Origin of the sequence: Bdellovibrio sp. (genome assembly GCF_047637665.1) — a bacterium.
Taxonomy (GTDB): Bacteria; Bdellovibrionota; Bdellovibrionia; order Bdellovibrionales; family Bdellovibrionaceae; genus Bdellovibrio.
The window spans coordinates 1-114,368 of sequence record NZ_JBLJBT010000044.1 but is presented as its reverse complement, the minus strand read 5'-3'; the positions used below and the strand labels follow the sequence as shown (position 1 = coordinate 114,368).

The window sequence follows — 114,368 nt, the reverse complement described above, 5'->3', positions numbered from 1 at the left end:
TCAAATCGGTATTCGCGGACCGTTAGCAGGCGGCGAAGATTTGGATTTCGTCAAAAGAAATGGCATTCGTGTCATCACGGTCGATGAGATCCGCAATCAATCCTTGAGCGAGTTTTTAAAGACATTGCCCACCTTTGATGAAACTCCGACCTATATCAGCTATGACATCGACAATCTGGATCCAAGTTGCGCTCCTGGAACGGGAACCCCTGTTCCTGGGGGACTGACGACTTATGAAGTGCAACGCATTTTCCGGGCTTTGAAAATTCCCAATCTTGTCGGTGGTGATGTCGTCGAGATATCCCCTCCTTTTGATCATGCAGACATCACCGCTTTGGCGGGGATGGATGCTCTTTTTGAAATGCTTCATTTGTTTTCAAAAAAATAAAAAGCTCATCTAAATTCCTGTTTAAAAACAAAGGGGAGGGTGTCAACGGGCATGCCTCCCCTGGTATTTTGTGGGCAGGTCTACCCAGTTTTTTTCATAGAGAGTTATCATTTGAATTGGACGAAACCTTTGGAGGAATCTATGAAAAATCAACTCGCTTTACTTCTTGCGATCGCGTTCCTGGGTGTTGCTGTGAATGCTCAAGAGGGTGCCTATGGGCGACGAGGATCGCAAAGACCCACAATGATGAATTACTCTGACTCTGACTTGGCCTCGATGGCTCGACGAAGTTTGGAACGCGATACCACCCTTTCTCATGAGGCTCGAAATGTGAATATCAAAATTCGCGACGGTCGCGCTGTTTTGCAGGGAGCTATTTCTTCTCCGGAAGAGGGAGACATCTTGAAGAAAAAGGTCATGGCTGTTGAGGGAGTTCGTGACGTGCAAAATAATATTTCTATTCAGGAATAAAAAAAGCCCGCTGTTTCGGCGGGCTTCTTTTTTTTAGCTGGGAACGATTTCATTGGGTGGGGTCAGACCTTTTTTCTTAATCTTCTCTACCAATGTGGTGCGATTCAATCTTAACAAGGTGGCGGCTTGATTGCGGTTCCATCCTGTTTTCTCAAGGGCCTTTAAGATCAGGGCATTTTCGTAGGCATCTACTGCCGAGTTAAAGTCCATGCCGTTATCTGGAATATCCAAACCGCCAATTTCTGAAGAGGAGGTTTTTCCGGATTTGTATTTGATCGGTAAATCCGAGATATCGACATGACCTTGTCCTTTAAGGATCGTCATCCGTTCGACAAGATTTTCTAACTCACGGATGTTTCCAGGCCAAGCGTAGTTCACCAAACACTCTAAAGCATCGGGGGTGATTCCCGAAAGACCGCGACCTTTGGTTTTATTAAAGACATCCATAAAATGAGTCAGCAACAAAGGAATATCGGTTTTGCGTTCACGCAAAGCGGGGACAGTAATAGGAATGACGTTCAGGCGATAGAAAAGATCCTCGCGGAAATTTCCATTTTCAACGGCTTCTTCCAAATTCAAATTGGTAGCCGCGATCACACGAACATTGACAGTCACGGTTTTGGTGGAGCCGACTGGTTCAAAACTGCGCTCTTGCAAGGCACGCAAAAGTTTCACTTGTAAGGAGGGCTCAAGATCGCCAATTTCATCCAGGAAGATGGTTCCCCCGTCCGCCATTTCAAAGCGACCGACACGGTTGGCGATAGCTCCGGTGAAAGCTCCTTTCACGTGACCAAAAAGTTCACTTTCTAGAAGCTCAGAGGGGATGGCGCCACAATTAATAGGAATAAAAGGACCCGTTGCACGAGGAGAGTTATAGTGAATGGCGCGAGCGATAAGTTCTTTTCCCGTTCCGGATTCGCCTGTGACCAAAACGGTAGAGTCTGAATCCGCCACGCGCTCAATCAAACGCAAGACACCTTGAATTTGCTCGCTGGTTCCGATGATTTGATCAAACTTGTATTTCTTATTAAGTTCCGAGCGCAGTTGTTGGTTTTCCTGCTGCAACTTCTTATGAGTCAGAGCTTTTTCGATCAAGCTCATCAGCTCTTCCAAATTAAAAGGTTTGGTGACGAAGTGGAAAGCTCCTTTTTGTGTCGCGCGAATTGCCGACTCAATGGTGGCATGACCGGTCAGGATAATCACTTCCGTGGCGGGGCTCATGGCCTTTAAGTGCGCCATAAACTCGATGCCGTCTCCGTCGGGAAGATTCAAATCAACAATAGCTAAGTCAATGTGAGTATCGCCTTGGCACAAGACTTTGGCTTCTTCAATCTTGTTGGCGGTGATGACATTCAGTCCTTTTCGGTCAAGCACTCGAAACAGAGCGGTGCGGAGTGAGGACTCATCATCTAATATAAGAACTCTTTGGCTTCGCATGAACCTTCCTTCCATGGTGGGTTCGAATCACTAAAATTAGGATAGTGTGATTTTGACGGGACTGTCAAAAAATCCGCGCCAGATAAGGCTTTCAGGACCATAAAACTGGACGGGGCATGGAAAAATTTGCCACTTTTTCTGCCGTAAAACAGGTAATCAACAGGGCTGCCTTAAGGCCCGGAAATAGCTAAGCCCACAAGAAGACTTGGATTTATTTAGACCTGAACCAGGGGTTGATGATTTCTTAAGCAGGGTCTAGTCGGGCGTTTGAAAATTCTCGAGAAAATCTCGAAAACCTTGCCCAGAGCCCGCTCTAGCTGTGGACATTTCCGCAATCTGCCAATAAAAGTTTGAGAATGTCATCGATCAACCCTCATTACACGTTCCATTATTCACAGCCTGAAGAGTATCGCTTTTCTCATGACTCTGTGATGCTTGCGCGCAAGGTGTTTGAACGAGTCTCTGCCAGCGCGATGGAAAATTGGCGGGGTCTTGATTTGTGTTCGGGTTGTGGGATCGTGGGATTGGATTTTCTATTTCACGCTCGAAAAGAAAAAGGCATGACCCCCGCCTTTTTTGATTTTGTTGAAGTGCAAGGAATCTATCAACCGCACTTCGAAGAAAATCTCAAACGACTGGGGTCAGTTCCGTCAGCGACTCGATTTCTGAATATCAACTACAGTCAGCTTCTTCAGGATCCGTCTTTTTTTAACTCCTATGATCTTATTGTGAGCAATCCCCCGTATTTTCGACTCGGTCAGGGCAAACTTTCGCCCTCTGATTTTAAGAATCGCTGTCGATTTTTTATGGATTCTGATTTTGCGACTCTTCTTCAAGCCCTTAAAAAGGCGCTGAGCCCTCAAGGCCAGGCCTATATTTTACTGCGAGATTTAGACGATCATGGTTGGGATGCTTTTTCCGAATCACAGAGTTTGCTGGCTCCCACCTTTAAGATTGAAAAGGTCGACGATATTCGCGGGACTGCTCTGGTCTGTATTTCGGCTATTTAGTTTCGCGGGGACGATGAAACAAAATTTTGGCTTTGTTTTCTTGAAGGGGGCCGACGGAAAGCTCCAAGGTCGCCTCATGGTCTCGCAAAATTTGTGAAGCGACGGAAAGGCCCAAGCCGATCGGCAGATGGGGATTTTTTTCTGGCGTTCCATTGTCGGTGATCAGAATTGTGGTCTCTGAAGAGGTGCCGGTGATCTCAATATCCAAAGTTCCCCGGAATCCTTTTTCGTGCCGAGCGCGATCGGTCACATGGTCAATGGCATTTTGTAGAATATTTTTAAGGCCTTGAGCTAAAAGATTTAAATGCCCCAAGGTTGTGACTTCATCGCCGGGGAAATGCAAACGCACATCAATGCCTTGGGACTTTGTCTGCAGCTCAACAATTTTAAGAGCCCGCAAACAAGCTTCCTTAAGATGGACTTCCCCCACTTGATCCGCATTGGGGTTGCGGGTGAAGCCCAAAAGATTCTGCACAATCTCTTTACATCTTTGCACGCCCGCCTCCATCTCAACAATGTCGGGATAAAGCGGGTTCTCTGGGTTCATGTCCATTTTGATAAGTTGAGTGAAGGACAAGATGCCGCCCAAAGGGTTGTTCAATTCGTGGGCGATACTAGAGCCGATAGTTCCGAGCTCTGCCATTTTTGCGGACTCAAGAATCTGTCGCTCCATTTTGAGTTGCTGAGTGATGTCGTGATAGAGGTTCACGAAAACAGCAGGTTTGTCCGAATCCAAAATCAAACTTTGACTGTACACTTCAAAACTGCGCGGGGACGCGCCGGGGGACTGCACACGGAAGTTGCTTCCACGCTGACAGCCGGGGCAGGGTTCCTCGCGATTGAAGAGCACTTTGTAACATTTGCGGGAGGTCTGTTCTTTTTCTTGCTCACGCAGGCGTTCATCCAAAGCTTTATTGGATTGAATGATGTCGTAGTTCGTATCGATCAAAACCACGGGGTCTGACATAGAGTTGAAGGTGGCTTCCCACTGTTCCTTGAGGGCTTCGGATTCTTTAAGCTTTTGAATTCGATCCAACGCTAAGGCCACGGCCTCTGCCACACGGGTCAGGAAATCACTTTCCTCGCGATTAAAGGGGTGATCGGGTGCGCGCAAAAAGAAGATGGATCCGACTTTTTCGTGATGTCTAAAAAGAGGAACCTGAAGTTGGGTGAAGTTTAGTTGATTTTGCACCTGACGAGCAAAGAGCTCATCTTGAGGATGAAAGAAAAGGCGAATCCAGGAAGTTTGAACTGTGGAAGCCATGGAATCACTTAGAAGTTGTTCGATCTCTGCCACGGAGCTTGCCTGGTGCACGGCCATCAAGGCCCGTTTAAAGCCTTCGATGCGCGAGTTTGTTAAAAACAGTTTGCGTCTTGCTTCGGTGAGGAATTTGGTTCTTCTTTGGACACGCTCTTCCAGTTCAATTTGCAGGCGTTTTAATTGTGCTGTTTGATCGCGAATCAGTAACGCCAAGTTTTCATCTTGTTTCCGCTGATTGGCTTCTTCCAAGGCGGAAAAGAGATGGCTTTCAAGATCCGCATCTTGAAAGCTGCTCATCACTCGGGAAAAGGCGAATTCTTCATGAAGGTAAGCCATCTGATGCGCAGAAAAATCTTCGGGCACGACGGCGATAAACTGGGTTGCGGGGGACGAGCGTTTGATTTCTTCATAGAACTCGGGAAAGCGTTTTCCCAAAACCAACGTCACGGACAAGGCGACGACATCATAGGTGGAGTCTTGAATCCAATGCCAGGCTTGTTGAAGATCGGTGGCGACATGCGCCCCCAGCTCTTGCAGCCGAGGCTCCCAGGGTCCTATCAAAAGGAAGCTGGCTTTTAAAGTCCGCATGTCGGGATCAGATCCTTGTGATTTGTAATGGTGTAGTCAGGATGATCTTCCGGGTACTGTGGTATTTCGCCGATGTGTTCACCATAAGCGAAGTAGCAAGTGTCGGCCCCCACGCGTTTTCCATCACGAATTTCGCTGGAAAGGCGATTCCCCACACTGAGAAGTTCGTGGGGACGATGTCCTTCAGATCTTAAGATGTCGCGAAAAGCAGAATCTTTTTTCTCTCCAATAAAGCCATTCAAAATATAGATCTTTTTGAAGTGATGTTCGATTTTAAGAGATTTGATTTTTTTGACCTGAGATTCATAGGAACCCATCGTCACTAGAAATAAGTTATAGGACTCTTTGAGCTTCTCAATATTCTCTAAAGAACCAGGAAGTAAAGGAAGGGATTCGGGAACTTGAGGATTGTAAAATTCCTCCAAGGCATCGTGGATGGCTTTCCCTTGTTGATTTGTTCCATAACGATTGACGATCTGTGTGAAGATTTCCGTATGGGAATAGCGAGAGGCAAGCTCTTGTCGCATGTTCAAACAGTCTTGGAGATCACAGCGAAGACCGGCGGCCAACATCGCTTCGCAGGCTCGCTGCGCGGCCATGGGAACAAGCAGGCCCGAGGTGTCCAAAAGAGTGTCGTCCAAATCAAAAGAGATTGATTTATATTTCGCCATTCAACGTGTTCTTCCTGTGAGCAACATCTCTAAACCTGTTTTAAAGTGAGGCCAGACCAGGTTCAGGTCGATGTGCTCTTGCTCTTCAATGCACACAACAGGGATTTGATGTTCAATCCATCCATATTGTCCCAGACTGCCTGGGGTCGGGTATCCAATGTCTTCGCGGGCTTCGTATCCGGTGCCAGTGGCTAGAACTTCTGCCGCCTGTTTGCCGGGAAGACCCGTGTAGACAACGCAAGGCTCCCACGAATGAAAGTGTACTATGAGCTGTGGCTTTTCGTCCTCAATGAGTTTTACCAAGGCCTGAACTTCCTTTTCGCTCCCGGGCGAAAGGCCAGGATAATATCGAGGTGCTTTGGCTTCAGGGCTCCAGTCGCGACAGGGAAAGTTTCGATTCAGGTCGACGCCGTGAGCATTGGTGCGCTGATTTTGAGAGTATCCATCAGGATTGATGCAGGGAATGAGAATCCAAGGACGAATTTTCTCACTTCTCAGGGCTTCTTCCTCTTGCAGCCAGCGCAGCAGCTCTTCGGCCAAGCGCACGCCTTCGGGCTCATCACCGTGGACGCCACCAACAAAAAGCAGAGGGCGCTCGGAAAAGCCACTGAGAGTGTGTGATTTTTTATACAACTCAATGGGTGTGCCCCGTACGGTCGAAGCCCAAGAAGTTTGATGAAAAATTTTTCCTTGCATGAGACAATTAAGCCTGTTTTTTTCAGAGAAGAAAAGCTTTTAAAAGGAAGATCATAAATGTCTGCAAATGCATCTGAGAAATTGACGGTGATCGCTCTTGCCGCAGGGAAGGGGACGCGCATGAAGTCGCCTCTTCCTAAAGTTTTACATCCCGTGGCGGGTCGCCCCATGATTGAAAAAGTGATTCAAGCTTCAAAACAGGCCGGTGCCTCGGAAGTGCGTGTGATTGTCGGCCATGGTCAAAATCTGGTTCGACAAGTGGTCGAACCCATGGGTGTGGCTTGTTACGTTCAAGACGAACAGTTGGGAACGGCTCACGCGGTTCGTTGTGCCAAACCTGAAACGATTGAAGGGGATGTCGTGATCATGAATGGCGATCATCCGTTGATCGAAGCTTCAGATATCAAAGACTTCCTGCGCATTTTCCGCGATGAAAAGTGCGATCTTGCCGTGGTCACGGCTGTCGTAAAAAACCCGGGGGAGTTTGGCCGTATTGTGCGCCACAAAGGCGATCTGATGGCGATTGTAGAAGCCAAGGATGCTTCCGCCGAAGCTTTGAAGATCAACGAGATCAATACGGGCATCTATGTCGTTAAAGCGTCCATCTTATCTGAGTATCTTCCTAAGATTCAAAATAACAACGCCAAGAAAGAGTTTTACATCACGGACTTGATTTCTTTATGCATTCAAGACAAGTGCCGTGTGCAGGCAATCAAGTCCACTCCGAAAGTGGCTGTGGGTGTTAATAACCAAGTGGAATTGGCGAAGGCCACGCGCTTGCTCTTCAAACGCAAAGCCTTGCGCTTGATGGAAGAGGGCGTTTTGATGATCGATCCTCGCACAGTCTATGTGGAAGAAGGTGTGGAGATCGGCGCGGGGACTGTGATCTATCCGAATGTCTTCATTCGTGGGCGCTCTAAAATTGGCTCTTTCACCGTGATTGAATCCAACAGCTTCATTTCGGATTCTGAGATTGGTGACAGTGTTCAGGTGCGCGGCGGAAGTTATCTAGAGTCCTCCAAACTTCACAATAAAGTTTCCGTGGGTCCTTATGCTCGTCTGCGCCCTGAAACCGAGATCTTTGAAGAAGCTCATGTCGGCAACTTCGTTGAGATGAAAAAAGTGAAATTCGGAAAGAAGTCCAAAGCTGGTCATTTGACATATCTTGGGGACGCCGAGATTGGCGAGGAAGTGAACGTAGGTTGCGGAACTATAACTTGCAACTATGCTGCGGACAGAAAGAAATATAAGACCAAAATCGGCAACCGTGTTTTCGTCGGAAGTGACACTCAGTTTGTGGCTCCCATCGAAGTCGGTGATGATGCCATCATTGGCTCCGGCTCGACGATTACGAAGAATGTGCCAGCCAAAGCTTTGGCAGTGGCGAGGGGAAAGCAGTTTATTAAAGAAAATTATGCTCCCAAGGCCAATGAACCAGAGACTAAAGAGTAGGTGAGTTATGTGCGGAATTGTTGGATATTTAGGCCCACAGAATCCTAAAGATATTATCGTGAACGGTCTTAAGAAATTGGAATATCGCGGGTATGATAGCGCGGGTGTTGCCATCTTGGATCAAGGAAAAACCAAGCGCGTTCGTGCTCAAGGCAAGTTAAAGGCTCTTGAAGATAAGCTCGTGAATGAAAAATTCGATGGCCACATCGGAATTGGTCATACTCGTTGGGCGACTCACGGGAAGCCTTCTGAAAAGAATGCCCATCCTCATCAGGTGCGCGGTATTAATCTGGTTCACAACGGAATTATTGAAAATTATTTGGATATTCGCGAAGAACTTCTTGCTCAAGGAGCGGAGATCACCTCCGACACGGACTCTGAATTGGTGGCGCATTTGATCGCCAATGAAGTCGAAGTGACTCAAGATTTATTTAAAGCGGTGGAAAGCGTTTTGGATAAGATTCGCGGGGCCTTTTCCATTCTTGTGATGTGGGAACAAGAGCCGGATCGATTGGTGGCTTTCAAAGACGGTCCTCCTTTGGTTGTGGGCTTGGGCGAAAAAGAGGTTTTTGTTGCCAGCGATGTTCAAGCGTTGATTCAGTACACAAAAAAATTCGTGTACTTGGAGGATCGCGAAGTGGCCTCCATCAAAGGAGTGGATGTTCATTTTTTCTCGGCCAACGGTTTCCCGATTCAAAAGAAGGTGGTGGAACTGAATTGGAATCCTGAGATGGTGGAAAAACAAGGATACGCGCACTACATGCTCAAAGAAATTTACGAGCAACCGCGCGCGGTGGCGGCAGCCATTGAGCCGCATGTGAATCCTGAAAGCTTCTCTGTCGCTTTAAAAAATGTTGGCCTTGGCGGTCAACCCGTACAAAGACTGGAAGAGTTGGACCCGAAAGCGGACTGGGCGAAAACTCAGGAAGTTTTTAAAGGAATTGAGCGCGTATTTATCATTGCTTGCGGTACTAGTAACTATGCGGGCATGGTGGGAAAATATTTGATCGAACAGTTGGCGAAAGTCCCTGTGGAAGTGGATATTGCCAGTGAGTTCCGTTATCGCAATCCCGTGATTCCGGCGAAGTCCTTGGTGATCACGATTTCTCAAAGTGGAGAAACGGCGGACACCTTGGCGGCGATTCGCATGGCCAAGGAATTGGGCGCCACGACCTTGAGTATCTGCAATGTGCGCAGCTCGACGATCGATCGCGAGGCTCATGGTCATCTTTATATGAACTCAGGTCCTGAGATCGGCGTGGCTTCCACGAAAGCCTTCACGAGCACGATGGCTGTTCTGAACTGTTTTGCTATTGCTTTGGCGCGCACTCGCGGTGCGATGAATGAAGCGATGGAAAAAGAATTGGTTAAGTCTTTGCTGGCAGTTCCTAGTCAAATGGAAGGTGTTCTGGCCTACGATAAATATTTTGAAGAGGCGGCCTCAAAGCTGAAACTCTTCCGAGGTTTCTTATACATGGGCCGGGGGACCAGCTTTCCTATCGCCATGGAAGGAGCTTTGAAGCTCAAGGAATTGGCTTACATGCATGCCGAAGGTTATGCCGCAGGTGAAATGAAGCATGGTCCTTTGGCGTTGATTGATGAGCGTATGGCGATCGTGATGGTGGCTCCGACGGATCATCTTTATGAAAAAACGATCAGCAATTTGGAAGAGGCGCGAGCTCGGGGTGGAAAGGTGATTTCCATCGGGACAGGTGAAAACGAAAAACTTCGTGAGATCAGTGAGTACTACTTGTCGATTCCGAAGGCGCATTGGACGACGAATTCGATTCTGACCGTGATTCCCTTGCAACTGATGTCTTATCATCTTGCATGTAATTTGGGCTACGACGTGGATCAGCCGCGAAATCTAGCCAAATCAGTGACCGTGGAATAATAGAAAAAAGCAGAACTCTTATTCTAAGCAGGGGATAAGGGTTTTGTTTTTTGTTGATGATGAGCCAGGATCAATAAAACAAACGCCGTCAGGCTCAAAGCCAGATGGTAGCTCATAATAGATGCCCATTCTTCTCGCAGTGTGAACCATTGAGGTGGCAGATCGTGTGTCTTCTTCCACGACGTCATGATAATATTTAAGGGCATACTTGCCTGATACGTGACGTAGAGCTGATCTACAAAACAGAGAAGGGCAAAACTCAAGTGAATGAATTCGGCACTTTTCCAGTTTTTATAGATAGCCGCCATCCAGGTCACTAAACTGACAAAGACGACAAGAAACAAAAGAGGGACACTTTTTTCGAAGAGAGGTTCGGCGATGGTGTTCACTTCGACAAAGGCTTTCGCGGATAGTCCCATCATTCCCGGAGCAATAAAGAAATACATTGCCACGGAATGACCAGCCAAAAGCCCCATAGAGAGCAAACTGAGAAAGCTCGCAATTCTTTTTATTCTCATCCCGCAGAATTCATCAGGTTGTAGAAGGATTTGACTCGTTCTACGAAGTCGACGGTTTCATAACCTCGCGCAGGACCGTATTCCAGTTCTGCGGCATAATCCGGATTGGCCAACAGAGGCAGAACTTCACGAAGGTGTCTCCAGGAGTGAGGATTGCGTCCCATGCGCTCGGCCAACTTCTGAGCATCACGCAGATGAGCATAGCCGATATTATAGGCCGCTAAAGCCAAAGCCAGACGGTCCTTGGGATTGAGATGAGTCGGCGTTTTGTCTAAGAGATAACGGAGATACTTGGAACCACCCCAAATACTTTGTAACGGATCCGTACGGTCTTCGATGCCCACGTGATCTGCAGTGTCCGTGGTCAGCTGCATGAGGCCACGAACTCCCGTGAAACTACGGGCGTCAGGGTTCCAGTGAGACTCTTGATAGGCAACTGAGGCGACCAACTGCCAAGGAAGACCATGTTCTTCTGCGGCCTCTTTGAAGGCCTGTTTGTAGGTCGGTAAAGTCGTGCGGATTTTTTTAAAGAATCTGGAGATATCTCGCTTATCTAACTGAGCTAAGTAAGTTTTATAACGATCCAACGCGCGCATGATTTCGTCTTGGCGAGACGCTTGTTGATACCAAGACTGCATTAGCAGCAAAAGATCCTGACTGTCGGGATTCAGAAGCCAGCTTAAAGAGTAGGGCTCGGTGAGAGTCGTCACCTTTTCTATTTGAGTATGATAGCGGCTGTAGAAATCGCCACTGAAATTTTCGGCAATGACACAGTCATTTTTTTTCTGGGCAACGGAGGCGATCAAGTCTTGAGTTTTGGTGTTTTCCAGAATCTCAACTTGAATTTGTGGTGAAAGTTGGTTGAGGCGTTGAGAAAGACCGAGATAGTTGTCTTTATTAAGAAGAGAAATCTTTTTGCCGTTGAGGTCTTTGATGTTTTGAACTTGGGCCTTTTTATCGCAGTAAAGGCTGAGGTACGTTTCTTCATAGGCCGGGCTGATTAAAAAGCCCGTGTTTTTGCGAGGAGTTCTCAGGCGGGCGGCCGCCACATCTCCGTCCCCGTTTGACAGCGCTCTTAAAACGGAGTCTTCATCGGGAAGGACGACGTACCTTATCTTGAGGTGATAGTGAGCCGAGAAGCTTTGCAAGAGATCATGGTCGATTCCAAACGCCTCACCTTTTTTGGGCTGACTATATATAAGAGGGCTTTGGGTCGTTAGGACGACGATTTCGCCTTTGGATTGAACTTTAGCGAGGCTCGCTTGTTCATCCCAATAAATTGAATCACAGCCATTCATGGCGATGGTTGTGATCCCCAAAGTCCCTACCAGGAAGGCTTTGGCTAATTTCTGTCGAAATCTTAAAATCTTACCCATAACGTTCGGCCTAGGTATCTGATGGCACGGCGCCAGGGCAAGCAATAACCGCCCTCCAAGGTCTTAAAAATGTGAAATTTGGGCGGTTCATGCAGAAAATCGTCCCTAATTTAGAAAAAAGTTCAGCATCGCAGTGGGGTTACAGGTTGGCGTCAGGAACCTGGGGAAGGGTTCATAATTCTGACGCAGCCCTTAAGGAATTGCAGAGATCGGAACTTCCCGGGTCCTTGGTTGACACTTTTTAGCGATTCCCTGATCGTGGGCTTGTCTAATGCAGTCACTGGAGGGGTTTAGTGTCTGAGTTCTCTTATGTTCATAGCCGTGGTTGGATCGAAGTCGTTGTGGGTTCGATGTTTAGTGGAAAGACTGAGGAGTTGATCCGTCGACTTCGCCGTGCCGAATTTGCTCGCCTGCAGATCCAGGTTTTTAAACCGATTATTGATAAACGCTATAACGAGATGGCTGTGACCTCTCACGATTTGACGACCATCAGTTCTTTGCCCATTAACGATGCTGAAGAAATTTGGGCGCATCTTAAACCGGGGACGAAGGTCGTCGGTATCGATGAAGGACAATTTTTTGAGCAAAACTTAGTGAAGGTCGTTCAGGATCTGGCGGATCGTGGTTTGCGCGTGATCATTGCGGGCCTGGATACGGATTGGCAGGGGAAACCTTTTGAACCAATGCCGACGCTGATGGCGATTGCCGAAAGCGTGACCAAACAACATGCTGTCTGTGTGGTCTGCGGATCTCCCGCCAGTCGAACCCAAAGAACCGCCGGAGGAGACGGGCAGGTCCTTGTGGGAACTCACGATGCCTATGAAGCTCGCTGCCGTCAGCACTTCAAGCCCGAGGTGGATCAACCTACTTTGGACTGGAAACTGAAGCGGGAAGAGACTTTTACAACTTAAAAATAGAATTCTATTTAGCTCGATGCCAAAATAAGAAGAAAACTCAGAAGGGAATTTTATGAAGTTTTCTGGAATGTTCTTGGGTCTTCTTCTTGTCCTTGGTCTGGTCTCATGTGCTCACACGGAAAAGAAAATTAGCGAACCTCGTCTTCCTGCAAGCACAAGTCACGACAGTGCTCAAGCGGCGCAGGATTTCTTATGTATGGATGCGCCGACAGTTCCTCCGCGAAAAGAAAATCTGGTTATCACAGTTCATTTAGAAACACCCGTGGAACATGCGGCTGACGTGAAGTTTGCTGGGGAACTTCAGGTCCCTGGTGTGGTGCAGGTTCATATTCAGCAGCAAGATGGATCTCATGTCCTTTTTTCTGAAACGAAGACAACATTCAGTAAAGAGCCTGTGGCGTATGCCGGTGAAATGAGAGCCAGTTTACCGACTCCAGGAAAAGAACGAGGATGGATTTCCTTGGTGCCTAAACTCAAAAAGAGCTTTGGAAAGTTGAAGTATGAGGGCGGATATACTGGAGGCATCTATATTTCTAACTATGGATTGGGTTATCAGACTCAAAGCCTGACCTGCCGAGCAAAATAGGCAATTTCTAGAGAGATATATCAATTGCAAAAAGCCAACTCCGTCGGAGTTGGCTTTTTTTGTTTTAAAGATGCTCGGTGACTAGGGCTGCCACTCTTCAATGGCAGCTTTCGCCAAAGCAATTTGTTTTTGTTTGCGCACTTCCTTGTCGCGTTCTTTTTCGGGCAAGGGAGGCAATAAGCCGAAATTGATATTGGTCGGCTGAAAATGCTCTGCCCGAGTGGGATCTGTGATCGCTTCCAGTAAAGAACCCAAGGCGCTCACGCGCGGAGGAGGGCTGAAGGGTCGGTCCTGCAGTTTCTGGTGCAGAAAGCGAGAAACTAGAAGACCTGTGCAGGTCGATTCAAAATAGCCTTCCACCCCGGTGATCTGTCCCGCAAAGAAGAGCCAAGGATCGTTCTTACTGGAAAGATCCTGATTCAGTCTTTTAGGAGAGTTAATAAAAAGATTCCGATGAATGCTGCCGAGCTTGAGAAACTCGGCATTTTCTAGGCCCGGGATCATACGGAAAACGCGCATCTGTTCGCCATAGGCCATGCGAGTTTGAAAGCCCACCATGTTGTAAGCGGTGCCTTCTTTGTTGTCTTGTCGAAGTTGAACCACGGCATAGGGGTAGCGCCCAGTTTTGGGATTGTCCAAACCAATGGGCTTCATCGGACCAAAACGCAAAGTCTGAGGACCTCTTTCGACCATCACTTCAATCGGCATACAGCCCTCGAAGAAATCTGTGGTCTCAAAATGTTTGGGTTCAATTTTTCGGGCGTTTTGAACCTCTTCGATAAAACGATTGTATTCTTCTTTGTTCAGAGGGCAGTTGTAATAGTCGCCCGTGCCTTTGTCATAGCGATCCGCCTTCCACGCAACTTCTGTATTAATGGAGTCCGCGTCGATGATTGGGGCGATGGCGTCGAAGAAATAGAGAAACTCATCGCCGAAATGCTTTCGCATGTCCTCGGCTAAAGCTTCGTGAGTCAGGGGGCCTGTGGCAATGACGGCAGGACGAGGCAGCTCACTTAATGAGGTGACGACGTCGTTGCGGACTTCGATGCGAGGATGGTTTTTAATTTTCTCTGTAATCAAAGCAGAGAAGACTTCACGGTCCATTCCCAAGGCTTGCCCGGCGGGGACTTGTGCCTGAAAAGCGACTTCAAGAATATGAGATCCAAGTTTCTTTGCTTCCCACTTCAATTGACCGGGGGCTGAATGTTCCCCCAGGCTGCCAAAAGAGTTGGAACAGACCAATTCGCCAAATTTATTGGTTTTATGGGCCGGCGTCATGGTTTTATCGCGCATTTCGTAAAGAACCACCTGATAGCCAAGATCCGCAAGCTGGAGAGCGCACTCAGAGCCTGCGAGCCCCGCGCCAACCACTGTAATTTTTTGATTTTGAGTGAAATTTGTCATCTTTGTGGTAGACCTTTTCTTACATGGATTCCAACAAGAAACCCAAAGGTAAATTATCTGTCGGCTCGGAAGTACTACAGAGTCTTTTCGAAAATGGCAAGTCGCCATTATCCGAGCAATTTATGCGTTGGAAGCTGTGGGCGAAATGGGAAGAGGTTGTAGGGTCGACGATCGCTAAAAATGCGGAGCCTGTAGGGTTTCAACGGGGTGTGCTGTACGTGTGGGTGCGCAACTCCACCTGGATGCAGCAGATGATCTTTATGAAGGATCATATTCGCGATACCATCAATCAGAAATTTGAAAAGAACTTTGTAAAATATATCAAATTCACTTTGGATCGTCGCGAGGTCCCCAATTCCGATCAAGAGGGATTTCGGGAGATGATTCAAAAGATAGCTCCCGAAGGCGACGACGATTAATTCGTAGAGGGTGCAGCGATGATAATTTCCTCCCAAATAGTTGAACAGGTTTGGCAAGGCACTTCGCAAATTGAAGATGCCCAAGAAGCTCAAGCGCTTTCTCAAAAATTTATAAATGATCAGCCCGTTCTTGCGGGTTTTGTCTTGAACTATCTGAAGACCAATGCGAACGAGGACGTTGCCAACGTCGGGTTTTATATTGCCATGGTTGTGTGGAAGATCTTCGAGAGTTCTTCCCGGGGCCGCCTGGAAAGTCTGAGTGAGACTGCCATCAAAGATGTTTTTGAAAAGAACGAAAGTGTCTTTCATGAATTGGCCCGCGCTAATGAATTGACCATCGAAAATTTCCTTGCACGCCAAAGCGTGTACTCGCAACCCCATGTTTTGAAGTACATTGTGGAAGCGATCTACGCGGAAGAGGACGAACATCAAATCAGCCTTGAGCAGCAGAGCTTTCTGTTTCGCTGTCTCAAGGTCGTAGTGGATTCTTTCAGCCAGTCTTTTTACCTTCAAGAAATAGCCAAGTAGATAAGATCTAGTTTGTCAGACATCCAGAAATGAGATGAGTGGAAGGATTTCTTGCAATCTCGTCATTTTGGAGTTCACTGTTTTCTCTTGCGGTGAACTGTGCAAACGCAGACAATAAGCTATGTCAAAGAAGCGTCAAATCTCAAGAAGAGATTTCTTGAAAGGCTCCCTGGGTGTATCGGCATGGCCTTTGGCGACGACGGTTTTTGGTTTCGGCGGACAGGCCCAAGCGATCTACAATATGGGAGCATTTTGGAGAGGTAGTTCTGTCGGTGCCACCGCCGCTGGGGCAAGCCTTCGCCTTCGTTCTTCAGGTCCAACTTATTTAAGCCGAACTTTTTCTGCCCCCACAAATAACAAGATTATGACTCTCTCTGTGTGGGTCAAAAAAACAGGAATACTGAGCACGCTCTTTGATATGTCCCTTCTTTCAGTCGGGGATGCCGGATCTGTTGGAATTTCAGGAGCGGGTGCTTTTGGTGCGACCTATGACAATCGAATGTTTGTGCGGAATGGAACGACTAATAAAGATTATTGGTTCATTCAGTTTCGAGATCCTTCGGCATGGTTTCATGTGGTGGTAACGATTGATACGACTCAGGCCACGCAAAGCGACCGGGCGCGAATGTATGTGAATGGAGTCGAGCAGGCCAAGGGGGCTTCTTCGCTAGGGTTGAATGAAGCTATCGGTGTGAACACGGCTACCACCCACTACATCGGCGGATATGCCGCTGGTTATTATGCCAACGGGTATATCAGTGATTATTGTTTTGTGGATGGTCAGGCTCTGTCTCCGACGGTTTTCGGCAAGATAGATACAGTTACAGGAGCTTGGGTTCCACAGACCGCAACACAAATTCGTTCCAACGTGATCGCGGCGGGAGGTTGGGGAGCAAACGGATTCTATCTTCCATTTGCCAATAATACGTCTCAGGCGACGTTGGGATATGATTATCAGACCTCTTCTCGTTCGGGGACTAAAAATGATTGGACCTTGAGTTGGAATCCATTGATTGCAGGATTAAGTTACGATGCGATGATTGATTCTCCTGCGAAGAACTTCGCCTGCTTGTCCCAGTTGACGGGATTAGGAACTTCATATCTTTCGTTAAACAGTGGGAATCTGCAGGGTGTGGGGCTCAGTGGAAACTACAGCCATGCTTGCGCCACTCAGGGAATGACGACGGGGAAGTGGTATTGTGAAGTTCCTATTGTTTCGAGTGACCAAGGGGCGGGGTTAACAGATGGACGCCAGCTTCCCTATGACTATCTGGGAGGAACAGCAAAAAGTTACGGCTATCATCCTCCGGGTTATGTCATGAATAATGCCGCCAGCTACCTGACGGGCTTAGCCTCGTTCACGGTTGGCGATGTTGTGCAGATGGCTTACGATGCGGATACGCGAAAATTCTGGTTTGGTAAAAACGGGGCTTGGCATAATTCCGGCAATCCCGCGCTGGGTACAAATCCAACTTTCACAGCGGCGGCCTCGGATATCTACTTTTTTGCCGTGGGAGACATGCAGGGTCTTGGAGAAATTCCTTTTGCCATTAGCTTTGGTCAAGCGCCGCTGATTGCGTCTTCAAATTACGATAGCTCCTTTGGTGGATACGCCCGTTATCCAGTGCCTTCGGGATTTAAGGCTCTGTGTGCCGCCAATCTTCCGGACCCGGTTATCAAAAAGCCATCTCAGCATTTTGATGTGCTGGCATATACAGGCAATGGGCAGATTAAAGCTGTTAGACAAATGGGTGCGACTTCGTCGGTGGGAATTCCCGCGGCGTCTTTCCCTTATGCGATTAATAACTCACTTCGCTTTAGAGCGAGTGCGAGCCCCTATTTATCCCGAACTTTTGGGGCGGGTGGAAACACTCGCAAAATGACGTTTTCATATTGGTTTAAGCGAGGTTCAGTGACCAATGTGGAGGGGCACTTTACCGTTGGAACCAATGGACAGAACTATTTCACGATTGGATTTGGCTTTGCTTTGAACAATCCCACGCGATTTGAAGTCGCAATTGCGACGGGGAACGTGATGCAAGCGCAACGACTGACTGTGCGTGAGTACCGAGACCCCAGTCGCTGGTATCACGCGGTGGTTGCCTTTGACACCGATAATGCGACGGCGGCAAATCGTATCAAGATTTGGATTGATGGTGTTCAAGAAACGGATTTTTCTAACTCGGTGGATCCGGCGTTGAATTGGAACATTTATGGTTGGAATGCCTCAGGCACGACCCACTACATTTCGTCGGGATTGCCGGGATATGCCTCCCTGTATATGGACACCTATCTGGCGGAGGTGCATTTCATTGATGGACAAGCCCTGACGGCTTCTTCATTTGGACAAACGGAGGCAACGACGGGAACTTGGATTCCCAAACAGTACACCGGCACTTATGGGACGACGGGATTTTATCTTCCCTTCAGTGATACCAGTGGGCTGACTTCCGGCAGTAATGCTGGAATCGGAAAAGATTTTTCCGGCAATAGCAATTATTGGAATACAAATAATATTTCTTTAACCGCCGGGGTGACTTACGATGCCATGATTGACTCTCCGACCAACGGCGCTGGTGGCACACGGCCGGTAGGAACTTATCCTATTCTTAATCCTCTCACTCCAGCTGTTGCGGGTCTTTCGGGAGGAGGTCTCACGTCGACAAGTTCTGCTTGTCACAACTACTCGACGATTCAACTTCCTACCACGGGAAAATGGTATTTTGAGGGGACGGCGACCTCCTATTGGTACACGGGCGCTTATTATGTTTGGGGAGCTGTGGCGGTGGCCAATGCGACCGGTACTTATAGTGGTATATTGGCGACCTCGAACGGTACCAACGGAGGGGTCTGGCAAAACGGAGTCTTCAACCAGGCTTTCACGAGTTGGGCGAACGATGATGCCATCGGAATTGCTGTGGATATGGATGCGGGCACGGTCCAGGGCTATCGTAATGGTGTGGCCGTGGGAACACCCGTCGGCCTTCCTTCAGGAGATCTGTATTTTTACGTGTCCTCTTATGCTGGTGGGAATGTGATTCATGCGAACTTTGGTCAGCGACCATTTTCTTATGCACCACCAAGTGGGTTTAAAGCTCTTTGTGCTGCGAATTTCCCGGCGGCATCTGCGGATTATTGGACACCGGATTTATTGTGGGTAAAAGATCGTAAAACGGCGAACAATCATGTGATCGCAGACAGCGCGCGGGGAATCTTCCGACCCCTAACATCAAACACGACAGCCGTCGAAGTTCCCCAGAATCAAGCGATTCAACGGGTGTATCCTGGTGGCTTTATCGTGGGGAATGACACCACAGTTGGAACATTGAATGACACCTATGTCGCTTGGATGTGGAAAGCCGGTGGCTATACTGGAAGTATAAACAGCGTGGGAAGTATATCTTCAACTGCTTCCATCAATGCGACGGCGGGAATTTCACTGATAAAATATGTTGGCACTGGAGCTGCGGCAACAGTGGGGCACGGCCTTGGTGTGACTCCTTCTTTTATCCTGATAAGAAATCTGAGCTCATCCACTCCCGGATTTTGTGTTTGGCATGGTAGTTTTTCCTCGGCGAATAACTATCTACAACTTTGGACGACAAATGCAGCGGGCTCAGCCGCTATCGTTTGGAATGGAACAGCGCCAAGTAGCACAGTGATTTCGTTGGGAACAGATTTGGGAACCAACAACAGTACGCATCGGTACATCGGGTATTGTTTTGCGGAAGTTCAGGGTTTTTCTAAGATGGGCTCTTATACTGGGAATGGCAATGCCGATGGGCCTCTGGTCTGGTGTGGATTCAGGCCGAAATGGATTTTGATCAAGTCATCCAGTTATGCGGGTTCAAATTGGATCATCTACGATGCTGTGAGAAATGCATACAATTTAATCGACGCCAGTCTTTATGCAAACGGGAACAGTGAGGAGCAAATCTCATCAACAGTGGGAATTGATATTTTAGCTGGCGGCTTCAAAATTCGGACGACGGATGTCAGCAGAAATAACAATAACGACACATATCTGTTTGTGGCTTTTGCTGACTTTCCGTTTAAATACGCAACAGCGCGATAGAAGGTGGCCGCCTTTATTCCTTTGCTAGTTGGGTGGCCGTGGCGAAAATCCAATCTAAATACTTCTGCACATTCACATACTGGCCGCGGAAGTTGCAGTAGTCATGGTCTCCATCAGGAGATGGAGTATAACGAGTTTTTGAAACCACACCGACGACCACGGTTTTTCCGTTGATGTCAATCATGGCGGGGCCACCGGAGTCACCTTGGCAAATTCCCTTGCCGGCAGTTTGATCCACATGGAATGTGGCCGAGGTTTTTGAGTAGCTGACGACGTCTAACTCCACTGTTCTTAAGATGCCGAGATTGCCTGGAACAGATTTTCGCCCATCCACGCGTCCAAAGCCAGCGGCCGTGATTTTTTTAAGATCAAGATCGACGTCTCTGGGAGGAAGACTTAATGTCTCGATATTTTCAGGCAACGAAATCTCCAGAAGCATGAGGGCCAGATCAGAAACGCCGTCTTTAGCATAATCGGGGTTAGCGATGGCTTTAGCGACTTTGTAAATGGCTTTTTTTCCGTCAGCGGTGGGTAACTCAATACGGTGAACGGTCGCGGAACTGGAAACACAGTGAGCGGCGGTCAGAATAATACGCGGAGTGAGGGCGCTTGCCGTGCACTGGGAGACAGAATAGTAGGTCGTTGTCGCATCCCCTTCTTGAACAGTCTTAGGATTCGAGAGGACTCTGAGCGAAAAAGCCTTTTGATTTAAGGGGCTCTCGGGAGAAACGGTGACGCCGCCAACAATCGAATCGGCCTCTTGCAAAAGAGTATTCGACGGGTCTGAGGTGAAGGAACCTTGGCAAGCACTTAACATGAGGGCAAAAACGATCAATTTTCTCATGCGTTCCAGCCTTGCAAAAACGTAACACGCTTTAGACGTCCTATTTGCGAGTTGAACTGTCAAAAAAATAGATAGTGACTAAAATTGCGGTCGGGAGCAATGGCTCTGGCTCCCGGTGTGTTAGAGTGGGGCTGCTTAATCCTTACTTTCCTTCTCAATCGAAGTTCGCAGCAATGACTTCACATGCTCCTTGCGGGAAGAGCCTCCCAGCATGGCCTTGAGCTGGTTGTGAATCGAAGGATCGTTGATCAGAGCACCAAGAGTTCCCTCGCCTTTGTCGATCTTAGTCATGATGGAGTCCAACTTATCGATGGAGCGACCAAACTTTTCACCACCGCCGTGGGCGTTGATTTGAGTCACAAACCTTTGAGCTTCTTTACTAGCCAGGGTTAGACTGGTGCTGGCACTTTCAAGATTTCCCATCAGGCGGCCAAAACGATTGTCGGCATTCATGGTGTGGGTGATTTTGTAAAGTTCGTTGATGATATCGAAGATGCGATTTGTTTCGCTTCCCCGCTCTGAGATGATGCCCAAAAGATCCGTGGCCTTGGCAACATCTAGAATTTCACCCTCTTTAACCATCTCATTGCGAGGATCGCCGGGAATGATATAGACAAACTTATCGCCCAAAGCTCCTTGAGTGCGAATTTCCACTTGGGATCCTTGACGAAGACGACCGATATATTCAGCGTTGATCTTCATTTTTACGTCCAGCGCATTCTTCTCGGGCAAGAAGGTGATGTTTTCGACATTACCGACGGTGATCCCCGAAAGTGAAACCACGCTGCCAGAGGACAACCCTTGAACCTGTTCAAAGTGAGCATGAACACGGACATAGCTGGTAAAAAGAGCACGATCTGCTCCCAAAAAGAAGATCGAGCCTAAGATGAACACGATCCCAACGGAAAGAAAAATTCCAACTCTAATTTGAGTGCCTGTTTGAGATTCCATTATGCACTTTCTCCGTTAATAAACTGACTCATGGGTCCCTCGGGGACCTGTTTAAGTTTGTCGATGGTATATTGTTCACTGATGCGGCGGTTTTGCAGGAGGGCGACCTTATCGCAGACGGCATACACCGTTGGCATGTCATGAGTGACCAAAATAGAAGTAACACCTTTAGCTTTGAGTGATAGAATAGATTCTTGAATACGTTTGGTGTTATAGGGATCTAGTCCCGCCGTCGGCTCATCATATAAAACGACATCAGGATGCATCATCATGGCGCGAGCCAAACCCACGCGTTTTTGCATTCCCCCGGAAAGATTTCCTGGAAAAAGACTTTCAGAGCCGGGAAGTCCAAACTCCAAAAGTTGTGCGTGAATTTTCTGCGCGATTTCTTGTTCGGAATATTGAAAATGTTCGCGAAGGGGATAAGCCAAGTTTTCGTAAACGGTCATAGAGTCAAACAAAGCTCCGCCTTGAAAGGCGTAAGCCACTTTTTTGCGGATTTCTACCAACTCTTGTTCACGCATGGGGGCGATGTCGACGCCGTTAATAAGAATTTGTCCCTTATCCGGCTTTTCTAATCCCACAAGGCTACGCAAAAGAACACTCTTGCCTGTCCCAGAGCCTCCGATCAGGCCCAGACATTCTCCTTTACGAACATAGAAGCTGACACCTTCGTGGACTTTTTTTGAGCCAAACGATTTGTGAAAATCAACGACTTCAATGACACCTTGTTTTACGTCACTCATACCATCTTCTCCACGATCCAAAAAAGTTTCGACAAGAAGAAGTCACCAACGAGGATGAGAATGGAAGACACCACCACCGCCTTGGTTGTCGCAATGCCCACTTCTTTGGTGCCGTTCTGAACGGTGAGACCAAAATAGCAAGAGGGGATTGCGATAAAAAGAGCAAAGAAGAATGTTTTTCCAAATCCAGACAAGTAGTCTTTGATGGAAGAAGTGGTCAGGACTTTGAGCAAATAGAAGTTTGGATCGAGATTCAACTCTGTCGCTCCGATAATCAAGCCACCGGTGTTTCCCACGATATTGGCGATAGAAACCAGAATGGGAAGAGTGATCAAGCAAGCCATCACACGAGGAATGACGATCTTTTTAATCGGCGAAGTTCCTAGAGCGCGGATGGCATCAATTTGCTGGGTGACGACCATACTTCCGATTTCAGAGGCAATTCCAGCTCCCACGCGGGCCGCCAACATCAAACTTGTAAAAACCGGCCCCATCTCTCGCAGGATCGTGACAGCAAGTAGTTTGGGGACATAAAGCTTTCCGCCAAACTTTTCTAAGCCCAGACCAAACTGCAAGGACATCACCATTCCCGTGCTGACAGCGGTGATCACAATGAGGGGTAAAGAACGAGCCCCAATTTGGAAGATTTGTTCGACCAAAAGTTTCCAATAGAAACGGCCCTTCAGTTCCTTCAATACCTCCCGAGTCAAAAGGCCGACGCCTCCGACGAAGTGAAGGGTTTCCATTAAGAAAACTGTGAAGGGCAATCCAAGGTTATTCATCAGGGAGCCTTAAAATTTCGTTTAAAGTCTTCAAAGGTGGGTTCTTCGGAGGAAAATTGCACTTGAACACCACCATAGCTGAGGGTGTAATTGCAGCCATTCTTCTTAAATACTAAAAGAGAAATTTGCACCGGAATACCGTCGACTTTGCCCCGGGCGATCGTTTGGTGGGCGGCCCTGGAGTTATAAGTCAACTCTTCAGATTTCAAGATTTCTAAATTGCTGAGGGCGCTCAAAGATTCATTTTCAATTTGTGCAAGAGAGGGGTCGTTGCTGCTTCCGCATTCAGAGAAAAAAGAAATGGTGTTGCCCGTTTGGGAACTTAACCAGGTTTTATCGGCCTTGGAGGTGGTGATTTCCTTAAAGGGAGCAGCGGGGGCTTTGAACTCCACATCCTTTGCAGACGTAGATTTCCCGCCGGGGAATTGAACCGACACACAACTTCCAAGAAGCAGACTCATGATGCAGATAACAAAGTGGTTTCTCATAACGCCTATCTATCGGAATCTTTTGATGGAAAATTCAGTCTGACAATGTGAATTAGGACCAAAGTCTCTGTCATGAGTTTGTCAGGCCTGACAGAAATTCTATGAAACTTTTTGCCCATCTTGAACTTATTTGCCAATGGACCTTCGAAAGGGCTGGCACCGTATGTGCAACAGCACAAAGAAGGAAAAGAAGGGGTTCAAGGAGTGAACACTTTGCGATTTGTGATTATGGCAGGATGCCTGTTCTTAGGTCTAGCTTCAGCAGAGGCTAATAAGGTCAATGGCGTGATTAATTTTCAAGGGGACACCGTTCACTTGGAACTTCTCGGTCAGCAGAACTGGGACTATGACGTTAAACGCCTTGAAAAGAAAGGTCAGACCGTTGTTGAAATGACGGTGCCGGCCTTGGATGAGTCCACAATTAAGTCATTGAATTCCTTTAAAAGTGATTTTGTAACTCTGGTGTCCGTGGATCCCAAAGGACCTGATGGGAAGCATGTGGTTTCGTTTACTCTTTCAGGTGAGGATATCGACACCTTTGACTACCTGACCGACCAGCCTTCCCGTTTGATCATGGATTTTTACTTAAATCCCAACGCTAAAGCGAAGAAGGTCAGCAAGCCCGTGGTAGAAGCCAAAAAAGTTGAAACTCTTCCCACGGAGTTGCCTGCTAAGTCTTCAAAAGAAATTGCTAAAACAAAAACTGACAAGAAGAGAAAACCGGCAACGGCTGACGCCTTGGCGATTGGCAATCAAGGCGTGGCCGTCGCACAAAATGAGAACGTCGTAAAGTCAGGAATCTTTGACGGTGGCGATCCTGAGTACAGCCGTTTTTCTATTAAGGACTATGAAATCAAGGAAGAATCCTTGATCCGCGCAAAAGACAACTACTACATCCCCTTCCCGATGTTAGAGACGCCTGTGACGTATTGGGAAAAAATGAAGGTCACTCCGACGCTTTACGAGATCTCCGCCAAGTCGACAGAGGAAAATAAACAAGCGCGCTTGCTTTTGACGCTCTTTGAAAAGCAGCGATATGCGGTTTTCCTTAAGACTCAGCAGTGGTTTAAAGAAAAATATCCTGAATCAGAATATAATGAAGTCATTGATTATATGACTGCGGATGTGCATTTGGCTTTGTGGCAAAATGAGGGACGCAGCCAGAGCTATGATGAAGCTATTCAAAGATATAAAGATGCCGTCGCAAAATATCCGCGGTCCCCTTTGGCAGAAAGAACCTCACTCAAGATTGGATATCTGTCTTTTGAAAAGGGAGACTATTTAGGAGCGCTCCGTCTTTTCAACGAACATATTGAAAATAAGAACTTTGGTGACAGTGATGCTGTTTCCAAAGACTTGGCCCGTTTAGGAAGTGGTTTGGCTTTCTTGAAGTTGAGCAAGTGGGATGATGCGGTAGCTCAGTTCGACGCGGTTGAAAAGAATTCGAAGAACCGTGATTTGAAGGTGGAAGCCGCTTTCCGCCGTGGCGATGTTTGGGTTCGTGCTAAAAATTATACCAAGGCCGTTGAAGAGTACCAAAAAGCCCTGACGAAATACCCAGAGGGGCAAGGTTCGTATCCGAATGCCTATTACAATCAGGCCGAATCTTTATTTTGGATGAAGAAATACAACCAAAGTTTGGATGTCTACCGTGACTTTGTGAAGAGATTCCCAAGCAGTAATCATGCTCCCTTTGCGATGACTCGGTTGGGAGAGCTCCTCGAGATTTTTGGCGCCGACAAGTCTCGCGTGATGGGAGCCTATCTAGAAACTTATTTCCGTTATGGTGAAAATCCAAGTGCGGTGATTGCCCGTCTTCGTCTTCTGAGCGCTCGTATGAAGGGCATGAAACCCAAAGAAGTGAATAACGCCGTCAGTGAAATCATGTCTTTGGCAAAAAAAGTAGATCTTCCTAATATGGAGCAGTTTGCGACAATCATGGTGGCCGATGGTTACAGCAGCCGCAGCGAGCACCAAAAGGCGATTGATCTTTTATCAAAATATTATAAGGAGCATCCGACCTCTGTGGATGTGCCTTTGCTGACAAATAGAATCGTGGCCAATATTAATGAAAAACTTCAAACGGAAGTGGACGACGGAAATTTCATTCGTGCACTAAAAACACACAGTCAATATGCTGATACCTGGTTGAAGAATTCCAAGCGTCTGGACACGAAATATAACATCGGCCGAGCTTTTGAGATGGGTGGAGCCCCCGCTGAGGCTGAAAAATATTATAAAGATGTTTTGAATCGCACTTACGCGATTCGTGGAACTCAAGAAGCAAAAGAAATCCAAATTACCGAGCAAAGTCCGTCTGAAAGCGAATTGAATCTTCGTTTGGCTTCCGTTTTCAATCAGGAGCACAAATATAATCAGGCCTATGAGTATCTAAAAAATATCAAAACACCTGAGCAGCTCAAAGAACAAGATCAAATCGAAAGAGTGAATATTGCCGTTCGTCTTTTAGAAAAACGGGGCGATCATGAATCCGCGATTCGCTATTTGGGTGAACTTTTAAGAACCTGGAAGGGACAGCCGTCACTCGTGGCGGATCCTTATCTTAAATTAGCGGACTTGCAGATAAAACAGGGACGTTCCGCCGAAGCCCTTCAGGCGTTGGAAATGGTTGATCAGTTGTCCAAAGATTCTGGAAAAGTCGCTGCCGCAACTCATGCGAAAGCTTTGGAAATGATGGGTGATATCTATTTGGAAAAAGGCCAGGAAGAAAAAGCGACGGCCTCGTACGATCGCCTTCTTGAAAAATACGAAGACAGTCGTCCGTTGTCTTCCATTCGTTACAAGTTAGGTCAGATCTACTTCAAGCGCGGCGAAATCCAAAAAGCAGCGGAAGTATGGAATGACTTTAAAGGTGAAAAAAGCGCTTTTTGGAAGAATTTAGCCCAAGAGCAACTGAAGAATTCTGAATGGCGCGATGGTTATAAGAAATATATCAAGAGAATTCCAGCGATGTCTGAGAACGAGCAAGGCAAATAGGAGTTTTGATGTCGTACTTTGATTTTGATGCTTTACATATCGAAGATAGAAAAATGCATGAGGTAAAGCAACTCAGTATGCAATTGGCCGCGACCCAAGCAAGTCTGTTGATCGTCGGGGAGGCGGGTGTTGGTAAAACAAGTTTGGCTCGTTACGTCTACACAAAAAGCCGGTCGCCGCGCCTGTATTGTTTGGACTGCAAGAATGCCGGCGGCTTTGACTTTTCTAAAGTGGATGGCGGCACCCTTTTGATTGAAGATCTCGATTGTGCAAGTGTCACCATGCAGAATGATTTGATGAAGTTGGTGGAAAGAACGGATGGCTCGCGCCCTCGTTTCATTTCAACGTCACGTCGTGATATTCGTGCGTTGGTCAAACAAGACCAGTTTCGCCAAGATCTATTTTATAAGTTGGCGGTCGTGCATTTGGAAGTTCCTCGTCTTGAAGATCGCGCTCTGGATTTTCAGAACATCGTGAGTTTTATTCTGGAAGTGGCCCAGATCATTCATGGTAAGAGTGGACTGCGTTTAACGGCAGAAGCTTACGAGCGTCTGAATTCTTGGAACTGGCCCGGCAACATTCGAGAACTTGAAAATGTGCTGGAAAGAGCGGTGGTCCTTGCAAAATCTTCATTGATTGGACCCGAAGCCATTCAATTTGAGGCTATTGTTGAAGATATGGCCTTGGATTTTGCTCCAGGAATGTCCCTTTCCGAGGTGGAAAAGCGTCTTATTTTACAGACCTTGGAGTTGACGGCCCAGAACCGGACCCGGGCGGCACAGATGTTAGGCATTAGTATTAGAACATTGAGAAATAAACTTAATGAATACAAGGAGGAAGGGGTTTTATGAGTAGCGGACTTTTCGATAAAACAACCAGCGCTCTAGCCACGTCTCTGTCGATGAGACAGCTCCGTCATAATGTGACTTCATCAAACATCGCCAATGCGGAAACCCCCGGGTATCACGCCAAGAAGATGGATTTTGAAGGGGCCTTGCAAAGAGCCCTCGACTTGGATGGCGGTAATTCATTAAGCACCAGCAGTCCGGAACACTTCGCGGTGGGTGGAAACTCCGTCACGAAAACTCGTCCTGATATTTATGAAGACCCCGAAGGGGCCGTGAATAATGACGGTAACACCGTGGACGTGGAAAAAGAGATGTCAGCGTTGTCTGAGAACGCAATCATGTATAAAGCGGCCTTGCAGTTGATTAATAAGAAGATGGCAGCCTTGAAGTATGCTGCGACTGAAGGGCGGTAATAGATGGCTGATTTTTTGACCGGGATGAGAGTCAGCAGCAGTGGTATGGCGGCGCAAAGAATGCGCATGAATACCATTGCCAGCAATATTGCCAACATCAATACGACTCAGACTCCGGAGGGCGGCCCTTATCGCCGTAAGGACGTGGTTTTTGAGGCCATGCCAGACGCGAAGAACTTTGGGGAGATTATCACCTCCTCAGATCCCGCGGGGAACTTCCAGCGAGTCCAGGTCACAGATGTGATTTCAGACAGAAAAGCTCCTTTGTTGAAGTATGAACCGGATCATCCTGATGCGAATGCGGATGGCTATGTGGCTTATCCCAATATCAACCTCATGGAAGAGATGACCAATATGATACAGGCCTCTCGCTCCTATGAGGCCAATGTCACGGCTTTGCAGGCATCCAAGGATATGGCGCTTTCGGCTTTGGAGATAGGCAGATAGTTCCTGGACCTGGGCAATTTTTAAGGACTTTTTGAGTTTAGTTATATTACAATTTTTATAAGGAGAAGGTGAAGCCATGGAGGGTTTTACTGTATCAAATGCGAATAGGTTTCTCGACACAGGGATCACTCGTGATTCCAAGTCGTTAAGCATCGAGAGCCCTTCATCATCGAGTTCCACAGCAGGTACTGGTAAGAGCTTCGCCGACACCCTAAAAGAGGCCGTTGGGAGCGTGAATGAAATGCAGAAGGCTTCAGACAAAGCCATGCAGAATCTCGCAACCGGAAAAACGGATAATGTCGCGGATGTTATGATCGCGGCAGAAAAAGCAGACATCGCCTTGAAGGTGATGGTGCAAGTGCGCAACAAGATTATTGATGCGTACCAAGAAGTCATGAAGATGCAGGTTTAGTTTTTTAGGTCGGAGGGGTTACCTTGAACAAAATTTTCGGTGGATTGGTCATCCAATTTCGTGAGTTCTTTAAAAACTTGGGGCCAACCAAAAGACTTTCGGTCGTTGCAGTTACCGTTATCGCGGCCATCGCGATTTTGACCATGCTCTTCATGGCATCCGGGAAGGACTATGTTCCACTCTTTACGAACATTCCGACGGAACAAGTTTCGACGATGGTGGCGAAACTGAACGAAAAGAACATCCCTTTCCAGTTGCGCGATGGCGGTCAGACGATCGCAATCCCCAAAGAGTTGTTGCATTCGACGCAAATGACTTTGATGTCAGAAATCGGTTCGCCTAAGATGGGCTCCATCGGTTTGGAAATCTTTGATAAGCAAGATTTCGGAATGAACTCATACGCACAAAAAATCAACTATCAACGAGCCTTGCAAGGGGAGTTGATGAGAGCGATTAACACTTTGACGGCGGTGAAGCAGTCAAAGGTGATTTTGGCGTTGCCGAATAAGAAGACCTTCCTGGAGGAGGGCGGGCAAGCTTCGGCTTCTGTCGTTGTCGAGCTACACCAAGGAAAAGAACTAGCTCCTGAGCAGATTCGTGGTATTCGCTACCTTGTTGCCAATGCCGTTGAAGGTTTGGATGCCGACAAGGTGACAGTTCTTGATGAACGTGGAAAAGTTTTGACCCGTCAGTCCGATGGGACGACCGGTGGCTCTAATGAGCTCTTGGATCTTAAAGCAAAAATTGAAAATGATTTAAAAGATCGTATTGAAGATATCCTTGCCAAGGTCGTGGGACATGCCAAAGTGGTGGCGAAGGTGGATGCCACCTTGAATCACCGCGTGATTTCTTCTGTGGAAGAGTCTGTGGATCCTGATAAAACGGCCATTCGCTCTCAGCAATCCGAAGAGGAATCTTTGGATGGTTCACGCACCAATCCATCGGGCGTTCCGGGAAGCCGATCCAATTTACCTGGAGCAGAAGATCAAGGAACTGTGGGTTTCCGTCAGGATGTTAAAAAGGAAATTAAGACCACAAATTATGATGTTCCTAAAACAGTTCGCAACATTCGCGAAGCGGCGGGTGCTTTAGAGCGTGTCAGTGTTGCTGTGGTGGTTGATGGATTTAGCACGACCGTGACCAAAGAAGACGGTACGACGGAAACCAAATGGCAGCCGCGTTCTGCCGAAGAACTGAAAAAATACGAAGATCTGGTAAAAAATGCGATCGGCTATAATACGGCTCGAGGCGACAGTGTTCGTATTGAAAATATCCAGTTTCAGCCAGAGGACTTCTCGGAAGCTGAAAAGATCTTGACGACGTTAGAGCGTAAAAAGTTGATCCATGCCTTGTTCAAGTGGGCGCTTTTGGGTTTCAGCTTGGCCTTGTTCTTCTTTATCGTGGTTCGTCCCTTCATGCAGTGGATTACTGACAGCTTCCAAGACTCTGTTGAGGAGATGTTACCTAGAACCATTGAGGAGCTTGAAGAGCTGCAGTCTGTCGATAGCACATTGCCTGGTATGTCGACGGCTCTTCCCGTGCTGCAAGAATCTATTGATCCTGAAAAAGCCGAAAGCGAACTTCTTAAAGATCGTATTATGGCGACGATGTCTCGAGATGAAGAGAAAGCAGCCAATGCCTTTGGTATGTGGCTTGTTAGGAAGGATGGCTAATGAAACTTCATAAGGCCGAAAATATTGAGTATGAACATTTGAAAGGTTTTGATAAGGCCGCAATCCTTATCAATTATCTGGGACGAGATGCGGTGAAAGTCCTTCTTCGCCACATGGACGACGCCGACATTCGCAAGCTGATTAATCAGATGAGCAAATTACGTGTTGTTCCGGTTCATGTCACCAAACGCGTTTTAGAAGAATACTATGAAATGATCTCTGAAACAGAAGACTATATCTTCTCAGAAAGTATTTCTGCCAAAGACACGATCGTCGATGCTTTGGGAGAAGAGCGAGCGCGTGGTATCCTCGGGGGTTTGAACATCACTTCGGGGGGCTCACGCTCTTTGGAGTCTTTAGAGATGGTCGATGCGAAATCCTTGGCAACGTTCCTAGTGAACGAACATCCGCAGACCGTGGCCGTGATTTTAGCGCACTTAGAACCTGAAAAAAAGGGCGAGGTTTTGAAACGTCTTCCCGAGGCTTTGCAAGCTGAGGTGGTGCTTCGTATGGCCAACCTTGAACACGTCGACCCTGAGTTGATTGCGGAGATTGACCGCGTGATGAAAAATCAGCTCTCAAATACGGCAACGGTCGAACAAGCCGCATTGGGCGGTGTTCAGCCGGTGGCCGAGATGCTCAACGTTATGGACAAGAACACGGAAACGGCGATTATGTCTCGCTTGGAAGAGAAAGATCCTCTTTTGGCGGAAGAAATTCGCAAGTTGATGTTCGTTTTCGACGATATCGTCAAAATCGACGACCGTGGTATTCAGGCTCTTCTCAAAGAAGTTCCCAACGAAAAACTTTTGTTGGCCCTCAAAACTGCCAGCGAAGATATTCGTGGAAAAATCCTCAAGAATATTTCTCAGCGTGCGGCCGATATGCTGCGTGAAGATTTGTCGAACATGGGACCTTCTCGTTTGTCCGACGTAGAACAAGCGCAGCAAGAGATCGTCAACGTTGCGCGACGACTCGAAGCGGAAGGAAAAATCTTGATTGCAAGAGGTGGTTCAGAAGATGCCATGGTCTAATTTGAAGCCGAATACAAACCGCGTTTCAAAATCGGTCCTTCCCAAGGAGCTGGCAGAAAAAACCGTGCTGGAGTTCGTTCCGGCCCGTTTTGATCTGGGCACTCCCGAGCAGGCATTGAATTACCTGGCGGAAAAAGGTAAGGGTTCCGATTTCCGTATGAACGATGCGGTTCGGGTTCAAACGGGTATCGATCAAGTTGAAAAAGTCAGTGAAGAAGAAAAGGTTGAAGCGGCCGCCTTAGAAAAACTCAAAGAGATCCAAGAAGGCGCTTATCAAGAGGCCTATCGACTGGGACTTGAAGAGGGTCGTAAAGAGGCTTTCGAAAAGGTCTCCGCCGAGATTGCCGAGCGCATGGAATCCATGGATGCGCTTTTAAATGCTATCAAAGAGATGAAAAAAGAGATGGCTTCGTTCAATGAATCCCATCTTATTAAATTGACCTTTCAGATGGCGGCGCGTTTGGCAAAGACCGAACTGCACAACAACAATGAAGCGATGGTGCAAATCCTTCGTGATGCCGTCAGTCTTTCGCAGGACGAAGAAAATATCACCGTGCGAGTTTCTCAAGGTCAGTTTGAATTTTTGGAAGAGCTTAAGAAAGAAACGGGTCGTGAGTTTGAATTCATCAAGCGCATTCGTTTTGAACCCAGTCCCGAAGTGGCCGATGGCGGTTGTATCGTCGAAACGAACTACGGTGAAGTCGACTCTCGCTTAGAACAACGTATTGAACAGCTTTGGACAGTGCTTTCTGAAAACATGCCTAAAGTAAAAGACAGGATTGCCGGCTGATGAACGAGCTAGAGCTGAATCTGGAGAAATATTCTGAAGTGGTCAGCAGCATCCACTTGACCAAGGATAGTGGCAAGGTCACTGAGGTCAATGGTATGTTGATCAAAGGGTATTTGCCCGGAGCCAGTGTCGGAAGTATCGTGCAAATCATTCCCAGCGGAATGGATAAGTCTTTCTTAGCTGAAGTCGTTGGATTTAAAGACAAACATGTTTTGATGATGGCTCTCAATGACATGAGAGGCGTGGCTTTGGGCTCAAAGATTGTTTTGGCTCGTCAAATTGCCACGGTTCGCGCCGGCGAAGAGCTTTTAGGGCGCGTGGTGGACGGTTTGGGTCGTCCCCTGGATGATAAGGGCGAAGTCGAGAATTTCCGTGAAGTCCCACTGTACAGTGAAGTTCGAAATCCTTTAGAGCGAAGACCCATTCGCGAACCTATTGATTTAGGGATTCGCGCTATTAACGGAGCATTAACCGCAGGTCTAGGTCAGCGTGTCGCCATTATGGCGGGTTCTGGAGTTGGTAAGTCTGTTCTTTTGGGGATGATGGCTCGGAATACCAATGCCGATGTCAACGTTATTGCCATGATCGGTGAACGGGGACGTGAGGTTCGAGAATTTATCGAGCATGATTTAGGACCGGAGGGCATGGCCCGTTCGGTGGTGGTTTGTGTGACGAGTGACCAAAGTCCTCTCTTGCGTATGCGCGGAGCTTACGTGGCTACCGCTTTGGCAGAGTATTTTTGTTCCCAAGGGAAGAATGTTCTTCTGATGATGGATTCGGTGACTCGTTTTGCGATGGCCCAACGGGAAATCGGCCTCAGTACCGGGGAGCCACCGTCCCAAAAAGGTTACACCCCCAGTGTTTTTGCGACCTTGCCAAAGTTGTTAGAAAGAGCCGGCTCCTTCGAAGGGGAAGGCAGTATCACGGGATTCTATACAACGCTGGTTGAAGGGGACGATATGAATGATCCCATCGGGGATTCCGTTCGTTCTATCGTTGATGGGCACATTGTTTTAAGTCGTGCGTTGGCACAAAAAGGACATTTCCCGGCTATTGATATTATGCAAAGTGCAAGTCGAGTGATGCGCGCCGTTTCGTCACCAGAGCATGTGAAGTTAGCGCAGAAGTTAAGAGAAACCTTGGCAATTTATAAAGATGCCGAAGATCTGATCAATATCGGGGCTTATAAGCCGGGATCAAACCCCAAGATTGATAAGGCGGTGAAAGTCATCGATGGAGTGAATGACTTCCTTAAGCAAAGAGTCGAAGATCCGACGAATTTTACTCAAACGATCCGGCAAATGCAGCAGATCCTTGTCAACGCTTAAAGCGTCTGGCGCACAGTGGGTAGGGCCGGAGGCCCGGAACTGGAGTAGCTTACATGAAGTTTAAATTTCCGCTGCAAAAAGTACTTGAACATCGCAAGATCAAAGAAAACTTGGCCCAAAAAGACTTTCAAGAAGCCATGATGCTGCTGAATGAGGAAAATGCTCGCCTTGAGCAGATGTTGCAGCAGAAAACGGGGGCTCACACTCAGGCTGGGGCTTTGTCATCTCAGGGAGGGGCCCAAGGTCCAGCCCTAACCCAGATCCATGAGTTTCTCAAGGGCCAGGAAATCCTTATCCACAAGCAAAAGCAAAAAATTCAAGAAATAGAAAAATTGGTCGAGTCCAAGAGAGAGGTTTTGCGACAAGCCGCTCAGGAATATAAAATTATGGAGAAGATGCGAGAAAACAAGTTCGAAGAGTATCGACATGAAAGACTCGCTCAAGACCAAAAAGAGATGGATGAACAAAGCATCCTGCGCTTTAAAGCAGTGAAGGAATCTTAAGGATGAAAAGCGGATACGATCAATTCTTCAAAAATGCACGCAAGGTCGCAGATCAGCAAAGTGGCGTTAAGTTTCAGAAGAAACCCGCTCCTACACGCCTGCATCTGGATTTGGCATCTGAAGATGTTGAACAACAAATCCGTCGTCGCATGAAGATGGGGAGTCCAAAAAAGAAAAAGAGATCCTCTGTTCCCTGGAAAATGGTGGGCGTTTCCTTTTTTGGTTTTATGGTTGCGATCTGGGGTTTTCAGAACCACGAACAGGTGGAGAGTCTCATTAAGCGAGTGGAAATTCAGATGACGGGAGAAGCGGTGGCGCAAGGACCGGCGGCTCCGGCCCCCGTTGCTCCTGTGGCGAATGGAAAAACCGACGTCGCTGTCCCCGAGTCTGCTAGCGCATCTATGAGCACCGCTGAAATTGATCATCTGCAAAAGTTGAATGATCGAAAAAAAGAACTTGATGCGCGTGAAGAAGAACTCAATCGCATGGAAAGTGAACTTCAGGTTCAAAGAGTAGAACTTGAAAAGAGATTGAAAGAACTGGAAGAGATGCGAGGAAAGATTTCCAACATGCTGGAGGACCGAGTCAAGGCCGACGACCAGAAAGTCGATACCTTGGTACAGATGTACTCCAATATGAAGCCTCCACAAGCGGCTAAAGTCTTTGAGACAATGGACGAGGATTTGGCAGTTGAAATACTTGGACGTATGAAAAAGAAGAATGCTGCTGATATCATGAATTTATTAAAACCCGAAAAGGCTCAAATCTTATCGGAGATGTTTGCAGGTTATAAACGACGCTCTCCAGCGTCTCACTAACTGACTGCGCCAGGAAGGCGCGGATAGTTTCAAGGAGGAAGGTTTGTTACAAAATATCGCAGTCGGCCCCCCAATGGTGGGAGCGACCGATTTGAAATCCTCGCCGGACAGAGCGGCAGAGAAGGGTTTCAAAGGTTCCGACTCCGATTCTTCGTTCGGAAAGGCTCTCGAAGATAGAGTTTCGAAAAGCCCGAAAGAAATGAAAGAGTCGCTGCCGAAAGAGATGAGGGCGAAAGAAGAAAAGCCCGAAAGATCAGAGGCAAGGAAGACGGAAACAGAGGTCGTCAAACCGGAAGGGAAGATAACCAAGAAGGCGACGGTTCGACAGCAGGCAATACAGGAGTTCATGGACTCATTCGAGAGTGAATTCGAAATATCCCCCACACGACTTGTGGAGGCGATGGCCCAGCTGGATGAAAACCAACTCGCACAATCCCCCGAAGTGACAGCGGATGCTGTGATTGATCAATTGGGATTGGATGATGCAGACGCAGACAAAGCTCGTGCGATGTATGCGGCGTTGCTCATGCAACTCAATCAGATGCCTCAGCAACAACCGCAAGCCAAGCCCGTGTCAGAGATGACATTTGGTGGAGCTGGAATGTCTCAACAGAATATGCAGGCGCGAATTGCCGCGGCTCAAGGAAAACAAAATACTTTGAGTGCGTCGGTAGATCGTGTAACGCAAAAGTTCTGGATGAATCAAGAGCCCAAAGCAGTACCAACTTCGATGCCTTCTTTGCAAGATTCTTTGGCGCAAAGAATGATGATGGATGAAGGTTCATTTGCGGAGGCATTACCTCAAGAGGAAATTCCGATGGATGCTCCTGAGATGGAAATGTCTTCTGAGATGACTTCGCAGCCTCAGGCTCCAGGTGCCAAGTTGGAAGAGCTTCCGCCTCATTTAAAGGGTCAGATGGCAGAGACTATGTCTCCGGCACTCTTAGCGGCTTTGGCGGCGAAACAAGCCGCCGCTTCACGAGCTGGCCAAGAGGGCCCTCAAGAAGAGGCCCCTGCTTTGATGGAGGAATTTCAGCAAGCTATCCAGACACCGAAAATGGAAAAGCCAGTGACGGCATTGCAGGGGGCACATCCTCAAGTGCAAAGTAAAGTCACTCCCGAGGCCTTTTTCCAGAATCAATCTCAAGGGCAGTCTTTGATGCAGCAGAACTCGCAGCAGTTCATGCAAAAAGGCATGACTTCTGAAAAAGAGATTTTGGGAAAACTCACGGAAAAAGCAACGGACTTCAAGAGCAGTCTCACAGGCCTTGAAGGCGTTCATGGTGCGCCGATTAAAGGCGACGCCTTGAAGATGGATGCGGCAATGCCTCTGACGGCTTCAGCACCCACGGCGCCTGCAAATCCGGGAGAGAATGAGGCCGCTGTGAAGCAGCTCATGAATCAAGCTCAATACTTGATTAAAAAGGGTGGCGGCGAGATGAAGGTTCAAATGACCCCTGAGGGCATGGGAACTATTCACCTCAAAGTGATGCTTCAAGACGGCAAAGTGAACTTGCAGATGTCTGCGGATACTCAGGAGGCTAAAAAGACGATTGAGTCTAGTCTAGCTGAACTGAAAACCAGTCTTGCTGCTCACAAGCTCTCGATGGAAAATGTAAAGGTGGATGTTGTGAACTCAACGTCTGCGGATACGGCGACACAAAACCAGACCAATATGAACGGTCAGAACCAGAGAGACCAAGCTCGTCAATTTTGGAACCAGTTTAATGAAAACTTTGGTTCTCAAGGACGTCGAGAGTCTTTCACGGAGATGCCGAATCTCAAAGGTTATGGAAATCCTCGTCGAGACCCTTTGCAGCCCATTGAGACCGCAAGTAAAGCGGGCGCACGCAGTGTGGATGGTAAAGGCAGCGGAATAAATTTGGTAGCTTAAGGCGCAAGAAGGAGTCGATATGACAATGATGAGTACGAAATTAGGAGTCAATGCATTCGGTGCGACGCAAACGAAAGCGGAGAATGCAGGTCCATCCAATGTCAGTGCTCTGGATAAAGATAAAGTCGGCGGAGAAAACGTCGGCGAAGTTCTTAATAAAATTGTCGATGCGAACTGGACAGATCCTTCAAAAAAAGTGCGCGCTACGGGAAATCCAAATTTGGACAAAGACGCATTTTTTAAGTTGATGCTTACGCAAATGAAAAATCAAGATCCGACAAATCCCATGAAGAGTCATGAGATGGCCGCACAGCTTGCGAACTTCTCATCACTTGAGCAGATGCAGAACATGAACAGAACACTTGAAGAGTTGAAGAATGGCCAAAAGCCATCAGAGAATTTTCAAGCACTGAATCTGATCGGCAAAGCTGTGGCGGGGGATTCTTCGAAGGTGATTCGTGGCGTGAATGACAAAGATCACGACTTTAAATTCACGTTGCCGATGGCAGCAAGTGAGGTGTCAGTGAAAGTGCGTGATGCGGAAGGAAACATTGTTCGTACTTACAATCTCAAAGGTCTCAAGCAGGGTGAAAACAAGCTGACTTGGAATGGTGAAGATGAAAAGGCGATGAAAGCAGCTCCGGGAGAATATCAATTTATCGCAGAGGCAAAAGGTTCTGACGGTAAGAAGATCGGGATTAAAACAGACTTCGATGGTGTGATCACAGGAGTGAGTTATTCTGGTGAGGGACCTGTTCTGCACGTAGGAACGCAAGCGATTCGATTCTCTGACGTGAAGAAGATTACAGACCCTCGTCTTATGAGTAACGACCAGAAAGTAAATGATGTTACAAACCTAGACTTGAAAAAGGATGATGCCACAGGACAAACTGGAAAAGAGGGAAATGTAGAGTCACAAAAGACTTCACCAACTCCCGCTCCTGGAGCAAAATCTAATATCATGAACACGGTGGGATTATCCCGGGACATGATGGAAAGAATCGCTAAGGAGACGGCGAAATAATGGTGGACTTAAAGAAGATACAGACTCTAGATCAACTCGTTCCGCAGCAACCAGGGAAGGTCAAACAACCGGATCTGGGCACGGGACCCTCCTTCAAGGAGACTCTGAATAACGTCGGAGGCATGAAGCCTCAGAATGTTGGACAGATCGCTCCTCAAGGCCTTGCCAAGGCTGCGGAAGGGGTGAAGTTCTCGAATCACGCGATTGAGCGTATGAGAACTCGGGGAATAAGTTATAGCCCTGAGGACATCTCAAAACTCTCAGACGCCATTTCGAGAGCGGCGGCGAAGGGTTCGAAGGATTCATTAGTGTTAATGAATGACTCCGCACTGATCGTCAGCGTGAAGAACAACACGGTTGTGACGGTGATGGACAAGAATGCGCTTAAAGAAAACGTATTCACCAACATCGATTCGACAGTGGTTCTGTAACGCAACGGCGGCAGCCGAGGATGTGGGAGCGCCGGTGGCGCGGACACTGAACTGGCAGCGACTGGGTTAAAAAATTAATATTAGGGCTGGTCCTCGCAGAGGAGGCCCTCCAAACGGCGGATTCCGATTGAAGACGCCAACGACATGGAGGTCACATGGGTATTCTTTCATCTCTTTACACAGGTGTGTCTGGTATGACTGCTCAAGGCGAGGCTTTGGGTGTTATCGGGGACAACATCGCCAACGCGAACACCGTCGGTTTTAAAGCGAGCCGCGCGGAATTCCAAGACATCATTTCCAAAAACTTAAAAGGTATTCTTGGTGGTAACCAAATTGGTCGCGGTGTGAAGATCGGTGCCGTAAACCCCATTCTGACTCAAGGTAATATCGATGCCACAGAAAAAGTCACTGACTTGGCGATTTCTGGTGATGGTTACTTCAAAGTAAAAGGTTCTGATGGCGAGTCTTACACTCGTGATGGATCTTTCCACTTTGATCGTGAAGGTTACTTGGTAACTAACGACAATCAAAAAGTTCAAGGTTTCGCGACGGATGAAAAAGGCAATATCGTTAATAAAATGACAGATATCAAATTCCCTCGCGCCTTGATTCCTGCAAAAGCAACGAAAGAATTGAAACTTGATTTGAACTTAGACTCGCGCATGGAAGCGACTAAGAAATTTGATATCAAGGATCCATATTCCACTTCTCATTACTCTACAGGCGTTGAGATGTACGATTCTCAAGGTAATAAACACTTGGTAAGCTTCTTCTTCAATAAATCAGCAGACCGTGAGTGGGAATTCAAAGGTCTTGTTGATGGTAAAGAGATTAGTGGTGGTACAGAAGGCGGACTTTCTCAAGTTTGTGCTGGTAAGTTGAAGTTCACAGTTGATGGAAAATTGGATAGCCAAGAGACGACAGAGACCAACTTCAACTTCAAAGGTGGTGCTCTTCAAGATCAACAAGTGAAGTTGAACTTTGGTGATGCCATTAAAGACGGCGGTAAGGGACTTGACGGTACGAAGCAGTACGGTAAGAACTCAGATTTGATCTCTTGGCATCAAGACGGTGCTGCCGCGGGAACAATCACTGGATTGTCATTCAATGACGAAGGTGTGTTGACGGCAGTTTACTCTAATGGACAAGCTGCGGACCTTGCCCAGATCGCTCTGGCGAAGTTCGAAAATCCAGAAGCTCTTTTCAAGGTTGGTAACAACCGTTTGAAGGAATCTCGTGACTCAGGAACGGCTTCTTTGGGTGGACCTGGCGCTGCTGGACGCGGAAAGTTGTTCGCGAAGTCCTTGGAGAGATCTACTGTCGACTTGGCAACGGAGTTCGTAAACATGATTCAAAATCAACGTGGTTTCCAAGCCAACGCGAAGACGATCACGACGACAGATGAACTTTTGAACGAGGTTATCCAACTTAAGAGATAATTTTCGCTAAACTAGACCTATAGACCATGTCACAGGCTCCCTGACCAGGAGCCTGTTTTTTTATTTCTGGCAAGTCTGATTACTGGGGTTTTGGGTTTCATCTTTGCAATGCCTGGGGGGCAGTCGATTAAATGTCTGCAATAATGAGGGAATTCCCTATAAACATGAAAATTGCTACTTTTGTTTAGAAACAAATCTGATATATCCTAGCCTCACAAATAACACGTACGTAACAAAGGTGACTCCAAATGAGATGCTTGGTAGTTGAAGACGATAACGAAATTGCAACGATCGTTAAACAAGGGCTAGGGGAACTCGAGGGTGAGGTTGAAGTAGAATCCAATGGTCGTCGTGCCTATGAGAGGGCGTTAGCAAATCATTACGATATTATCGTTCTAGATTTGATGCTCCCAGAGATGGACGGCTATACCTTCGCTAAATCTCTGCGTGAAAAAGAGATCAATACGCCTATCTTAATTTTGAGTGCTCTGCGCGAGCTGGATGACCGTCTAAAAGGTCTTAGCATGGGCGGAGATGACTATTTGACGAAGCCGTTTGCCATGGCAGAGCTGCAGATTCGCGTAAAGAATCTGCTCAAGCGGGCACAAAAGGCCTCCGAAGTGACTCAGTTGGTGTTTCAGGATCTGAAACTCAACCGGTTGAATCGTGATGTGGTTCGGGCGGGTCGCAAGTTGGACCTTCAAGAGCGTGAGTTCGTTCTTTTGGATCTTTTCATGAGCAATCCCAACAAGATCATCGGTAAACAGACCATTCTTAAAGAGGTGTGGAATTATGATTTCGATCCTCAGACGAATGTGGTAGACGTATTAGTATGTCGTTTACGAAACAAGTTAGAAAAAGATTTCCCTACACGCCTCATTTATACGGTTAGAGGTGTAGGATATGTTCTTAAGTCGTCTTAAGCCGACGCTTTTCCGAATCAGCACCAAATTGACCCTCGCGTACTCTTTGGTGCTGATTTTTAGCTCTACGGTCATCTTCAGTTTTCTATATTTCCAAATCAGTCATGCTCTCCAAAGCCAGGAGCGGTTGGTTCTTCAGGCAAAACTGGAGGAGTACCAGAACCGCATTGAGATTCGTGGTCTTAAAGAGTTCCGCGAGTACTTTATGTATGTTCCGAACTATGATCGAGATGCCTCCCTGTTGGTGGGAGTTCTGTCTCCTCGAGGCGATCTTTTATTTCTTCACGAACCGTTTCCGGCGTTTAAGGCTGATTTTGATTCAGTGAAGGCAGAGATTCTTTCCCAACGAGCTCACAGTTTTGATTTTGTTCTTCCAGAGCTGGGCGGAGCTGATTCCGTGGTCTTCTTAGGAAGAACCTTGAAAGATGGAAATCGTCTTGTCGTAGCTAAAAGTACCGAGGGCTTGGGTCTTCAGTTGCGAAATCTGCAAAAGATTTTTTGGTGGCTGCTTTTGCCCGTGGCGCTGATTGGATTTTTAGGAGGTCTTTTTCTTTCGAATAAAACACTCAGTCCAGTTCGGGAATTGATTACTTCGATGAAGAAAATCGAAAGTGGATCTTTGTCGACCCGGGTTCCTGTGGGTAGCAACGACGATGAGTTGGAAGAGCTTAAAGTTCTCTGCAATAAAATGCTCGATAAAATCGAGGGGCTCGTCAGTGGTTTAAAAGAAGCCTTTGACCATCTGGCCCATGATATTAGAACTCCGGTGACGCGTTTGCGGGGAAGAGCAGAGTTGGCCTTGCAGAATGAGGGGGATGTGGAGACCTACCGTGAGGCGCTACAAAGTTGTTATGAAAATTCAGACAAGATTCTTAACTTTTTGCAGCTTTTGACAGACATCACGGAAGCTGAAAACCGCAGTAAAAAGTTAAAGCTTGAAAAGAAATACATCAGTGATCTCGTGCGAGAAATCATGAGCCTTTATGAAATGGCTTTCGAGGAAAAAGACATTCGCGTGATTCAGAAGCTCGACAGTCATGATTGGGCCCTGGTGGATGCGCGATTGATCAGTCGAGTGATTGCGAACCTTTTAGATAATGCTCATAAATACACTCCATCAGGTGGTGAAGTGACTATTGAGACTATCAATCAAACTGAAAATGTGATCCTAAGAGTAACCGACACGGGTCCGGGCATTTCTCCCGACGAGCAGGCGATGATCTGGCAAAAGCTATATCGAAGCGATAAGAGCCGCTCCGAGTATGGTATGGGCTTGGGGTTGACCTTCGTGAAAGCGGTTGTTGAGGCTCACGACGGCAAAGTGTCAGTGCGAAGCCCTATCAAAGAGGGCCACGGAACTGAATTCGAAGTTCTTTTACAAAAGATGTCCTAAAAAGAAAAAAGCTCCCTATCTCGAAAGATAGCGGAGCTCAAAAATTCCAATTCTGGCAGAATACGTCGAGTTTTTATGCCAGTACTGGAGGTTATTTATTATTTCGCTTTTGCTTCTTTAACTTTGTCTTTCACGCACTTTTTAATAAGTGCTTTAGAAGCTCCGGGATTTTCTTCTCGGCACATTTTATGGAATTTTTTCGCCTCTGATTTGCCACCAGCAAATGAAGCCTGTCCTGTAACCATCAATGCCACGAGTAAAACCGCTGAGAAACGCATGTAGTCTCCTTTTTTAGTTCAGTAAATCCAAACTGAGTACCCTCAAGCATACTTTCGTGTCATAAAGCAGCAACTGTCCAAGATAAAAATTCTTTTAACTTGGATTCAATCTAAAATTGAGATTTCTTTTTTGCTGAGGAGATGCCATCTTAAACTGGCATGAAGATTCTCATTGTCGAAGATGAACTAGAAATTCTGAAGAAAATTGAGATCTTGGCAGAGTCCGACGGACATACTGTCAAAACCACGACCTCCGTTGAGGGGTTACGCCAAATTCTGAAGAGCAAAGTGTTTTATCCCCATGTGATCATTTTGGATCGTATTCTTCACGGAGTGGATTCAATTGATCTTATACCGGATCTCAAAAGCACTTTTGCGGATTCACGATTGATGATTGTATCGGCGGTTGATACGGCCTCTGAAAAAGCCCGGGCGTTGGATGCCGGTGCTGACGACTATTTAGCCAAACCATTTTCAGCCGTTGAGCTTATGGCTCGCATTAACGCCTTGGTACGACGCAAGAGTCTTTATGACGAGCGATCTCACCTGCAGATCGGGAATTTGACTCTCAATAGCGAAGATCGTTCCGCCAAGGTTTTCGATGGTGGCTTTTTGCCTTTGTCACAGAAAGAGTTTCAACTTCTTTATATGTTTTGCTCTAATCCAGGGAAGATTTTTCCTAGGGATCTTCTTCTGTTGCAGATCTGGCAGTCTTCAAATGAAATTGAATCGAAGGTGGTCGAGGCGACGATAAATAATTTGCGTCGGAAGTTAGAGTCTCACTCAGCGAATGTGGCTATAAAGAATATGCGCAACGTGGGGTACTGGCTTGAGGCGTAAATTTTTCTTCATTTCTTTGCTGGTTTTGGTGACATCGACGTTGACGGTTGCAGGTATTCTTTTGACGTATTTTAGAACTGAACGTTTGTCTTTTTTAGATGATCAGATTAGGCAAACTGCAACCTCCATCATCGAATCGAAACTTTCCGAACTTAAGACTTATGATGATGAAGAAGCGGATCAAATCATTTCTGAAGAGCTGGGACCGGATCGTTTAGGCAAGTTCTTCGTGGTTCGGAATAAAGAAGGTGATATTCTTTTTGAGACCCAGAATATCTCTTTATTGGAACTGGAAATCCCTCGTGATCCCAAGTGGGTGACTCTGAGTACGGACAAACATTTTATTCGAGTCCTCAATTTGAATCTGCCGCGGTTTCCGACTCGCACTTTGCAAGTGGGTGTCATCGTGGATGCTAGTTTTATTTCCCTGACCTATGTCAATAATCGGACCCTGGCTGCGATCTCGGGAATTCTGAGTGTGATTCTTATTTTGACGTGGTTTTTGTCGGCATATCTCTTTTCTCCAATACGGATGCTGGCCCAATATCTGAACCAAGTGACCAAAGCCCTGGAGTCCAACGCGGAACTTCCGCTTGTGCCAGTGGCGCTTTCTCGGTTTGGAAAAGGAGCTTTGTCTCAACGACAGGACGAGTTCTCTCACTTAATGCGAGTACTTAACGACATGGTGGACAAGATTAATGTCAGTCGAAAATTCATGAAGTCATGGACATTTCAAATGGCACATGAGCTTAAAACGCCACTGACCATCGTCAACAGAGACTTTGAAATTATCTCTGATCATTATAAAGTGGACGAGCATTCAGTCAGAGACGTGCAAGCGAATATTGATAAAATCTCTCAAACGGTTTCTAACTTCTTGGATTGGGCGGAGCTCACTAGCCAAAGAATCCCAGGAAATCTTTACGTCGTTAATATTGAAAGTATTTTGATTCCCGTATTTAACAATCTCAAGAAGATCTATGGAGATCGTATCAAATCAGTGAAAACAAATGACTTCCAAGTTCTTTGTAATCCTCTGCATTTGGAGCAACTTTTAAACAATGTTCTTGGCAATGCCTTGAAGTATTCTCAAGGTGATGTCGAGATCTCTTGCGATAATAATAAAATAGTGATCAGAGATTTTGGAACTGGAATTCCCTCCGAAGTTTTAAATCGAATTGGTTCTCCGTTTAATAGAAGTGCAACAGCTACGTCAGCTCAAAAAGGTATTGGTTTGGGTTTGGCCTGGATCAAAACAATTTGTGATCTGTATCATTGGGACTATGAATTCGCCGTGAATCAGGGAACGACCTTCAAGGTATATTTCCCGCCGGTCGTCTCAGCATCTTAGATTCCAAGATATGACTTACGGACCTCATCATTATTTAAAAGACTTTCGGCGGAATCCTGCATGACAATGCGACCCGTCTCTAAAACATAGGCGCGATGAGAAATCTTAAGAGCCATGCGGGCATTTTGTTCCACCAGAAGAATCGTCATGCCTTCTTTGTTCAGTTTTTTAATGATTTCAAAAATCTGCGCGACGACTAACGGGGCCAAGCCCAGAGAGGGTTCGTCTAATAGTAACATCTTGGGTTTGCACATCAGGGCACGGCTGATCGCCAGCATCTGTTGCTCTCCGCCCGACAAGGTCCCTGCCATCTGAGAAAGGCGCTCTTTAAGACGAGGAAAAAGTTCAAAACACATTTCCATATCGGTTTTGATTTGGGCTTTGTCCGTACGTGAATAAGCACCCATTTCAAGATTTTCGTAAATACTCATTTGCGGAAAAACACCGCGCCCTTCCGGAGACTGGGCCAAACCCAAGCTGACGCGCTTAAATGTGGGAACCGCGTTGAGGTTCTGTCCTGCAAACGAAATCTGTCCTTTGTTGGGAACAAGGCCCGAGATGGCGCGAAGAGTAGTGGTTTTTCCTGCTCCATTGGCGCCGATCAAAGAAACGATTTCCCCTGTATTCACGGAAAAACTAATTCCTTTAAGGGCTTGGATAGAGCCATAACAGACTTCTAGATTTTCGATAGTCAAAAGAGATGAACTCACAAGCCTTCCTCCACGCCAAGATAGGCCTCAATCACCTTCTGAGAACCTTGAACCTTTTGCGGAGTGCCCTCTTCAATCTTGATTCCATGATCCAAGACGATGATGTTTTCGCAAATACCCATGACCAACTTCATGTCATGTTCGATCAGCAAAACAGTCAACTTAAACTGGTCACGAATTTTGGCAATGGTTTCCATGAGGTGATGGGTTTCAGAGTGATTCATTCCCGCGGCGGGCTCATCCAGCAAAATAATTTTTGGATCGGTGGCTAAGGCCCGCACAATCTCTAGCTTTCGTTGTTCGCCATAAGGCAAAGAGCACGAGGGCTCATGAGCTTTTGTATCGAGGTGGAAGATTTTGAGCAGCTCCATCGCCTTATCGTGCAAATCCTTTTCAGATTGAAGGAAGTGCGGAGTCTGCAAAAGTGCAGCAAAAAGTCCATAGCGCATATGTTGATGGCCAGCGATCAACACATTATCTAAAACCGTGAGTCCTTTAAAGAGGCGGATATTTTGAAATGTCCGAGTCACACCCCGATGGGAGATCTCGTAGGGTTTCAGTCCTTGAAGAGATTGGCCTTCAAGAAAAACCGCGCCGGAGGTCGGTTGATACACTCCCGTCAGCATATTAAAGACGGTGGTTTTTCCAGCCCCATTGGGGCCGATCAAACCTGCTAGTTGCCCTTGTTTAACTTGAAACGCCAAAGAGTCGACGGCCTTGAGGCCGCCAAATTGCATTGTGATGTTTTTTGCCTCAAGAAGAACGTCGGACATATTTTCTCCACATATCAGAAAGTTCCAGGTCTCCAAAGAGTCCTTGAGGGCGTAAAATCATCACTAGAATTAATGACAAAGAGTAAATCACCATGCGCAGATCGACGCCGGTGAGGTCTTGCAGGGGACGTAAGGCTTCCGGAAGAACTGTGATGAAAATCGCAGCGACAATAGAACCCGTCATCGACCCCATGCCGCCTAAGACCACCATAATCACCGCGTTCACACTTTGCAGAAACGTGAAGGACGAGGGGTTGATGAAATTTGTAAAGTGAGCAAACAAAGAGCCCGCGACACCCGCGAAGAAGCTGGATAAAACAAAGGCACGAACTTTCATGCTGGTGGTGTTGATTCCCATCGCCTCTGCGGCGATCTCATCTTCGCGCACACTGAGGAAACCACGACCGTAAGTGGAATGCATGATTCGCCAAATGGTAAAGAAGCAAATCACCAACCAAACAGAAGCGAAAATAAAAGAAAAAAGGAAGGACCCAAAACCTGGGATTCCAGAGTAGCCACGAGGCCCGCCAAGGAAATCCATATTTAACAAGGCGACGCGAATAATCTCACCAAATCCCAGCGTCACGATGGCGAGATAGTCTCCTTTAAGTCGTAAAGAGGGAAGACCGACCAACAGTCCTGCAAAAGCTGCTAACAAACCTCCACCCAAAGCATAAATGAAATATTCCACAGCCTGGACGGACTCAGGAAGTAAATCCCAGTGAGTGTTCGCATAAGCGGAAAAGTAAGCCCCCAAAGCCATAAAACCGGCGTGGCCTAGTGAAAACTGTCCAGTATAACCATTGACCAGATTCAAACTCATGGACATCAGGCAGTTGACTGCCGCGAATAAAAGAATGAGTTGGAAGTAGGCGTTCAATCCAAAATTGAAGATCAGGCCCAGTGCTGCGAGTGCAATAATAGCCAGAAGGGGGGCTTTTAAAAACTTCATCAGACCTTCTCCACCGAATATTTACCAAGAAGGCCCGCAGGTCTGAAAATTAAGATAATGATCAGGATGCCGAAGGCAAAAGCGTCACGATAGGTACTCGAAAGATAGGCCACGACCATTTCTTCTGAAAGCCCCATAATCAAGGCTCCCAAAACGGCTCCGCCGACATTGCCAATTCCGCCGAGCACGGCGGCTACGAAAGCTTTAAGTCCAATCATCATTCCCATCAGAGGATCAATCTTTGGATATTTCATTCCGACCAGGACGCTGCCAACCCCAGCTAAAGAGGAGCCGACAATAAAGGTAAAGGCGATAATACGATCAGGATTCACTCCCAAAAGACTGGCTACGGAAGCGTTGCTGCTCACCGCACGCATGGCGCGACCGATTTTTGTTTTAAAAATAAGGAATTCCAATGCGAGCATAGCAATCACGCTCACAAGAAGAACCGTGATATCAAAAGATTTAAGCTCAACATCGCCGATTTTAAAAAGGACGAAATCTTTCATCACTTCCGGGAAGACCTTGGGGTCCGCCCCGAAAACAACTTGCCCGGAATATTCAAGAAAAAGACTGACACCGATGGCGGTGATAAGAATATTCAGCTTTGGAGCTTTGCGAAGGGGGCGATAAGCCAGGCGCTCAATGGCCAGTCCCAAAAGGCTGCAGCAAACCATGGCGACCACAAGAAGAGTGATCAGAGTCGCGATGCCAGGGTTGTTTTCAATTCCTAAGAAGCGAGCGAAATAGTAGGCCGCGAAAGCTCCGACCATGTAGACATCGGAGTGGGCGAAGTTGATCATTTTCAGGATTCCATACACCATGGTGTATCCAAGGGCGATCAGTGCATAGATAGATCCAAGACTGACGCCATTGATAATATGTTGAATGAAATCCTGCATGCACCGTCCTTATGGAGTGATGGTGGAAATGAACTTACGCTTAGTTCCGTCAACTTGAATGATCACCGCACTTTTCACGGCATCACGGTTTTCATTCAAAGTGATTTTCCCAGTCACGCCGGGGAAATCTTTCGTTTTAGCCAGTTCATCACGAATCGCTTTTCCTGACAAGTCAGGAGCGCGCTCCAGAGCTGCCAGCAAGATTTTTGTGGCATCATAACCCAAGGCCGCCATTGAATCGGGAGTTTCATTGTATTTTGCTTTAAACTTCTTGATGAATTCGGTGACAGCCGGATCTGAGGATTCCGTCGTGTAGTGATTCGAGTAGTAATTTCCGTTCACAGCCTCTTTGCCGATTTCAGAAAGTTTATCGCTGTCCCATCCGTCTCCACCCATGAGAGGGACTTTGATTCCAAGTTGACGAGTTTGTTGGGCGATCAACCCAACCTCGGTGTAGTAACCCGGAATATAGATTCCGTCGGGATTTTTAGAACGAATTTGTGTCAGTTGGGCTTTGAAATCAATATCCCCAGCCTGATAGCTGAGGTCGGCAACGATTTCGCCACCACGCTTTTGAAACTCAGCTGCAAACACGTCAGCAAGGCCTACGCTATAATCATTTTTTACGTCACGCAGGATCGCTGCTTTTTTCAACTTTAGATTTTCTGTCGCGAACTTGGCCATCACCAACCCTTGGAACGGATCAATGAAGCAAACGCGGAACACGTAATCGCCAATTTTGGTAACGTCGGGATTTGTTGAAGCCGGAGACACAAAGGGAACTTTGTGAGATTGAGCGATAGGAGCTGCGGCTTTTGAGCGACCACTTGCCACTCCGCCGATGATGGCGACAACTTGGTTTTGTGTGATCAGGCGAGTGGTCGCTGCAGCGGCCTCTTCGTTTTTACCCTGATCGTCCAAAGTGATAATGCTGACCTTTTTTCCCTTGATGCCGCCCGTGGCGTTGATCTCGTCCATGGCCATGCGTACGCCCTTATTTGTACTCAACCCAAAAGTTGCATCACTGCCGGTCAAAGAATCATATTCACCAATGACGATTTCATTTTCTTTTTTGGTGCATCCTGAAAGAAGGGGAAGCACTAAGATCAGTGCCAACAATAGGCGTTTCATGGGGACCTCATTTCTGCTTTTGAACTAGGGATATTCCTTAGAATTCAAGCATACAAATCTGAGGTCAAGATAAAACGACAAAGAGTTTTTTGCGAAGCTCTATGTCGCGAGAATGCTTGCCAGAGAGAGGAGATCCAACTGGGATTTCTTTTCATTCTTCGTCACAAGATCTAGAGGAACTTGGACAAGACGCTCACCTTCAGTGCCAATCATGATATCGCAGTAGCCTTTTAAAAGAGAGTCCACGGCGGCGGCGCCCATGCGGCTGGCAAGAATGCGGTCGGCGGCAGTGGGGGAGCCTCCGCGCTGCTGATGTCCCAGAATGCAGACTTTGGCGTCCATCCCCGATTTTTTACGAATGGCATCGGCTAAGTCATAAGCTCGTCCTGGCTTTTGTCCTTCAGCGGTAACTAAGATACTGCTGGTTTTTCCTCTACCAATGGCTTCTTTGATTCGATCAACGGCTTTTTCCACAGTGGTATTGCCTTCGGGAGTAAATATTTCTTCAGCGCCTCCGGCCAGTCCAACGTGAGAGGCGATGAAACCTGAATTTCGTCCCATCACTTCAACGATAAAAAGACGATCATGCGAAGCAGCCGTATCGCGAATGCGGTCGATAGCTTCAAGAGCCGTATTCACTGCCGTATCAAAGCCAATGGTTTTGTCGCTGCCGAAGATGTCATTGTCGATTGTTCCAGGAACTCCGACGACAGGGATGTGATGTTCTTCCCAAAGAGCATGAGCTCCACGGAAAGACCCGTCTCCGCCGATACACACAAGAGCATCAATCTGAGCTGCTTTGAGATTCTGGGCCGCCTTAACGCGTCCTTCGGCTTTCATAAACTCTGCAGAGCGGCCGGTTTTAAGGATGGTGCCGCCTCGTTGAATGATGTTTGCCATGTCACGCAATTGAAGGGGATAGATCTTATTTTCCATCATGCCGACATATCCGTTTTGAATGCCGTAAACTTCAAGATTTTGCGCGATTCCGACGCGTACTACGGCGCGGATGGCGGCATTCATTCCGGGAGCATCGCCGCCACTTGTAAAAACACCGATTCTTTTAATTTTTTGAGAAAATTGAGCCATACAAAAAGGCTACTACTGGAGAACTAAAAAAGGAAGGCAAGAAGCATTCTAGAAGTAGACAAAATAAAAAAGGCGCCCATGAGGACGCCTTTTAAGGTTTGAATCGTTAAAAACGATTACTTAACCATTGATTTGAATTCTGCGCCAGCGCGGAATTTTGGAGCCCAAGCAGCTGGGATCTTGATCGCTTTACCAGTTTGTGGATTGCGACCAGTGCGAGCTTTACGCTTTGCTTTTGTGAAAGTACCGAAACCAACAAGCTTAACATCGTCACCTTTTTTAACAGCTTTTTTGATGTTTTCTACTGCGCAATCAAGGATTGCTTCAGCTTGAGCTTTAGAAACTTTTGTTTCAGTAGCGATTTTTTCGATGAGTTGTGCTTTGTTCATGTTAACTCCTCTTGTAGACACCTTTGTGTGTCCGTCGTTGTGAATAAAAATCTTGATGATAACTCTTCGTCATCCAATGACAGCCACATAAAAATGCAAAATCAGATATTCGTCAATAGCAAAATGTGAAAAGGACTCTGGGTGTGCCTTTGAAGACGACGCACTAGTGTTTGTCTTCTTGAGGATCCTCGTAGTCATCGTCTTCAGAAGTTAAAGGATCACTTGAAGAGTCACGCACGGGAATTCGATATCCTTCACTGGCCCATTCGCCAAGATCAATGAGGCGACAGCGTTCAGAGCAGAAAGGTCGAAAGGGATTTTCGGTTGAGTACAATGTCAAACGCCCGCATTGCGGGCATTTGACTTGTCGAGATTTTTCTTGAGGTTCTGTCATGCTTTTAAGTTTTGCTGAGTCTTGCCTTCAGTGCAAGACGCAGAGCTTAGTAGCGTTTAAATTTACCAGTAGCGAACTTAGTTGCTACGTTATTGTGCGGATAGTAAAGATCGTAAGTGAAGTATCCGTCATTCAAAGTTCCTTGAAGAACTTGGATTTGGATCAATCTCAAGCCACCGCCATTCCAGTAAGAACCTTGAGCGCGGATTTCGAATCCTTTGCTGTTATTGATCAAACTGAAAGTGTTGTTAGAGCTCAAAACCAGAGGATTGAAGGCCACACCGCCAGCATCAATACCGAAATTCACAAACCAGTTAAAGTAGCTGGGAGCTGGGTATGCTTCAAAACGCACGGAAGGTTTAAGGCTTGAGTTGGTACTAAAGGATACCATGAAAGAGCCTGCGGCCCACTCATCACAGCTTGCCAATCCGGCTTGAACTCCCCAGATATTTCTGTCACAGACGGCCATCGCTTCTTTAAGGAATGTCTTAAATGCGGCGGGATCGACAATTCTCATGTCGCCGTTTGCAGTCGATACGCCCCAACCATTGGATTGGAAGTAACGATTGTAGTCATAATACTGAACGTTGCCGTTCGGCACGGTGACACCAGAGCCATTTACGCAAACACTGCCGTTCCAGGCGGTGCCAGTAGGGCAAACAACGTTGGTATTGGTTGTATTGCCACCATCATTGTTCTTTCCACAACCTGTCATCAACAAGGCGGAATAAATCGCCAAAATAGATGCAATGAGCTTTTTCATAATAAACCTCTCTCTCGATAAATTTCTTCACTTCCTATGCAATTCAGGAGTCATGCCACATAAACACATTCGTGGAAGAATGATTAAACGAAACTGAGCACGGCAAAGCTGTCTAAAAAATACAAAGCGCAGCCATTTTGTGTCACCTCGGGCTGTTTCAGAGGGGAGTCTCAAAATGAGACAATTTGTGACAATGGCGTTAGAATCATTACAGTGGGTAAGCGCTCGTCGATATGGTATGTTCCCTGGCCATGGCACTGAGAAAACTTCTCCCCTTCATTATCGCAAGTCTCCTTTTAAGTCTTTTAGTTGTGATGTTTCAGTCGCCAAAGACCTTGATTCAGCGACCCGTTAATGCACAAGAGTCAGATCGGCCGGGTTACTTCTATCTTCCCGTGGGTTCCACCAATGTTTCGGCGCTGACTCGCGCGGATTACGAGCAGCTTATTGGGAAGTTTGTGTCTTTTAGTTTCAACCAAGTTTATCAAAAAGCCGAAATGCCATTGATAATTCCCCAGGAATGGGAAAGTCCCTACTTTGCAGCCTTCGCACAAAAGAAAGATCACTTTATGCAGATTTCTTTGTGGGGTGGTATGGCCCGCGCACCGGGAGTCACTAAGGCGGCCTTGGCCGCGATCCTTTGTCATGAGCTGGGACATATTTTGGGTGGAGAACCTCGCCAAACAATTCCTGGTTCTGATTGGGCTTCCATCGAAGGACAGTCCGATTTTTATTCGGCGTCGGAATGTTTGCCACGTTTTCTCAAAAAGAATCCTGAGATCGTGACAGCAGTGGATCCTCAAGTTGAAAAGTTGTGCAGGGGAAATAGTGACTGCGCAAGGACTCTGCAGGCTGGAGTCGAGATGATTCAGGTTTTGCAGAAATACTCTTACAAAGAAAATACCCCCGTGAATATCTTTACTCCCGAGCAGGCCACTTCCACTCTGGTTCGCAATACCTATCCTTCGGATCAATGCCGCATGGACAGCTACGTGCAGGGGGCTCTTTGTCAATTAGGAGAGAGTTGTCGGGCGCCGGTGTGTTGGCTTCCCGAATAGAAGATAGATCCCCAAGCCGACCAGGGCCAAGCTGATCCAGCTTGAAATGGAAAGGCCCAACGAAGGTCCTCGAAAATCATCGCGAAAAGATTCCATCAAAAATCTTCCGATGCCATGAAGAACCATCCATAGATAGAACAGACTTCCAGGACTTTGCAGGCGACGGGGCCTGCGTTCAGAGGGGGACATTTTATCGACGCCCAGAAGAATCATCAGAACTCCGAGCTCCCACAGCGAAGCGTAGATTTGAGTGGGGTGGCGTCCTTCCAAGGCCCAAGGCAACTCACAGAAGCGGCCATAACAACATCCCGCTAAAAGACAAGCAAGGCGTCCAACCGCATAAGTAAATGAGATGATCGGCGCAAACAAATCGAGATATTTTTCTAGGTCCTCGTGGTGTTTGAAATACAAAAAAGAAATGCCGAAGAGGGCTGCTAAAAGGGCTCCCCCGTAAAAGACAAACCCCCCATTCCAAAACTCGAGAATATGCCAGGGCTCCTTTTGGTAATAGTCGAAGTCTTCATAGAAAACATGGAAGAGGCGTCCTCCGATAAAACCAGTCACCATGATAATAAGACTTAAGTCGAGCGCTCGAGTGCGCGAAAGACCCATTCTCTCGGTACGACGGGTGAGCCACAACAGGGCGATACAAATTGTTACGCTTAAAACAACATAATAGGTCGGAATTCCAAAAGCTGGGGAGATTGGGATAACGGGATACAAAGCGCCTCCATAAACACCGACGATAGACTTAATTTTCTTTTATTCCCTTAAATATTCAAGACGATTCTAGTCAAGGAGTCCCAAGTGATTACATAATTAATGTCATATGAAATTGCATCCGGCTGAGATTGCTAAGGAAATTAAGTCTTTTTCGTTTTTCAGGTCCTTTAGTGAGGACTTGCTTTTGCAGGCGTCGACCATGATTCATGCGGAACCGTTCCCGTCTGGCAGTCTCATTCTTCAAGAAGGCAAAAAGAACAGCTCCTTATTTTTTCTCCGATCCGGGAAGGTGGAAGTGTCGTTGGCGGGCGAAGTCATTGCGACTTTGGAAACGGCCGGCGAAGTTTTTGGCGAGATGAGTGTCATCACATCGAACCTCACCTCAACAACCATCAAAGCCTTGAGCCCGGTAGAGTGTTTCGTTCTTCGTTCTGAAGATTTCGCGCATGTTCATCCAAAAGACAAAGATCGTTTTCAGGCGCTTCTCTTTCAAATCTACTGTTTTATTTTGACCGAACGTCTTATGAGAACGAACGAAAAGGCGCGCCTCTTTGAAATTCTCAATCGCGAGTTGCATGAGGCGCAAAGTGCCATTGAAAAAAGTGGCGGCGGAAAAGTTCTTCTGGTCGAACCCGATAAAAAGCAACAACTTCCCATCCGTATGGCTCTGGGGGGCACGGGAGTGCAGCTAGATATCGCCAATGATTCTGAAATGGGTCGCGCCTTTCTCGCGGACAATAAATATGACATTGTTCTTTGTGAAGAAGCTTGCGTTGATGTTCTTAAGGAAGTTCAGGATAAGAAGTCATCCCCCTATGCAGTTTTGCTGACCAGCCATGATGTGCAAGGGAACTTGAAGATTTTAGAAACGAATCGTTTCGTGGAGCATATTATTTCGCGAGATGCTGAAGATCGTAATGCCACGATTCGATATGTCCTGACGGCTCTTAGCAAGCTTTTGAATAATGATCTTTTTGGAATTGAAAAGTATCTGACGTGGGGAGTGGAAGTGCAAACCCGCGTGGTGACTCGCTCCAGTCAGCGTGAGGGGCTTCGTGAGGAACTTTTTAGCTACTTTAAGAAGATGGGAATTCGCAGCACTGTTTTAGATCGAGTGAACACCGTGGCCGAAGAAATGCTGATGAACGCCATTTACGACGCCCCCGTCGACTCTCAAGGGAAATCCATCTTTAATCATATCTCCCGGAAAGAAGAGATTCAGTTGGACACCCATCAGCAGTCACAGTTCCAGTATGCCAGCGACGGCGTGTTGTTGGCGGTTTCGGTGAAAGATCCATTTGGGTCTCTGACCAAAGAGATCATTGTTGATTATCTTTTAAGTTGTTATAACGGCCTAGCTGGCAGCATGAATGCCAACAAAGGTGGTGCGGGCCGAGGTCTGCATCAGATTATTGAAAATGCCGACCTGACCGTCTTCAACGTGAAAAAAGGTGTGCGCACGGAAGTGATTTGTCTGTTCAACGTGGACGGCCAAAAACGGGAAGCGCAGCCCTCGTTCCACTATTTCTTCGTGTAAGAAAGTCCACCCACGAACATTTGCCCCAAAAGAATGCAGGGAACTGTGGGTAATGTCGTGGAAATCAAAGACACTGTAAATCCCAAGAGGCTGCCCAGTAAGGCGATGGCCAACAGACGTTGGGTGTAGTTCTTTAAGTTGGCACTTCGATGTGCGGCGAAGCTTGTTCCAACAAAAAGAGAACCTATCGTGTACAGGTATCCCATATTTTGGATAGCCATCGTCGTGAGGAGTAAGGTGGCAATATCAAAGATTCGGTTTTCGATCTGTTTATGAATCCCACTGCGATTGACCAACTGAAAAGAAATCATGGAAAGGGATCGCCAGTGGAACAGAATAAATCCTCCGAAAAGAAGGCCGAGGCCCAAGCAAGCTTGGGCACCTAAGTCGCTCATGACCGCAACATCGCCAAAATAAGAAGAGGCCATGTGGGACTCCAAAGAGGGAATCAAAGAAGTCAGCAGATAGGTTAAAGAAAGAAAAAAGACGAACAGGGTCAGGTAAATGTGATTACGATCTTCGCGAATCTCAATCAAAGAATCCGAGATCAAAAGAGTCAACCATCCCAGAGACAACCCCAAAAACAAACTCAATCCATGAAGATCGCTGCCCCAAAGAATGTTCAGCGCAAGACCTAAAATAATTCCCAGTGAAGACCCTTGGCCCAGTACAAAAATCTGCGCACTTTTTTCTCGCGCGGTCCATTGCCCGCCGATCAAAGCTAACACGGCCGCCATCACAACACTGGCAGGAAGAGACCAACGATATATTTGCAATAGCTCAAAGAAAGAACTCATCGAATCTCCAAGAAGCGAACTTTGGGCCATGATTGAATATGAGCACGATGAGACACAAGCATCAAAGAACTCTGCGGGTGGTCTTTCAAAAACCGTCCCAGCGCATTCTCCAGAATCTGACCAGATTCTTTGTCCACATGATTGAAGGGTTCATCGAGAACCAGAAGGCGGGGTGCTTTGGTGAGAACAGAGGCCAAAAGAATTTTCTGCCTTTCACCGCCGCTAGCGGTGTTCCATTTTTTGTTAAGATCAAGATCCTTCAAAAGGGGGGAATCACTTTGCGTAGTCGGGAGCATGTCCTTGAGGGTTAACGGCAAATGAAAATGCAAATTACCCAATTGCGGAAGGTATTCAATCTGAGAAGAGGGAATGGAAAAGTGAAATTGGCCTTCATAGTGCTTGTGAAGACCTAATATAGTCTTCAGTAAAGTGCTTTTTCCAGCCCCATTTTCTCCGCGTAAAAAAAGGACTTCGCCCTCCTGAAGTTCAAAATTGATAACGGGCGAAAGACGATGTCCTTCGCTACTGAGAGCTTGCAGGTTTTGAACTTCAAGTAGGGTGGTCATGGAAGGGATGTTACCAAAAGACGTTGCAGTTCTTCAATCGACTTTGCTTTTGTTTCGCCGCCGCTTTGAACATAAGAGGGTGCGACGATCACGGGAACGCCCGACAGTTCTCGAAATCTTTCTAGCGTTTTATGGGGAGCAGAAGGAGTCGCAAAAAGAACCGCGACTTTATTATCCTTGGCCATTTTAGCCACTTGAGCAATTCGAGCCGCAGAAGGGGGCATTCCAGGCTTTTCTTCGAGAGACCCCAGGGACTCAAGACCATAGGCTGCGAAAAAGTAGGTAAACTCTTTGTGGTACTCCATGACTTTTGTTTTCTTCACGGATTTTGCCAGAGTGGTATGAAGCTCCGCCATCTTCTTTTTGAATGAATCATAATTTTTCTCAAACTCAGATTTGTTGTCAGGCAATGCGACAGTGAGCACGCGCACCACTTCCGCACCAGCTTCCATAAGCTTAAGAGGTGAAAGATTGAAGTGAGGATTTCCGTGCGCATGAACATCCCCAAGGGAGCGATTGATGATTCCCGCGGGAATATCCAGCGTTTGAACACTGTTTCCTAAGATGCACAGGCCAGGGCCTCCCTCTTGAACTTTGGCGTTGCCTGATTTGTTTAAAATTTTGGGAAGCCAGCCGATTTCCAAATCCAACCCCACGGAGCAGACAATGTCTGCGCGATTGACCTTCAGGATGTAATCCGGGCGAGCCTCCGCGTAATGAGGATCTTCGGAGCCTCGCAAAAGACTTTGCACTTCAACGTTGTCTGCTCCAATGAAGCTGACGATCTCGGCAATTTCAGGAAGAGTGGTGACAACCTTGATCTTGGCTTGGGCTGTGACCGCAAGTGAAAATATAAGAACAATAATAATTACTTTGTTCATAGGTCACCTCTAAAACGCATGAGCGGGATGAGCTCCCAAAAGGGAGACAATCTGGAGTTCGATGATTTGATTAAGACTGTCAGCCTCGCCTTGGTACTTTTGAATATCGTAAGTGTAGGCGACGCGGAACAAAGTGAATTCGCTGTGTTTATAGGTCAACGTCGGCACGAGGGCATAATTTAAGTTGTCTTGTCGTGAGTCATCACTTGCAAAGGTTCGAGAAAGTTCTGAAAAGAGATCCACGCGAAGACCTGCAAAAAGCTGTTCATTTAACGATATTTGAGGATAGAAATACGCGCCTATATCTTCATTGGCGCTGGCCCCTGGGACGCTCAGGTTGCGGTACCAGATTTCAGACTGCAAAAGAAAGGTCAGTGTTTTGCCTTCCATTTTCTTAAAGACAAAATCAAGACCGTAGAGTTGCGTTTGCACGCCATGAGCATCGGTTCTTCCCAGATAATTTACGCCCCATTGCAAAGCGCCAGCGTCTCCGAAGTCGACGAAGTTCACAGGATGAATATAGTGGGTAGGAACACGAGGCTTTTCTCCGGCATCATGGGAGTGCCCATAGGTGTATCCGTTGGTGACACCGACGGTGATGTCCCAATAGGAATCCAAAGGAAGAAGTGTCGAAAGCTCTCCACCAGAGTCGGCGACAGCCTCATCATCGAAAAACTCAGTTTGCATTCGAGGGCCCGAAATAAAAGCCCAGTCGTGTTGATGGAATTGATTTAATCGACCCACGCCTAAGAAAAACTTTCCGATTTTAAAGCGTGAGGAGGGAATGACTTTGCTAGAGCTGATATAGGCCTCATGAATCTCAAGTGCAAATTCACCCTCTTCATTGTGGGCTGCAACATTCAGAGTCCCATCAAAGGTGGGATCTAAAGGGCCAAAGAAAAGCAGTTCTGCCGCACGAATATCCAGCTTATTTTCCTCTGATTTTTTGAAATGGAGGGGCGCGGTGATGTCGATGGCGGCGGAGGTCTGGATATTTTGCAGAATATTTTGGGCCCATGCGGGGGAGCCCGCCAGCAATAGGGCCAGAGTGGTGAGGCGGATTTGATTTTTCATGGTGCTCTCCTTGGTGATTGAGGGGTTTTAACACTGTCATTTTTTAAACGCAAGTAATTTGCATTTAAAAAATGCAACGAAGAGTTGCAGAGCTCAGAGACTTGTTGCGGCGACGAGGGGCCTCCGCTATGAAGGAGCCATGCCAGGACTCATTCGTTTTCGTTGGATTGCTATTGCGTGCCTTATTTTTGGGACTCTGCCGCTTTTAAAGTGGGGGTATCTTCAGAATAAGGATCTTCCTTATTTTATTGCGGTGCTGGCGCTTCTTGCGGTCTTCAATGTTCTGTCGCAGGGTTTGTGGCGGGAAGACGCGGTGAAACCCAAGCACGTTTTGGTGCATTTGTGGGTGGATCTTTTGGCGGCGGTGGGTTTGTTGTTTGTCAGCGGTTCCGCCAACAACCCTTTCGTGAGCATCTTATGTATTCATTCGTTTTTAGGCGGTATGCTGTTGCGCCAGCGCGCCTCCTATACGTTTGGCTTCACCGTTCTCGTCTTGTTGGGGCTTTTGCAGCTTGAAACGTATCTTGATGCTCGAGTCACAGTTGCGGTCGATACTTCGGAAATGTTTCTGAGCTTTCTTTCGCAATGGGTTTTGATCACGGCCTCGTGGTTTGTCAGTCACTATTTTTCCCGGGTCCTTCAGGAAAATGAACAGCGAATTCGGCTTTTGCAGGATCGCCAACATCAAGCCGACCGACTGAAAGCCCTAGGGGCGTTGACGGCGGGTTTTTCTCATCAGTTGGCGACGCCCATGAACTCTTTAAAATTACGCATGGAAAGAGGTCTCAGAAAGTTGTCAGTCCACGAACCGTCGGTGCGAGAAGAATTTGAGAAAGCTCAAAGTTCTTTAGATGAGTGTGTTCGGGTTTTTCAACATATGGCTTCCGTCTTTTCGCGCTCGTCGCAATCAGAACTGCAAAGAGTGGAGGTTGAAAAACTCACCATGGATCTTTTGAAGGTCTGGGAAAAAGAAAACGAGCCTGTGCACATCGAAAGATATTTCATGGACGAAGCCCTGCCTTGTCGTTTGCAGGTATTGGCTTTTTCGCAAACATTCTTTGATCTTTTGGATAATGCCTTTGAGGCTTCCCCGCGAGGAGCGGCAATTTATGTGCGACTCTTTAAGCAAGATTCCTGGATTGTGCTTGAAGTGACAGATCGAGGCGAAGGACTTTCGCAAGAAATCCTTTCTCGACTGGGAGAGCCTTTTGTCACCAGCAAAGAGGATGGAAATGGTCTGGGACTTTATTCGGCGTCAATGATGGCCCAGGCGGCGGGCGGCGAATTTAAAATATTCAATAATTCATCAGGCCTGGGCGCGACCGCTCAAGTGCGACTGCCTTTGGAGGAGTTATGACCGATATCAAAGGAATCAAGATATTACTTGTTGAAGACGACAAAGGCCTTCGTGAAGTTCTGACTGAAGAACTGCAAGAGCGCGGTCTTACGGTGACGGCTTTCGCGCAAACACCCCCCTTGTCGCAGTTGCAGGAATGGGATTGGGCTTTGTTGGATCTTCGCGTAGGTTCCGAAAATAGTTTGGACTTTTTGCGTGAACTCAAGGCAAAGCGACCTCATGTAAAGGTCGTCATGATGAGTGGTTTTGGAAGTGTGGCTTCGGCAGTAAAGGCCATGCAGTTAGGAGCCCACAACTTTATCAGCAAGCCGGTAACGGTTGAGATGATTTTGAAAGCCTTCTTAGAACAGACGACAGACGATGAAGTCCCGGATCAAGAGATCTCTTTAGCGCGTATGGAGCGTGAGTACATTGACTATATCCTCCAGACCTCGGACGGAAATATCACTCAGGCGGCAAAAAAATTAGGACTGCATCGTCAAAGTCTTCAGCGTAAACTTCGTAAGAACATTCCCAACAAATAGAAAAGGCGCTTATGCAGCGCCTTCCGTTGTTTCCTTTTTTCGATTTTCAATGAACATCAAGAGCAGCAAGAGTCCGACCCCGCCGACGATGGCCATATCGGCGATATTGAAAGCGGGCCAGCTCCAGCGGTTGTAGAGATGGAAATCCAAGAAATCGATCACGTAGCGAAAACGCAAACGATCAATATAGTTCCCAATAGCGCCCCCAAAGATACTTGAAAGAGCAATGATTTGTTTTGTGTCATCATCCTTCACGCTGCGAAGAATTCCCAAAATGATCACCAAAGCAATGGGTGGCATAGACAGGAAAAACAACTCGCGGAAAGACGGATGGCTTTCTGCCAAGAACCCGAAAGCCGCCCCGAAATTTCTTACATAAGTAAAGTTAAAGAAATTAGGGATGACAGAAACGGATTCTCCCAAGTGAAAGTGAGTATGAACGTACACTTTCGTTAGTTGGTCCAAGGCCACTAAAAGGCCGGAAATAAGCAAAAGCCAGATGTATTTTTTCTTCATGATAATGCCTCAACACATTTCGGACAGATTCCAGGATGTTTCGGATCTTGGCTGATCTCGGTCGAGTAAACCCAGCAACGAACGCATTTTTCGCCCGAAGCTTTGACGGCTTCGACTTTGTAAGGTCCATTTTTCAGTTCCACATCAGAAACAATGAGGAATTCTCTCAGATCCGCATAATTCTGCAACTTTTTAAATAGTTCGCCCTCAGAATGGACAATCACCTTGGCTTCCAGGCTGGAGCCGATGACTTTTTCAGTGCGCAGTCCTTCCAAAACCTTTTGAACATCGCCACGAACTTTGAGGTACTCCTCAAAATTGGCTGCAATTTCTGGATTTGTCCATTGTGCTGGAACCTCGGGGTAATCCAGCAAAAAGACCGATTCTGCTTTAGGGTCCGCTTTTAAATAACCATAAGACTCCTCCGCCAAGAAGCTGAGGATCGGCGCCATCATGCGGATCAAGTAGTCGGCCATGTAGTAAAGGACGGTTTGAGAGCCGCGACGAGGAACACCGTCGTGTTTCCAGGTGTAAAGACGGTCTTTCAAGACGTCCATGTAGGTCGCAGAAAGATCCACGGTGAAGAAGATATTTAGCGCATGATAGATCTTGTAGAACTCATAGTTGTCGTAAGCTTCAGTGACTTCTTTGTGCAAAGAAGCCAAACGAGAAAGCGCCCACTTATCAACCCAAGTCAGCTTCTCATAAGGGACAATATCTTTAGCGGGATCAAAGTCGCTGGTCGCGCCCAAAAGATATCTCATGGAGTTGCGAATACGGCGATAGGTTTCTGTCACGCGATCCAGCTCGGCTTTGCCGCAAGACATGTCTTTGCCGTAGTCTCCATAAGAAGTCCAAAGGCGAATGATCTCGGCGCCACTCTTAGATGAAACCTCTTGAGGCTCCACAGAGTTGCCTAAAGACTTACTCATCTTGCGCCCTTGAGAATCCAAAGTGAATCCATGTGTGAGAAGCGCTTTAAAAGGAGCTTCTCCGTTTGTGCACATGGAGGAAAGCAAAGACGTATTAAACCAACCACGATGCTGGTCACTGCCCTCAAGATATAGATCTGCAGGGAAGCCCATGCCTTCGCGCTTCTTTTGAACAGCTGCATGGCAGACGCCGGAGTCAAACCACACATCCAAGATGTCACGACCATGGCGGAAGCCTTGAGTACCAAATTGAGGGTTGCCCGATTTCTTTCGAGCGTTCTCAATCGCCTCAGCGGAAATGAACTTCGTCGGATCGTTTGCAGTAAAGGCGCTAATGCCTCCTTCCGCCTCAATCACATCCGCCACTTTCATCATCACATCAAAGTCCGCCAAAGTTTCATTGGTGGCGTTACAAGTGAATACGGGAATCGGTACTCCCCAAAGGCGTTGACGACTCAAACACCAGTCGGGACGGTTTTCCATCATAGAGCGGAAGCGCGCCTCCCCCCATTGCGGAACAAATTTAATTCCATCAATCGCCTTCATAGTCTTTGCGCGGATATTGGATCCTTCAAGATCCAATCCGATAAACCACTGCGGAGTCGTTCTAAAGATAAGCGGAGCTTTCGAGCGCCAGCAATGCGGATAGCTGTGTTCGATCTCTTTGTGCGCTAAAAGGTGGCCGCTCTCTTTCAGTTTTTCAACGATCAGAGGATTGGCTTTAAAGATGTTGATACCTTTGTATTCAGGAACCTCATCAGTATAAAGCCCCGCATCGTCCACCGGATTGAGGATAGGCAGCTTGTAGGTGAGGCCGACTTTAAAGTCATCCGCACCATGGCCCGGAGCCGTGTGAACAGCACCCGTACCTGCATCAAGGCTGACATGCAAACCAAGAACGATGATTGAGTCGCGATCAATCCAAGGATGACGGGCTTTTCCCAACTCAAGATCTTCACCTTTGAACGTGAAGCCTTCGGTCAAAACAAGGCCCGTGTCTTTTTCAACAGATTCTTTGAGTCCTTTGGCGATCACATAGTTTTCAGTACCACCGTCATAGACAGAGTACTCAAGTTCCGGATGCAAAGCGATTCCCGTGTTGGCAGGTAAAGTCCAAGGGGTCGTTGTCCAGATCACCATGTTGGTCGGCTTGCTTGGATTTCCTAACTTCTTCAAAGTTGCGGCATCGGTGATAGGGAACTTGACGTAAATGGAAGGAGACTTGTGGTTGTGATACTCCACTTCCGCATCGGCCAACGCCGTTTTCAAAACCCAGTTCCAATAAACAGGTTTAACACCGCGATAGATAAGACCCTTTTGGAAAGAGCGCGCAAACTCACGCACCTCTTCGGCCTCGTAAGCGGGTTGCATTGTGAGATAAGGATTTTCCCAGTCCGCCAAGATACCCAGACGACGGAAGTCTTCACGTTGAACTCCGACCCACTTCTGAGCTTCTTCACGGCAAAGAGCCAAGATCTCTTGATCTGTCTTTGTGATTTTTTTTGCCTGAAGATCTTTCAGAACTTTATGTTCAATCGGCAGACCATGGCAGTCCCAACCAGGAATGAACACAGTTTGTAAACCGCGCATGTTTTTGTATTTGATGATCACGTCTTTCAAAGTTTTATTCAGCGCGTGTCCTAAATGAATACCACCATTAGCGTAAGGAGGGCCGTCAGGCAGAACGAATCTTTTTTTGCCCGCATTTTTTGCCACCATTTTTTGGTAGATCTTTTTTTCTTCCCAGTTCTGAATGATTTTAGGTTCCTTCAGGGGAAGGTCCCCTTTCATGGGAAATTCAGTTTGTGGCAAACGGATCGTAGACTTGTAGTCAGGGGTTGCAGTCATGCTCGTCCTCTAGTCGGCGGATGAATAAGTCCTCCATCTTTGCATCTGGATCTTCTTCATCAGCTCTAAATAATTTTACAACTTACTGCCTTTTTGAGGCAGCGGTCTAAAGTGGGCAGTATATCTTATTTTTTGAGTTATTTTAAATGATTTCCGAGAGATAGGGCTATGAGCCAGCCTATCCCAGCAGATTTTTTGAGCGGCTATAGCCAATTTTTATGAGCATACGCAAAGCCTCAAGATCCGAGCTCAAATTAAACTCTTCTTTGACTTCGTGAATCATGCCTTTGCTACAAGAATCCAAGAGTTCCATGACGTCTGTATTGCGAGTCATGGCTGTCACTGTTTTCTCGGTGTAGGAAACCTGAGTCTGAGTCGGGCTGGCAGTCTGGACTGGAGGAGGAGCCTGGTGGTGAGAGGGGGCCGCTTGGATCGTGACCATCGGCGGAACCGTCGCCTGGGGGCGATCAAGTTCACCCATGATTCCGGCAAGGCTCTTCAGCTCATTTTTGAAATTCTGAATGCTCGGACGCTCAAGGGCGCTGTCCCCATCGCGAGTGGCCTTCAAATAAAGACTGACCAAGATATCTGGAGTCGTCGCCATTTCCTTAATCGAAGAGTTTTGATTCATAAGCCATTGGTAGGCTTTGAGCAAAGTCTCTTTCGTGTAAGCCTGTGGCGGCAATGGGTTCATGGTCATTAATCAAAGTCTCCGGCGGTGAGGGACTGAAACTTACAGACTCCATTACGACGAGTCAATGTAGACTCATAACAAAATCCAAACAATCGCTGCTCAAATAGTGGGCATCTCTAGATAGCGGGGCGTGGGGAGGATTACAAAACTAGAGGCAACGCGAAAAACGAAAAAAAGAGAAAGAGTTTTTCTTGATTTTTTAGTCACGTTTGATTTTTTCAGACCTGGGAGTTTACAAAAAAAAGCCCATCATCTTGTTGCAAGTGATGGGCTCCAAATTATTTTTAAACAGAGAACATCTAGTTGATGTAGTCTTTCGCGTTGATCCCGTATTTCTCAATCTTGCGAAGAAGAGTCTTTTTAGGAATGTTCGCGTGCAGAGCGGTTTGATTAATGCGTCCACGGAAAGTTTTAAGGGCTTTGATGATAAACTCTTTCTCAAAAGCTTCCTTTTGGGCATTGAAATCCAAATTCTCAGATCCAGAGTAAGGAACAATTTCTTCTGCGTCCAGGTCCTCGGCGTCGGCACTTAAATCGCTGTCATCTTCATCTGCCAAACCCGCGTGAGCTTGAGCTGCAGAGCTGACACCAACTGCCGCGACACTGTGGGCTGTTTCGATGAGAGGGGGCACATCAATCAAGTTCGTGCCTGTGGCGATCAAAAGTGACTCTGGCAAAGATGCGATGGTGATGATGTTCGACATTTCCAGTACGAAAGCATGCTCAATCACGTTCTCAAGTTCGCGGATATTTCCAGGCCAAGCATGTTTTTTAAGGACCGCCATCGCATCAGGAGCAATTCCATTGATGCGTTTGCCGTGGGCCTGATTGAATTTTTTAATAAAGATGTTCACCATGTGTTCCATGTCGTCTTTACGTTCCGCCAAAGCAGGCAAGAAGATAGGTACGACATTCAAGCGATAGAAAAGATCTTCGCGGAATGAACCCGCTTTAATCATGTCTTCCAAAGGGCGGTTGGTGGCCGCGATGATGCGCACGTTGGTTGGGAATTCTCGATTGGAACCGACGGGTGTGAACACTTTCTCTTGCAAGACACGCAGGATTTTAACCTGCATCAACTGAGGCATGTCGCCCACTTCATCCAAGAACAAAGTTCCGCCTTCAGCAAACTGGAACTTCCCGATTTTGCGTTGGTCTGCTCCCGTGAAAGAGCCCTTCTCGTGACCGAAAAGCTCGGACTCAAAAAGATTCTCGGGGATGGCAGAACAGTTGATCGCCACAAACTTTTCATCTTTACGAGCGGAATTGTAGTGAATGGCTTTTGCCACAAGTTCTTTTCCAGTTCCAGAGGCTCCGCGAATAAGAACAGGTGTTTCGACCTTGGCAAGACGATGAATGATATTAAACACCTTCTGCATCTGCGAGGTGTGACCAATGATCTTACGACCCGCTTCGACCATAACAGGGGCCGAGGCCGCAATATTTGAAATCAAATTGTGCGCGTTGACGGCTTTATCGATGAGTTGCAAGAGGTCGTCGCTGCTAACGGGCTTTTGCAGGTAATTGTATGCTCCGTCCTTTACGGCCTGAATAGCGTCATTCAAGGTTGCATGCGCGGTCATGATGACAGCGATGATTCCGGGATCGAACTCTTTGATTTGGCGAAGAGCTTCCAGTCCGTTCATGCGAGGCATATCAACGTCCAAAATGACAAGATCGTATTTCTTGTCGCTGCCTTTGATTTTTTCCATGGCGTTAACACCATCGAAAGCCTCATCGACTTCGAAACGTTGGGTGACGGCGAGTGCCGATTTCACCGAGAGTCTTAAGCCCTGATCGTCATCTACAACCAAAACCTTAAGCATGTGTACCCCCTTGCTCGATTGGTAGTTCTACCGTAAATGTGGAACCATTACCATGGGAAGATTCTACAAAAATGCGTCCCCGGTGAAGTTCTGTAAAATATTTGGCCAGATAAAGTCCCAGCCCCGATCCCTTGATGGGAGAGCTTTTAACGTTCTTAGAACGGAAAAACTTCATAAAGATGTTCTGGAGCTCATCCGAGGGGATCCCAGGCCCTTGATCGGCCACTTGGACGATCACTTTGCTTGGTGTCTCTTCGCTGGTCACCAGAATTTTAGTATCTTCAGGGCTGTATTTAATCGCATTCTCGACGAGGTTTGAGAAGACTTGCTTCATGAGGTCCGCGTCCACAGGAACGGGAAACATAGGTTCCAGCTCAGAGACGATTTGAATGCGCTTCACCTTTGCAAGGAATTCATGCTTACGGATCACCTCTTGAAGGAGGTTGTTGATATCCTTGCTTTGCAGATGAAGCTGAACGCCCTGACTTTCAATTTTTCCATAGTTTAAGATGGCATTAATGAACTTCAAAAGGTCATCAGACGAATGTTTGATGGTATCGACGGCCTCGCGCTGTTGGGGGCTCAACGTGACTGGGTCCGCCAGAATCATGTCGGTCATGCCTTGAATGCGCGCAATCGGTGTCTTGAGGTCATGAGACATCATCGAGATAAAGTTGGTCTTGAGTTCTTCGACTTGGCTCAGCAGCTTGTTCTTTTGGTAGTATTCCCAACTGCGACGATTTTCGACAATCAAGCGGTAAGGAATAAAAAAGTAATAGCACAAGAAGATCGTCAAAAGAGGGGCCGCCATCGGGAGCCACCAACCCATCAGCCAAAAACTTAAAGCGCAAAGGCCGACGAAGCCAGCAATGGTGCCGCCCAGAACCACGAGGCCCTGAGTCGGCTTCAGGGTCAGCACCACGTGAGTTGTTAGAAGGGAGGCGAGTAGAATAAACAACCAACTGATGAATTTGGGCGTTTTAACCGGGCTTGAATTGCGAATCAAAGTATCAATGGTGTTGGCTTGCAGTTCAATACGGGTCATCGAAGTGACATCGCGGCTGTAAGGACTCAGAATGTATTCCGCTTCACTTAAGCCAAGATCCGTTCCGATAAGAACAATTTTATCTTTAAATCGCGCAGCTGGCACCTTCCCCGATAGCACATCCTCAAAAGAGGCAGAGGGATAACTTTTTGCCGGGTGAAAATCAATATAGGCTTGATCAGTTCCATAGAAGTCAAACTGGCCACGAATCTTATGGATGTCTTTGACTTCGGGATTAATGAGGCTTGCCAGATAGACCGGAAGAAGAGGGCGATCTTGATAAGTGAGAATCATACGACGAGTGACGCCGTCTTTGGCAAAGTTCACCAGATCGGATGTCTTTGGAGCGGGAGACAAAGAAACTTGTTCAAGAGGATCTTGCAGGAAAAGCTGTTTCTCTTCTCCCTTCAGGGGAGTTGTTCTGCCCGCGACAAAAACATTACGGTGAGCGACCAGGCTGGCTTCCCAGTTGTTTTTTTCTTGAGTGCTGCCGGGGACTTCCGAAAGATCAAACTCATAGGTGATGGCTTTAGTTCCTTCGGCGACGAGCTTTTTCAGAAGAGCCTCTTGCTCTTTGGCGGAAGGAACGCCTTTGAAAAGTTGCACCGTTTGGGGGGTGATATAGATCAACTCAATGGCTTCGGACGTGGGGTTGATCAGTTTAGTTCGAACGCGCAAGTCATAGAGGTAAGACTCGATATAATCCAGATTTGTCTGCGCGATGAGAAAAGAAATCCCCAATGCGAAAGTGATTCGCAAAATAAGAGCTTTGTAAGCCCCTCTTGGGGAGGAGGCTGTGTTCTCTTCAAGGGAGGGAGGAAGAGCCATAAATCCTATTTCAAAATGAAGTGTTTCTGTTTAGCGAACAGGAATGCAGCCTTCGCCGGTTCCGCCTGTGCCAGGTCCTGCGATTTGTGAATTCGGAAGAGCGGGCTTGAGAGGTTTGATTTTTTTAATGTGTTTTTGTTGTTTCATATGTTCCTCTTTAGCAGGCGACCCTGCTTAATTTATAATATAACAATGCGGTTCCGATCAAGCTGCGAGTGCGAAAGCAGAATTGACCATCTTTACGATGTTTGCTTCCCGTACTTTGCTTGTGAATAAACATACAACCACCGCCACACAGGAATCGCGCCCAGCAGCTTTGGCAGTTGTTTTTTTCGACCAGGGGAGCTTGGTATTGAGCGAGTTGATCGTAATTCAACTCGGCCCCTTGTCCCACTTGCTCCTCTTTGTGGCCCACTTCCCAGGGGCAGGTGTAAAGATTGTTCTTTGCATCCACCATTAAAAAGGACTTCCCAGCGCCGCAGTAATTTTCGGTTTGCTGTTGGTTATCCAAAGCGAAGAAATACTGATCAAAAATGCCGATCTTACGAAGCTCTTTTTCGCCCCCAGCCGCAAAGGCTGTTTTAGCGATCAGATTCATTTGCTCAACAAAGAGTCGATTGCTGTCATCATCATTTTCTGCCACCGAGTATGTGAACTCGTAACGATCAGCCTTCAGGGTCTGATAGAAGTTGTATGCAGAAATAAGATCCAAGTTATCGCTATTAAAAACGCCATGAAGGGTTAAGAGCCCGAGGGACGCTTTGGCATCAGAAAGTTGGCGTAAGCCTTCAACTACCAAAGAGGTGCTGCCAGAGCCGTCTTTGCTAGGACGAGCTTTATCATTGATTTCAGGGGGGCCATCTAAGCTGACGGTCACGTTGGCGCGAAGATCCTTTAAAATAGCCAAGGTCTTGTCGTTAATAAGAGTGCCATTGGTCACAATCGAAAAGCCCGCGTGAATATTTCTTCCCGCGGCCATCAAGCGCACATAGTTGCCAATTTCTTGAATGCCCTCAGGGTACAAAAGAGGTTCGCCCCCCAGGAAGGTGATCTTGAAGCGACCGCCTTCGGGAACTCGCTCAAGAAAGAACTTCAACTGAGGAAGAGTTTTTTCAACATTGATCTTCGTTTGTGGAGCTCCATAGGAGCCATCTCCACCGGCTGCGCAGTACGTGCACTTGAGGTTGCAAATCTGAGTCACATTAATGGTGAGGCTGCGAATGCCAGGCTCTAGGTGGCCGGACTTGACGTCGGGATTGATTTCTTGTTCCCAGGCTTTAAGTTCAAGTTGGGCTTCGGTGGAGGCGAGGGTGTCCTCTTTCATGCCAGCCCAAGCTTGTTCGGAAATTTCGGCGATTTCAAGATTGCGAGCATGGAAAGCCAGGGGGGCTCCTTGGTCCCATTTGAAAGCTACAATGTCTTTGTATCGTCGTTGTTCCATACGCTCCGGGGAGCTGCAATTAGCGTTCCATAATGAGACATCTTGTAGATTTAAAAAAGACGAGTAATATTAATAAGATAAATCAAGTGAGAATGGTGCTTTTTTGCCCATCAAAGGCCCTGGAGTGGGGACAAAAGGAAACTATTTCATGAATGTCTATGCCTCTGCCAGGGATTTTAGATCGAAGGGGCTTTGCGTTTTGCATTTTATAATATGCTATATAATATAATAAAACATTTTATTGATATATTTTAATATATCATTAAAGCATTTATTGATATATTATAAGATATATGAAAAAGAGCAAGGCCCTCGTCAAAACCCAAAGAAAAAGTCTGGATGAAAAGCTAAAAGCATTTCGTTTTGCGCGAACCGTGGTGCGGCCCAAGTCGGGATGGATCAAGGCCATTCGGGAAGCTCTCGGGATGACGTCGCAACAGTTGGCAGAGCGTATGGGCATTCAGCAATCAGGAGTGATCCTTTTAGAGCAAAGGGAAGTCGACAAAAAGGTGACTTTGGAAACTCTGGAGCGCGCGGCCCAGGCCTTGGGGTGTGATCTGGTCTATGCTCTTGTTCCGAAAGACTCACTGGAAAAAAGTATCGACGATCAGGCGCAAAGAGTGGCCAAAGATTTGTTCAGCAAAACCTTGCACACCATGGATCTGGAAAAACAACAAGTCGGCAAGTCAGAAACCAATCTGCATTTGCAAGAGTTGGCAACCGAACTTAAAAATAAATTAGACAGTCGACTGTGGAGAGGGAAGTCATGAGTTTTCAGATTGAATACCCGCCGGGCGCAACACCTCTTAATCTTAATGAAATGGCCGGTCTTATTCCGACTTATATTTCCACTCAGGGTGAACTCAATGCTGTTGAGCAGGACAATATCAGTCGGGGGGAAAGTTGGGCCTTCTTGCGCAAAAGAAAGAATGTCCTGACTGAAAAATTTTTGCGTGAACTGCATAAAAAAATGTTCGGTCTGGTTTGGAAATGGGCTGGGACTTATCGCAATTCGAATAAGTCGATTGGAGTGGAGTGGTTTCAGATCCCCGCTGAAATTCACAAGCTTTTGGCTGACGTGCAATACTGGATTACTCATGAAACTTATCCAATGGATGAGATCGCGGCTCGCTTTCATCATCGCCTAGTTTGGATTCATCCATTTCCTAACGGGAATGGACGCTGGGCTCGCACTATGGCCGATGTTTTGTTGTACTCACTGGGACATGAACGTTTTAGTTGGGGAGCGGGCCTTAAAGAGGGAACTCTCAGTGAACACGGCGAAGCCCGACGTCGATACATTCGCTCTTTGGGATTGGCGGATGCGCGAAACTATGACGAACTATTGGCTTTCGTAAGATCTTAAGAAGCCGAGCTAAAACATCAAGGGCCCCGTTCGGAGCCCTTGGTGTTTTTGAAGATGCCTTTTACTGCAGGGGGGAAGGCGTCGCTGTGGAGCGGAACTCACCCTCAGCATCCGTGTAAAGACGAAGATCAAAGGATCTGTTGTTGATGACGTTTTGGATGTACATCAACGAGCGATAAAGCTTCTCTTCCGCGAAGAATCCGAAGCTGTGTTTGACCGTTGGCATTCCTTTCGCAGAAAGAACCATTTCATAACGTAGAAGGTCGGCGCGAGAATCTTCGGGAAGATACGACATCAAGAAGCCGATGCCGCGTTCTCTCCAGATTGGAATTTCTTGAAGATCTTGGAAGGCCTCGAAGCGCTCTTGCGTGGTCTTTTTGGGATTGATGATGATGGACAGTCGGTTGGCCACGCGACGGACATCGCCTGTGAAGGCTGCAACCCACGAGAAAATGTAGTCTTTAGGGCTGTTGCCGCCGATGAATGGGCGAGAACGAGGGCGGCCCTTTTCGTGAACGTATTTTGCAAATCCGGCGGCGATGTTGGCTTCTGATAAGTATGGCAAGGCTCTCAAAGCATCGGGATTAAAGAAGACTTCTTGTTTAAAGTAGCCGTTCACCACTTTCCCATTTGAGAAGTTCCACTCTTTCCAGTCAATTTTATTGTAGTCCGTGTCGCCAATTGTTTCCCGAACCAAACGTTGCGCTTCTTGGAAGTCTTTGGCGCTGACGTCTCTCATTCTCATCTCATGGCTGGTCGTTAAGGTGACGAAGCGAGATGGATTCCACTGTGTATCCGCAGTGAAAAGAAGATTGGAGGTCAGCAATGTTTCTTCACCAAAAAGACCAAAAAGGATTTTGGTTTTTTTGAATTTTGAAAAGGTATCGAGAAGGAAATACTGTTCTCGGTCGTATTTGTCATAGCTCAAGACTTTGTTTTCACCAAAAGCCCGACCGGCTTCAAACTTCCAAAGATTCAAACCGAACTTGATTCGAGAGTCGCGAGTGACACCCTCTGACGAGCCCTTGAAAATACGATCAATGCGGCGCTGTTGGGCCTGCTGTAAGGCGTCCTCTCTGGCGATATCCTCAACATCCGTCAGATCTGTTAAGAGTTCTTTTGTAAGATCTTTTTGTGACAGGGTGGGGTTGATGATTTTAATGTCCTTCAATTGGACTTTATTAATCATCAAGTTGTCATAAGCTTGAGCGGCTTGAGGGTTGTCCAGATTGAAGACGTAATCCAGCATGACCACATCGTATTTATGAATGCCCGCTGCGACGTCAAGAGGGGTGAAGCTGAGCCATCTTTCGATTCTGTCATCAATAAGACTAATGCCGAAAATCTCAAGATCTTGAGAAAGGTCAATCCCCGCGCCGGCGCCCATGCCTTTTCCGCGAATCGCAATAAGCTTTACGCGGACTTTATTATCAGCCATGCGGAAGACGTGAACCATGAAGTCCCCAGAGATCAGAGCATGAGTGGAAGCCCCCGCATGGAAGGACCCTTTAAGGGCGTCGTGCCCCAGAGAGATGACAAAGGAGAGTCTTCCTTGAAAGGCTACGAAGTCGCCGGGCTCAAGGCGCTCGATAGCTCGTTGAGCAGTGAAGGGAAGATTTCGAGGTGTGTAGGGGAGGGCCAACAAAGAGGAGCTTTGGCTTTTAAACTGACGAGCGAAGATGATCTCAGAGTTCTTATCCATGCGCATACCCACAGGAGTATCGAGATCTTCGATGAAGTCACCGGGGCTCAGACCGAAGTTCAAAACATACTTGTCGATGCGAGTATAAAATCCATCCATGTAAGAGGGTTCGGACTGGATACGATAGCGTAAGGAGGTCGAAATACCATCAAGGACTTCTGCGCTGACTAAGTTGACGCTTGCGCCGATCTGTTGTTTTGCGACCTGTTTTTGAATTCGCTCCCACACGTTGGCGGGCTGCAGAGCTTCCCAACCGGCTTGAGCGGGTGAGGTCGCAATAAAAGACAGGCCTGACACTAAAGACAGTGCCAGAAGTTTTGTTCTGAGCATCATAGGCTCTCCCTCTATACAAGAAACGCGTGGTGAATTGCTCGGCAGTGTTGGACCATGAACCCTTCAGATCTCAATACCTTCTAGAGCAAAAGCGCGAGTAAACCCCAGGTGCTTACCAAAAAAAACCTCGAAGGCAAAAGTAAATTCCAAAAAAAGGAATAATTATAAGCAAATGGTGCTCGGCTTCAGGGGGGAGTGTGGCTAATAAGACTCTACCAAGGTCTATCTGTTTTAGATCATAGGCCGCGACAAAGTCGGGGTCATATAATATGTGTTTGATTCGCCTTTCCAAACGCGTCATTCTGTCAGATATATGTCGCTTACTATTAAATTTTGGGGAGTAAGAGGCTCTTTACCCTCAGCTCCGCCGCCGATTGATTGGACTTACCACATTGAAGGAATCTTACGGAATTTCTTCTCAATGGGGTATCGCGACCCTTCGCAGGTTTCAAAGTACATTCAGAACATGGAAGTCCCTCTTTTGGGGGGATATGGGGCGGCCACCACGTGCGTGGAAATTCAAAGTCAGAAGTCTCAGTTAATTATTGATGGCGGCAGCGGAATTCGTAATTTAAGCGAACGAATCATGACGGGAACGACGGGAAGATCCAAAGGCCCCTTTCACATTTTTATGACTCACTTTCATTGGGATCACGTGATCGGTCTTCCCTTTTTTACACCCCACTTCATCCCGGGCTGTGAAGTTCATTACTATGCCGTTCAGCCTGAATTGGAAAAGCTGATTCGCGGTATCTTTTCGCGCCCTTACTTTCCTGTTCCTTTCGAAGCGTTGAAGGCTAAAGTCATCTTTCATGTCTTAGAGCCGCGAAAGGCTTATAAGCTCGATGACTTTACCATCACCCCCTATAAATTAGATCATCCAGACCCCTGCTGGGGATTCAAGGTCGAAACGGGTGGCAAGGCGTATGCTCATTGCGTGGACACAGAGGGAACTCGCATCACTCGTGAAGAGCTGGGGGAGGATCTTCCTCTTTATCAAAACGTGGATCTGATGTATTTCGACGCCCAGTACACCTTGCCAGAATTGGCGGAAAAAGCGAACTGGGGGCATAGTGCCGCGCAAGTGGGGCTGGATATTGCTCTTCGTGAAGGCATTCGAAAGATTCTTTTTGCCCATCATGATCCAGGGGCTCGCGTCGAGCAAGTGCTGGAGTTGAAGCGACAAACTCGCGAGTATTATGAGTCCCGCGAACGTTTTGCCTCACAGAACAATGACAATTTACCGGCGGTATCTTGGGACTTCGCCCATGAAGGCTTAGAAATCAAACTTTAAAAATCATATCAAAATCCACTGGGAACTTTGGCTGAATCAAAGATCAGTTCTACTTGAGAAGGATCATTCTCTTTATACGCGTTCAGTGATTCTAAAGTCTTTTGGTCCAAAAGCACTTTTTGAGTATTCGCGGGCCACGGAAAGTCATCGGCGGGGAAGCGGGTGCCGATGGTTTTCATGAATTGTGTCCAGATTGGAACAGCTCCATTGGAGCCCGTCAGTTTGTGTGGAAGGTTGTTATCGTATCCAACCCAAACGACGGTGGTCAGGTAAGGGGTGAAGCCGGCAAACCACGCATCACGGTTGTCGCTGGTCGTTCCCGTTTTTCCCGCAGCAGGATTAAAAAATCCATTAAGAGTAACAGAGCGAGCGGTCCCTGAAAGGACGGTTTGTTTCATCATGCCAACGAGGCTCGCGACAGCTGCGGGATCGATAGAGGGTTGGGGGTGAGGTTCGTGAATGAAAACTTCTTGTCCATCAGCATTGAGTGCCTTGCGCACAAAAGAAATGGATTGTTTTTCCCCCATGTTCGCCATGGTCATGTAACTTTGCAGAACTTCCCGCGGATACATTTCAAAAGCTCCGAGGGTCATCGCCGGGAAAGATTTGAGTTCTGAGGTGACACCCATCGCATGGGTGGTATCGATGATATTTCCCAGGCCCACATTCAAACCTAACGAGGCCGTCGCTGCATTCAAAGAGTTTTTGAGGGCGTAAAACATCGGAACCGTGCCAAAATATTTTTTTCCATAGTTATCGGGGGACCAAGCTTGTCCCTCGTACTTGTAAGTGAATTTTTCGTCGTTTAGTAAGGTGATCGGCGTGAAGGGTTGTCCCTCATCCGTGTCATTGAGAAGAGCTGTCAAGTAGACGAAAGGTTTCATGATCGAACCAATTTGGCGATGACCGTCAATGGCGCGATTAAATTGTGTCATGCGAAAGTTTCGGCCTCCGACAACGACACTCACCAGTCCGGTTTTATTGTTGCCGACGAGAATACTGCCTTCAAGGCTGTTGCCTTTTTCTTTGAGGCCTTGAATATACTTATTATTTTTCTCTAACTGATCCAGGTGGGAGCGCAAGGATTCCTGGGCCACTTCTTGGGCCTCAAGATCCAAGGCGGTATAAATGCGAAGTCCTTCCGTTGACAACCCCAGAGATTGCAGTTGTTTGCGAACGGCATCGAGATAGTAAGGAGCTGTTTCGGAAGCCAGAGAGCGAGGGGCTCCAGGAAGTGGAACTCGATCGGCTTGATCGGCCTCTTCGGCTGAAATGAAATCAAGCGTTTTCATTTTTTCTAGAACCAGATGGCGTCGGCGTTCCGCATTGACTGGCTTTTTGAAGGGATTATAAAGGCCCGGGCTGTTTACGATAGCGGCAAGTAAGGAACATTCACTCAAGTTAAGATCTGAAATCTCTCTTCCGAAATAATAGCGGGCGGCAGAGCCATAACCGCGAACCTGAAAGGTGCCGTTTTGCCCCATGTAGATGATATTGATATAGGTTTCCATGATCTGATCTTTTGTAAATCGAGATTCCAAAAGAATAGACATGATGAATTCTTTGAATTTTCTAGTGAGGGCCTTTTCACTCGTCAGGAAGTAGTTTTTCACTAACTGTTGAGTGATCGTACTGCCTCCTTGAGCTTTGCGGCCCGTCGCTATGTTTTTTAACGCGGCTCTGAGGATGCCCTTGATACTCACGCCCCCATGCTCCAAAAACTGAGCATCTTCGATGGCCATAATGGCGTTCAGGCACATGGGAGGCACTTCGCCGAGGGAAACCGTCTTTTGCATCAAGGGTTCGTTGCCAAGATATTGTGCAAGAAGGGGCGCTTCGCTGTGGGCTTCAGGGACTTCGGTAAAGGGCGCCCCTTTTAAGATTTTCGAGACCACATGGTCTTTTTGAAGGACCAAAACCTGGATAGAGTTATCCACATCACGGGTGGGGGTTTCTTGTGTCACCCATCCGATGCAGGTTTCTTGGTCTTCCGTGAGTCCTACTTGCAAACGAGAGGAGCACTCTTCTCTGGAGGCGATGAAATAGTCACCGGGAAGAAGGCGTTGATCATAGGTGCGGCGACGATAGTTCTGACGGAGCAGTTGTTTTTCTACGTCAGCTACTTGGATCACGCTGCGAGTGTAGTAAGTCGGAGGAGCAGCATAGTACTCTGTGGGCACGAGGAACTTTTTTGATTCCAGCTTTGCCGTAAGTTCTTTTTCCAGAGCAAAAAATGAATAAGCAGCAATCCCAAGTCCACAGATGATTACAAGCGTCACAAGGATTGTAAAAGCAACTAAAATGGTCTTTAATCGTGGTCGCAACATACATAAAGAGTAGTACGAAACTCTCTCTGAAGCAAATGAGCCGGTGGTTATTTTCTCGAACTCGTTTGGATGAAAGGATTGGTTGTGGCTAAGAAGAAAGCTTCTGCTAAGAAAGCCAATGTGAAGAAGGTCGCAAAAAAGACCGTGTCAAAAAAATCTCCAAAAAAAGTAAATAAAAAGTCGGCGCCGGTGAAGAAGTCTGCGACGAAGAAGTCTTCCGCGAAAAAAACGACGGTAAAAAAAGCGGCTGTCAAAAAAGCTCCCGCGAAAAAGGCTCCGTCTCATCTTGTGAAAGCAGCACCTGCGGTGAAGAAAATCGACTTAAGCAATTTCGTGACTCCCTTGGATGATCGATTGATTGTGCAGTTGTCAGGAACTGAGAAGATGACTCCAGGGGGACTTTATATCCCAGACACTGTCGCGGACACTTCTGGCAATCTTGAAGGATTTGTCGTGGCCGTGGGGCGTGGACATATGGGTAAAAAAGGGCAAGTGCGTCCGATGGATGTGCAGGTCGGTGATCGCGTTGTTTTCTCTGAATACGCGGGCTCAAAAATTAAAATTCAAAACGAAGACCTGATCATCCTCCGTGAGGGGGATGTTATGGGCGTAGTTTCAAAATAAAGGAATGAAAATGTTGAAAACGAATTTTTTGAAAGCGTTGGGTCTTTCAGTGGCGCTTTTGTCCACGACGGCTCAGGCAATGACCTTGGATTGGAGCGGTGGTTATCGTTTTGAATGGACCGAAGTAGATCGTCCCTCTTTAGCGACGCCCACACAAAGAAAAGCCTATGGTCTGAATTATCTTTACCTCAGCCCGAAAGTGATTGCGGCTGATGGGGTGAATGTCATTTCTCGTTTTGATGTGCTGAACAGTTCATTGTATCCCAACTCTCAAGTCGGGGAAATTTGGGGTTTGAACAATACTCAAGCCTCGGCAGCAACCAGCACCAATCAAGGTTCTGCCAGTGTGCAAGTCAGTCAATTGTATCTAAACGTGAATCAAGAGTACGGTGCGCTGATCGTGGGTCGCGCTCCTTTTGAGTTCGGTTTAGGGATGACATACAACGCCGGTAAGGGAGCTTTTGATCATTGGTACGACACTCGCGATATGGTGGCCTACAAAATCGTTGTGGGTGACTGGTTCTTCATGCCGGTGTTAAGCCGCAAACAATCAGGCGGATTCGGGCAAGGTGGAACAATTTCTTCCACGGGATTCCAGCTTCAGTATGAAAGTGAAGAAAATAAATCTTTGCTGGGTGTCTTCCAGGAAAATGTAAAGGGTGCCAAGGGGGCCTTGAACTATTCTGCAGATCAGATTGCCGCTTATGGTGGCGCTGGAACGGCTGCAAACTCGGATCTTAATATTCAACGCACGAACTTTGTATTGGGCCGCGGTTTTGATTCTTTCGGATTCAAATTAGAGGCGGGTTTCCAAACGGGTGAAACCGGCGTGACGACGGCTGCGGGAAAAGACATCAGCGTGAATGGCTACGGCATTGTGGCTGAACTATACGTTCCTCGTGCAGAGTCTAAATGGGATTGGAAGCTGAAGTTTGGGATGGCGACAGGAGATGATCCAGCGTCAACTGAATTTGGTGGCTATGCCCTTCATCGCAACTACGATGCGGGCATGTTGCTTTTCAATCATCGTTTGGGTCAAAGAGATTTCTTGAATACGGATATCTTCAAAGACACCACAAATTTGAATGTGGGAAATTCTGCGGATGATGAATCTATCAGCAACGCTGTTTTCATCGCGCCTTCGGTTGGCTATACATGGAATGATCGCCTTGATGTTCGTAACACCGTCGTGTACGGACAAATGTTGAATGCAGTAAAAAACTCTGTTGATTCTTCAAAAGATCTGGGCCTAGAATGGGATATCGAGTTGATTTACAAACCGAGTGAAAGAATTCAGTGGGTGAATCAGATCGGTCTTCTCTTCCCGGGTGCTGCCTGGAAAAACGGTAGTGACGGTTTGGGGAATGACTTTACATATGGATTTGCATCTAAAGCCGCCATCAGCTTTTGATTACGACGTGATTGCAACTTGTACGACAGCTTGATGACAACTTGAGACATCTTGTTTGGTGGTGAGCAGGGCCCGGGGGGCGAAAGTCCCCCGGGATTTTTTTTGTCCAAAGGTCTTCTGCAAATAAAAAAAGGGCCCGTCGTGGGCCCTTCGGAGGATCGGATCAAAATGTTTTCTTCTATTATTGCCCGCGAATCTGAGCTCTCATTCTGAGGGATTCGGGGGAAGCTGGACCCATGGGGCCGAAGCTCACGCCGGTGTTTTGAGTGGGCATAACCAAAGTGGTCGCACTTGGTGATGCGGACTGAACTTGAACTGGAACCAAGATGGTTTGTGTTCCTGCCGCAGCGGGGGCTGTGAGGTTCGCACCTGTTCTTGTTGAAACTCCAGGGTTGACGATGATAGTGCCACCAGTGTTGCGGCCTGGATTGGTCAAGCGAGGGCTCAAGTCAATCGCAGGGTTGACAGTAATTCCATTCAACATTGTGCCTTGTCCGTTCAAAGCATTGATCAAGTTGGTATTGAAATCTTGAAGGAACTTATTGTATGTCGAGTTCAACTCTACTGTGATGACATTATTGCCAGTCGCCTCTTGAAGCGCGTTGACGGTTTTTCCGCTCATTACACTGCGCAGACTTTCTAATTCATTGAGTCTTGCAAAGGCGTCTTGGCTAAGGAAAAGTCCTTCGGAAGTACCTTTGTTAGCTTCAGCTTGAGCTTTGGTCTGTTGAATTTGAGCGGCCTCAAATTTCATAATGTCAGTCTCTGCGACGATCAGATGTTGTCTGACGGATTCAAACTTAGTAGGTACTTCGCGAACAAGATCTTCGATCACAAAGAGAGCCTTATTGATGATCAGGTCTGTATTTGCAAAGGCATCATCTGAATTTTGGAAAGCCTGCCATGACGTCATATTAGTTTGAGCTCTTCTTGCGCGGGCTGAAATTCTGCGAGCTTCAGAGATCTGGCTGACCAGACGTGATTGAATCTCGGCCTTGTAGAATTGCAAAGCTTCATTTGGCTCAATCTTGCCGGCTTGTTTTTCATCCTTTAGAAGGGCAATGAAGCGCTCTTTATTGCAAGTCAAAGCTTCGTCTCTATCGGTGATTCGTTTACAAGCTTTGCGAATGGAATCAAAGGGGCTTTTCTTGACCACAACTTTTTCTGTTGTCACTTCAGCAGCGTCTTCTTCGGCTGCGACGACTTCTGCTTTAGGACGAACTTTTTGAAGAGCTCTTAAAAGTTGTACATTCAAAGCATCAATATCTTCTTTGTTCTTTGTGGTCAGTGGAATAGTTTCATAACCACAGGTATCGCACACTTTACCTTCAGTCATTTTTTTAGGGACAACAGCGAGGACTTCGCTTTCACCATTGTTAATGTATTTAACGGGCATCACGCCGTCAGTAGTGACAAGGCGGCTTTCAACAAGATCTCCGCTGGTGGACGCAAAGTCCGCCGAAGCAACTCCATCTTGATGAGAGTTTAAAGATACATTGAAGCCAAGGACAGCAAGCAAGGCCGCCGTCATAACCCATTTCTTTTGTGGGTAAGTGAAAGTTTTCATAAGTCCTCCTAGTTATAGGGCACATCCAGACCCTTTTTTCTACACTGATGTAAAGCGAGGGCCGCGCCAACGGAAGGGCCTCGGGCCAAGGAGGATAAGCGTTGGAAATTTCTAAGGGTTCTCATGTTGAGAAAGAGATTTTCAAAAGGAGGCTCTGTCAAACTTCTGGTGTTTCACTCTGGGAATGTTTAAAAACTCTGTGATCTCAATAAGTTACTGATGTCGTCAGAGGTTTTTCCAAAAACACGCAAAAGCGACGATTTCAGTCACTAAAAAGGCGTCTTGCCTAATAGAACGGTTTCCTTCATAAACATTTCGATGAAGTTTGTTTTTTCAAAGAGCCCTAAACCTGATCAATTTGCAGAGTCCGATTGGAATAATTGGACTTGGCAGCTTCGTCATTCCTTGAAGACGCAAGCCGATTTTGAAAAACATTTTGAGCTTTCCGCCGAAGAGCGAGCTGCCTTTCAAGGTGGCAAAGAGCTTTTCAATATTCGCACGACCCCTTATTACGCCAGTTTAGCGACCGGCAGGGGAGGAGATTCTCTTCGTCAGATCTTGATGCCTCATCGCCGAGAACTCGAAGGGGGGGCGCAACAGATGCTCGATCCTTTGGGAGAAAAAAAGAACAACCCCGCACCTCGTGTGATCCATCGTTATTCTGATCGAGCTTTGTTTTTAATTACTGATATTTGCAGCGTCTATTGTCGCTTCTGTACGCGCAAACACTTTACGGGACAAGAGCAAGCTTTCATTAAAAGCGAAGAGTACGAGCAGGCTCTTGCCTATATCCGAAACCATACGGGCTTGCGTGAGGTGATCTTATCCGGCGGTGACCCGTTGACGGTCAGTGATGCGCAATTAGAGAGAGTTCTGAGTGATCTTCGCCAGATAGAGCACATAGAAATCATTCGTATCGGCACACGGATGCCAGTGGTTTGTCCCATGCGAATCACAGATGATTTAGTGAAAATCTTGAAGAAGTATAAACCCGTTTACCTCATGTCTCACTTTAATCATCCCCAAGAGTTGACAGAAGAGGCGGCCATGGCGCTGGAAAGACTTGTTGATAATGGTGTCCCCGTGATGAATCAAATGGTGCTTTTAAATGGCATCAACAATCATCCGGCCCTGGTGCAGGCTTTGAATCGACGACTTCTTTATCTTCGCGTGAAACCTTATTACATGTTCCAGTGTGATCCATCCATCGGGACAGATCACTTGCGTACTTCCATTGAGGATTCATTGGAAATTCAGAAAGAGCTGTGGGGGCACCTCTCAGGTCTTGCAATGCCTCATTTGTCCGTGGACATTCCTGAAGGCGGAGGAAAAACTTATCTTGTTCCCAATTTTCAAGTGGGACAAGAAGGGACGACTCGGCACTTTGTGGGATGGGATGGGGTGAGGGCAGAATACGTCAGTCCCTCTGCTGAAAGTATTAGAAAACCCGATGCTTCTTTGTATGAAGAAGAGTGGCATTTGTTGAAAAATTCAAAAAACAGAAGTTAGTTTTTTACTCTTGAGATCTCACAACGAAACAAAATTTCGATTCAGTTTTACACAGGACTCGTCTTTTCAAACAGGGGATGATTTAAAGTCTTGATGAAATTCATCCCATGGTCCCGTGAAGTTCGCCTCTTGATTCCCGAAAAGTTTTCTACTGGTGACGGATTGTAATTAACTGGGGATAGAAATGGGAATGAGAGTTACAACGAACATCGCAGCCTTGAATGCGCAAAGGAATTTGGTAGGTTCACAACGAGCCATCAATGATTCCATGGCTAAGTTGGCTTCGGGAAGTCGTATTAACAAAGCCGCAGACGATGCTGCGGGGTTGGCAATTTCAGAGCGTCTTAAAGCACAAATTCGTTCTGCCAATCAGGCGCAACGAAATGCCAACGATGGAATTTCACTCATTCAAACTGCTGAAGGTGGTTTGAATGAGATTGGAAATATCATCGTGCGGTTGCGTGAGTTGGGAATTCAAGCCGCTTCCGACACCGTGGGCGAAAAAGAGCGGGGCATGCTCAACAAAGAAGTCTTGCAGCTTAAAGATGAAATGCAACGAATTGCCAAATCCACCACTTGGGGAACGACGAAACTTTTGGATGGGTCAGCTCCTAAGTTCGATTTTCAAGTGGGAATCGGCAATGATGCGTTTGCGGATCGCATCTCGTTCGATGCGGGATCTCATGCGGCAACCATCGATGCTTTGGGCTTAAGTGGATTGGATTATTCTACGAAAGAAGGGGCTCAGGAGGCTCTGACCAAGCTCGATGAAGCGCAAACTTCCGTCAGTGGAACGCGCGCCTATCTGGGTGCTTTACAAAATCGTCTGACTTCGACGGTTGATAATTTGGGAGTCACGCAAGAAAACTTGTCGGCGGCAAATAGCCGTATTCGCGACACGGATATTGCAGCGGCGTCCAGTGAAATGGTTCGAAATAATATTTTATTGCAGGCGGGAACATCTGTGTTAGCGCAGGCAAATCAAGCAAATCAATTGGCGCTTAAGCTGATTGGTTGATTTCTCCGTTAGGGGATGGTCAATTCCGACCATCCTCTTTTTTATGGCTTCAGTTCGACGGTCAAATAAGCATAATCATTTTCAACACCCTGACTGAAAGACATCGATTCAAGAGTCGAAAGATTTTTGAATTGAACCCAAGAGCTGGTGGAAGAAAACGCCTTGGACATCGGCTGATTGCGATCAATCACCCAATATAGGACTTCAAAGGCCGAGCGCTGGGCACCGCGATTCTCGTAGTGGCGAACTAGAAAATGAACCCGAAATTGACGAAGCCATTTGGTGCCCTTGCCGCACCAGACGTCCCAATCTGAAAGCTCCGGCTTATCAAAAACGTGAGTGCATTGAAGCTCGATCGTGCCATCGCTGGACTGATATTTGAAGACAACATTCTCCTCCGCAATAGCTTTGTTTCCCACTTTGGAAAAGCCAACGGGGGCTGCAGTGCTGAGACTCGAAAATGCGAAAAGAAACCCAAGAAGTGTTTTGGCAAAAGTTGTCATACTAAAAAGGCTAACAAGAGCCTCCAAGTGCGGCAATGAACGGCTGTTTTAACAAGACTTTGTGCAGGTCTGGATTTCAAAAGAAAAGGCCCAGGGATTCCTGGGCCTTTTTATCCTTAGGCGAACTAAGAAAAAGAATTAGAACGAGAACGAGTAGACAACTGAAGTGAAGGCTGCGTTTGAGGCAGACTTGCTGTCAAACCAGTTCCATACCTCAAGGCGCTCGACGCCGATGGCACCGTTCGTTCTAAGTTTCATTTGAGCTCCGTAACGGAAGCTGGGGCCCACGGCCGTGACATCGTCAGAGCCTTCCATTTTGATCATGGAGATACCAAATCCAGGAGCAAGGTAAGCATTGACAGAAGACGTGTCCACCAACTTGATCAAAGAGTGAGCGCCGAAGCTCAATACTTGAGGAACGCCAGCGTCTTTTTTCTCGGTTTGTAAGAACAAGTAGCCTCCCAAGGCCGCTTGCGTGTTTTCAAGCTCCATTCTGCCGCCTACATTCAATGCAGAGCTGGACATGCCAAGGCTGATGCTTGCCGACTTGTCGTTGTAAGCCGCGACATTTCTTGCCGCAAATGAAGTCGAAGAAGCTAATACACATAGAACCACTAATAGTTTTTTCACAGAACCTCCTATTTCAACGAACAAAGTTTTTGACGGGAATCCGTGATTTGGCAAGGAAAAATGAATTTTGCGCCCAATATAAAATCGTTTAGATTCGCTCTAGGCGCGCGTATTTGACAACGAACTTCTTCACCGTGTTGTCAGTGAACATCACGCTGACTTTGAAGTTCTCTCCTGCGCCCTCGGTCGCATAGATCGTTCCCGCGCCAAACGTGGGATGGCGCACCCGCATTCCCTTGGTGTATGGAGCCTGGGTGGAACCTTCATTTTCATAGTCAGGGAAGCTTTGGCTGTCATCAAAGCTTTCACGGCGAGCTTTGTTGCGATCCGATGAGGCGGAGCCCCAGCGAGGACTTCCCAATTCGCTGTCGGAGTCATAAGAGCTTGAGCCATATCTTGAAACGAAGCGAGGGCCCTCTGCGGCTGTTTTAAATTCAATGAAATTTTGCGGGATCTCTTTGATAAAACGGGACGGGGGATTGAATTGCTCTTGCCCCCACACGCGGCGCATTTTTGCATAAGTGAGCCATAATTTCTGACGAGCTCGTGTCATGCCGACATAAGCAAGACGTCGCTCTTCTTCCACGTCCTCTTCCCCATCTGCATCAAGGCTTCGACTGCTGGGGAAAAGATTTTCTTCTAGTCCGACGACAAAGACATAGGGATATTCCAAACCCTTAGAGATATGCAAGGTCATCATCGTCACCGAGTTCTGTTCTTGATCCAGAGAATCGACATCACTCACCAAAGCCATCTCTTCCAAGAAGCTGGTGAGAGTGGCTTCTTCGCCGCGCTCTTTGGCGAACTGAGCAATGGCGTTGTCAAGTTCCTCTAAGTTCTCGATGCGCGCTTGCGCCTCAGGCGATTCATCTTTTTTCAGAGCCATGAGGTATTCGGTGCGATCCAGGACAATGCCGTAAAACTCAACCAATTTGAAATCGACGGCGTGCCCTTGAAGTTCCTTCATTAAGTCGACAAAACGACGGATCTTGCCTGTCGTCCCCGCATTGAAGAGTCGCGCCTCACAGGCTTTTTCCGCCGCAACAAACATGCTGAGATTATTTTGGGCGGCATACTCCTCAATCTTCTCGACGGTGGTTTTGCCAATGCCTCGTGCTGGAACATTGATAATACGCTTCAACGCAATATCATCGGCCGGATTGATCGAGAGCTTCATGTAAGAAATCATATCTTTGATTTCCATGCGCTCATAGAAACGAACGCCGCCCACTAAGCGATAGGGGATTGCGATCGTGCGAAGTTGTTCCTCCAAAACCCGTGACTGCGCATTGGTGCGATAGAAAATGGCGTAGTCATTGTAGGAGCCTTCGCCTTCATTAATCATGGTCTGGATCGTTTTAGCGACGAAGCGAGCTTCGTCATACTCGTTCTTTTCTTCGCGCACCTGGATCAGATCCCCGGGATTGTTCGAAGTGAATAGAGTTTTGTCTTTACGTTGTGAGTTGTTTTTGATCACGGCGGTCGCGGCATTGACGATGTTTGCGGTGGACCGGTAGTTCTCTTCAAGCTTCACGACTTTGGCTTCGGGAAAGTCTTTTTCAAAATCCAAAATATTTTTAATGTCAGCGCCACGCCAGCTGTAGATCGACTGATCCTCATCCCCGACCACACACAAATTGCGATGAGCTTTGGCTAACATCTGCACCAGAAGGTACTGAATGTGATTCGTATCTTGGTATTCGTCTACCATAATGAAGCGAAACTTTTCTTGGTACATTTTCAGAATGTCGGGATACATGCGGAAGAGCTCATAGGTCTTCATAAGAAGATCATCGAAGTCCAGACTGTTCGCCTTCTTCATCTCTTTTTCGTAGGCCTTGTAAACCTCGACTGTTTTGGCATCCATTAAGCGGCGAGAGTTTTTCTCAAGCCCTTCCGGGGTGAGTCCTAGCATCTTGGCCTGGCTGATGCGGCTTTGAAAGCTTTTAGCGGGATACATCTTGTCGTTGATATCCAAGGCCGTCATGACCTTCTTAATCTGACTAAGTTGGTCCGAAGAATCATAGATTCCAAAGAACGGTTTGTAATCCAATAAAGTGATATGTTGGCGCAGAACCCGAACGCAGAAGCTGTGGAAAGTGTTAATCCAAAGCTGGGTGTGAATCTTGGCTCCCATGTCGGCCAAAATCTTGTAAATCCGATGTTCCATTTCTTTGGCGGCCTTGTTGGTAAAGGTCACGCACAGGATTTCATCGGGGGCGGCCACCCCTTGGCCGATGATATTGGCCATGCGATGGGTGAGAACCCGAGTCTTCCCAGAACCCGCTCCCGCCAGAATAAGCAGGGGTCCCTCGAGGGTCTCTACCGCATCTTTTTGCGAGGGGTTTAGATTTTTGGTAACAAAATCAAGAACATCCATGGGCTCGTCCGATCGCGAGTTGAGTCTCGCCTGTCTAAACTTTAGTGGAACTGACAAAGTTTGTCTATCCTCAAGTTTTCATTGAGTTTTTCGCCCATTCCGACTACAACTATAACGCAATAAGTCAATAGGCGAGAGGGATCCTCCGTTTATAGTGCTTAGGAAGGACTTTGTGAAGTGCGTTTTTAGCCGGATCACAGCAGCAATTTTAATCTCAGGACTGGTCGGTGCTTGCTCGCCGTCCCCTGATGCGGCCCAAGAAGCGGGTTCGGTGCGTGTTTTGGCTCCGTTGAGTAATTCCAAAGGCAGTTATTCCTTGGATATTTTTGAGTTGAAGGGGATTGAAGATCTGCAAACCATGACAGGAAAGTTCGTGCGCTTTTTTATGAGCCCACGAATTGTGAATAACCACCTTGAAGGCTCAGCTCCGAAAACTCGTTTTATTCGTAATTCAGATGGTGATTACATTCCTGGCAACGAAATGACCCAGCAACTTGTGACTCTCTATGCCCACATGCAGAAGTTGGCTCTTTTAGATGAAGAGCTGGGGGCTGGCGGCATTAACTCCTGGCCTCGAGACGTGGGAGTGGCGGTGAGAGCCAAGGGCGGAGTGAATAACAATGCCTTCTACGATGGCGCCACGGACTCCATGTTATTTGTGCCTTACACTCAAGACGGACTTCCTATTGCCATCAACGGTGGGATTTTGGCGCATGAACACTTTCACTCTTTGTTTTACAAAACAGTTTTAAACGATGGAACGGCCGAGGTTCATAGTCGCAAAGATTTCTTAAATAGAATCTTGATGGAAGATCTCAGTGCTCGGGAAAGAAAACTTCTTCCCGTTGCGACCGAAGCAGAGCTTACCGATGAACAAATGCACTTCTATTATCATTTGGCGTTCACTCGAGGCCTGAATGAGGGGTTGGCGGATTTCTGGGGTTGGATGTACACCGGCGATCCTGATTTTATCGCGCAGTCTTTGCCCAGCGAGAAATCTTTCCGCTCCTTGAAAGTGAAGGATGAAAGCTCCGTCAATTCGTTGCCATCAGAAGACGTGATTAAACGAGCGCTCAAAGTTTATTATTCAACGGGAAATAAGCAGCGTTTCGTCGACTATGTGACGGGTTATGCCTATTCCTTGGGGACACAATTTTCTCGAGTGCTTAAAAGATACACCGACATCTATGCAAAAGCGCATGGCGTGGAGGCTTTGCAAGCGCGTAAAGATACCGCAAAAATCATCGTGAAAGTGTTGCCGCAGCTTAAAGAGGACTTTTTGGCGGTAGGGAATAAGTATTATGCTTCGACTGACTTTGTAAATGCCGTCATCGCGAAGATGCAGGTCACTCAAGATATGAAAGAGGAAGAGTGCCAATTCTTTTCCGAGGTCTTAAATAATTCCAAGTCAGATTCCACGGTGAAGTATTCTTGCAAGAAGGATTCGGGATGGAGTATTGAGGCGACCGTCGAAGGGACGACACCGCCAGCCGGTGAAAGTTCCTCAAAATGAAGTACCGTCTTTTTGTTCTGACATTTCTATTTTCTGCCGTCGGGTGGGCTCAAACCTCCTCATTGCGAGCCTACTTATTGAATCCCGAGATGCGTTTTGAACGCGCCAACTCCCAAGAGATGATGGATCGCAGACCTTTGAATATCGCCTTGGGATATCAAAAAGAAAAGTTCAGCATTCTGGCGGAATATGCGCGCTTTGAAGAGGACACCGGGAATGCGACTTCGTCCCTTGATCGCACTCACCAGGATGTGGTGGTTTGGTTCCGTTATCACTTTTTGAATCGCATCGACAAACAAAGCCTCAGTACGACGACGCTCTTTGCAGGGGCCGGGGCTGGGGCCTACGAGGAGCAAGTGGTGACGACTCTTATGGGAGTTTCGCGCACGGATAAAACTCCGACAAAGTTCATGTCGGGATTTGTTGTGGGTGCCGAGTTTTCCATTCTTATGAACCCTCATTTTGGTTTTGTGTTCGGTGCAGAGGGACGCGGGCTGCTGGCCTCTGACTTTGATCCCAATCCAGTGTGGAGCGCGCTGCTACGCTTAGGAATTCAGGCTCCTCTTTAATGCTATTTCTCACCGGACTTTGGATCGACTCTGGTCATGTGTCATCAAAGAACATATTTTCTCTCATCGGACTCTCGCTAAAATGGGGACATGAAAACACTCAAAACTATTTTGATAGTCGTTTGTTTTTGGGGAGTCCTGGCAGAAGCCAGAAGCTGGGAGAAAATTGAAATTCCAGGAGCCGTCTGTGGAAACGGCCAACCTTACAGTGTCTTTTTAGATCGCAAACAAACAGACAGACTGCTCATCGAATTTATGAGCGGCGGAGCTTGTTGGTCTGAAGGGACTTGTTATGGCAATAGTCCTCTTGCCAGCCTTCAACCTCTGACGAGTGCGCCAGAGACCAGCGTTGTCGCCAAGGAAGGCGCCGGGAATCCCTGGAGTTACCACACAGCCTTGTACTTTCCTTATTGTACGGGGGATGTTCACGCGGGAATGCATGTGACGTCTTACAAGCCCCAAGTGTTGCTTTACCATGAAGGTTATAACAATGTGGCGAGGGCCTTGGAGTATCTCCATCAGCAGAACATCTTAAATTTTCAACAGATAAAAGACCTTACAGTTTGGGGAGCTTCCGCTGGCGCTATCGGAGCTTTGGTGCATAGTCGAACCATTGAATCTTATTTGAATCCCACGACCCATAAAACCTTGATTGCGGATAGTCCGGGCCTTCATTTCGGTAAGAACTTTTGGCGTAAGTTTTCCGCGGAACTCAATCGTGATTATCAAATGAACTTTGCCAAGATTGATCTTTGGTATTCTCTGGATGACGGTTTTTTGGCTCCGCACATGGGGCCAGTCTTTATGAAGCTCAGCGATTGGGATGTTGGAATTTTGCAGGCGACGAAAGATATGGTGATGTCGATTGTTTTCGGGAATATCAGCCCGGAAGCCCATCGCGCCCTCGTCTTGGGCCCTCAAGGAATCCCTGCCATTGCAAAAATGTATCCCAATGTCAGGGTGTGGATTGCGGAGACCACGAATCACACCTTCTTATTGCGGGATCAGACGGCCTCGTATCGAGATGTAAAAGGTGAACCGGCCTGGTCTTTTGCCGTTCGTGTTTATGGAATGTGAAGGGGAAATAAAAAACCCCACGCTTTTAGGTGGGGTTTTTCGGATGTGAAAAATGTTCTGTCTTAAGACTACTCAGTGATCTTTTGAACGATCGCTGATTCAATTTTTGTCTTACCCAAAAATTCTGTGCGATATGTTTGGGCTTCTTTTTGTGTCGCAAATTGACCGACACTGACGCGGTACCAAGTTTTTCCTTTGATGTTCGCAGGAACGTAGAAAGCACTGTAGCCTTTTCCTTTAAGATCAGAAGCCATTTTTTGAGCTTCGCCTTCGTCAGCGTAAGAAGCAACTTGTACAGTGAACTTTCCTACTGTGAATTGAGCGACATCTTTAGGTAAAGAAGACGGTACGCGCTCTTCTTTGGCGACGGTTTTTGTAGCCACAGGAGGAGTAGGAGTTTTTCCAGCAGCAATATTCTTCGCAGCAGAAAGAGGCTCTTCGTTTTTTGTCACAGGAGCTGACTTGTCTTTGGCGGGAGTTGGTTTGTGGATGTCAGCTTTTGTCTCGATTTTTGTTTTAGCCTCAGCAACCTCGCCGTGAGGAGTGGACTCTTCAGACGCCGCAGTTTCGCCATGCTGTTCTTCGGTGTTTGCGGGAACCGTTTCATCGGCCACAAACTCTTCTGCCAGCTTAGCGATTTCTTCGTCGGTCATCGCGCCAGCTTTATGTTCGCCTTCGGCTGCTGGGACAGACGCAACCTCGCGGTCTGCACCGTGAGTATTTTTTTGAGGCTCAAGGGCCGCCAGCTGATGTTGATTGTCACTGTATTTTTTGCCGACAAAAGTGCCGATAGAAAATGAAAGCAAAGAAATAAAGAAAACTATCGCTAGTTTGACAACGGCATCCGTTTTAGAACTCATTTTTTCAATCCTCATAATTGTTTAAACTCACTTGAGTTGTCTGCCCTCCGAGATTTCGGAAGCAGCTCTTAAGTTTAAGGTCCTTCCTTTGACCCTTCAATCATGTTAGCTTTAAGTCTTGGAACTGGTCAATCATCTGAGAGTCCTGTCTCAAAAGGAAAAGCATGGAAAATGGCGTAAAATCAATGGATTGGAAGCTGGTCTTAGGTCAGGCCATCAAAGCCGTGAGCTTGGGGCGCGAGGTCCTTCTTAATTATTTCGGTAACTTAGAACATATTGAGGAGAAGTTTCAGGCGGGACTGGTCAGTGAGGCAGATAAAGAATCTGAAAGAGTCATCGCGGAGCATCTTAAGAAAAATTTTCCATCCATCGAATTATTGGGTGAGGAAACCTTCGCTGCCAAACATGCTCCTGGGGCCAAGGTCCAGGCAGAGCCAGCAGGGGAAGAGGGGCGGTGGATTTTGGATCCTTTGGATGGAACAACCAACTATATCCATCGCTTTCCGATTTTTTGTATCAGTCTTGCCTTGGAAATGAATGGAGAGATTCAGTTGGCGGTGATTGATGTTCCTATTCTCAAAGAGACCTACACGGCCATTCGTGGTCAGGGGGCTTTTGTAAATGGTCGACCCTTGCGTGTTAGCAAAACCACAGAGTTGAAGAAGGCTCTTTTGGCGACAGGATTCGTGGCAGAGCATGAGCATGTGATCGCGGAGCAACTGAAAGTATTCGACGAAATGGTGCGCAAGTGTCGAGGCGTGCGCAGACCCGGAGCCGCCGCTTACGATCTGACTCAAGTCGCAAGAGGTGTTTTCGATGGTTATTGGGAAAGAAATATTCAGCCCTGGGACGCGGCCGCAGGAATTTTGCTAGTGCGGGAAGCCGGTGGAGTGGTGGAAACTTACCGCGGAGATAAATACCATCCTTACAAAAACTCGATTGTTGCCGGTAATGCGGAAGTTGTGCGGGAACTTCAAAAAGTCTTGCAGAATCATTTAAGTGCCGAGACCCAGTAGCTCTTAAAAAAAGACAAGCCCAACGCAAAACTGCCTTGGGCCTGCATCAAGGAAAAATCAGAACTATTTATCGATGCGAAGACGGAAGCTGCCGAAGTTTTCCAATCCTTTGGATGTAAATCCATCAGAAGATTTAACAGACTTCATAGCGCGTACGATCACCTCAAGATCTTGAGGGTTCTCCGTGTTCTTATTTAGAAGTGTTGAGATCTGCTCGGTCCCTGCCGCTCCCAGACTTGTTAGCGTTTGCTGGGAAATGACTTTAAAATCTTTATTCACAAGAAGGACCTCGAAGTCAGAGTATTGAACCTCTACGTTCGCGCCATTCGGAGCCGTGTAGGTTTCTAAGGTCGGAGTTTGATCGAGGCGCCATTGTGATCCCTGGCATTTCACCAAGGTGACTTTAAGAGCGGCTTCATGGCTCAATACCGAGGCCTTTTCGCCGACAAGTTCGACCAGAACATTCTTGGATCCTGGCAGATTTTCGGATTTATAGGAGCCATTGCAATGGACAGCGGCACCGTCAAAGGTTTTGAAAACTTTGGCTTTGGAGTCGGCCATGGCATTTTGAGCGAAGGCTCCCAAGGTCGCAGTGGCAAGGAAAGAGAGAAACAGTTTTGATTTCATTCAGGGCTCCCATTTTAGTTTTTTCCCTCTATGAGCAAGACCCGCGCCGAGAGGCGGCTCTGTGTAAACTCATATAGTCCTCGAGGGCGTAGAAATCGTGATGGGGAGCTGTTTAGATATTAGTCAGAGGCCGGAAGGGGGCATTTTCAGCCCCCGCCGGGGTTAGTGACTAAATTTGTTTTTGATTTGTTCAAACTTGCTTTCAACTTTGTCTCCAATCTTAGCCATAAATCCCTTCGCCATGGCATCGTCGATATGGAGCGTATCCATCACCTGATGAACTTTTTTGCTGGTCTCCTCTTTAGGGAGGCCCGTTTTTTGAGAAACTAAAGAGACGAACTCATCAGGACTGGTCATGGCTTTTTTTAGCTCGTCCTCACTTAAGTTTAAATTGCCGAAATTCTGTTTAAGGGCTCCTGAGAGTTCAGTGAGTTTTCCTTGGATCATATCTTTATCCATAAAGAACCTCCATTTTGGCTTGTTGATCTGCCTCTTTAGGAGGCGCTTCTTTGCAGGGAGAGTCAAATCTTCGCGCCAAAACTTTGACTCCTGTCAGAGAAGTTTTACCCAGGAAACATTTTCCCCACAGGCAAAATTTGCCTGAAATCAAATATGTTGGACCGCAGTTTATTCGGCAGGACCAGAGTCTTGTTGGCATCCGAGTTGCTTTCAATCTTGTAAGGACCACTCTGTGGTCGTTCATCATGGAGGATGAAGTGGCTGAAGAAAAAGCGGCAGCAGCGGAAGTGTCATCAGCTCCGAGCGGGGGATCTGGACAAAAGCCTATACTATTAATTGCGTTGGCGGTCATCAATATGCTCGTCGTGGCCGGCGTAGGCTTTATGCTCTATCAAGGACGCAAAAAAGATGCGGCAGAACCTAAAATTGAGCACGTCATTAAGGGCGAGGCCGAAGCACAACATAAAGAAGCGACGGAAGAAAAAGAGGTCGTTGGGAAAGTGGTGCCTCTTGAAACTTTTATTGTGAATTTGGCAGGCTCGAAGGGGCGTCAGGTTGCGAAAGTTAACATGGAGTTGGAAGTTAAAGGCGACCATGTTCTTGAAGAGATCGAAAAGCGTAAAGCGCAAATCCGTGACATCATTATTATTATTCTTTCTTCCAAGACCTACGCAGATGTTTCATCTCGTGAAGGTAAAGATAGTTTAAGAAACGAAATCAAGGACACGATCAACTCTTTCCTGGTTCAGGGAAAGATCTCGAACGTGTTCTTCACAGAGTTTATCTATAACTAAGGCAGGACTATGAATCAGGTTCTTTCGCAAAGTGAAGTGGATGCTCTGTTAGCTGCGGTCTCCGATGGGGATGTGGCAACGTCGGAGACAAGCAAGCCCGAGGCGACGGCCTCTGTGGGGAAAGTGGACGAGCGTAAGATTGTTTCTTACGATCTGACCAGTCAAGACAGAATCATCCGGGGACGTCTTCCTCAGTTAGAAGTGATCTACGAGAAGTTCATGCGAGCTTTCCGTGTTTCATTGTCTTCGGCACTTCGTAAAATTGCCTCGATCACCTTGACCTCGACTGAATTTTTGAAATTTGGCGAGTTCATCAATACATTGCCAATGCCGACGTGCATGAGTGTTCTTCGTTTCGGGAACTTACGTGGTTCGGCTTTGTTCGTTATTGAAAGTAAATTGGCTTATGCGTTGGTAGATAGCTTTTTTGGTGGTGCGGATCGCCCTTATACTAAAATTGACGGGAAAGACTTTACACCGATTGAGCTTTCGATCGTACAAAAGGTTGTGGGACTTGCCATTAATGATTTGGAGATGGCCTGGGCTTCCATTGAGAAAATCGGTTGTTCTTTTGTGCGTACCGAAGTGAATCCTCAATTCGTGGGGATTGTGCCTCCGACAGACGTGGTCATTGCGTCGACATTTGACGTGGAGCTTGAAAATGCGACGGGCACGATTTCCATCGTAATTCCCTATGCGACTATCGAGCCGATCAAACAAAAACTTTCAACGGGTTTCCAGGTGGAATCCGATCAGACGGATAAAAAACTTTGGACTTCTATTATTCAAGAACAACTTCTTGAAACTGATATGGAAATCAAAGTGAACTTAGGCGAGACCGAAATAAAACTCAAAGACATGATGAATCTCAAAGTAGGTGACGTGATTCCGTTGGATCAAGACGCCTCTGGAGAATTTGACGTCAATGTTGAGGGTGTTAAGAAATTTAAAGGTTATTACGGAATACATCATGGAACTGTGGCGGTCCAAGTGACTCGACCGGTGCAGAAGTAGCAAAAGTAGGGGGATGAATGACTGACGATAATTTGGACAACTTGGCAGACCAACTCGTGGCGGAAGCGGCGGGGATGGTTGCGGAAGGAAGTAAGAAAGCCGTAGAGACGCCAAGTCAGCATGATAGAAACTTGAATTTAATTTTAGACATCCCACTGAAAGTTTCTGTGGAGTTGGGTCGCACGAAGATGCCCGTGAGCGAGCTTTTGAATCTCACTCAAGGCAGCGTCATCGAGCTCAACAAGTTGGCCGGTGAGCCCATGGAAGTTTATGTGAATGATAAATTGATCGCCCGCGGAGAAGCCGTCGTGGTCAATGAAAAGTTCGGTGTGCGTTTGACAGATATTATTTCTCCAGCTGAGCGCGTAGAACAGCTCAGATAAGAGGTTTAAGATGCGTTGGTTGCTTTCTCTCATCTTTGTGGTTTCAGTCTCTGCCCAAGCGGCTGAGGAAACGGCAGTCGCTCCTGCGACAAATGCGGACAGCATTGTCGCGGAAGGAGTGCCGGCGGTCAGCTCCGAAGGAGTCGTGGCCGAGAAAAGCAAAGTAGACACTCGCAAAGAGTCTGAGATTCCTCTGAATCTAGATGCGAATAAGAAGGCCGCCGCCGAAGGCAGTGGTGTTTTCCGTATTCTTTTCACCTTGTCGATTTTGGGACTTGTTGGAACTGGGGCTTACTTCTTCCTCCGTAAGTATTCCATTCCGAAAGCTTCCAAACATCAAACCCAAATCAAGGTTCTTCAACAACACTATTTGGGACCTAAAAAGAGTTTGGCTATTGTTCGTGTGGCCGGAGAGTCCATTTTGATTGGTGTGACCGACCATAACATCACAATGATCAAAGCCTTGTCGCTTTTGGATGATGAAGTGCCTGAAGAGGCACCTCAAAATTTCGGAAATGTTCTAGGGGGCCTAGGCACCAAGGCGGACTTTTCAGGGAACGACGAAGAAGACGTGCCAGCTCCACGTAAAAAAGCGGCTCGAGAATTGGATTCTGACGAAGAGTTCGCCATCAGTGGCATTAAAGATATTGTTTCTAAACGTCTTAAAGGGATGAGGTCTCTTCAGTGAGAAAGACAAACTGGACTCTTTGCAGTCTTCTTTTATTGCCTCTGATACTTTTGATAAGTTCCAGTGCGTTTGCGCAAGTGACTTTGCCAACCGTGAATCTTGGCTTTAAAACCACGGACAATCCCAACGAAGTTGTGAATGCCGTGAAGTTGATCTTGATCATGACGGTGCTGACTTTGGCACCGGCGATTCTGATCATGATGACAGGCTTTACTCGTATTATTATTGTGTTCTCGTTTTTAAGACAGGCCATGGGTGTGCAGCAAATGCCTCCCAACCAACTGTTGGTTGGTTTGGCGTTATTCCTCACCTTTTTTGTAATGCAACCGGCTTTTAATGAAATGAACAAGAATGGGATTCAACCCTATATGGCGGGAAAAATCTCTCAGGACGCGGCGATTGAAAACACATTGGCTCCGCTTCGTAAATTCATGTTCAGTCAGACTCGGGATTCGGATTTAGCGCTTTTTATTAAACTCTCAAAAGTAGATAAACCTAAAACGCGCGCCGATGTGCCCACGATGGTTTTAGTTCCGGCCTTTGTGGTGTCTGAACTTAAAACCGCTTTTCAAATTGGCTTTATTATCTTCCTGCCTTTTCTGGTGATCGACATTGTCGCGGCCAGTGTTTTGATGGCGATGGGGATGATGATGCTTCCCCCTGTAGTTATTTCGTTACCCTTTAAGATCATGCTCTTTGTCTTGGTGGATGGATGGGGTCTTCTCATCGGTTCTATGGTCAAGAGTTTTGGGTGAGGTGAAAGATGACAGAAGAATTAGTAATTCGACTTGGACAAGATGCTTTAAGAACCACGGCGATGCTGGCAGCACCTCTCTTGGTGAGCACGTTGGTAGTGGGTTTGGCCGTCAGTATTTTTCAGGCCCTGACTCAAATCAATGAGGCGACTCTGACATTTATTCCCAAGATGATCGTGGTGGCTCTGGTCTTTGTGCTCGCGGGCCCGTGGATGATGGATGTGATGAGTACTTATACCGTGAATCTTTTTGAAAATATTGCGGTGATGGTGAGGGAATAAAGGCGTGATTAACTGGAGCTCAATGACAGAGGCACAGATTCTTCTTTTTGCGTTGATCTTTCTGCGCATGATTGCCTTTGTCGTGTCCTCCGCAGTCTTTGGATCTCCGACAATCAATACCCCTGTAAAGGTTTTATTGTCTTTGGTTCTCAGTGTGGTGCTGTTTCCTGTGGTGAAAGTTGGCAGTGTCGACTACCAACTAATTTCTAATGAAATCATCGGCTTAGCGGTCCGAGAATTGATTGTAGGATTGTCCTTGGGATTTTTAACCCGCTTGTTCTTCTTTGTGGTCACAATGACAGGGGATTTGGTGTCAATCTCGGTCGGTTTGAGTGCTTCTCAGCTTTACAATCCGATGTTAGGAAGCCACGGAAATACGATTGATCAATTCTATTCTACAATCGGAACATTGGTTTTCCTGGCGATCAATGGGCACCACATGCTCCTCAGTGCAATAGCGCAAAGTTATGAACTTGTGCCTGTAAGTTCCATGACTTTGAATGTGGGACCTTTCGCTGAAATGGCGGTTTACGGCCAAAGTGTGATGATCATGGCCATTAAGATGTGTGCGCCAGTTTTAGTGGCGATTTTATTGGTGAATCTGGCTATGGGCATTTTGGGAAGAGCTGTGCCCCAGATCAACGTCCTGGTGACGAGTATGCCGGTCACAATTATGTTGGGAATGACAGTGGTATTCCTCTGTCTTCCGCTTCTGGTGCTGGAAATGAATGGTCTAGTTGAAATCACTGCTACCAAACTGTTTGCGGTGATGAAACACTTATAGATAGGTCTGTACCCTGGCAGTGTCGGGGTTGGTTGCTTTTAAGTTCTAGGAAGGAACTCAATGGCTGAGGAAAACGGCGAAAAGACCGAACAGGCAACGGATGCGAGACGGGAAGAGTTTCGTAAAAAAGGGAACGTTGCACATACAAAAGAACTCGCGTCGGCAATATTGTTATTGGCCGCGGCGGGTGGCGTGTATGCTTTGGGTCGTTTTTTCTTCAAAAATATCTTCGAAGTTTTTCAATACTCTTTTGGACAAGATATGGTGGTGCTTGTGCGTGAGGGAAACTTCACGGAGGCTCTTCGTTTTTGTGCTGAAAAAGCTCTTATTCTAATTACACCAGTCATGGGAATTGCGGGGCTTCTCGGGGCTGCTTCGTCTTTGATGCAGGTAGGATTCCTCCAGGTGGAAGACGCTTTGGAGCCTAATTTTGAAAAGCTCAATCCCGTCGAAGGGTTTAAGCGGGTTTTCAGCTTACGGGCGGTGGTCGAAGCCATTAAATCAATTCTTAAAATGGGTGCGATCGGACTTGTTCTATATTTTCTTTTGCGCGGTGAAGTTAAACAAGTTCCCTACATGATCACCTTTTCGATTGAGCAAATTATCGTGTATCTGGGAGCCGTGGTGGTGAAACTTCTTGGCGGCGTTGGGGCCGTCATGTTCGTCATTGCCGCGGCGGACTACTTCTATCAGCGTTGGGATCTTGAAAAGAAAATGATGATGACCAAGCAAGAGGTCAAAGAGGAACACAAGCAGCGTGAGGGTGATCCCATGATCAAATCACGCATTCGTCGTATCCAAAGGGAGATGGCGAGCAAGAGAATGATGGCGGAAGTTCCTAAAGCGGATGTGATTATCACCAACCCCACTCACATTGCTGTTGTACTCAAATACACGGACAACCTTCCGGCTCCACAGTTGATCGCCATGGGCGCGGATCATGTGGCCGAGAAGATTAAAGAGATCGGTCGCCAGCACAATATTCCTATTGTGGAAAATAAGCCTCTGGCGCGGACGATCTTTAAGACTTTGAAAATTGGACAAGTTATTCCTCGGGAACTCTTTGTCGCTGTGGCAGAGGTGTTGTCGTATGTTTATCGTTTGCGTAGGAAGAAGAGATAATGGATCAGGTGTTTCAATTCTTAAAGAGATTCGAAAAGTTCACCAAGAATACGGATCTTGTGATTGCATTCGGATTACTGGCAATTTTGGCGGTGATGATCATCCCATTGCCTCCGTTTATGCTCGATATCTCTTTAACCTTCTCGTTGGCCATCAGCGTTTTGATTCTATTGGTGAGCATCTATACGGATCGCGCTCTTGATTTCACGTCATTCCCGGCGTTGCTTTTGATGACGACGTTGTTCCGTTTGGGTTTGAACGTGGCGACAACACGTTTGATTTTGACTCATGGACATGAAGGGGAAAAAGCGGCCGGTGATGTTATCGCCTCTTTTGCGAACTTCGTTGTCGGCGGTAACTACGTCATCGGTTTTGTGATGTTTATTATCTTGATGGTTATCAACTTCATGGTTATCACCAAAGGTTCGGGCCGCGTGGCAGAGGTTGCCGCCCGCTTCACCTTGGATGCGATGCCTGGTAAGCAGATGTCCATTGATGCCGAATTGAACTCAGGGCACATTACCGAAGCCGAAGCTCGCAAACGCCGTAAGCAAATTGAAGGCGAAGCGGATTTCTACGGAGCGATGGATGGTGCCTCCAAGTTCGTTCGTGGTGATGCCATTGCCGGTATCATCATCACCATGATTAATATTCTGGGTGGTTTGGCGATTGGGGTTATTCAAAAGGGCCTTGATGTCGGAACGGCGGCGAAATATTACACCATGTTGACGATTGGTGACGGTCTGTTGGCTCAGATTCCCGCTCTTGTGATTTCAACGGCGGCCGGTATCATCGTCACTCGTACTTCGAATTCCGATAAGGATGTCGGTCAGGAAGTCACGGGACAACTTTTTGTTAAACCTCGTGCCGTCATGATCTCGGGCGGTGTTTTGATTATGTTGGGGTTGGTCCCGGGTCTTCCGACGCTTCCGTTTCTTTTGATGGGAGGTCTTTTGTGTGGCACGGCTTGGGTTATCAATAAAGCTCGCGATGAAAAAGCTCAAGCCGAGAAAAAAGAATCCGAAGCAAGTCTCAATGTACCCAAAAAAGAGAACATCGAAACGATGTTGCCGTTGGACATGGTTGAGCTTGAGGTGGGTTATGGTCTTATCAACATTGTTGAATCGGATCAAAGCGGTGACTTGTTAGAGCGAATTGTCAGCATCCGTAAGCAGTTTGCACTGGATCTGGGGATCGTTGTTCCAAGTATTCATATTCGGGATAACTTGCAGTTGGCTCCGGGCGAGTATCGCGTTCTCATTAAAGGAAATCGAGTGGGCGGTGGAGTTCTTCGTCCTGAGGCGATGCTCGCGATGGATCCTGGTAATGTGGCGGAACGCATTGAAGGGATTGCGACCAAAGAGCCTGCCTTTGGTTTGGATGCTCTTTGGATTTCTCCATCTCGTAAAGAAGATGCGGAAATTGCGGGTTACACTGTGGTGGATCTTCCGACGGTCATGGCGACACATCTTACTGAAATTATTCGCTCCCACGCTCATGAGCTGTTGGGCCGTCAAGAGGCCTCAACTCTTATCGAGAACTTCAAGAAATCGCATCCTAAAGTGGTGGAAGAACTTATTCCAGATCTTTTACCATTGGGATCCGTGGTGCGTGTGTTGCAAAGCTTGTTGAAAGAGCAAGTTTCAATTCGTGATCTTCTCACCATCTTTGAAACTTTGGCGGATGAGGCTCCTCGCAATAAAGATATCGAAGTCCTGACTGAGCAAGTTCGCCGTGGTTTGGCTCGAGGGATTACTGCGAAGTATACCACCGAACAGGGCAATATTCCTGTCATGACACTTCATCCTGTGATTGAAGAAATGATTGCGAACTCTTTGTTGCAAACAGAGCAAGGGGTTCAGTTGGTGATGGACCCGACAACGGCCCATCGCCTGATCAATGAAATTGCGCGGACCGTGGAAAATCATCCCGAAGTGGCCAGTCAGCCCATTTTGCTGACCAGCCCGACTTCGCGCCGTCATTTATATAAACTTACGTCCCGATTTATTCCTCAGCTTGTGGTGCTTTCGCACAACGAGTTGACGTCAGACGCAGATGTTCAATCGGTTGCACTCGTGGAGATGAGCCATGCAGGTTAAGAAATTTGAAGCACGTACCATGAAAGAAGCCTTGGAAATGGTGAAGACCCAGTTGGGGCCCGATGCCATCATCCTTTCTGCTCGCGACAACAACAAGAGTTTCGGACTTGTCGGAGAAGGCAGCGTGGAAATCACAGCCGCCGTTTCCGAAGAGACACTGCAAAAGAAGAAATTCGCAGAGTCCAGACTGCGAGAGCAAGACCGTGAAAAATTCTTAAGAAGCCCGGCTCGTCAGCAAAAAGAGTTGATCCACAAGATGGTGGAAAAACACGTGCAAAAGACGCAAGCCCCGGCGCCCATTACACAGCGTCGTTATATCGATATTGAAGATGAAGCTGAAATCTCCCGACAAAAACAGGTTGCGGAGGAAAGAGTTCGTTCCGCAGCGCAAAGAGCTTTGAATGCATTTCAGGAACAAGAAGAAACATTTGCCAGATCCGCTCCGAAGAAGGTTGCGCCTGTCGTGAAGGCGGGCCCTCCGACAGAAAGCCCTGAGGTTGTTGCGCTCAAGAATGAAATTGCCAACTTGAAGCAGGTGATTTCTCAGTTCCAGCAAATGCCGCAAAGTTTTGTAGGAACACATCCTGGCGCGGATTATGGAATTTCTTATGATCTTAGTTTCGTTTTTGAAAAGCTGACCAGTGCGGGTATGGCTCCAGAGATCGCCGCAGAAATTCTAACTACGGCACAGGAAACTCTTCCGGCCTTGAAATTAAAGAATCGTTCTTTGGTAGAGGCCTGGGTGGCACGGTACGTGTTGGACTCCACAAAAGTCTCCAACAATCCCACTCAAGGAAAGATCCATTGTTTTGTGGGCCCTGCCGGCAGCGGAAAAACATCGGCTTTGATTAAGATGGCCAGTCAGATGGTCGTTCGTGAAGGAAAGAAGATCGCTCTTTTCACCACAGACACCTTCAAGGTCGGCGCGGCCGATCAGATGAAGATTTACGCTCAGATTTTAAATGTTCCCTTTTCAGTGATTCGTTCTCAGAACGACTGGACAAATTTGATGCGGTACCTTGCCAATGTGGATTGTGTTCTTGTTGATTACACAGGCTTGAGTTTAAAGAGCAACGAAGAAATTCAAATGCTCAAGAGTCTCTTGCCGCCAGCAGCTTTGAATCCCAATATTCACTTGGTTCTTTCCACGAATGCCAAGGACGGGGATGCGACAGAGCTGGGGCGTCGATACTCCGTACTGGGTTATAAGGATGTGGTCTTTAGCTCGTTAGATGAGTCCACACAACACGGCACCATCTACAACTTTATGAAACGTTTTGATGTACCTTTGCATTCTTTTGGCATTGGGCCACGTGTGCCTGAAGACTTTGAGTTTGCAACCAAAGAGCGTCTTTTGGATCTGATTTTTAAGATTACAAAATTCAAACAACAGGATTCTGAAGCTGTATGAGAAATATGAATGCCTTTGATATGTATCGCACCAGAACCATTAGTATCACCTCTGGCAAGGGAGGCGTTGGTAAAACCACCGTGGTTGCGAACCTTGCTCTCACGCTAGCACAGAAGGGCAAGAAAGTTCTCATTCTTGACGGAGATCTTGGGATGGCCAATGTGGATATTCTTTTTGGTGTTAAAACCAATGGCAATATTCACGATATTTTGGCGGGCCGTAAAGAGATGAAAGACATTTTGGTGGAGGTGTCCAAAGATGTTTTTCTTATTCCTGGCGGAAGTGGAGTTGTTGAATTCAACCACATGAATCACTTTGAGCGAAGAGCGATGGTGGAGGCGGTGAGTTCACTGCCCTTGGGTTTTGATTATCTTCTGATTGATACGGCACCGGGGATCGCTGAAAACGTTCTGTTCTTAAATTCGGCCGCTCAAACCGTGTCTGTGATCATAACACCAGACCCCGCAAGTTTTGCTGATGCTTACGCTTTAATCAAAGTTTTGAATAAGAACTACAAGGTGAATCATTTCTCTATCATCTGCAATCAAGTGCGGGATGAACAAGAGGGGCTGGGGCTTTACCAACGATTCAATGACGTCGTAAACAAGTTTCTATACATAGGTCTGGACTACTGGGGTTCCATTCCCAACGACGTGGTTTTGCGAAAAGCAAATCAAATGCAACGTCTCATTGTGAGACACGATGTGGGGGCGGAATCGTCTAAAGCGATTCGTCAGATTTGTCATCAGATCGAAAAGTCTGCCAAACAGATTGAAAGCACCGGTGGGATGCAGATGTTCTGGGATCAGGTCGTTGGGTTTGCATAAGAAAATCTGAGAGAATTGGACTTTCAGCTCACGAGCCTGTTTGATAACATAGACTTCAAGAGGGAAAAACATGGGGAAAAATGCGGCATTGTTGAAGAAGTATAAAGAAGAGCCACGTAAGCTTGCTGCTAATCAAAAAGATGATCTCATTAAAGAGTACGCGCCATTGATTAAATTCATTGCGCAGAAGATTGCCGTGCGACTTCCCTCAAATATTGAATTGGATGACTTGATCTCCGCCGGTGTCATCGGTTTGATGGATGCGATTGAGAAGTACGATTCCACTCGTGATAATAAGTTTAAAACCTATGCGGAATTCCGTATTCGTGGTGCCATCTTGGATGAACTTCGTGCTCAGGACTGGGTGCCGCGTTCAATTCGCGACAAAGCGAAACTTCTCGATAAAACAATGGTGCAGCTAGAGGCCGACTTGGGGCGCGCACCGACAGATGAAGAAGTTGCTAAGTGTTTGAATGTCTCAATTGATGAGTTTCATGATCTTGTAAATCAAGTTCGTCCGGTCAGTCTTTTGCCGATTGATCAGGCAACGACCTTCAGTAATACCGATAAAAAATCGATCATGGATATCTTAGAAGGTTCACGTACCAACAGTCCGTTCAACCAGCTAAATGTTAAAAATATCAAAGAAGTTGTCGCTCAAGCGATCGAGGAGCTTCCGGAAAGACAAAGATTGGTTCTTTCTCTTTATTACTATGAAGATCTGAATCTGAAAGAGATCGGACAAGTTCTGCGAGTGACGGAGTCGCGTGTATCTCAGTTGCATGCTCAGGCGGTAACTCGTTTGCGCGCAAAACTAGCGGCAACGATTGGTGCCGGGGAACTAGAGATCGCATAAGACAAGACAAATATAAATTGGATAGTGAAAAGGGGCTTTGATGAAGATCAGAGCCCTTTGTTTTTTTGCCGCCAGCTATTCGGAGAGATCTTCTTCCATTTTTGACTTAATCTTCTTCATCAGACGAGCCTCCATCTGACGGACCGCTTCGCGAGTGATGCCGTATTTTTCACCGATTTCTTGAAGGGTTAAGGGATCATCATTCAGAATACGTTCATCCAGAATAATCTTCTCTCGATCCGAAAGTTCGGGTCGAATTTCTTCAATTTTCTTTTTGAGAATTTCAAGTTGCTCTTCTCGGGCCAGAACTTCATCTAACGGTTGATCGTTGACGTTCTTCTGCAAGTCCCCAAGACTGGTTCCCGAGTCTTCATCGACAGGGCGATCCAGGCTCACATCCCGACCTGACATACGCATCGCCATATCACGAACTTCATCTTCGGGGATCCCTAAACGGCTGCTGATTAACGCCGCATTGGGTTCAATTCCCATGGCATCCAGGGCCTCTTTCTCTTTTTGCAGCTGATAAAAGAGGCGTCTTTGATTTTGCGTGGTCCCGATGCGCACCATGGAATACTGGCGCATCAAAAACTCTTGAATGTATCCGCGAATCCACCACACGGCATAGGTGATCAGGCGAGCCCCTTTGTAGGGATTAAACTCTCGCACGGCATGCATTAACCCGACGTTGCCCTCTTGAATGAGGTCAATCATCTTGGCGCCAAACTTCGAGTACTCAGCGGCAACTTTGACGACAAAACGAAGATTGGCCTTCACCAGGGCTTGAGCCGCCTCGGGGTCTTTGGATTCAAAGTACTTTTTTGCAAGATTGGTTTCTTCTTCTTTGGTCAAAACCTTATAGCGACGAATTTCATTCAGGTACATGACCAAGGGGTCCGCTGAGGTGATCGCCTTGGTGGGTTCGCTAACGGACAGCGCCTTAGAGTCTTCAAGTGGCTCTTCAATGTCAAAATCACCTGAGGGAACGGCATAGGCCTTCTCGGTCTCCGCGGAGGGACTTAGGTCCTCCTGGGATTGATCTTCGACGAGTTCGGCAACAACACTTTTGGGTTCCACTTTCTTCTTGGAAGAAGACGCGACTTTTTTGGAAGTTACCTTTTTAGCAACTTTCTTTGTCGTTTTCCCATTTTGGGGAGTTGTGGGTGCTTTTGCCTTCAGTTTTGCCATAAGACTTTTTTTAGCCTAAATACTTCGCTAGTTTTCTTTGCAAAGTTTCTTGGACTTTACCTTTGAATGGAGTCAGCATCAACGGCAGATCAACTGTGACAGAGACTTTACTTCCTGCGCCAGCGGCCGCCACGGCCATATCAGCCTTAAACTGGGCTCCCATCAAGGCCGCGCTCTTGGATCCGTCGTTAAAGAGGCATTGAAGCTTTGGGTCAAAGCGTCGAATATCCTGATCATTTGAAAGGAATTCTTTAATTTTACGATAGGCTTCTTCGGGGGCGTGGCTGCTTTGGTGATCAATCGTGAATTTCGGCATGGCAATGTCCTTCTTTGAGCTGTTCAGATTCTGAGTATATCGTTGGACGGATTCAAAAACAAAGCCCTTAGAAAGTGACGTCTTATAAGACTTGATTTTGGGAGGGATAATAAGATGCTTTTTGACTGCCTGCAGACAATATGCAAGTCTGGATCTAGTTTCTATTCTGAAGTTTCCCTTCAAAAAAGGTATCGTCCATGAAGTTTGTAAAAGAGCTGAAAAGAACAAATTATTGCGGAAGTCTAGGTCTTCCTCAAGCCGGTCAAAAGGTTGTCGTGATGGGATGGGTGGATGTCCGCCGCGATCACGGAAGTCTTGTATTCATCGATCTTCGCGACCGTGAAGGAATTGTTCAAGTTGTATTGGACCCAAATAAAGCCGAGACCTCCTCTGCCAAAAACTTGCGTGGTGAATTTGTCCTTGCGGTGGAGGGGACCGTACGTGCGCGCCCAGACGGGATGAAGAACGCAAAGATCAAAACAGGAGAGATTGAAATCGAAGCCACTCGCTGTGAGATTCTCAATGAGTCTGCGGTGCCGCCATTTCAAGTGGACGATCAAAATGTGAATGAGTCTTTGCGCCTGAAGTATCGCTACTTGGATCTTCGTTCTCCACGTTTGACCAACCATTTGATGACTCGCCATAAGGTGGCGCAATTGGTTCGTCGCTTCTTGTCGGAAAATGGATTCATCGAAGTGGAAACTCCCATTCTGTACAAATCCACCCCTGAAGGAGCTCGTGACTATTTGGTTCCTTCACGTGTGAATCCAGGTCACTTCTATGCTTTGCCGCAATCGCCGCAAACCTTGAAGCAGCTTTTGATGATTTCAGGTTATGATCGCTATTTCCAACTGGCACGCTGTTTCCGCGACGAAGATTTGCGCGCGGACCGACAGCCAGAGTTTTCTCAGATCGACATGGAGATGTCCTTCATCGACCAAGAAGACATTATGCAAATGAATGAAAAGCTTCTTCGCACCATCTGGAAAGAGGTGAAGGGCATTGATGTCGGCGAGATTCCGCGCATGACCTATCAAGAGGCCATGGATCGCTATGGTATCGACAAGCCGGACACTCGCTTTGGCATGGAGATCAAAGATCTGAAGTCTGTTGTCACAGGCTCTGGCTTTAAGGTTTTTGATGACGTTCTTTCTCGCGGCGGAATTGTGCGTGGAATCGCGGTTCCCAAAGGGGGAGCCTACTCCCGTGGTCAGTTCGATAAACTGACCGATATGGCCAAGCGTGCGGGAGCTAAAGGACTTGTGTGGATTAAGTCTGAAGCCGATGGATCACTCTCTTCGCCGGTATCGAAGTTCTTTAGTCCTGAAAAATTGGCCGAGATGTTCAAGGCCGTAGGAGCTGAGAGCGGAGATTGTGCCTTGATCGTAGCGGATGATTTCGATACGGCCTGCGCCTCCCTTTCGACGTTGCGTTTGCATTTAGGTCGTGAGTTGGGCCTGATCGATACCAGCAAATACAAATTTTTGTGGGTCGTGGATTTCCCATTGTTAGAGTACTCTCCAGACGAAAAACGTTGGGTGGCCCGCCATCATCCGTTTACGTCTCCGAAGGATGAGTTCGCTCAGGATCTTATTAGCAATAACGAAGCGGCTTACGGCAAGATGTTGGCGAAAGCGTATGACCTTGTTTGTAATGGCTACGAAATGGGTGGCGGAAGTATCCGTATCTATCGCAATGAGATCCAACAGGCGATGTTCCGTCTATTGGGAATGAGTGAACAAGAAACACAACACAAGTTTGGTTTCTTCTTGGAGGCTCTAAAGTACGGAACACCTCCTCACGGTGGTATTGCTTGGGGTATGGATCGCTTGGTGATGCTTCTTTGTGAAACAGATGCGATTCGCGAAGTGATTGCTTTCCCGAAAACGGCGAAGGCCACAGATCTCATGGCGGATTGCCCCAGTGAGGTGAACCGCGATCAGCTGGCAGAGGTGGGAGTCCGTCTTAGCTCCTTGGCTGAAAAACATCTAGAGGATTTGAAGAAATCCTAATCTTGAGGCTCCACGGTGATGGAGCCCTCGATAGTTTGAACTTTAATATGACCCACTTCTTGAGGAAGAATCTCGGAAGTGGGTTTTTGATTTAAGTTGTTCTGAATTTTCCCTGAAACAGATTGTAAATCCACTTCATAAAGATTTTTTGTGGGCAGTTGTAGCTGCACATGCCCCTGGCGAGTCTCAATGAGGAGGCGTCCTTTATAGGATTCGGGGACATAAATATCAGCCACTAACTGCGCGTCCGAGGCTTGGGTCGTTTCTTCGCCGTTAACATTCATTTCAATCCAGTGACTGGCCAGAGGTTCTTGAAATTCGATATTCAAATTGTCTTTGTCGACGGTCTGCAAAATGAAGGGTCCACTTTCAAAGCGAGGAACCTTCCCATGCAGAACCACCTTGAGATTTCTTTCAGAAAAAGTTTTGACATGAACGTCAACTCGACGAGAAGAAAAACGAAGAGTCTCAATCCCTTGAAGAAAAAACTCTTCAGCCTCTTCGTATTTTTGTCCCTGCATAAACTTTTCTGTCACAGAGTTAAAGGCATGAAAAACCGTATCGGGATTGTTAAAAACATACCCCATGATCAGAATCAAAGACCCCATCAAAATAAAAAAAAGAGCCACCAAGCCCAACAAAAACTTTTTCAACATTCCCAAAGAAATCCTTCCCTAGGCCCTCAAAAGAGCCTCAGCAAAGGCGGCTTTCGAAGATCAGAATTATCATATTGAATCCGCACCAGAAAAGTAATTGAATAGAGGAAAGGAGACTTCATGCAGCGTATTCTGCCCGAGACAGATCTTGAAAAGAAGGTGATGTGCCTGGGTGCTGTTTTTATTGAAGAAAATCAAGTTCTTGATGAGCTGTTTCAAGTTATTGGGTCTGATCTTGAAGACGGCAAGGAGCTCCCCGAGGATATCAAGGCACAGGTTCTGGACGAAATTGGCGAGTACTTTTTTCGTTTAGATATGAACTACGGCCCAGATATCAAAATTGACTGTATTGGCATTCTCGAAGAGTTCTGGGGTGTTCGGGATAAAGCCACTGCCCTGAAAAATTTAGAAAATATTCGGCTTCAAGGGCACCGCACTAAGTTCAATGTTTTAAAATCTTGTCTGCCGGCAGAGGGAACTGTGGATGCGGCTTCCTTGAGTCGTTTTAAGCAGATTTTTGCTTTTGATCTGGAGGAGGGGCAAGAGTTGCAAATGAGCGATGAAGACTATCGCAAACTTGCCCAGTGGATTCAGAAAACCAATCGTTATCTCAAGGATTCGAGCATCCTGGCTTGGGATGCTGCTCGTTACGTTCATCTTGTTCGTTTAAGTTATGTGGCAGGTTACCTCACTGATTTAGAGGCCTGGGCCGAGATCTTGAAGTTAGCGCCTTTGATTGAGGGACGCTTTGATTCTTGGATGGAATTTTCTCAGAGCTTTTTAATTGGTCGAACCTTTTGGTCGGGAGGAGATGATCCCCAAGTAAAGGCTATTTGCGAAAAACTTCTCGGGCACCCCGCCAGCCCCTGGCATTTCTTCTCCTGGACCTAATTCTAGTTTTCCCCCCTTTGTCTCAAGTTTGAACGTTTTATTCCGATACATTTCCTAGAGAGCCAGGATGGCTTTCTGCAAAACACACACGGAGGTGTGGAATGGAAAAAATCAGTGGCATTCTTCCGTCAAGCCCGCGAACTCGAGTGGCCGAAGTGGCCGCCGCGCAGCCCGCTCGCCCCGGAGCTCCCGCTCTCGGAAGGCCGATGGGGAAAAACTCTTTAGGCGATCGGGTCACGCTGAGCAAACAGCTTGAAGAGATGCGACAGACGGGTGTTATTCCTGAGATTGATGAATCTCCGGTTTACAAGAATCCTGCGGAAGTGAAGAAGCTGAAAGTGATTGAAGATCTCAATCAGAAGTTCTTCAATAATCCGAAATCGGTGGCTCGGGAAGGTGATCAGACAAAGTCTGAAGAGACTTTAAGTAAAACCACGGACAACGAGGGTCTTTTCTATGTAGAGAAGGAACTGCGTCCAGAGGCAGCACCTTTAAAAGAAATCACAGATAACAAACTTGCCTAGATCTTGACATCTCCTGTTTAGAACACAAACTTTTGAACGGGAGGCTTCATGGAGCCGTTAACGCGATCTTGGCGAATTGTTCGCGCGACATGGCTCACGAAGAAGCCATCCGCTCGAGCATGGTATATTGCTGCATGGTCAGCTATTTCTCTTTTGTTGGGAAGTGGTCTTTATTGGCTTGATGGCCTTCATGCGGCCTCTTGGATGCCCGCATCCCGCCAAACTGTCTTTTCGCATTACGAGTTTTGGAGACTTTGGACGACCTTGTTCGCCCACGCAGACCTTGGGCATCTTACCTCCAATTCATTTCTTTTTTTTATTTTCGGATATTTTTTGTCGGGCTATTTCGGCGTTGTGGTTTTTCCACTTTCAGCCCTGATATTTGGCGGCTTTACGAACGCCATTGTTTTGCTGACTTACGACCCAACGGTTCACCTCATCGGCGTGTCCGGCGTTGTTTATTGGATGGGGGGTGTTTGGTTGGTTTTATATCTCTTATTGGATCAGCAAAGAACCTATGCGCAAAGAACTTTACGCTCTCTCGGAGTGGCCTTGGCGGTCTTTATGCCATCGACCGCTTTTGATCCCCAAGTGAGCTATCGAACTCACTTCGTGGGTTTTATTCTGGGCGCTGTTTTTGCGTGGGTATTCTACTGGTTCCATCGAGAGACCTTCAAAGCTGCTGTGGTCACAGAGATTATCACGGAAGAAGAATCAGTCCCCGGTGAGTCCGATTTTTAGAGACTCTCGCAGGGCTCAAGAAGAATTCCATGTTCCTCCACGGAGCACAGACGATAGGCTCCTTTAAAGCGGCGATGTCCTGTTTCAGTTTTTTCTGCAACGACAACATAGTCTAAAGAAAGTTGAATCAAGCGGCGAATGGCCAAAAGACTCCATTGCGGAGCTCCCATCTGAATCAACATCTCAAGGCGAATTAAGGCTTGTACGGGATCCTGAGCGTGCAAAGTTCCAAAGCTTCCCGTGTGCCCAGTGGCGAGAGCCATGAGAAAGTCTTTCGCCTCAGAACCTCGAACCTCTCCCATAACGATACGATCAGGGCGAAGACGCAAAGACCTTTTTACAAGTTGCATTTGGTCCACCGACGGAAGGACGCCTTGAGAGTCTTCTCGTGTCAATAGTTTCATACTAGCTAGATTGGGCAGAGCAATTTCTGAGGTATCTTCGATGACGATCACTCGTTCATTTTCAGGCAGCAGTTGCAAGAACGAGTTGAGCACAGAGGTCTTACCGGCACCCGTTGAGCCCACGACGAGAAAGTTTTTTCTTTGTGTGATCAATCTTTCAAAAAGAGGGAGATCCTGGGGGCGACACCACTCCATCTCCGCCAACTTGGGGAAGGTCCAAGGGTTCTTAGGGTGGCGACGAAGTGAAAAATGGGCTGAAGCTTGCGTGAGATCCCCACCAATCAGGCTGAGTCGAAAATCTCCAAAGCTTCCATCGGCGCAAGGATGTTCTTTACTGATATGGGTTTTGGCCTCGTGAGATAAGCGATCTAAACAATTGCGATAGCTCAGCTCTGAAAAGAATGAATCGGTGTGTTTTTGCAGACGTCCATTTTTTTCAATCCAGATGGAGTCAGGGCCATTGACTAAGATTTCTGTCACATCCTCATCAGCCATCGGCACACACAAGGGTCCCCAGGACGCGATCTCGTCACGAATCCTCATTTCTACAGGGACCGTGGCATTCTTGGTGTGATGAGAAATGATTTGCTCTGCTTTTTGAGAGCGAAGTTGACTTTCCTCTTCCGACGACAAAAGAAACTCATTGAGTGGAGTTTTTTGAATGTCTTCTTGAATAAGATGAAAGAGTTCCTTGGCAGTGTTTATCATAAAGACTCCTTTTGAGGTTGGAGATGAGTCATTTCTTCGTTATCTTCGCCTTCTTTGAGGATGGTGGGTCGTACAAAAATAACCAATTCAGAGCGGTTTTCTCGAAAGTCCTTGCTTGCGAATAAAGATCCGAGAACAGGGAGGCGTGAAAGGAATGGAACTCCTTCCGAGCTTTTGCCGTCTTCGCTTTTAAGAAGTCCTGACAGAGCAATTGTTTGCGGGCGAGTCAGATCGAAGTGACTGGAAACACGGTTTGTAAGAATTCCGGGAATATCGTCGACTTTCCGAGAATCATCAAGAGTCGTGACTTCGGTTTCGATAGAAAGACTGATTCTTCCCGCAGCATCTGCCTTGGGTTTGACCCGAAGAAGGATTCCATATCTTTTCCAGACGACATCCTGAGCTTTGAAATTTAATATCTTTATCGGAAACTCACCACCAGCTAGAAATTCAGCTTCCTTGCCGCTGCGACAAATAATATTCGGACTGGCAAGAATCTTTCCATAACCTTGAGCTTCCAAGGCGGTAAGATTGAATGGCAAGTCATCCAGAGTCTTTTCCCCGGTTCTAAGAATTTTGGCGGAATAGCTGGAGGGCCAGCGCAGTCCGTATTTCAAAGAGAGGTCTCTTTTAATTTCGGCCACGGTGATTTGAACTTTCACCGTCGGAGCCACATCAAGACTGTTTTCGTCGCGAATGACGTTTACGCCAAAGGGACTTAATATTTTCTGATATCTTTTGAGAGCCAGTTCTGGCGCGCTCACCCGGATCTCTGGAAGAGGCGTAAAAATAACGGTTTGCGGTGGTACTCGGGATTGATCAAAGAGATCTTGAAAATATCTTTGGGCCTCTTCCTGAAGTGAGGAGGACAGGCGGGCTTGCATTTGATAAGAAAAGGACTTGGATCTTGCAAAGTCCGCAAGCTTTATCCAGTCCTGCAGACGGTAAAGTTGTCCGTTGATTTGTAGATCCCCCTCGGCCACGGAGGTCGAAAGCCCAACAACTCCTTTTAGATATTTTTGTAGATCCTCAAACGAGCCCGTTTTGGCTGGATGCAGGACTTGAATCTGAAAGTTCGTGGAGCCCATTTTTAATAGAGTGCGACCCTCCTTGAGTCCCTTGATAAGAAGTCTAGAGCCAACTCCTTCGGCTTTCAGGATGTCTTTATCTTGAATCCAAACCGAAGAGGTGCCCGGGAGTGAAAGAGTCTTTTCTTCCCCCAAGGAAAGGGTGAGGTTTTTAGTTTCGGCAAAAGCAATAAATGGAATGATCAGAAGGAGCGCAATAAGTGTTTTCATGCCCAGGAGTAGAGCAATTCTTGCGCGACATTAATTTAAATATAGGAACGGCTCAAAGACCGGGAACCGGACGGAATTAGCCGACCGGCAACTCAAAGAATACCATCACACCCTGATCTGTATTTTTAAACTGAAGGGTGGAGTGGTGTGACTTTAAAATTGACTGACAGATAGTAAGTCCCAAGCCCATGCCTGTGGAGTGGTGCATGACATCTTCGTCGATATAAAAAGGTTTTGTGATTTTATCAACGACTGAAGAGGGGAGGTGGGGCCCCTTGTTGTGAACCACAAAGCGCAACTGAGATCCGTTGCGAAGGCTTTCCACGTGAATATCGCTGCCATCATCACCAAATTTTGCAGCATTGTGAATTAAGCGCATGACTACTTGTTTGATGAGGCGGACATCCGCCTTCACATGGATGGGCTCAAGTTTGCTGACAATTTTTTGGTGTTTTTTGGAAAGGAGATCCAGGAGCTCTTTACTGAGTCCCTCGTCGAATCTTTCAAAAGCGGTGCTTTGCATATCGATTTTAAGTTGATTCGTTTCTGCTCGAACAATCAGAAGAACGTCTTCAACAAGACTCTTAAGGCGCTCCGCACTTTTGGTGATTCGATTCACCATCAGTTTGTCTTCCTCATTCAAATTGGACTCAGCCAACAGGGAAGAGAAACTTAAGATCGAGGTGAGGGGCGTTTTCAATTCATGATTTATCAGAATCATGAAATTGGACTTGGCGACGTCTAAACTTTTTAGTTCTTCCAAAGCTTTCGCCAGCTCTGCATTTTTTTGTTTCAGTTCCTGTCCTAAAGCGAATCTTTCAATGGCGTGTTCAACGGTGTTGGAAAGGTCTACGGGATCCCAGGGCTTTGTTAAATATCTAAAGATCTGTCCTTTGTTGACCGCCATGATAACGGACTCCAGATCCGTGTACCCCGTGAGAAGAATTCGAACTGTCTCAGGATGAGAACTTAAAGTTTTCTCTAGAAATTCGACACCAGTCATTTCGGGCATGCGTTGGTCTGTAATAATAAGAGCAATAGGTCCTGGATTTTGGTCTAGAACCTGAAGTGCTTCTTTTCCCGAGGTGGCCTTTAGTACGGAATATTTCTTTCGAAATAACCGTTCGAGGGCATCTACGTTATCTATTTCATCATCTACACAAAGAATTGTGTGCTTCGCCATAAAAGGTAGTGTAGGATTTGAAAATGAGCAGTGCAAAGGAATTTGCACGGGCCCGGGTGTTGTCATGGATGATGACCAGGAAGGGACGTGGAAATATGCTGGACTACAGTCTAGTTTCACATTCTTTCAACAATTTTGCTCAGAAATGAGTCAAGTCTGCGTCTTTCCATGACGATCAGTGAAACGGTAGAAGTTTTATCCTTTTCAGGAGATCGTGTATGAAATTATGGATGCGCATTGCAGTTCCCTTCACAACCGTGATGAGTTTTGCAGTCGGGGTTCAAGCACAGCAGTGGGGAACCGGAATGTACGGCGGTATGCAAGCCTGCCCTTACAATTACTCGGCTGCTGCGGGTTCTTCAAGCTACCTAGATGAAATCAAAGAAGCGCAATCTGCAATTCGCGAAGCTGAAAAGCAACTCCGCTCTAAGAAAACCGAAAAGAAGAGACTTGAAAAAGGCATGGAGCGATCTCGCCGAGATGTCGAAGATGTTGTTTCTGAAGACTTCACCGAATTCATGTTTGAGCACATCGAGAACAACGTAAGTTGTAAAGAGTATAAAGGCATGGCCGGAAGTGATGAGTTCATTGCTGGTGGCCAAGAGGGTGAAGCCGCAGTTCAAGCTCCGGCATCCCGTGAGGTGCGTGGTTTCTCAATTACCGAGTGGACTCGTCTTTGTGATCAAAATAAGAGCGGCTCCGTTTCTGCGACAGTCTGTGATGGAAGTCGTTTCCGTCAGACTGAAAAAGGTAAAGCCACGTCTCAAGACTGTAAGAAGGGTCTGACTGATTACAGAAAGAGCTATGCTCAATCAAATAAACTTCAGCGTGAAATTGAATCTTTAGAGAATCTAGTTCGCCGAAGCAAAGAAGACATTCAAGATGCTCGTCAAAACTATGCTGACGAACAACGCGAAAAACAGCGTGACCAGCTTGAAGGTGGAATCTGTATCGACTGTATTTCTCAAGGATCTGGTTACACTTATCAAAAACGTGAGACCGACTGGGGATCTGTAGTAGGAAATATCGGATTAGGTCTTGCTGCGACTTACATGGGTTATCAAACCAATAAAATGGTTGCCGATGCAAATTCAAATATTGGTTGGCCAACACAGCCTTATCCAGCATGGGGTTACGGATTTCCGTTCCTTGCGACTGGAGTTAGTCAGGCTCTTGGTGGCGGTGGTGGAATTTACGGAGCTGTCGGCGGCGGTATCGGAGCGGGTGGCTTTGGTTGCGCTGGTATGAATGGTGGAGCTTACGGAATGATGGGACCTTACGGTGGCATGAATGGAAATGGCATGTGGGGTAACCCTTATGGCATGGCCGGCATGGGCATGGGTGGTCTTGGTGGTGGAATTTATCAACCCGGCATGGGCCCTTGGGGCATGGCCGGTCCTTGGGGTATGGGTGGACCGTACGCAGGGGCGATGGGCTATCCTATGATGGGTGGCATGGGCGGTATGGGAATGCCAATGGGCGGAATGCTCGGCGGCGGTCTTGGTGGAATGATGGGAATGCCTATGGGCGGCATGGGTGGCATGGGTTACCCAATGGGCG

At 47.0% G+C, this 114,368-nt stretch carries 108 protein-coding genes and 1 pseudogene (1 of these 109 running past the window's edge); 61 read left to right on the top strand and 48 right to left on the bottom strand.

Going from position 1 to position 114,368, the window contains the following annotated elements; all coding sequences use genetic code 11:
* Together speB and ACM64D_RS15535 are read left to right on the top strand one after the other, a co-directional pair.
* On the top strand, positions 1–388 hold the 3' end of the coding sequence (gene speB, locus ACM64D_RS15540) for an agmatinase (protein ID WP_415064149.1). It extends 545 nt beyond the left edge of the window; only the last 388 of its 933 coding nucleotides appear in the window; its start codon lies off the left edge, out of view; the stop codon is at positions 386–388.
* Between the two features lie 141 nt (positions 389–529).
* Positions 530–859: a BON domain-containing protein gene (locus ACM64D_RS15535; RefSeq protein WP_415064148.1), complete on the top strand. Its 330-nt coding sequence runs from the start codon at positions 530–532 to the stop codon at positions 857–859.
* A 33-nt stretch (positions 860–892) separates the two neighbouring features.
* On the opposite strand, the gene ACM64D_RS15530 is transcribed toward ACM64D_RS15535, so the two are convergent.
* Positions 893–2,296, bottom strand: a complete 1,404-nt coding sequence (locus ACM64D_RS15530; RefSeq protein WP_415064147.1) for a sigma-54-dependent transcriptional regulator — start codon at positions 2,294–2,296, stop codon at positions 893–895.
* A 356-nt stretch (positions 2,297–2,652) separates the two neighbouring features.
* Here ACM64D_RS15530 and ACM64D_RS15525 point away from each other — a divergent pair, with 356 nt between their 5' ends.
* Positions 2,653–3,306, top strand: a complete 654-nt coding sequence (locus tag ACM64D_RS15525) for a methyltransferase (protein WP_415064146.1) — start codon at positions 2,653–2,655, stop codon at positions 3,304–3,306.
* Here ACM64D_RS15525 and ACM64D_RS15520 read toward each other — a convergent pair.
* The 3 genes from ACM64D_RS15520 to ACM64D_RS15510 are packed head-to-tail and all read right to left on the bottom strand — an operon-like array spanning position 3,299 to position 6,522.
* Positions 3,299–5,155, bottom strand: coding sequence for a histidine kinase dimerization/phospho-acceptor domain-containing protein (locus ACM64D_RS15520; protein WP_415064145.1), 1,857 nt, complete (start codon positions 5,153–5,155; stop codon positions 3,299–3,301). The genes ACM64D_RS15525 and ACM64D_RS15520 overlap by 8 nt on opposite strands.
* Positions 5,143–5,826, bottom strand: coding sequence for an HAD hydrolase-like protein (locus tag ACM64D_RS15515; RefSeq protein WP_415064144.1), 684 nt, complete (start codon positions 5,824–5,826; stop codon positions 5,143–5,145). The genes ACM64D_RS15520 and ACM64D_RS15515 overlap by 13 nt, the downstream gene beginning before the upstream one ends.
* On the bottom strand, positions 5,827–6,522 hold the full coding sequence (locus tag ACM64D_RS15510; RefSeq protein WP_415064143.1) for a M14 family murein peptide amidase A: 696 nt from the start codon (positions 6,520–6,522) through the stop codon (positions 5,827–5,829).
* 57 nt (positions 6,523–6,579) lie between these two features.
* On the opposite strand from ACM64D_RS15510, the gene glmU reads away from it, so the two are divergent.
* Positions 6,580–7,974, top strand: a complete 1,395-nt coding sequence (gene glmU / locus ACM64D_RS15505; protein WP_415064142.1) for a bifunctional UDP-N-acetylglucosamine diphosphorylase/glucosamine-1-phosphate N-acetyltransferase GlmU — start codon at positions 6,580–6,582, stop codon at positions 7,972–7,974.
* Positions 7,975–7,981: 7 nt separating this feature from the next.
* A complete protein-coding gene (gene glmS / locus ACM64D_RS15500; protein WP_415064141.1) occupies positions 7,982–9,868 on the top strand; it encodes a glutamine--fructose-6-phosphate transaminase (isomerizing) in 1,887 nt (628 codons plus the stop codon).
* Positions 9,869–9,891: 23 nt separating this feature from the next.
* Here glmS and ACM64D_RS15495 read toward each other — a convergent pair whose 3' ends face one another.
* Positions 9,892–10,386, bottom strand: a complete 495-nt coding sequence (locus ACM64D_RS15495) for a hypothetical protein (protein WP_415064140.1) — start codon at positions 10,384–10,386, stop codon at positions 9,892–9,894.
* Positions 10,383–11,762, bottom strand: a complete 1,380-nt coding sequence (mltF, locus tag ACM64D_RS15490; protein ID WP_415064139.1) for a membrane-bound lytic murein transglycosylase MltF — start codon at positions 11,760–11,762, stop codon at positions 10,383–10,385. The genes ACM64D_RS15495 and mltF overlap by 4 nt, the downstream gene beginning before the upstream one ends.
* Before the next feature lie 293 nt (positions 11,763–12,055).
* On the opposite strand from mltF, the gene ACM64D_RS15485 reads away from it, so the two are divergent.
* Together ACM64D_RS15485 and ACM64D_RS15480 are read left to right on the top strand one after the other, a co-directional pair.
* On the top strand, positions 12,056–12,673 hold the full coding sequence (locus ACM64D_RS15485; RefSeq protein WP_415064138.1) for a thymidine kinase: 618 nt from the start codon (positions 12,056–12,058) through the stop codon (positions 12,671–12,673).
* Between the two features lie 58 nt (positions 12,674–12,731).
* Positions 12,732–13,265, top strand: coding sequence for a hypothetical protein (locus ACM64D_RS15480; protein WP_415064137.1), 534 nt, complete (start codon positions 12,732–12,734; stop codon positions 13,263–13,265).
* An 81-nt stretch (positions 13,266–13,346) separates the two neighbouring features.
* Here the strand turns inward: ACM64D_RS15480 and trmFO are convergent, their stop codons facing one another.
* Positions 13,347–14,669: a methylenetetrahydrofolate--tRNA-(uracil(54)-C(5))-methyltransferase (FADH(2)-oxidizing) TrmFO gene (trmFO, locus tag ACM64D_RS15475; RefSeq protein WP_415064136.1), complete on the bottom strand. Its 1,323-nt coding sequence runs from the start codon at positions 14,667–14,669 to the stop codon at positions 13,347–13,349.
* A gap of 23 nt (positions 14,670–14,692) precedes the next feature.
* Between trmFO and ACM64D_RS15470 the strand changes: the two genes are divergently transcribed.
* The 3 genes from ACM64D_RS15470 to ACM64D_RS15460 all read left to right on the top strand — a co-directional run bounded on the left by ACM64D_RS15470 (position 14,693) and on the right by ACM64D_RS15460 (position 19,691).
* Complete coding sequence (locus tag ACM64D_RS15470) at positions 14,693–15,088, top strand: DUF721 domain-containing protein (protein WP_415064135.1); 396 nt, start codon at positions 14,693–14,695, stop codon at positions 15,086–15,088.
* 18 nt (positions 15,089–15,106) lie between these two features.
* On the top strand, positions 15,107–15,616 hold the full coding sequence (locus tag ACM64D_RS15465) for a hypothetical protein (protein WP_415064134.1): 510 nt from the start codon (positions 15,107–15,109) through the stop codon (positions 15,614–15,616).
* Positions 15,617–15,737: 121 nt separating this feature from the next.
* Positions 15,738–19,691: an SPRY domain-containing protein gene (locus tag ACM64D_RS15460; RefSeq protein ID WP_415064133.1), complete on the top strand. Its 3,954-nt coding sequence runs from the start codon at positions 15,738–15,740 to the stop codon at positions 19,689–19,691.
* Positions 19,692–19,704: 13 nt separating this feature from the next.
* On the opposite strand, the gene ACM64D_RS15455 is transcribed toward ACM64D_RS15460, so the two are convergent.
* The 5 genes from ACM64D_RS15455 to ACM64D_RS15435 form a co-directional block, all read right to left on the bottom strand.
* Positions 19,705–20,535: a S1 family peptidase gene (locus ACM64D_RS15455; protein ID WP_415064132.1), complete on the bottom strand. Its 831-nt coding sequence runs from the start codon at positions 20,533–20,535 to the stop codon at positions 19,705–19,707.
* Between the two features lie 135 nt (positions 20,536–20,670).
* On the bottom strand, positions 20,671–21,486 hold the full coding sequence (locus ACM64D_RS15450; RefSeq protein ID WP_415064131.1) for an MlaD family protein: 816 nt from the start codon (positions 21,484–21,486) through the stop codon (positions 20,671–20,673).
* The gene (locus tag ACM64D_RS15445) at positions 21,486–22,232 is read right to left on the bottom strand and encodes an ABC transporter ATP-binding protein (RefSeq protein WP_415064130.1); all 747 of its coding nucleotides are present in this window, start codon (positions 22,230–22,232) and stop codon (positions 21,486–21,488) included. The genes ACM64D_RS15450 and ACM64D_RS15445 overlap by 1 nt, the downstream gene beginning before the upstream one ends.
* Positions 22,229–23,014, bottom strand: a complete 786-nt coding sequence (locus ACM64D_RS15440) for an MlaE family ABC transporter permease (protein WP_415064129.1) — start codon at positions 23,012–23,014, stop codon at positions 22,229–22,231. The genes ACM64D_RS15445 and ACM64D_RS15440 overlap by 4 nt, the downstream gene beginning before the upstream one ends.
* Positions 23,014–23,502 (bottom strand): hypothetical protein, encoded by a 489-nt coding sequence (locus ACM64D_RS15435; protein WP_415064128.1) that lies wholly within the window; start codon positions 23,500–23,502, stop codon positions 23,014–23,016. Before ACM64D_RS15435 ends, ACM64D_RS15440 begins: the two co-directional genes overlap by 1 nt.
* 204 nt (positions 23,503–23,706) lie before the next feature.
* Here ACM64D_RS15435 and ACM64D_RS15430 point away from each other — a divergent pair, with 204 nt between their 5' ends.
* From ACM64D_RS15430 to ACM64D_RS15350, 17 genes are all read left to right on the top strand, one after another.
* A complete protein-coding gene (locus ACM64D_RS15430) occupies positions 23,707–26,499 on the top strand; it encodes a tetratricopeptide repeat protein (protein WP_415064127.1) in 2,793 nt (930 codons plus the stop codon).
* 8 nt (positions 26,500–26,507) lie between these two features.
* Positions 26,508–27,350 (top strand): sigma 54-interacting transcriptional regulator, encoded by an 843-nt coding sequence (locus ACM64D_RS15425; RefSeq protein ID WP_415064126.1) that lies wholly within the window; start codon positions 26,508–26,510, stop codon positions 27,348–27,350.
* Entirely contained in the window at positions 27,347–27,760 is a 414-nt protein-coding gene (gene flgB / locus ACM64D_RS15420) for a flagellar basal body rod protein FlgB (RefSeq protein ID WP_415064125.1), read from the top strand. The genes ACM64D_RS15425 and flgB overlap by 4 nt, the downstream gene beginning before the upstream one ends.
* A gap of 3 nt (positions 27,761–27,763) precedes the next feature.
* Positions 27,764–28,207 carry a flagellar basal body rod protein FlgC gene (gene flgC / locus ACM64D_RS15415; protein ID WP_415064124.1) on the top strand — a complete coding sequence of 148 codons (444 nt, stop codon included), beginning with the start codon at positions 27,764–27,766 and terminating at the stop codon, positions 28,205–28,207.
* A 76-nt stretch (positions 28,208–28,283) separates the two neighbouring features.
* Positions 28,284–28,619 carry a flagellar hook-basal body complex protein FliE gene (fliE, locus tag ACM64D_RS15410; RefSeq protein ID WP_415064123.1) on the top strand — a complete coding sequence of 112 codons (336 nt, stop codon included), beginning with the start codon at positions 28,284–28,286 and terminating at the stop codon, positions 28,617–28,619.
* A 23-nt stretch (positions 28,620–28,642) separates the two neighbouring features.
* Entirely contained in the window at positions 28,643–30,292 is a 1,650-nt protein-coding gene (gene fliF, locus ACM64D_RS15405; protein WP_415064122.1) for a flagellar basal-body MS-ring/collar protein FliF, read from the top strand.
* Positions 30,292–31,326 carry a flagellar motor switch protein FliG gene (fliG, locus tag ACM64D_RS15400; protein ID WP_415064121.1) on the top strand — a complete coding sequence of 345 codons (1,035 nt, stop codon included), beginning with the start codon at positions 30,292–30,294 and terminating at the stop codon, positions 31,324–31,326. Before fliF ends, fliG begins: the two co-directional genes overlap by 1 nt.
* Positions 31,313–32,116, top strand: coding sequence for a FliH/SctL family protein (locus ACM64D_RS15395; protein WP_415064120.1), 804 nt, complete (start codon positions 31,313–31,315; stop codon positions 32,114–32,116). The genes fliG and ACM64D_RS15395 overlap by 14 nt, the downstream gene beginning before the upstream one ends.
* Entirely contained in the window at positions 32,116–33,444 is a 1,329-nt protein-coding gene (locus ACM64D_RS15390) for a FliI/YscN family ATPase (protein ID WP_415064119.1), read from the top strand. Before ACM64D_RS15395 ends, ACM64D_RS15390 begins: the two co-directional genes overlap by 1 nt.
* A 53-nt stretch (positions 33,445–33,497) precedes the next feature.
* Positions 33,498–33,947, top strand: coding sequence for a flagellar export protein FliJ (fliJ, locus tag ACM64D_RS15385; RefSeq protein ID WP_415064118.1), 450 nt, complete (start codon positions 33,498–33,500; stop codon positions 33,945–33,947).
* A 2-nt stretch (positions 33,948–33,949) separates the two neighbouring features.
* Entirely contained in the window at positions 33,950–34,765 is an 816-nt protein-coding gene (locus tag ACM64D_RS15380; protein ID WP_415064117.1) for a magnesium transporter MgtE N-terminal domain-containing protein, read from the top strand.
* Positions 34,766–34,808: 43 nt separating this feature from the next.
* The gene (locus ACM64D_RS15375; protein WP_415064116.1) at positions 34,809–36,659 is read left to right on the top strand and encodes a flagellar hook-length control protein FliK; all 1,851 of its coding nucleotides are present in this window, start codon (positions 34,809–34,811) and stop codon (positions 36,657–36,659) included.
* A gap of 19 nt (positions 36,660–36,678) precedes the next feature.
* Positions 36,679–37,683, top strand: a complete 1,005-nt coding sequence (locus tag ACM64D_RS15370; RefSeq protein WP_415064115.1) for a flagellar hook assembly protein FlgD — start codon at positions 36,679–36,681, stop codon at positions 37,681–37,683.
* Positions 37,683–38,114 (top strand): TIGR02530 family flagellar biosynthesis protein, encoded by a 432-nt coding sequence (locus ACM64D_RS15365; protein ID WP_415064114.1) that lies wholly within the window; start codon positions 37,683–37,685, stop codon positions 38,112–38,114. Before ACM64D_RS15370 ends, ACM64D_RS15365 begins: the two co-directional genes overlap by 1 nt.
* A gap of 155 nt (positions 38,115–38,269) precedes the next feature.
* A complete protein-coding gene (locus ACM64D_RS15360) occupies positions 38,270–39,553 on the top strand; it encodes a flagellar hook protein FlgE (protein WP_415064113.1) in 1,284 nt (427 codons plus the stop codon).
* A gap of 248 nt (positions 39,554–39,801) precedes the next feature.
* Positions 39,802–40,476, top strand: coding sequence for a response regulator (locus ACM64D_RS15355; RefSeq protein WP_415064112.1), 675 nt, complete (start codon positions 39,802–39,804; stop codon positions 40,474–40,476).
* Positions 40,457–41,869: an ATP-binding protein gene (locus ACM64D_RS15350; protein WP_415064111.1), complete on the top strand. Its 1,413-nt coding sequence runs from the start codon at positions 40,457–40,459 to the stop codon at positions 41,867–41,869. The genes ACM64D_RS15355 and ACM64D_RS15350 overlap by 20 nt, the downstream gene beginning before the upstream one ends.
* Positions 41,870–41,967: 98 nt before the next feature.
* On the opposite strand, the gene ACM64D_RS15345 is transcribed toward ACM64D_RS15350, so the two are convergent.
* Complete coding sequence (locus ACM64D_RS15345) at positions 41,968–42,147, bottom strand: hypothetical protein (protein ID WP_415064110.1); 180 nt, start codon at positions 42,145–42,147, stop codon at positions 41,968–41,970.
* Between the two features lie 159 nt (positions 42,148–42,306).
* On the opposite strand from ACM64D_RS15345, the gene ACM64D_RS15340 reads away from it, so the two are divergent.
* Together ACM64D_RS15340 and ACM64D_RS15335 are read left to right on the top strand one after the other, a co-directional pair.
* Entirely contained in the window at positions 42,307–42,987 is a 681-nt protein-coding gene (locus tag ACM64D_RS15340) for a response regulator transcription factor (RefSeq protein WP_415064109.1), read from the top strand.
* The gene (locus tag ACM64D_RS15335) at positions 42,977–44,338 is read left to right on the top strand and encodes an ATP-binding protein (RefSeq protein WP_415064108.1); all 1,362 of its coding nucleotides are present in this window, start codon (positions 42,977–42,979) and stop codon (positions 44,336–44,338) included. Before ACM64D_RS15340 ends, ACM64D_RS15335 begins: the two co-directional genes overlap by 11 nt.
* Here ACM64D_RS15335 and ACM64D_RS15330 read toward each other — a convergent pair.
* The 9 genes from ACM64D_RS15330 to ACM64D_RS15290 form a co-directional block, all read right to left on the bottom strand.
* Positions 44,335–45,048, bottom strand: a complete 714-nt coding sequence (locus ACM64D_RS15330; RefSeq protein ID WP_415064107.1) for an ABC transporter ATP-binding protein — start codon at positions 45,046–45,048, stop codon at positions 44,335–44,337. The genes ACM64D_RS15335 and ACM64D_RS15330 overlap by 4 nt on opposite strands.
* A complete protein-coding gene (locus tag ACM64D_RS15325; protein ID WP_415064106.1) occupies positions 45,045–45,821 on the bottom strand; it encodes an ABC transporter ATP-binding protein in 777 nt (258 codons plus the stop codon). The genes ACM64D_RS15330 and ACM64D_RS15325 overlap by 4 nt, the downstream gene beginning before the upstream one ends.
* A complete protein-coding gene (locus ACM64D_RS15320; protein ID WP_415064105.1) occupies positions 45,802–46,773 on the bottom strand; it encodes a branched-chain amino acid ABC transporter permease in 972 nt (323 codons plus the stop codon). The genes ACM64D_RS15325 and ACM64D_RS15320 overlap by 20 nt, the downstream gene beginning before the upstream one ends.
* Positions 46,773–47,675, bottom strand: coding sequence for a branched-chain amino acid ABC transporter permease (locus ACM64D_RS15315; RefSeq protein ID WP_415064104.1), 903 nt, complete (start codon positions 47,673–47,675; stop codon positions 46,773–46,775). The genes ACM64D_RS15320 and ACM64D_RS15315 overlap by 1 nt, the downstream gene beginning before the upstream one ends.
* 9 nt (positions 47,676–47,684) lie before the next feature.
* Complete coding sequence (locus ACM64D_RS15310) at positions 47,685–48,806, bottom strand: ABC transporter substrate-binding protein (RefSeq protein WP_415064103.1); 1,122 nt, start codon at positions 48,804–48,806, stop codon at positions 47,685–47,687.
* A 99-nt stretch (positions 48,807–48,905) separates the two neighbouring features.
* Positions 48,906–49,895: a 6-phosphofructokinase gene (gene pfkA / locus ACM64D_RS15305; RefSeq protein ID WP_415064102.1), complete on the bottom strand. Its 990-nt coding sequence runs from the start codon at positions 49,893–49,895 to the stop codon at positions 48,906–48,908.
* Positions 49,896–50,011: 116 nt separating this feature from the next.
* Positions 50,012–50,284, bottom strand: coding sequence for an HU family DNA-binding protein (locus tag ACM64D_RS15300; RefSeq protein WP_415064101.1), 273 nt, complete (start codon positions 50,282–50,284; stop codon positions 50,012–50,014).
* Between the two features lie 163 nt (positions 50,285–50,447).
* Positions 50,448–50,678, bottom strand: a complete 231-nt coding sequence (locus ACM64D_RS15295) for a DNA gyrase inhibitor YacG (protein WP_415064100.1) — start codon at positions 50,676–50,678, stop codon at positions 50,448–50,450.
* 46 nt (positions 50,679–50,724) lie between these two features.
* Positions 50,725–51,441, bottom strand: a complete 717-nt coding sequence (locus ACM64D_RS15290) for a hypothetical protein (RefSeq protein ID WP_415064099.1) — start codon at positions 51,439–51,441, stop codon at positions 50,725–50,727.
* Positions 51,442–51,692: 251 nt separating this feature from the next.
* On the opposite strand from ACM64D_RS15290, the gene ACM64D_RS15285 reads away from it, so the two are divergent.
* On the top strand, positions 51,693–52,499 hold the full coding sequence (locus ACM64D_RS15285) for a hypothetical protein (RefSeq protein ID WP_415064098.1): 807 nt from the start codon (positions 51,693–51,695) through the stop codon (positions 52,497–52,499).
* Here the strand turns inward: ACM64D_RS15285 and ACM64D_RS15280 are convergent.
* Entirely contained in the window at positions 52,455–53,222 is a 768-nt protein-coding gene (locus ACM64D_RS15280; protein ID WP_415064097.1) for a prolipoprotein diacylglyceryl transferase, read from the bottom strand. The genes ACM64D_RS15285 and ACM64D_RS15280 overlap by 45 nt on opposite strands.
* 106 nt (positions 53,223–53,328) lie before the next feature.
* Between ACM64D_RS15280 and ACM64D_RS15275 the strand changes: the two genes are divergently transcribed.
* On the top strand, positions 53,329–54,759 hold the full coding sequence (locus ACM64D_RS15275) for a cyclic nucleotide-binding domain-containing protein (protein WP_415064096.1): 1,431 nt from the start codon (positions 53,329–53,331) through the stop codon (positions 54,757–54,759).
* Here the strand turns inward: ACM64D_RS15275 and ACM64D_RS15270 are convergent.
* Genes ACM64D_RS15270 through ACM64D_RS15255 form a run of 4 tightly spaced genes read right to left on the bottom strand, consistent with a single transcriptional unit; the run spans position 54,744 to position 58,077 of the window.
* Positions 54,744–55,556 carry a metal ABC transporter permease gene (locus ACM64D_RS15270; RefSeq protein WP_415064095.1) on the bottom strand — a complete coding sequence of 271 codons (813 nt, stop codon included), beginning with the start codon at positions 55,554–55,556 and terminating at the stop codon, positions 54,744–54,746. The two genes, ACM64D_RS15275 and ACM64D_RS15270, sit on opposite strands and share 16 nt — an antisense overlap.
* Positions 55,553–56,122 carry an ATP-binding cassette domain-containing protein gene (locus ACM64D_RS15265; protein WP_415064094.1) on the bottom strand — a complete coding sequence of 190 codons (570 nt, stop codon included), beginning with the start codon at positions 56,120–56,122 and terminating at the stop codon, positions 55,553–55,555. The genes ACM64D_RS15270 and ACM64D_RS15265 overlap by 4 nt, the downstream gene beginning before the upstream one ends.
* Entirely contained in the window at positions 56,119–57,003 is an 885-nt protein-coding gene (locus ACM64D_RS15260) for a metal ABC transporter substrate-binding protein (protein WP_415064093.1), read from the bottom strand. Before ACM64D_RS15260 ends, ACM64D_RS15265 begins: the two co-directional genes overlap by 4 nt.
* A gap of 9 nt (positions 57,004–57,012) precedes the next feature.
* Positions 57,013–58,077, bottom strand: a complete 1,065-nt coding sequence (locus tag ACM64D_RS15255) for a hypothetical protein (RefSeq protein WP_415064092.1) — start codon at positions 58,075–58,077, stop codon at positions 57,013–57,015.
* A gap of 139 nt (positions 58,078–58,216) precedes the next feature.
* Here ACM64D_RS15255 and ACM64D_RS15250 point away from each other — a divergent pair, with 139 nt between their 5' ends.
* Together ACM64D_RS15250 and ACM64D_RS15245 are read left to right on the top strand one after the other, a co-directional pair.
* A complete protein-coding gene (locus ACM64D_RS15250) occupies positions 58,217–59,434 on the top strand; it encodes a sensor histidine kinase (protein WP_415064091.1) in 1,218 nt (405 codons plus the stop codon).
* Entirely contained in the window at positions 59,431–59,958 is a 528-nt protein-coding gene (locus tag ACM64D_RS15245; RefSeq protein ID WP_415064090.1) for a response regulator transcription factor, read from the top strand. The genes ACM64D_RS15250 and ACM64D_RS15245 overlap by 4 nt, the downstream gene beginning before the upstream one ends.
* Positions 59,959–59,967: 9 nt before the next feature.
* Here ACM64D_RS15245 and lspA read toward each other — a convergent pair whose 3' ends face one another.
* The 6 genes from lspA to ACM64D_RS15215 all read right to left on the bottom strand — a co-directional run bounded on the left by lspA (position 59,968) and on the right by ACM64D_RS15215 (position 69,088).
* Complete coding sequence (gene lspA, locus ACM64D_RS15240) at positions 59,968–60,474, bottom strand: signal peptidase II (protein WP_415064089.1); 507 nt, start codon at positions 60,472–60,474, stop codon at positions 59,968–59,970.
* Positions 60,471–63,254, bottom strand: coding sequence for an isoleucine--tRNA ligase (gene ileS, locus ACM64D_RS15235; RefSeq protein WP_415064088.1), 2,784 nt, complete (start codon positions 63,252–63,254; stop codon positions 60,471–60,473). The genes lspA and ileS overlap by 4 nt, the downstream gene beginning before the upstream one ends.
* Positions 63,255–63,432: 178 nt before the next feature.
* Positions 63,433–63,954, bottom strand: a complete 522-nt coding sequence (locus ACM64D_RS15230; RefSeq protein WP_415064087.1) for a hypothetical protein — start codon at positions 63,952–63,954, stop codon at positions 63,433–63,435.
* A gap of 293 nt (positions 63,955–64,247) precedes the next feature.
* Positions 64,248–65,774, bottom strand: coding sequence for a sigma-54-dependent transcriptional regulator (locus tag ACM64D_RS15225; protein ID WP_415064086.1), 1,527 nt, complete (start codon positions 65,772–65,774; stop codon positions 64,248–64,250).
* A complete protein-coding gene (locus tag ACM64D_RS15220; protein ID WP_415064085.1) occupies positions 65,767–67,647 on the bottom strand; it encodes an ATP-binding protein in 1,881 nt (626 codons plus the stop codon). The genes ACM64D_RS15225 and ACM64D_RS15220 overlap by 8 nt, the downstream gene beginning before the upstream one ends.
* 157 nt (positions 67,648–67,804) lie before the next feature.
* Positions 67,805–69,088 (bottom strand): radical SAM protein, encoded by a 1,284-nt coding sequence (locus tag ACM64D_RS15215; RefSeq protein ID WP_415064084.1) that lies wholly within the window; start codon positions 69,086–69,088, stop codon positions 67,805–67,807.
* 293 nt (positions 69,089–69,381) lie between these two features.
* Here ACM64D_RS15215 and ACM64D_RS15210 point away from each other — a divergent pair, with 293 nt between their 5' ends.
* Both ACM64D_RS15210 and ACM64D_RS15205 read left to right on the top strand, forming a co-directional pair.
* Positions 69,382–69,858, top strand: a complete 477-nt coding sequence (locus ACM64D_RS15210; RefSeq protein ID WP_415064083.1) for a mobile mystery protein A — start codon at positions 69,382–69,384, stop codon at positions 69,856–69,858.
* A complete protein-coding gene (locus ACM64D_RS15205) occupies positions 69,855–70,454 on the top strand; it encodes a mobile mystery protein B (RefSeq protein ID WP_415064082.1) in 600 nt (199 codons plus the stop codon). Before ACM64D_RS15210 ends, ACM64D_RS15205 begins: the two co-directional genes overlap by 4 nt.
* 61 nt (positions 70,455–70,515) lie before the next feature.
* Here the strand turns inward: ACM64D_RS15205 and ACM64D_RS15200 are convergent, their stop codons facing one another.
* On the bottom strand, positions 70,516–72,489 hold the full coding sequence (locus ACM64D_RS15200) for a hypothetical protein (RefSeq protein ID WP_415064081.1): 1,974 nt from the start codon (positions 72,487–72,489) through the stop codon (positions 70,516–70,518).
* Between the two features lie 313 nt (positions 72,490–72,802).
* Between ACM64D_RS15200 and ACM64D_RS15195 the strand changes: the two genes are divergently transcribed.
* Complete coding sequence (locus ACM64D_RS15195) at positions 72,803–73,783, top strand: MBL fold metallo-hydrolase (protein WP_415064080.1); 981 nt, start codon at positions 72,803–72,805, stop codon at positions 73,781–73,783.
* Positions 73,784–73,791: 8 nt separating this feature from the next.
* Here ACM64D_RS15195 and ACM64D_RS15190 read toward each other — a convergent pair whose 3' ends face one another.
* Positions 73,792–76,062: a transglycosylase domain-containing protein gene (locus ACM64D_RS15190; RefSeq protein WP_415064079.1), complete on the bottom strand. Its 2,271-nt coding sequence runs from the start codon at positions 76,060–76,062 to the stop codon at positions 73,792–73,794.
* Positions 76,063–76,443: 381 nt separating this feature from the next.
* On the opposite strand from ACM64D_RS15190, the gene ACM64D_RS15185 reads away from it, so the two are divergent.
* The gene (locus ACM64D_RS15185; RefSeq protein ID WP_415064404.1) at positions 76,444–76,734 is read left to right on the top strand and encodes a co-chaperone GroES; all 291 of its coding nucleotides are present in this window, start codon (positions 76,444–76,446) and stop codon (positions 76,732–76,734) included.
* A gap of 4 nt (positions 76,735–76,738) precedes the next feature.
* Entirely contained in the window at positions 76,739–78,145 is a 1,407-nt protein-coding gene (locus tag ACM64D_RS15180) for a hypothetical protein (protein WP_415064078.1), read from the top strand.
* Between the two features lie 181 nt (positions 78,146–78,326).
* Here the strand turns inward: ACM64D_RS15180 and ACM64D_RS15175 are convergent, their stop codons facing one another.
* Positions 78,327–79,712, bottom strand: coding sequence for a hypothetical protein (locus ACM64D_RS15175; protein WP_415064077.1), 1,386 nt, complete (start codon positions 79,710–79,712; stop codon positions 78,327–78,329).
* A 318-nt stretch (positions 79,713–80,030) separates the two neighbouring features.
* Between ACM64D_RS15175 and ACM64D_RS15170 the strand changes: the two genes are divergently transcribed.
* Positions 80,031–81,221 (top strand): KamA family radical SAM protein, encoded by a 1,191-nt coding sequence (locus ACM64D_RS15170; protein ID WP_415064076.1) that lies wholly within the window; start codon positions 80,031–80,033, stop codon positions 81,219–81,221.
* A gap of 184 nt (positions 81,222–81,405) precedes the next feature.
* Entirely contained in the window at positions 81,406–82,239 is an 834-nt protein-coding gene (locus ACM64D_RS15165; protein ID WP_415064075.1) for a flagellin, read from the top strand.
* Between the two features lie 41 nt (positions 82,240–82,280).
* Here the strand turns inward: ACM64D_RS15165 and ACM64D_RS15160 are convergent, their stop codons facing one another.
* The 3 genes from ACM64D_RS15160 to ACM64D_RS15150 form a co-directional block, all read right to left on the bottom strand.
* Positions 82,281–82,742, bottom strand: coding sequence for a hypothetical protein (locus ACM64D_RS15160; RefSeq protein WP_415064074.1), 462 nt, complete (start codon positions 82,740–82,742; stop codon positions 82,281–82,283).
* Positions 82,743–82,880: 138 nt separating this feature from the next.
* Positions 82,881–83,372, bottom strand: coding sequence for a hypothetical protein (locus tag ACM64D_RS15155; RefSeq protein WP_415064073.1), 492 nt, complete (start codon positions 83,370–83,372; stop codon positions 82,881–82,883).
* Between the two features lie 88 nt (positions 83,373–83,460).
* Entirely contained in the window at positions 83,461–85,752 is a 2,292-nt protein-coding gene (locus tag ACM64D_RS15150) for an ATP-dependent helicase (RefSeq protein WP_415064072.1), read from the bottom strand.
* Positions 85,753–85,924: 172 nt separating this feature from the next.
* Between ACM64D_RS15150 and ACM64D_RS15145 the strand changes: the two genes are divergently transcribed.
* From ACM64D_RS15145 to ACM64D_RS15135, 3 genes are all read left to right on the top strand, one after another.
* Positions 85,925–87,265, top strand: a complete 1,341-nt coding sequence (locus tag ACM64D_RS15145) for a hypothetical protein (RefSeq protein WP_415064071.1) — start codon at positions 85,925–85,927, stop codon at positions 87,263–87,265.
* On the top strand, positions 87,262–87,834 hold the full coding sequence (locus ACM64D_RS15140; RefSeq protein ID WP_415064070.1) for a hypothetical protein: 573 nt from the start codon (positions 87,262–87,264) through the stop codon (positions 87,832–87,834). The genes ACM64D_RS15145 and ACM64D_RS15140 overlap by 4 nt, the downstream gene beginning before the upstream one ends.
* A 90-nt stretch (positions 87,835–87,924) precedes the next feature.
* Complete coding sequence (locus ACM64D_RS15135) at positions 87,925–88,911, top strand: pectin acetylesterase-family hydrolase (protein WP_415064069.1); 987 nt, start codon at positions 87,925–87,927, stop codon at positions 88,909–88,911.
* A gap of 68 nt (positions 88,912–88,979) precedes the next feature.
* Here ACM64D_RS15135 and ACM64D_RS15130 read toward each other — a convergent pair whose 3' ends face one another.
* Positions 88,980–89,771: an SPOR domain-containing protein gene (locus ACM64D_RS15130; RefSeq protein ID WP_415064068.1), complete on the bottom strand. Its 792-nt coding sequence runs from the start codon at positions 89,769–89,771 to the stop codon at positions 88,980–88,982.
* A 164-nt stretch (positions 89,772–89,935) separates the two neighbouring features.
* Between ACM64D_RS15130 and ACM64D_RS15125 the strand changes: the two genes are divergently transcribed.
* Positions 89,936–90,787: an inositol monophosphatase family protein gene (locus tag ACM64D_RS15125; RefSeq protein WP_415064067.1), complete on the top strand. Its 852-nt coding sequence runs from the start codon at positions 89,936–89,938 to the stop codon at positions 90,785–90,787.
* 63 nt (positions 90,788–90,850) lie between these two features.
* Here ACM64D_RS15125 and ACM64D_RS15120 read toward each other — a convergent pair whose 3' ends face one another.
* Both ACM64D_RS15120 and ACM64D_RS15115 read right to left on the bottom strand, forming a co-directional pair.
* The gene (locus tag ACM64D_RS15120; RefSeq protein WP_415064066.1) at positions 90,851–91,414 is read right to left on the bottom strand and encodes a hypothetical protein; all 564 of its coding nucleotides are present in this window, start codon (positions 91,412–91,414) and stop codon (positions 90,851–90,853) included.
* Positions 91,415–91,576: 162 nt separating this feature from the next.
* Complete coding sequence (locus ACM64D_RS15115) at positions 91,577–91,873, bottom strand: hypothetical protein (RefSeq protein ID WP_415064065.1); 297 nt, start codon at positions 91,871–91,873, stop codon at positions 91,577–91,579.
* Between the two features lie 257 nt (positions 91,874–92,130).
* Here ACM64D_RS15115 and fliL point away from each other — a divergent pair, with 257 nt between their 5' ends.
* The 12 genes from fliL to ACM64D_RS15055 all read left to right on the top strand — a co-directional run bounded on the left by fliL (position 92,131) and on the right by ACM64D_RS15055 (position 102,887).
* Positions 92,131–92,667 carry a flagellar basal body-associated protein FliL gene (gene fliL, locus ACM64D_RS15110; protein WP_415064064.1) on the top strand — a complete coding sequence of 179 codons (537 nt, stop codon included), beginning with the start codon at positions 92,131–92,133 and terminating at the stop codon, positions 92,665–92,667.
* 9 nt (positions 92,668–92,676) lie between these two features.
* Complete coding sequence (gene fliM / locus ACM64D_RS15105) at positions 92,677–93,681, top strand: flagellar motor switch protein FliM (protein ID WP_415064063.1); 1,005 nt, start codon at positions 92,677–92,679, stop codon at positions 93,679–93,681.
* 17 nt (positions 93,682–93,698) lie between these two features.
* Positions 93,699–94,064: a flagellar motor switch protein FliN gene (fliN, locus tag ACM64D_RS15100; RefSeq protein ID WP_415064062.1), complete on the top strand. Its 366-nt coding sequence runs from the start codon at positions 93,699–93,701 to the stop codon at positions 94,062–94,064.
* 10 nt (positions 94,065–94,074) lie between these two features.
* The gene (gene fliO / locus ACM64D_RS15095) at positions 94,075–94,752 is read left to right on the top strand and encodes a flagellar biosynthetic protein FliO (protein WP_415064061.1); all 678 of its coding nucleotides are present in this window, start codon (positions 94,075–94,077) and stop codon (positions 94,750–94,752) included.
* Positions 94,749–95,507 (top strand): flagellar type III secretion system pore protein FliP, encoded by a 759-nt coding sequence (gene fliP / locus ACM64D_RS15090; RefSeq protein WP_415064060.1) that lies wholly within the window; start codon positions 94,749–94,751, stop codon positions 95,505–95,507. Before fliO ends, fliP begins: the two co-directional genes overlap by 4 nt.
* An 8-nt stretch (positions 95,508–95,515) precedes the next feature.
* Positions 95,516–95,788 (top strand): flagellar biosynthesis protein FliQ, encoded by a 273-nt coding sequence (gene fliQ, locus ACM64D_RS15085; RefSeq protein WP_415064059.1) that lies wholly within the window; start codon positions 95,516–95,518, stop codon positions 95,786–95,788.
* Positions 95,789–95,792: 4 nt separating this feature from the next.
* Positions 95,793–96,572: a flagellar biosynthetic protein FliR gene (locus ACM64D_RS15080; RefSeq protein WP_415064058.1), complete on the top strand. Its 780-nt coding sequence runs from the start codon at positions 95,793–95,795 to the stop codon at positions 96,570–96,572.
* A gap of 60 nt (positions 96,573–96,632) precedes the next feature.
* Positions 96,633–97,694, top strand: coding sequence for a flagellar biosynthesis protein FlhB (gene flhB, locus ACM64D_RS15075; RefSeq protein ID WP_415064057.1), 1,062 nt, complete (start codon positions 96,633–96,635; stop codon positions 97,692–97,694).
* Positions 97,694–99,793 carry a flagellar biosynthesis protein FlhA gene (gene flhA / locus ACM64D_RS15070; RefSeq protein ID WP_415064056.1) on the top strand — a complete coding sequence of 700 codons (2,100 nt, stop codon included), beginning with the start codon at positions 97,694–97,696 and terminating at the stop codon, positions 99,791–99,793. Before flhB ends, flhA begins: the two co-directional genes overlap by 1 nt.
* Positions 99,783–101,204: a flagellar biosynthesis protein FlhF gene (gene flhF / locus ACM64D_RS15065; RefSeq protein WP_415064055.1), complete on the top strand. Its 1,422-nt coding sequence runs from the start codon at positions 99,783–99,785 to the stop codon at positions 101,202–101,204. Before flhA ends, flhF begins: the two co-directional genes overlap by 11 nt.
* The gene (locus ACM64D_RS15060) at positions 101,201–102,031 is read left to right on the top strand and encodes a MinD/ParA family protein (protein WP_415064054.1); all 831 of its coding nucleotides are present in this window, start codon (positions 101,201–101,203) and stop codon (positions 102,029–102,031) included. Before flhF ends, ACM64D_RS15060 begins: the two co-directional genes overlap by 4 nt.
* A gap of 70 nt (positions 102,032–102,101) precedes the next feature.
* Positions 102,102–102,887, top strand: a complete 786-nt coding sequence (locus ACM64D_RS15055) for a FliA/WhiG family RNA polymerase sigma factor (RefSeq protein ID WP_415064053.1) — start codon at positions 102,102–102,104, stop codon at positions 102,885–102,887.
* Between the two features lie 75 nt (positions 102,888–102,962).
* Here ACM64D_RS15055 and ACM64D_RS15050 read toward each other — a convergent pair whose 3' ends face one another.
* Together ACM64D_RS15050 and ACM64D_RS15045 are read right to left on the bottom strand one after the other, a co-directional pair.
* On the bottom strand, positions 102,963–104,075 hold the full coding sequence (locus ACM64D_RS15050; protein WP_415064052.1) for an RNA polymerase sigma factor RpoD/SigA: 1,113 nt from the start codon (positions 104,073–104,075) through the stop codon (positions 102,963–102,965).
* 10 nt (positions 104,076–104,085) lie between these two features.
* A complete protein-coding gene (locus tag ACM64D_RS15045; RefSeq protein ID WP_415064051.1) occupies positions 104,086–104,391 on the bottom strand; it encodes a polyhydroxyalkanoic acid system family protein in 306 nt (101 codons plus the stop codon).
* Between the two features lie 197 nt (positions 104,392–104,588).
* Between ACM64D_RS15045 and aspS the strand changes: the two genes are divergently transcribed.
* Positions 104,589–106,403 (top strand): aspartate--tRNA ligase, encoded by a 1,815-nt coding sequence (aspS, locus tag ACM64D_RS15040; protein ID WP_415064050.1) that lies wholly within the window; start codon positions 104,589–104,591, stop codon positions 106,401–106,403.
* Here aspS and ACM64D_RS15035 read toward each other — a convergent pair.
* Entirely contained in the window at positions 106,400–107,059 is a 660-nt protein-coding gene (locus ACM64D_RS15035) for a hypothetical protein (RefSeq protein ID WP_415064049.1), read from the bottom strand. The genes aspS and ACM64D_RS15035 overlap by 4 nt on opposite strands.
* 120 nt (positions 107,060–107,179) lie before the next feature.
* Here ACM64D_RS15035 and ACM64D_RS15030 point away from each other — a divergent pair, with 120 nt between their 5' ends.
* The 3 genes from ACM64D_RS15030 to ACM64D_RS15020 all read left to right on the top strand — a co-directional run bounded on the left by ACM64D_RS15030 (position 107,180) and on the right by ACM64D_RS15020 (position 109,215).
* The gene (locus ACM64D_RS15030) at positions 107,180–107,950 is read left to right on the top strand and encodes a DUF1266 domain-containing protein (RefSeq protein ID WP_415064048.1); all 771 of its coding nucleotides are present in this window, start codon (positions 107,180–107,182) and stop codon (positions 107,948–107,950) included.
* A 101-nt stretch (positions 107,951–108,051) separates the two neighbouring features.
* Positions 108,052–108,474 carry a hypothetical protein gene (locus ACM64D_RS15025; protein ID WP_415064047.1) on the top strand — a complete coding sequence of 141 codons (423 nt, stop codon included), beginning with the start codon at positions 108,052–108,054 and terminating at the stop codon, positions 108,472–108,474.
* Positions 108,475–108,522: 48 nt separating this feature from the next.
* The gene (locus ACM64D_RS15020; RefSeq protein WP_415064046.1) at positions 108,523–109,215 is read left to right on the top strand and encodes a rhomboid family intramembrane serine protease; all 693 of its coding nucleotides are present in this window, start codon (positions 108,523–108,525) and stop codon (positions 109,213–109,215) included.
* On the opposite strand, the gene ACM64D_RS15015 is transcribed toward ACM64D_RS15020, so the two are convergent.
* The 3 genes from ACM64D_RS15015 to ACM64D_RS15005 form a co-directional block, all read right to left on the bottom strand.
* A complete protein-coding gene (locus tag ACM64D_RS15015; protein WP_415064045.1) occupies positions 109,212–110,327 on the bottom strand; it encodes a CpaF family protein in 1,116 nt (371 codons plus the stop codon). The two genes, ACM64D_RS15020 and ACM64D_RS15015, sit on opposite strands and share 4 nt — an antisense overlap.
* Positions 110,324–111,625 (bottom strand): pilus assembly protein, encoded by a 1,302-nt coding sequence (locus tag ACM64D_RS15010; protein WP_415064044.1) that lies wholly within the window; start codon positions 111,623–111,625, stop codon positions 110,324–110,326. Before ACM64D_RS15010 ends, ACM64D_RS15015 begins: the two co-directional genes overlap by 4 nt.
* Before the next feature lie 76 nt (positions 111,626–111,701).
* Positions 111,702–112,808, bottom strand: coding sequence for a response regulator (locus ACM64D_RS15005; protein ID WP_415064043.1), 1,107 nt, complete (start codon positions 112,806–112,808; stop codon positions 111,702–111,704).
* A gap of 218 nt (positions 112,809–113,026) precedes the next feature.
* On the opposite strand from ACM64D_RS15005, the pseudogene ACM64D_RS15000 reads away from it, so the two are divergent.
* A pseudogene (locus tag ACM64D_RS15000) lies at positions 113,027–114,368 on the top strand (hypothetical protein); the annotation flags it as partial.

Bases quoted from the DNA above. Each gene is read 5' to 3' on its own strand.
- ACM64D_RS15535 (WP_415064148.1), top strand. From the start codon at position 530: ATGAAAAATCAACTCGCTTTACTTCTTGCGATCGCGTTCCTGGGTGTT.
- ACM64D_RS15530 (WP_415064147.1), bottom strand. From the start codon at position 2,296: ATGCGAAGCCAAAGAGTTCTTATATTAGATGATGAGTCCTCACTCCGC.
- ACM64D_RS15525 (WP_415064146.1), top strand. From the start codon at position 2,653: ATGTCATCGATCAACCCTCATTACACGTTCCATTATTCACAGCCTGAA.
- ACM64D_RS15520 (WP_415064145.1), bottom strand. From the start codon at position 5,155: ATGCGGACTTTAAAAGCCAGCTTCCTTTTGATAGGACCCTGGGAGCCT.
- ACM64D_RS15515 (WP_415064144.1), bottom strand. From the start codon at position 5,826: ATGGCGAAATATAAATCAATCTCTTTTGATTTGGACGACACTCTTTTG.
- ACM64D_RS15510 (WP_415064143.1), bottom strand. From the start codon at position 6,522: ATGCAAGGAAAAATTTTTCATCAAACTTCTTGGGCTTCGACCGTACGG.
- glmU (WP_415064142.1), top strand. From the start codon at position 6,580: ATGTCTGCAAATGCATCTGAGAAATTGACGGTGATCGCTCTTGCCGCA.
- glmS (WP_415064141.1), top strand. From the start codon at position 7,982: ATGTGCGGAATTGTTGGATATTTAGGCCCACAGAATCCTAAAGATATT.
- ACM64D_RS15495 (WP_415064140.1), bottom strand. From the start codon at position 10,386: ATGAGAATAAAAAGAATTGCGAGCTTTCTCAGTTTGCTCTCTATGGGG.
- mltF (WP_415064139.1), bottom strand. From the start codon at position 11,762: ATGGGTAAGATTTTAAGATTTCGACAGAAATTAGCCAAAGCCTTCCTG.
- ACM64D_RS15480 (WP_415064137.1), top strand. From the start codon at position 12,732: ATGAAGTTTTCTGGAATGTTCTTGGGTCTTCTTCTTGTCCTTGGTCTG.
- trmFO (WP_415064136.1), bottom strand. From the start codon at position 14,669: ATGACAAATTTCACTCAAAATCAAAAAATTACAGTGGTTGGCGCGGGG.
- ACM64D_RS15470 (WP_415064135.1), top strand. From the start codon at position 14,693: ATGGATTCCAACAAGAAACCCAAAGGTAAATTATCTGTCGGCTCGGAA.
- ACM64D_RS15465 (WP_415064134.1), top strand. From the start codon at position 15,107: ATGATAATTTCCTCCCAAATAGTTGAACAGGTTTGGCAAGGCACTTCG.
- ACM64D_RS15460 (WP_415064133.1), top strand. From the start codon at position 15,738: ATGTCAAAGAAGCGTCAAATCTCAAGAAGAGATTTCTTGAAAGGCTCC.
- ACM64D_RS15455 (WP_415064132.1), bottom strand. From the start codon at position 20,535: ATGAGAAAATTGATCGTTTTTGCCCTCATGTTAAGTGCTTGCCAAGGT.
- ACM64D_RS15450 (WP_415064131.1), bottom strand. From the start codon at position 21,486: ATGGAATCTCAAACAGGCACTCAAATTAGAGTTGGAATTTTTCTTTCC.
- ACM64D_RS15445 (WP_415064130.1), bottom strand. From the start codon at position 22,232: ATGAGTGACGTAAAACAAGGTGTCATTGAAGTCGTTGATTTTCACAAA.
- ACM64D_RS15440 (WP_415064129.1), bottom strand. From the start codon at position 23,014: ATGAATAACCTTGGATTGCCCTTCACAGTTTTCTTAATGGAAACCCTT.
- ACM64D_RS15435 (WP_415064128.1), bottom strand. From the start codon at position 23,502: ATGAGAAACCACTTTGTTATCTGCATCATGAGTCTGCTTCTTGGAAGT.
- ACM64D_RS15425 (WP_415064126.1), top strand. From the start codon at position 26,508: ATGTCGTACTTTGATTTTGATGCTTTACATATCGAAGATAGAAAAATG.
- flgB (WP_415064125.1), top strand. From the start codon at position 27,347: ATGAGTAGCGGACTTTTCGATAAAACAACCAGCGCTCTAGCCACGTCT.
- flgC (WP_415064124.1), top strand. From the start codon at position 27,764: ATGGCTGATTTTTTGACCGGGATGAGAGTCAGCAGCAGTGGTATGGCG.
- fliE (WP_415064123.1), top strand. From the start codon at position 28,284: ATGGAGGGTTTTACTGTATCAAATGCGAATAGGTTTCTCGACACAGGG.
- fliG (WP_415064121.1), top strand. From the start codon at position 30,292: ATGAAACTTCATAAGGCCGAAAATATTGAGTATGAACATTTGAAAGGT.
- ACM64D_RS15395 (WP_415064120.1), top strand. From the start codon at position 31,313: ATGCCATGGTCTAATTTGAAGCCGAATACAAACCGCGTTTCAAAATCG.
- ACM64D_RS15390 (WP_415064119.1), top strand. From the start codon at position 32,116: ATGAACGAGCTAGAGCTGAATCTGGAGAAATATTCTGAAGTGGTCAGC.
- fliJ (WP_415064118.1), top strand. From the start codon at position 33,498: ATGAAGTTTAAATTTCCGCTGCAAAAAGTACTTGAACATCGCAAGATC.
- ACM64D_RS15380 (WP_415064117.1), top strand. From the start codon at position 33,950: ATGAAAAGCGGATACGATCAATTCTTCAAAAATGCACGCAAGGTCGCA.
- ACM64D_RS15370 (WP_415064115.1), top strand. From the start codon at position 36,679: ATGACAATGATGAGTACGAAATTAGGAGTCAATGCATTCGGTGCGACG.
- ACM64D_RS15365 (WP_415064114.1), top strand. From the start codon at position 37,683: ATGGTGGACTTAAAGAAGATACAGACTCTAGATCAACTCGTTCCGCAG.
- ACM64D_RS15360 (WP_415064113.1), top strand. From the start codon at position 38,270: ATGGGTATTCTTTCATCTCTTTACACAGGTGTGTCTGGTATGACTGCT.
- ACM64D_RS15355 (WP_415064112.1), top strand. From the start codon at position 39,802: ATGAGATGCTTGGTAGTTGAAGACGATAACGAAATTGCAACGATCGTT.
- ACM64D_RS15350 (WP_415064111.1), top strand. From the start codon at position 40,457: ATGTTCTTAAGTCGTCTTAAGCCGACGCTTTTCCGAATCAGCACCAAA.
- ACM64D_RS15345 (WP_415064110.1), bottom strand. From the start codon at position 42,147: ATGCGTTTCTCAGCGGTTTTACTCGTGGCATTGATGGTTACAGGACAG.
- ACM64D_RS15340 (WP_415064109.1), top strand. From the start codon at position 42,307: ATGAAGATTCTCATTGTCGAAGATGAACTAGAAATTCTGAAGAAAATT.
- ACM64D_RS15325 (WP_415064106.1), bottom strand. From the start codon at position 45,821: ATGTCCGACGTTCTTCTTGAGGCAAAAAACATCACAATGCAATTTGGC.
- ACM64D_RS15320 (WP_415064105.1), bottom strand. From the start codon at position 46,773: ATGAAGTTTTTAAAAGCCCCCCTTCTGGCTATTATTGCACTCGCAGCA.
- ACM64D_RS15315 (WP_415064104.1), bottom strand. From the start codon at position 47,675: ATGCAGGATTTCATTCAACATATTATCAATGGCGTCAGTCTTGGATCT.
- ACM64D_RS15310 (WP_415064103.1), bottom strand. From the start codon at position 48,806: ATGAAACGCCTATTGTTGGCACTGATCTTAGTGCTTCCCCTTCTTTCA.
- pfkA (WP_415064102.1), bottom strand. From the start codon at position 49,895: ATGGCTCAATTTTCTCAAAAAATTAAAAGAATCGGTGTTTTTACAAGT.
- ACM64D_RS15300 (WP_415064101.1), bottom strand. From the start codon at position 50,284: ATGAACAAAGCACAACTCATCGAAAAAATCGCTACTGAAACAAAAGTT.
- ACM64D_RS15295 (WP_415064100.1), bottom strand. From the start codon at position 50,678: ATGACAGAACCTCAAGAAAAATCTCGACAAGTCAAATGCCCGCAATGC.
- ACM64D_RS15290 (WP_415064099.1), bottom strand. From the start codon at position 51,441: ATGAAAAAGCTCATTGCATCTATTTTGGCGATTTATTCCGCCTTGTTG.
- ACM64D_RS15285 (WP_415064098.1), top strand. From the start codon at position 51,693: ATGGCACTGAGAAAACTTCTCCCCTTCATTATCGCAAGTCTCCTTTTA.
- ACM64D_RS15275 (WP_415064096.1), top strand. From the start codon at position 53,329: ATGAAATTGCATCCGGCTGAGATTGCTAAGGAAATTAAGTCTTTTTCG.
- ACM64D_RS15270 (WP_415064095.1), bottom strand. From the start codon at position 55,556: ATGAGTTCTTTCTTTGAGCTATTGCAAATATATCGTTGGTCTCTTCCT.
- ACM64D_RS15265 (WP_415064094.1), bottom strand. From the start codon at position 56,122: ATGACCACCCTACTTGAAGTTCAAAACCTGCAAGCTCTCAGTAGCGAA.
- ACM64D_RS15260 (WP_415064093.1), bottom strand. From the start codon at position 57,003: ATGAACAAAGTAATTATTATTGTTCTTATATTTTCACTTGCGGTCACA.
- ACM64D_RS15255 (WP_415064092.1), bottom strand. From the start codon at position 58,077: ATGAAAAATCAAATCCGCCTCACCACTCTGGCCCTATTGCTGGCGGGC.
- ACM64D_RS15250 (WP_415064091.1), top strand. From the start codon at position 58,217: ATGCCAGGACTCATTCGTTTTCGTTGGATTGCTATTGCGTGCCTTATT.
- ACM64D_RS15245 (WP_415064090.1), top strand. From the start codon at position 59,431: ATGACCGATATCAAAGGAATCAAGATATTACTTGTTGAAGACGACAAA.
- lspA (WP_415064089.1), bottom strand. From the start codon at position 60,474: ATGAAGAAAAAATACATCTGGCTTTTGCTTATTTCCGGCCTTTTAGTG.
- ileS (WP_415064088.1), bottom strand. From the start codon at position 63,254: ATGACTGCAACCCCTGACTACAAGTCTACGATCCGTTTGCCACAAACT.
- ACM64D_RS15230 (WP_415064087.1), bottom strand. From the start codon at position 63,954: ATGACCATGAACCCATTGCCGCCACAGGCTTACACGAAAGAGACTTTG.
- ACM64D_RS15225 (WP_415064086.1), bottom strand. From the start codon at position 65,774: ATGCTTAAGGTTTTGGTTGTAGATGACGATCAGGGCTTAAGACTCTCG.
- ACM64D_RS15220 (WP_415064085.1), bottom strand. From the start codon at position 67,647: ATGGCTCTTCCTCCCTCCCTTGAAGAGAACACAGCCTCCTCCCCAAGA.
- ACM64D_RS15215 (WP_415064084.1), bottom strand. From the start codon at position 69,088: ATGGAACAACGACGATACAAAGACATTGTAGCTTTCAAATGGGACCAA.
- ACM64D_RS15210 (WP_415064083.1), top strand. From the start codon at position 69,382: ATGAAAAAGAGCAAGGCCCTCGTCAAAACCCAAAGAAAAAGTCTGGAT.
- ACM64D_RS15205 (WP_415064082.1), top strand. From the start codon at position 69,855: ATGAGTTTTCAGATTGAATACCCGCCGGGCGCAACACCTCTTAATCTT.
- ACM64D_RS15200 (WP_415064081.1), bottom strand. From the start codon at position 72,489: ATGATGCTCAGAACAAAACTTCTGGCACTGTCTTTAGTGTCAGGCCTG.
- ACM64D_RS15195 (WP_415064080.1), top strand. From the start codon at position 72,803: ATGTCGCTTACTATTAAATTTTGGGGAGTAAGAGGCTCTTTACCCTCA.
- ACM64D_RS15180 (WP_415064078.1), top strand. From the start codon at position 76,739: ATGAAAATGTTGAAAACGAATTTTTTGAAAGCGTTGGGTCTTTCAGTG.
- ACM64D_RS15175 (WP_415064077.1), bottom strand. From the start codon at position 79,712: ATGAAAACTTTCACTTACCCACAAAAGAAATGGGTTATGACGGCGGCC.
- ACM64D_RS15170 (WP_415064076.1), top strand. From the start codon at position 80,031: ATGAAGTTTGTTTTTTCAAAGAGCCCTAAACCTGATCAATTTGCAGAG.
- ACM64D_RS15165 (WP_415064075.1), top strand. From the start codon at position 81,406: ATGGGAATGAGAGTTACAACGAACATCGCAGCCTTGAATGCGCAAAGG.
- ACM64D_RS15160 (WP_415064074.1), bottom strand. From the start codon at position 82,742: ATGACAACTTTTGCCAAAACACTTCTTGGGTTTCTTTTCGCATTTTCG.
- ACM64D_RS15150 (WP_415064072.1), bottom strand. From the start codon at position 85,752: ATGGATGTTCTTGATTTTGTTACCAAAAATCTAAACCCCTCGCAAAAA.
- ACM64D_RS15140 (WP_415064070.1), top strand. From the start codon at position 87,262: ATGAAGTACCGTCTTTTTGTTCTGACATTTCTATTTTCTGCCGTCGGG.
- ACM64D_RS15135 (WP_415064069.1), top strand. From the start codon at position 87,925: ATGAAAACACTCAAAACTATTTTGATAGTCGTTTGTTTTTGGGGAGTC.
- ACM64D_RS15130 (WP_415064068.1), bottom strand. From the start codon at position 89,771: ATGAGTTCTAAAACGGATGCCGTTGTCAAACTAGCGATAGTTTTCTTT.
- ACM64D_RS15125 (WP_415064067.1), top strand. From the start codon at position 89,936: ATGGAAAATGGCGTAAAATCAATGGATTGGAAGCTGGTCTTAGGTCAG.
- ACM64D_RS15120 (WP_415064066.1), bottom strand. From the start codon at position 91,414: ATGAAATCAAAACTGTTTCTCTCTTTCCTTGCCACTGCGACCTTGGGA.
- ACM64D_RS15115 (WP_415064065.1), bottom strand. From the start codon at position 91,873: ATGGATAAAGATATGATCCAAGGAAAACTCACTGAACTCTCAGGAGCC.
- fliM (WP_415064063.1), top strand. From the start codon at position 92,677: ATGAATCAGGTTCTTTCGCAAAGTGAAGTGGATGCTCTGTTAGCTGCG.
- fliN (WP_415064062.1), top strand. From the start codon at position 93,699: ATGACTGACGATAATTTGGACAACTTGGCAGACCAACTCGTGGCGGAA.
- fliO (WP_415064061.1), top strand. From the start codon at position 94,075: ATGCGTTGGTTGCTTTCTCTCATCTTTGTGGTTTCAGTCTCTGCCCAA.
- fliQ (WP_415064059.1), top strand. From the start codon at position 95,516: ATGACAGAAGAATTAGTAATTCGACTTGGACAAGATGCTTTAAGAACC.
- flhB (WP_415064057.1), top strand. From the start codon at position 96,633: ATGGCTGAGGAAAACGGCGAAAAGACCGAACAGGCAACGGATGCGAGA.
- flhA (WP_415064056.1), top strand. From the start codon at position 97,694: ATGGATCAGGTGTTTCAATTCTTAAAGAGATTCGAAAAGTTCACCAAG.
- flhF (WP_415064055.1), top strand. From the start codon at position 99,783: ATGCAGGTTAAGAAATTTGAAGCACGTACCATGAAAGAAGCCTTGGAA.
- ACM64D_RS15060 (WP_415064054.1), top strand. From the start codon at position 101,201: ATGAGAAATATGAATGCCTTTGATATGTATCGCACCAGAACCATTAGT.
- ACM64D_RS15055 (WP_415064053.1), top strand. From the start codon at position 102,102: ATGGGGAAAAATGCGGCATTGTTGAAGAAGTATAAAGAAGAGCCACGT.
- ACM64D_RS15050 (WP_415064052.1), bottom strand. From the start codon at position 104,075: ATGGCAAAACTGAAGGCAAAAGCACCCACAACTCCCCAAAATGGGAAA.
- ACM64D_RS15045 (WP_415064051.1), bottom strand. From the start codon at position 104,391: ATGCCGAAATTCACGATTGATCACCAAAGCAGCCACGCCCCCGAAGAA.
- aspS (WP_415064050.1), top strand. From the start codon at position 104,589: ATGAAGTTTGTAAAAGAGCTGAAAAGAACAAATTATTGCGGAAGTCTA.
- ACM64D_RS15035 (WP_415064049.1), bottom strand. From the start codon at position 107,059: ATGTTGAAAAAGTTTTTGTTGGGCTTGGTGGCTCTTTTTTTTATTTTG.
- ACM64D_RS15030 (WP_415064048.1), top strand. From the start codon at position 107,180: ATGCAGCGTATTCTGCCCGAGACAGATCTTGAAAAGAAGGTGATGTGC.
- ACM64D_RS15025 (WP_415064047.1), top strand. From the start codon at position 108,052: ATGGAAAAAATCAGTGGCATTCTTCCGTCAAGCCCGCGAACTCGAGTG.
- ACM64D_RS15020 (WP_415064046.1), top strand. From the start codon at position 108,523: ATGGAGCCGTTAACGCGATCTTGGCGAATTGTTCGCGCGACATGGCTC.
- ACM64D_RS15015 (WP_415064045.1), bottom strand. From the start codon at position 110,327: ATGATAAACACTGCCAAGGAACTCTTTCATCTTATTCAAGAAGACATT.
- ACM64D_RS15010 (WP_415064044.1), bottom strand. From the start codon at position 111,625: ATGAAAACACTTATTGCGCTCCTTCTGATCATTCCATTTATTGCTTTT.
- ACM64D_RS15005 (WP_415064043.1), bottom strand. From the start codon at position 112,808: ATGGCGAAGCACACAATTCTTTGTGTAGATGATGAAATAGATAACGTA.